Origin of the sequence: Kribbella sp. NBC_01505 (genome assembly GCF_045040285.1) — a bacterium.
Taxonomy (GTDB): domain Bacteria; phylum Actinomycetota; class Actinomycetes; order Propionibacteriales; family Kribbellaceae; genus Kribbella.
The window spans coordinates 513128-624966 of record NZ_CP109425.1 but is presented as its reverse complement, the minus strand read 5'-3'; the positions used below and the strand labels follow the sequence as shown (position 1 = coordinate 624966).

Below are 111839 nucleotides of genomic sequence, written 5' to 3'. Positions count from 1 at the left end.
GCTCGAGCGGTACGGCGACACGTTGTTCGTCGTCCTGAAGGCCGCGCGGTACCGGGACGCGACCGAGGAGGTCGAGTTCGGCGAGGTGCACGTGTTCGTGGGCCCGGACTTCGTGGTGACGGTCCGGCATGCCGAAGCGCCCAACCTGGCTGCGGTGCGGCGCCGGGTCGAGCACGATCCCGATCTGCTCAACCTCGGCACCGAGGCCGTTCTCTACGCGATCCTCGACAAGGTCGTCGACGGCTACGCACCGGTGGTGGCCGGTCTCGAGAACGACATCGACGAGATCGAGACCGAGGTGTTCCGCGGTGACCCGAAGGTGTCGCGGCGCATCTACGAGTTGTCCCGTGAGGTGATCGAGTTCCAGCGCGCGACCCGGCCGCTGGCCGGCATCCTCGAGGCGTTGCGCGGCGGCTTCGACAAGTACGGCGTCGACGAGGAACTGCAGCGTTATCTGCGCGATGTCGCCGACCACGTCACCGAGGTGGTCGAGAAGGTGGACGGATTCCGCGAACTGCTGCGCGACATCCTGACGGTGAACGCGACGCTGGTGGCCCAGCAGCAGAACGAGGAGATGAAGAGTCTCACCATCGCCAGCAGCGAGCAGAACGAAGAGGTGAAGCGGATCTCCGCATGGGCCGCGATCCTGTTCGCGCCGACCTTGATCGGCACGGTCTACGGGATGAACTTCGACAACATGCCGGAGCTGCACTGGCAGCTCGGATACCCGTTCGCGATCGGTCTGATGGCCTTGGTGTGTGTCGGTCTGCACCGGATCTTCAAGCGTCGCGGTTGGCTCTGACGGCGGCCGAAAACCCGCCAAAACCTCACAGGAACACCCGATCGGGGCTGTTTGGGCCAAGAATCGCCTAAAAACAAGCCGAATTGCCGCGTTGGTGTTTGGCAATGGCCTGTTCAGTCCATAACGTTCCTGTGAGATCGAGCGCTGTGCTCGACACCTAGTTCACGGAGGGAAGACAGTGAACAAGAGCCAGTTGGTCGAAGCGCTCGCAGTGCACTTCGACGGAAACCGCCGCCAGGCTCAGCACGCACTGGAGTCGATCATCGACACCATCCAGCGCGAGCTGACCAAAAAGGGTGGCAAGGTCGCCATCACCGGTTTCGGTGCCTTCGAAGCCATCGATCGTCCGGCCCGCCTGGTCCGCAACCCGCGGACGAACCAGGTCCTGAAGGCGAAGAAGACCGTAGTGCCGAAGTTCCGCGCGGGTGCGGAGCTCAAGGCCGTTGTCTCCGGTGCGAAGAAGCTGCCGAAGCTCGTCGCCCCGAAGGCCACCGCGACCGCCACCAAGGCGGCCGCTCCGGCCAAGAAGGCCGCGCCGGCCAAGGCCGCCGCGACCAAGACCGTAGCCAAGAAGGCCCCGGCCAAGGCCGTTGCCAAGAAGGCTGCTCCGGTCAAGGCTGCCGCCAAGAAGGCCGCTCCGGTCAAGGCCGCCGCCAAGAAGGCGCCGGCGAAGAAGGCCGCTCCGGTCAAGGCAGTAGCGAAGAAGGCGCCGGCCAAGAAGGCCCCCGCCAAGAAGGTCGCCGCGAAGAAGGCTCCGGCCAAGCGCGCAGCACGCTGAACAAGTAAGTAGCGGTACGGCTGAAGGCCGGTCACTCCCTCCAGGAGCGACCGGCCTTCGCTTGTCTACAGCAACCTTTCAGAGAACGGTCGCGAAGTCCACCTTGGTGATCGCGAGGCTCGCACCGGAGCCGGTGGTCTCGATCCGCACACGTTGGCCGATGCGCAGCAGCCGGACCGGAGTGTTCGCGATCGCATGCACGGTGAAGGGGAGCTCGATCCCGGTGTCGGTCAGAACCGTTCCGGAGAAGTTCTCGCCGTCATAGCGGCTCACGGTGGCTTGCATAGGCTCACCGTACTCCGACCGGGGCGGTGGGGTGGGGAAGGAATATGGCTAGCAGGCGATGCCTTCGGATCCTGTTGCGGCACCTAGGACGAGCGACATCACGTCGGCGGTTGCCGGACCGACACCGAGCTGTACGGCGTGCGCCAGGTCGGCCGCGGTGTCCACGTCACGCCGTACCGAGTCGATGCCGGACAGCTCGATCGGAACTGCCCCGGACGCCTGATGGGCCAGGGCGGAGCCGACACCGAAGCGCGGATCCAGCTCGATACCAGGCGCGGCCGCGAGCATCGTCGTACCGGTGCCGGGCTCGTCGATGACGAACGATCTTGCCGCCACACAGGCCGCGAGGACGGCGGTCAGCTCGGCCGGACGCAGCGCGGGCAGGTCGGCCGACAACGCGGCCACACCATGTCCTGGGAACTCCGCCGCTGCGACCGAGGCGCCGTGCCGGAGCGCGCCGTTGAGGCCATCGCCGGCGAGATCCGGTACGACGTGGGCGCCGAGCGCGGTCATGTCCGCGGCCACCACCGGGTCGTCGGTGACCACCAGAACCGCCCGCACCAGGCCCGAAGCCAGCGCTGCCGCAGTAGTGTCGACAGCGAAGGCGCGCGCGAGCTCCGGACGGTGCTGCGGGTAGGCCGCAGCCAGCCGGCTCTTCGCGATCGCCGTACGCTTCACCGGGATCGCCAGGATCCAGGGAACGACCTGTAGGTCTGCCATCAGGCAGGATTCTCCCATGGCGGAGAGCAGTGACCAGCACCAGGAGGCAGTAGTGGACGGCCGGCAGCGCGACCCCAGGCCACGCCGGGGCTTTTGGTTCGGCGTGATCGTCGTGCTCGTCAAGCCGTTCATGCTGACCTGGACCAAGCCGGTGTTCAGCGGCCGCGAGAACATGCCCCGGCACGGTGGTGTGGTGTTCGTCCCGAATCACATCTCGCATTTCGACCCGTTGGTGCTCGGCTTCTTCATCTGGGAATGCCGACGGATCCCGCGGCTGCTCGGGAAGGCGTCGTTGTTCAAACTGCCGATCCTCGGCCGGATCATCACCAGTGCCGGGCAGATTCCCGTGCACCGGGATTCCACCCAGGCCGCGGATGCGTTCCGCGACGCGGTGGCAGCGGTCGAACGCGGTGAGTGTGTCGGTGTTTATCCCGAAGGCACCATCACCCGCGATCCGGAGTTGTGGCCGATGACCGGTAAGACCGGCGCGGCGCGCATTGCGTTGATGACCGGCGCCCCGGTGATTCCGATCGCGAACTGGGGTGCGCAGGAGATTCTGCAGTCCTATACCGGGCGCATCCGGATCCGGTTGCTGCCGCGGAAGACCGTGATGGCGCGGGCGGGGAAGCCGGTCGACCTGAGCGCGTTCCAGGGCAAGCCGATCACCAACCAGCTGTTGCACGAGGCAACCGAGGTGATCATGACCGCCCTCGCGGAGACGCTGGGCGAGCTGCGCGGTGAGACCCCGCCCAAGGAGTTGTTCGATCTGCGCAAGTCCCGTGCCGCGGAGCGTGAGGAGAAGGAATGACCAAGGTTGCAGTGTTCGGTGCTGGCTCGTGGGGTACCGCGTTCGCCACGGTGCTGGCGGGGGCGGGGAACCAGGTCTCGTTGTGGGCCCGGCGGCAGTCGGTGTGCGACGTGATCAACACCCAGCACGAGAACCCGGACTACCTGCCGGGGATCCGGTTGTCCGAAGCGATCACTGCGACTCACGATCCGGCGGAGGCCGCCGAGGGCGCGGAGGCCGTCGTACTGTCGGTGCCCAGTCAGTCACTGCGGGAGAATCTGCGGGACTGGGCCGGGGTGCTGCCGGACGCCGTACCGTTGGTGAGTTTGATGAAGGGCGTCGAGGTCGGTACGACGTTGCGCATGTCCGAGGTGATCGCGGAGCTGACCGGCGCCGGGCCGGAGCGGATCGCGGTCGTGTCGGGGCCGAACCTGGCGCGCGAGATCGCCGAGGGGCAGCCTGCCGCCGCAGTGGTTGCGTGTGCGGACGAGGGTACGGCGAACCGGCTGCAGAAGCTGTGTCACTCGGGAGCGTTCCGGCCGTACACGAACACGGATGTTGTCGGGTGTGAGCTTGGTGGCGCGACGAAGAACGTGATCGCACTGGCGGTTGGGATGGCCGTCGGTTTCGGCTTCGGGGACAACGCGCGGGCGTCGGTGATTACGCGTGGTCTCGCGGAGACGGCTCGGTTGGGTGCGGCGTTGGGGGCTGACGAGCACACGTTCTCTGGTCTGGCGGGGCTTGGTGACTTGGTGGCTACGTGTTCGTCGCCGCTGTCGCGGAACCGGACGTTCGGCGAGAAGCTCGGGCAGGGGATGACAGTGGCCGAGATCGCCGGCGCGACCCGGCAGGTGGCCGAGGGCGTGAAGTCCTGCTCGTCGATCACTGAGCTTGCGCACAGGCATGATGTCGAGATGCCTATTGCTGAAGCAGTGACCAAAGTTGTTTCCGGAGAGATGACTCCGAAGGACATGCTGTTCAGTCTGGTCTCCCGCTCGGCGAAGGCGGAGCGCTGGTGATCCCCGAAGCGTTCGCAGCCGCCACTACGAACCGCGAGGGCGAGAAGGGTACGGCGTGGCTCGCGACCCTGCCCGGGATCGTCGACGAACTGGTTGACCGCTGGGACTGTAAGCCGGACGGCGACTGGATGCACGGCGAGGTCGGTGTGATCGTCCCGGTCCAGCGCGCCGGTGAACCGTTGATGCTGAAGGTGTCGTTCACGCATCCCGGCAATGTTCATGAGCCAGACGCGTACACAGCCTGGGCGGGACGCGGTGCGGTCCACCTCCACGAACGCGCCGACGAGTACTACGCCATGCTGCTGGAACGAGCCCACCCCACGACGCTGCGCGATTCAGGCGCGGACGTGGCCGCGGTCGGCGGGCAGATGAGTCGCCTCCTCACGATCCCTGCACCGGATGGACTTCCTCGCCTGCAGGATCGGGCTGACGAGTGGGCCGAGGAACTGCAGAGGGACGTCGCTGAGTTTCCGGGTGTGCTGCCTGATGCGGTGGTCGCTCGGGCGTTCGGGGTGATCGACGAGCTGGTGCGGAAGCAGCCCGACGTACTGATCCATGGCGATCTGCATCATCGGAACATCCTGAGCGCGGACCGGGAACCCTGGCTGGCGATCGATCCCAAGGGGCTGATCGGCGATCCGGCGTACGACGCGGTGACGTTCCTGAAGGCTCGGACGTTGGTCTTGATGAAGGGCGACCTGCTCGCGGGGATGGAACGGGAGCTCGCGGCCTACTGCGAAGCGGCGGAGCTCGACCTGGTGCACGTACGCCGGTGGATTCAGCTCGAGATGGTGCGAACGGCGTACTGGGTGCGGCGGTATGGCGTTGGAGCGGTCCGGCGTGGAGACATCGAGCGTGATCCGGCCGTGCAGATGATCGACGAGCTGGCGATCAACTGGGTGTGACGAGGACGTGCTGCTGGACGAGCACCGCGGCGCCGCGGAGGGCGGCGTCGTACGGGGATCTCGTCGTGGTGACGCGGAGGCCGGTCGTGGCCAAGGGCAACGACCGGGCGTAGATCGTTTCGCGGATGCCGGCCAGGAGCTGGTCGCCGGCCTGGGACAGGGAACCGCCGACCACGATCACGGACGGGTTCAGCAGGCTGACCGCGGCGGCGAGGACGGTGCCGATCTCGCGGCCGGCCTGGCGGACGGCGGTGGTGGCCGCGGTGTTGCCGGCGCGGACGAGCTCGACGATGTCGTGGCTGCCGCGGACACCGAGACGTTCGGCCAGGGCGGCAGCTGAAGCGACCGCTTCCAGGCAGCCCGTGTTCCCGCAGCGGCAGAGCTCGGTGTGACCTGGTGTCTGGACATGGCCGATGTCCCCGGCCGCGCCCTGCGCGCCGCGATGCAGGCGACCGCCGCTGATCACGCCCGCACCGATGCCGGTGGCGACCTTCACGAACAGCAGGTGCTCGACGTCGGCGTACTCGGTCGCGTGTTCGCCGAGCGCCATGATGTTCACGTCGTTGTCGACCAGCACGGGTCCGGGGAGCTCACGGCTCAGCCGGCCGGCGACGTCGTACGAGTCCCAGCCGGGCATGATCGGCGGATGGTTCGGTCGGCCGGTGGAGTGTTCGACGGGACCCGGTAGGCCGACTCCGGTGCCGACCAAGTCTCGGCGCGATCGGCCCGCGGCCTTCAACAGCGACAGGCCGGTACGGACGACCTCGGCCAGCACGACTTCCGGTCCTTCGGCGATGTCCAGCGGAACCGTCGAGCGGGAGAGGATTTCGCCGGTCAGGTCGGTCAGCGCGACCGACAAGTGGCTGGCGCCGACATCGGCCGCGAGGATCAGCCGAGCTGCTGGGTTGAGCCGGAAGCGGGCTGGTGGGCGTCCACCCGTTGAGGCGGCCTCACCGGACGGTACGACGAGGCCGGAGGCCAGCAGGGTCTCGATCCGCCCGGTCACTGTGGAGCGGGCCAGGCCGCTGGAGTCGATCAGCTCGGCCCGGGTCCGTGCGCGGCCGTCGAGCAGCAATCGCAGGACCGCGTCGGGCTCGCTCATGCCACTCCAATCGACGCAGTTGACCTCGGGGCGCTGGACTTTTGCTTGACAGGGTTCAAAAGTGTCACATAGCGTCCATCTACGTGTCCACCAAGAAGCTCAGGGTCGGAATCGTCGGCGGCGGGTTCATGGGCCGGGTGCACGGTAGATCGGCGCTGGTCTCCGGCGCACAGGTCGTCGGTGCGGTCGGATCCAGCCCAGCACGCGCTGAGGCAGCGGCTGAAGCGTCCGGCGCCGAGCGTGGGTACGAGACGCTGTCTGACCTGCTCGCGGCCGACGTCGACGTGATCCACGTCTGTACGCCGAACAACACGCACCGCGAGGTCACCCTGCAGGCGATCGCCGCGGGCAAGCACGTGATCTGTGAGAAGCCGCTGGCGACGTCTGTGGCCGATGCGACCGGGCTGGAGGCCGCAGCGCACGAGGCCGGCCTGGTTGGCGCCGTACCGTTCGTCTATCGCTACCACCCGATGGTGCGCGAGCTGCGCGCCCGGCTGGTGGCGGGGGAGGCCGGTGAGATCACCAGCCTGCACGGTTCGTACCTGCAGGACTGGCTGGCAGGGGCGGACGATCAGAACTGGCGAGTGGACGACTCCACTGGCGGACCGTCGCGCACCTTCGCTGACATCGGCTCGCACTGGTGTGACCTGACCGAGTTCGTGACCGGCGACCGGATTGCTGCCATCAGCGCACAGCTGCGGACGGTCCGGTCGCAGCGTGGTGGTGTGGAGGTGCGCACTGAGGACCTGGCCACCGCACAGTTCCGCACTGAGGCCGGAGTGGTCGGCACGATCGTCGTCAGCCAGGTCGCGGCCGGTCGCAAGAACCGCCTCTACCTGGAGGTGTCCGGGACCGAGGGGAGCTTCGGTTTCGACCAGGAGGACCCCGACCGGCTGTGGGCCGGCCGCCGGACCGCCTCCCAGATCCTGACCCGCGACCCCGAGACGCTGAGCCCCGGTGCGGCCCGGGTGAACCGGCTGCCGGCCGGCCACGCCCAGGGCTACCAGGACGCGTTCGACTCGTTCGTCGCGGACAGCTACGCCGCCGTACTGGGTGATCGCCCGGACGGTCTGCCCGATTTCGCCGCCGGTGCGCGGTCCGCTCAGCTGATCGACGCCGTACTGCGCTCAGCTGCTGCGGACAGCAGCTGGATCACCGTCTAAGGAGCCTGACAATGCCACGCCCGATCACGCTGTTCACCGGTCAGTGGGCCGACCTGCCCTTCGAGGAGGTCTGCCAGTTCGCGTCCGAGGCCGGGTACGACGGGGTGGAGATCGCCTGCTCCGGCGACCACTTCGACGTACAGCAGGCTATTGACGACGACTCGTACGTGCAGGGCCGCAAGGACATCCTGGCGAAGTACAACCTGAGCGTCTACGCGATCTCCAACCACCTGGTGGGTCAGGCGGTCTGCGACAACCCGATCGACTTCCGGCACCAGGCGATCGTGCCGTCGCGGATCTGGGGCGACGGTGACGGCGAGGGTGTCCGGCAGCGCGCGGCCGAGGACCTGAAGAACACCGCCCGGGCCGCGGCCAAGCTCGGCGTCGACACGGTGATCGGCTTCACCGGCTCCTCGATCTGGCAGTACGTCGCGATGTTCCCGCCGGTGCCGGCCGAGACGATCGACGCCGGGTACCAGGACTTCGCCGACCGGTGGAACCCGATCCTCGACGTGTTCGACACCGAAGGTGTTCGCTTCGCGCACGAGGTGCACCCGTCGGAGATCGCCTACGACTACTGGACCACGACGCTGGCACTCGAGGCGATCAACCACCGCCCGGCCTTCGGTCTGAACTGGGACCCGTCGCACATGGTGTGGCAGGACATCGACCCGGTCGCGTTCCTGTGGGACTTCAAGGACCGCATCTACCACGTGGACTGCAAGGACACCCGGATGCGCGTCGGCGGCGGCCGCAACGGCCGCCTCGGCTCCCACCTGCCCTGGGGCGACCCGCGCCGCGGCTGGGACTTCTACTCCACCGGCCACGGTGACGTGCAGTGGGAAGACTGCTTCCGCGTCCTGAACTCGATCGGCTACACCGGCCCGATCTCGGTCGAGTGGGAAGACGCCGGCATGGAGCGCAAGGTCGGCGCGGCCGAGGCCGTCAACGTCATCCGCGCCCTCGCCTTCGACAAGCCCACCGCCGCCTTCGACGCCGCCTTCGCCACCGACAAGTAGTCGCTGCGGCCTGTTTCGGTGCAGGCCCGGAGGGTCATACTCGGTCCATGACGGACTTCGAGACTCTCCGGGCGCTGGCCGACGACGGCAACGAGAAGGCAGCCGACAAACTCGCCGACCTCGCCGACGACGAGTCGGACCTGCAGACCCTCAACGACCTCCTCGACGAGGGCAACGACCGAGCCGGCGAACACCTCACCCGTCGAGCCGCCGCCGCCAAGGACCTCCGCGAACTCCAGCGCATCAGCGACGCCGGCTACTACGAAGCCACCGAAGTCCTCAACACCCTCCTCTGAACCTCCCAACTACAGGACATATACGTCCACTGCGCCCGCCCGCCCGCCGCACCTCCTGTCGTCATTACGATCCCCAAGCCGGTACGACGCCCCGCCCGGCGCGCTATCCGGTGGATTTTCGTCGCCGGGCACCCAAGATCCACCGGATAGCGCCACCCCGCGCGCCTCAGCCCGTCAGCCGTAGGCGATGGGCTCGCGGTCGCTGGGCTCGGCATCCGGCTCAGCCATGCGCTCTGCTCGCTGTGCGTTTCGGTCGGCTGGCCTCGCCAGCCCGACCGTTCCCCATTTGGTGGGTTCACCCATGAGGTGGCGGGTTCTGGACTCTCGCGGGTGCAGAACCCACAAGCTGGTGGGGGGAACCCATCTGGCTGGTTCAGGTTCCGGCCTGGCGGTGGGCGTGGGGAAGCTGTCAGGTGGGGCGGGGGCGGCCGGCGGCTGCGCCTAGGCCTAGTTGTACGGCGGACAGGCACGCGAAGACGATCAGGGCGGCGGTCCAGGTGCCGGTGTGTTCGGTGAGGGTGCCGGCTAGGACGGGGCCGGTGGCGGCTAGGAGGTAGCCGACTGATTGGGCCATGCCGGAGAGTTGGGCGGTTTCGTGGTGGGTGCGGCCGCGGAGGCTGATGAGGGTGAGGGCGGCTACCAGGGCGGCGCCTTGGCCTAGGCCGGCGATGATGGCCCAGAGGACGGCCAGGCCGGGTGCCAGGAGTAGGCCTAGGAGGGCGAGCAGGATGGGGACGCTGGCGGTGATTGCGCCGGCTCGTTGGCTGACGGGGTTCTTCATCAGGCGGGGGATGGTGAGGCCGCCGATGAGGCCGAAGCCTTGGAAGAGGAAGACGTGGACGCCGGCTGTTCGTTCCGAGATGCCGGTGGAGATCTCGATGGTGGGGAGCCAGTTCACGAGTAGGTAGAAGCTGGTCGACTGCAGGCCCATGAACCCGGTCACCAGCCAGGCCGTCGGTTGCCGCCAGACACTGACCAGCGGTACGGCGTCCGCGACGATCCGCGCGGGTGGTTCGGAGGCGATCGACCGGGGGATCCAGATCAGCGCGACCAGCATCGCCAGGCCTCCCCAGACCGCGAGGGACAGACGCCAGTCGGCGGCGTCCGCGATCGGTACGGCGACGACCGAGGCCAGGGCGGCGCCACCGGTGATGAATGCCGTGTACACGCCGGTCGCGCGGGAGACGTGCGCGGCGTAGTCCCGTTTCAGGATGACCGGGACCAGAACGTTGCCCACGGCAATCGATGCGCCGATGACGACCGTACCGATCCACAGCCCGACCGCGCCGGTGTACGACCGGGCCACGCTGCTGACCGCCAGCACCACCAGCGAGATCAGCACCGTGCGCTCCATCCCGAACCGCCGGGACGCCAGATGCACCAAAGGCGATGCACCCGCGAACGCGAGCAGCGGCAACGCGGCCAGCAACCCCTGCGCCGCCTCGCCAAGCCCTTCGTCAGCCCCGATCCGGGGCAGCACCGGGCCGACCGCGGTCAGCGCCGGACGCAGACAGAGGGCTACGAGGAAGACGGTCGCCGTGAGCAGCGCGACGCGGCGGGCAGCAGACACTGCCTAGGCCGGATCCCAGTCGGAGTCCATGTCGCCCACTCTAATGCGACTCATCCGCAGGTAGCTCAGGCGGTCGTTCGGGTGGACGGGCGGGTTCGGAGGACGGGGGCGAAGAGGGCGAGGGCGACGGTCAGGGCGGTCACGACGATGAACGAGACGGTCAGGTTGCTGGCCTGGGCGATGCCGCCGATGATCGACGGTGCGACCAGGCCGGAGGCGTAGGTGATGGTGGCGACGCCCGCGATGGCCTGGGATGCGTTCGAGCCGCTCCGGGCCGCAGCCACGAATGCCAGCGGTACGACGACCGCGACGCCGATGCCGATCAGTCCGAAGCCGATCATCGCGGCAACCGCGTTCGGTGCGAGGACCACCAGGACCCCGCCGATCACCGCGATCAGGCCGCTCAACCGAACCGTCCGTACGGCGCCGAACCGGTCCACGACCGCATCCCCGGTCAACCGGGCGACGGCCATGGTCAGCGCGAACCCGGTCGTCGCACCCGCGGCGACTCCGGCCGAGCTGCCCAGGATGTCGCGCAAGTACACGGCCGACCAGTCCAGGCTCGCACCCTCGGCGAAGACCGCGCAGAATCCGACCGCGCCGATCAGCAACGCCGACCGTGGCGGCAGCGCGAACCGCGCCGGCGGCTCGTCGTCCTCCTCGGGATGGATGTTCAGCACGAACTGGCAGACCACCAGCCCGAGCACCGTCAGCACCAGAGCCGCGATCACGTGGTGAACCTGCGCGCTCAGATTCGCATGGGCCGCGACCGTGCCGACCGCCGATCCGATCAAAGCGCCCAGACTCCACATCCCGTGCAGGCCGGACATGATCGACTTCTTCAGCCGATGCTCCACCTCGACCCCGAGCGCGTTCATCGCGACATCGGCCATCCCCGACGTACCGCCGTACACGAGTAAGGCCGCGCAGAGCGTCAGCAAGCCCGGCGCGAACGAGGGCAGGATCAGCGCGAGCGTCCAGAGCGCGAGCAGGCCGCGCAGTGCGGTCCGGGTGCCGAAGCGGTGGCTGACGCGGGCGGCCAGCGGCATCATCAGCGCGGCCCCGATCGCCGGGAACGCCAGCGCCAGGCCGAGCTGTCCGGGGGAGAGGCCGGCGTGGTCCTGGATCCACGGAACCCGGGTCGCGAACGAGCCGGTCACCGACCCGTGGACGCAGAAGACGGCGGCGATCGCATACCGCGAGCGCTTGATCAGTTGAGTGTTCTCAGCCACAAACAAACACCCTAACTGGTCGAACGATCACATGGATGGTAGATTTCTGCGCGTGAGAAGTGCAGAACGGCATCAAACGATCGTAGATCGACTGCAGGGCGGAAACCGAGTCTCCGTCCAGGACCTGGTCGAGGCGACGGCGTCGTCGGAGATGACGATCCGCCGCGATCTCGACTTCCTCGCCGCCCAGGGGGTGCTCAAGCGGGTCCACGGCGGCGCCGTACCGGCGATGCCGTCGGGTGTCGAGCCGCCGCACTCGCTGCGCGCCCAGGCCGCGGTCGCCGCCAAGCAGGCGATCGCGCGGGCCGCGGTCGCGCACATCGCCGATGGCGAGACGATCGTTCTGGACAGCGGTACGTCGGCGCTCGAGGTGGCGCGGTTGCTGCATCATCGCGCGGTCACGGTGATGCCGTTGTCGCTGCATGTCGCGCAGGAGTTGGCCGATGCGCCGCGCGTGCGGTTGCTGATGCCCGGCGGCGAGGTGCGCAAGGGGGAGCTGTCCCTGATCGGCCCGCTCGCGGTCGCCTCCCTGCGGGCGCTGCGGTTCGATGCCGCCGTACTGAGCCCATGTGCGTACAGCCTCGAGGCCGGTCTGACCGCGTTCGACCTCGGTGACGCCGAGCTGAAGCAGACGGCGCTGAGCGTCGCGGCGCGGTCGATCGTGCTCGCCGACGGCGCCAAGTGGGATCGCGCCGCCTTCGCCTATGTCTGCCCGGCCGAACGACCTGACCTGATCATCACCGACCCGTCCGCCCCTGAGGACCAGCGCACCCTGCTCACGCAGCGCGGCACGCTCGTCGAGGTGGCGGACCCGGAGGCCACCGTATGACTGCGACTATTTCCGCGACCGCCCCGCCGCGAGCCGCTCGCGTCGCCACCTGGCTGTACTTCGGCCTGAACGGCTTCGCCGTCGGGATGTGGGTCGTCCACATCCCCAGCATCGAACACGCGACCGGCATCACCCACAGCACGCTCGGCCTGCTCCTGCTGGCGCTCGGTGGCGCGGCCTTCGCGGGCATGCAGCTGGCCGGTCCGCTTGTCGACCGCCTGGGCCAGCGCAAGCTCGTCCCTGCCGCGGGTGTGCTGCTCGGGATCGCGCTGTTCGGTCCGGGGCTCGCGACCAACTGGTGGAGTCTCGGGATCGCCCTGGTCGTCCTCGGCTTCTGCAACGGCTCGATCGACGTCGGGATGAACGCGCAGGCCGTGGTGGTCGAACGCGGTTACCCGCGGCCGATCATGGCGTCGTTCCATGCCGTCTGGTCGATCGGCGGTGCGATCGCCGCGCTGATCGGCGCGGCCACGCTGCGCGCCGGCGTACCGACTCAGACCACGCTGAGCGTGGCTGGGGTCGTCTGCATCGTCGTCGCCCTCGGCGCCGGCCGATTCTTGCTGGAGGCAACTGAATCGGCCGAGGAGGAGCAGGCCGAGGACCGCGCCAAGCCGCCGGCCAAGCTGGTCTGGGCGCTCGGCGCGCTGGCCTTCGGCCTGATGCTGGCCGAGGGTGTGGCCAACGACTGGGCGGCACTGCAGTTCCGCGACGTCCTCGGCACTTCAGTCAGTACGGCGGCCTACGCGTACGGCGCGTTCGCCGTGGCGATGACCGTCGGCCGCTTCCTCACCGACCGAGTCGCGGCCAAGGTCGGCCCGGCCGCGATCGTGCGCTGGGGCGCGGCCCTCGCGGCGGTCGGGATGGCGATCGTCATCATCAGCCCATGGGTCGCGCTCGGCCTGGTCGGGTGGGCGCTGTTCGGCCTCGGCCTGGCCGGCGGCGTACCGCAGTTGTTCACCGCCGCCGGCAACCTCGACCCCCGCGCCGCCGGTGCGTTGATGGCACGTGTGGTCGGACTCGGGTACGTCGGCCTGCTCGCCGGCCCGGCGTTGATCGGCGGACTCGCGCACTTCATGCCGCTGAATCTCGCGTTCATCCTGCCGCTGGTGCTGTGCGTGCTGACGTTCTTCAGCGGGCCGGTGCTCAAACAGCGGAAGTGAACGCCTGCTCCAGATCGGCCCACAGGTCATCGGGGTGCTCGATCCCGACCGACAACCTGATCAGGTCGTCGGGGATGGTCGGCACCTCGATCGCCCAGCGGCGGCGACGTTCCAGCAGCGACTCGACGCCGCCCAGGCTGGTCGCGTGCAGCCACAGCTTGGTGCTCTCACAGATCCGCTGCGCGAACTCAGCATCGCCGCCGACCTCGAACGACAGGATCGCGCCGAACCCGGACATCTGCGCCGCCGCGCGGGCGTGACCGGCGTCATCCGGCAGACCGGGGTACCGCACCCGGCTGACGCGCGGATGCTCCAACAGTCGTTGCGCCAAGAAGGCTGCGGTGGCTTGGGATCGCTCCAGCCTCAGCGCAAGCGTGCGGAGACCGCGCAGCCCGAGCCAGGTCTCCATCGGCCCCGGGATCGCGCCCAGGCTGCGGCGGCGGAGTTCGAGGGCCGACCACAGCTCGTCGTCGGCAGTGATGACCGCGCCGAGTACGACGTCCGAGTGGCCGGCGATGAACTTGGTCGCCGAGTGCATGACGATGTCCGCGCCCATCCGCAGCGGCTGCTGCAGCAGCGGGGTCGCGAACGTGTTGTCCACCACCACGGTCGCGCCGGCCGCACGACCGGCCGCCGAGATCGCGGGTAGATCCGCGACCTCCATCGCCGGGTTGGTCGGCGACTCGACCCACAGCATGTCCGCGCCGACCACGGCTCGCGAGACCGCCTCGGTGTCCGCGACATCGACCCGGTCGACGTGCAGCCGGCCAGTTGCCGCCTGCTGGTCGAGGAGTGCGAGCACGCCGGAGTACGCGTGGATCGGCGCCACCACGCGCCCGCCGACCGGGACCAGATCGCAAACGGCCGCAGCCGCGGCCATCCCGGACGCGAAGGTCAGTCCGCGACCACCTTCGAGCGCGCCGAGCGTCTCCTCGAACGCCGTCCACGCATCGTTCCCGAACCGCCCGTACCCGCGGTCGCCGCCCGCGACGTACGTGGAACTGAACACCGGCGAATCGCCGACCGGTGCGTTGGGCACGCGTTCCGGGCGACCGGCGTGGACAACGACAGTGGACGGATCGAGATCAGGGGCCATGCACAGCATTGTCGCTGGGCGGTGCGGGCAGGGGGATGCCGCCACCGCGCAGCAGGCTCATCGCGCGCCGGGCCAGCTCCTTCACCGCCATGCCGCCGGGGTTCTCCACCCACATCCGGACCACGGTCTCGATGATGTTCATCGCACTGCCTGCCGAAAGCGCCGCGGTGAACTCGACCAACTGCGGGTCCGGGCCGGACAGGCGGCGTACCAGCTCTTCGGTCAGTTCTTCGCGGAAGCGCCAGATCAGCTCCTGCAGGTGGGCGCTCACCGAGGGCGTCTGGCCGGCCATCTCGAAGACCGCGCGGACCCGGTCCGGGTTGCGCTCGAGCTCCTCCAGCACGCGCTCGATCACCGCCTGCAGGCCGTCCGGCAGATCCACCGGGGGTTGCTCGCGGAACCAGGCGACGGCGTCCATCAGGCAGTCCTCGACGAACTCGAGGACGAGCGTCTCCTTGGTCGGGAAGTAGCGGTAGAGCGTGCTCGGACCGACCTCGGCGGCGGCCGCGATCTGCTCGACCGTGGTCCGGCCGAAGCCGTGATCGGAGAACAGCTCGAAGGCCTTGTCGGCGATCAGCCGCCGAGTTCGTTCCCGTTTGAGTTCCCGCAGTCCCATCTCAACCTCCGCGGGCAGAGTACCGGGTCGGCGACTCACCGGCAGCTGCTGCCGAACGGCAAGTACAGTCATATGGTAGTCACTGTCATAATCGACCGAAAGGGCACGCATGACCGAGAACTCCACCCGTCCGGCCTTTCCGCTCGACCGGCCGTCCGGCTGCCCGTTCGATCCGGCCAGCGGGTACGCCGCGCTCCGTGAGCGGGAGGCGCCCTCGAAGGTCTCCACACCGCTGGGCGTCGACGCCTGGGTCTTCACCCGGTACGACGAGGTCCGCACGGTGCTGCGCGATCCCCGGCTCAGCTCGCGGTACGCGCCGTCCGAGCACGTCATGGTGGGCGCCGACCTGGAGCGGGAGGTCGAGTCCGGCTCGATCCTGCAGAACGACGGCCAGGCGCACCGGCGGCTGCGGCGGTTGCTCGCGACGGAGTTCGCGGTGAAGCGGATGGAGGCGTACCGGCCGCGGGTCGCGAAGCTGATCGACGAGCACATCGACGCGATGCTCGCCGCCGGCGGCCCGCTGGATCTGGTCGAGGCGTTCGCGCTGCCGATCCCGTCCCTGGTGATCTGCGAGCTGCTCGGGGTGCCGTACGAGGACCGGGCCGAGTTCCAGCACCGCAGTTCGGTGCTGGTGGCGATCGACGCCGAGCCCGAGGAAACGATGACGGCCATGGAGGGTCTGCAGCGGTTCATGGTCGCGCTCGTGCAGGCCAAGCAGGTCAAGCGGGACGACGACCTGCTGTCGCGCGTCATCACCCGCGGCGAGGAGCTGGGCGAGGACCTCACCATCGAGGAGCTGGTGTCGATCGGCTTCACGTTGCTGATCGCCGGCCACGAGACGACCGCGAACATGATCGCGCTCAGCACTCTCGCGCTGCTTCGCGAACCCGGCCAGCTCGAGGCTCTGCGCGAGAAGCCGGAGCTCGCGGCCACCGCGGTCGAGGAGCTGCTCCGCTACCTGTCGGTCGTCCACTTCGGCGTCTTCCGGCACGTGACCGACGACATCCCGGCTGATCCCGCCACGATCGAGGCGGGCGACTTCCTGGTGGCGGCGCTGTCGGCGGCCAACCGGGACGCCTCGGTCTTCGAGAACCCGGACGAGCTGGACGTGACCCGGAGCGGTCCGGCGCACGTGGCCTTCGGCTTCGGCCCGCACCAGTGCCTCGGTCAGCAACTGGCGCGCGTCGAGCTGCAGGAGGTCTTCACCCGCCTCTACGCGCGGATCCCGACCCTGCGGCTGGCTGTCCCGTTCGAGGAGATCCAGTTCAAGAACAACACCCTGGTGTACGGCGTACAGGCGTTGCCGGTCACCTGGTAGGGACCGTTAGAGTCGATCCGGTGAGCTCAGAACCCAAAATCCGGGTCGCTGTGGTCTTCGGCGGCCGCTCGAGCGAGCATGCCATCTCGTGCGTGACGGCCGCCAACGTCCTGCAGGCGATCGACCGGGACAAGTACGAAGTGATCCCGATCGGCATCAGCACCAGTGGCCATTGGGTGCTGGAGAGCGGCGACACCGAACACCTGTCGATCAGCGACGGCAAGCTGCCGGAGGTCGACGTCACCGCGTTGCCGGTGCTGTTCGGGTCGAACCGCGAGCTCGTCGTCAACGACCCCGGCTCGGTGCCGACCACGCTCGGCGAGGTGGACGTGGTCTTCCCGCTACTGCACGGTCCCTGGGGTGAGGACGGCACCCTCCAGGGACTGCTCGAGATGACCGACATCCGGTACGTCGGCTCCGGCGTACTGGCCAGCGCGGTCGGCATGGACAAGCACTTCATGAAGATCGTCCTGCAGGCCGCCGGTCTGCAGATCACCCCGTACGTCGTCGTCCGCGGCGACCAGGTGGATCGGGCGGCGGTGGACGCGCTCGGCTACCCGGTGTTCGTGAAGCCTGCCCGTGGTGGTTCGAGCCTCGGCATCAGCAGGGTGGACGGGCCTGACGACCTCGACGACGCGATCGCCGCGGCGCGGGTGCACGATCCGAAGGTGCTGATCGAGGCCGCGGCGACGGACCCGCGCGAGATCGAGGTCGCCGTACTGCAAGGCCTGAACGGCGACCGGCCGGACGCGAGCGTCTGCGGCGAGATCACGGTCTCCGGTGGTGGGCACGAGTTCTACGACTTCGAGACGAAGTACCTGCCCGAGGGTGACGACTTCGCCGCGTTGTCGATCCCGGCGAACCTGCCGGACGAGGTCGCGGCGCGGATCCGCGCGCAGTCGGTGACCGCGTTCGAGGCGATCGAGGGGGAGGGGCTGGCCCGGGTCGACTTCTTCCTCGAGCCGGACGGGCGGATCGTGATCAACGAGATCAACACGATGCCCGGGTTCACGCCCAAGAGCATGTTCCCGCTGCTGTGGAACGCGTCCGGGCTCGACTACCCGGCGCTGGTCGACCGGCTGCTCACCCTCGCGATGACCCGGCCGACCGGGTTGCGCTGAGGCACGAGCTCCCGCTGCCTTCAGGTGCAGGGGGTGATGAGCTTGTTGTGCTGCTTGACCGCGTCGGAGACGTCGGTGAGCGCGTTCGCCTCGGGGCTGTACTTCGACGGGACGGCGATCTCCAGGTAGAGCGCGCGGCCGATCGTGGTGAAGATGAAGCCGTTGGTGACCTCTTTGGCGAACCAGCCGACGCCGTTCACCTCGAAACACTGCGACTGCGCCTCGGCCATCCCGGCCGGCGGTGCGACCCCACACGTGACCTCGATCGGCGGATCGCCGTACGCGGTGGTGAGGGGGCTGGGCGGCTCGGCCTTGCGGCGCTCGCCGTCGAGCACCTTGGCCGGCAGGGCCTTGATCAGCGGGTCACAGGCCGCCGCGACCTCCGGCGCCGGGGACGGCACGGGGACCGGCGTGGGGCCCGGGCTGCACCCGGCGAGCACGAGCAGGCCGAGTGCAGCGAGCAGGAACTTGGGCATGACGGAAGGACGTGGAGACGCTTCCGATCAGATGTGAACGACGGGGCAGGTCAGCGTGCGGGTGATCCCGGGCACGTTCTGAACGCGGGCAACCACCAGTTTGCCCAGTTCGTCGACGTTGCGGGCCTCCGCGCGGACGATCACGTCGTACGGACCGGTGACGTCCTCGGCCAGGGTGACGCCCTGGACCTCGGCGATCTGCGCTGCGACGTCGGCGGCCTTGCCGACCTCGGTCTGGATCAGGATGTAGGCCTGGACCACCACGTCGTTCTCCACTCAGTCGTCCTCAGCTGGGCTCCGGCCACGGTACTGCACTTGTGTACTGAAACAGGGCCGGGCGTACTCTTCGTTGCCCGGTCACGGTACCGCCTAGACTCCGTTCCGGTACATGGGAGGTCTGCTGACGTGACAGAGACGTTGGGGAGCACGGGTGAGTTCGGTCTCATCGAGGCCCTCACCAAGGGGCTGTCCACCACTGAGGACGTCTTGGTCGGTCCTGGGGACGACGCTGCGGTAGTCGCCGCGCCGGACGGGCGGATGGTGATCACCACCGACCTGCTGGTCGAAGGCCGGCACTTCCGCCAGGACTGGTCTTCCGCGTACGACGTGGGCCGCAAGGCCGCCGCGCAGAACCTGGCCGACGTCGTGGCGATGGGGGCCCGGCCGACGTCACTCGTGATCGGATTCGGTGGACCGACCGACCTGCCGGTCACCTGGGTCCAGGAGCTCTACCAAGGACTGGTGGACGAGTGTGAGCTCGTTTCCGCGGCCATAGTCGGTGGCGACACCGTGCAGTCCGACAAGATCGTCGTGTCGGTGACAGCCTTTGGCTCACTGGACGGACGTCCGCCGGTACTGCGCTCCGGCGCCCGGCCAGGTGATGAGGTGGCTGTCGTGGGCCGGCTGGGCTGGGCCGAGGCCGGCGTCACTGTGCTGACCAGGGGCTTCCGCTCACCGCGGACTGTTGTCGATGCGCACCGACGCCCTCAACCGCCGTACGCCGAAGGTCCGCGGGCAGCACGCGCTGGTGCGTCGTCGATGTGTGACGTGAGCGACGGACTGCTCGCCGACCTCGGTCACATCGCCGTGGCGAGTCACGTCATCATCGACGTGCGTGCGAAGGCTCTGGCTGTGCCGGAGCCGCTGCAGGCTGTGGCCGCCGCTACTGGGGTGGATGCGCTGATGTTCGTGCTGACCGGGGGCGATGACCACGCACTGGTCGGCACCTTCGAGCCGGCCGACGTGCCGGAGGGATGGACCGTCATCGGCTCGGTTGCCGAAGGCAATGAGGAGCGCCCGGCCGGCACGGTCACCGTCGACGGAGCGCCGTACGCTGCCGAGTCCGGCCACGCCCACTTCAGGAGCTGAGATGAACCGACCGCCACGGGTGCTCACGATCGCCGGCTCGGACTCGGGCGGCGGCGCCGGGATCCAGGCCGACCTGAAGACGATGCTGGCCAACGGCGTGCACGGGATGAGCGTGCTGACCGCGATCACCGCCCAGAACAGTCTGGGTGTGCAGGGAGCGTGGGAGCTGCCTGAGGAACAGGTGCGCGCGCAGTTCCACAGTGTGGTTGACGACATCGGTGTGGACGCGGTGAAGACCGGCATGCTGGCGTCTACCTCGATGGTGCGTGTGGTCGCGTCGCTGCTGCGGACACTGCCGCCGTCGGTGCCGGTGGTGGTCGATCCGGTGTCTGTGTCGAAGCACGGGGACGCCCTGCTTGCTGCGGACGCCATGGAAGCGATGCGGTCGGAGATCGTGCCACTGGCGACTGTGCTGACGCCCAACCTGACTGAGCTGGGCCCGGTCGCCGGTGTGACGCTGGAGACCGTTGAGGATCGCGATCTGGCTGCGAAGATCCTGCTGGAGGCCGGTGCGTCCTGGGTGCTCGTCAAGGGCGGGCATGATGTGGGCAACGCGTCGGTTGACGTGTTGCACGGTGCAGGGGTTCGGCGGGCTTACAGTGCGGTTCGGGCCGACAATCGGCACACCCATGGCACCGGATGTACGTTGGCCAGCGCGATCGCGTCGTACCTGGCTCGTGGGTACGACGTCGAGAGTGCGGTCGGTGCGGCGAAGGAGTACGTGACCGGTGCGATCCAGGCCGGGTTCGCACTCGGTGGTGGCATCGGACCGGTCGATCACGCGTGGAGATTTCGAGGGAGTGGCAGTTGACGAAGCAGCCCCCGGTCGACGGGTACTGCGAGCAGTGTGGCTTCAACTACGACACCGGTGACCTGCAGGGCACAGTGACCCTGCTCGTTCGCCAAGCCGCCGACTGCAGCATGGCGCTGATCAAGGCCGCCGCAGGTCCGGACAGCAACGTCGTACGGCTACGGCCGGAGCCCGAGGTGTGGTCGGCGATCGAATACGCCTGCCACGTCCGCGACGTACTGGAAGTGCAGCGCTTCCGGATTGCCCAGTGCCTGGCCGAAGACCGTCCGGTGTACGCGCCGATGGACCGCACCGGGCGCGTGAAGCAGGAGAAGTACGAGAACCAGGACCCGATGGAGGTGGCGGCCGCACTGGTGCGCTTCGCCAAGGACTTCGGCGCAGCCGCGCGCGTGCTGACACCACCGCAGCTGGGCAAGCTGGGGCTCTACAACTACCCGGTCCGGATGCCCCGCTCCCTGAGCTGGGTCATCCGGCACACAGCCCACGAGATCCAGCACCACCGCCACGACATCGTGAGCATCCTCGCCAAGCTAGAGCCCCCCATCATCCCCAAGCCCAAGCCCGTCGTGGTCGAGGAGACCGCCGAGGTCGAGGGCGAGGGGGAGACGCCGGACGGTACCGAAGAGGTCGCCGCCGAGGAGCCGGTGGCACGTACTGACTGAGGGCTGTTGCTAGTGGGTGGTGGCCCAGTTGGCGATTGTGGACTCGGCGGTCAGGTGGTCTAGGGCTAGGGCGGCGGCGCCTCGCAGGGGGCCGTCGGTTTGGTGGGCGGCGGTGAGGACCGGTGGGGGAGCGGTACGGCGGAAGCTCATCAGTCCGGCCAGGTAGGCGTCCTGGAAGGCGTCTTCGGCGGCTGCTCGGAGCGGGACTGCTAGTCCGCCCAACGTGACGACGTCCGGGTCGTGGGCGTTCACGAGCCCGGCGATGCCGGCGGCGATCGCCGTGACCACCTGCTCGACCGCGCGGACCGCCGTACCGTCAGTGCGGCGCAGGATCTCGTGGGTGTAGGCATGCGGGTCGTCGGGCTCGGGGTCCTGCAGATGACGGGCCAGGGCGCGACCATCGATCTCCAAGTTCCAGCATCCGCGCGCTCCACACGAACACACCCGACTGCGATCACCGAAGGGCGTGTGTCCGAACTCGCCACCCGCACCGGACGCGCCCTGGATAGGTACGCCGTCGATCAGCAGCGTGCCGCCGATACCCGCCTCGATGATCAGATGCAGCGCCGTACCGGCTCCGACGGCAGCTCCGCCACGTGCTTCCGCGACTCCACTGAGCGTCGCGTCGTTGCCGACCAGCAACGGCACCTCCGTACCAGCGGTGATCGACTCGAGGTCCATCTCGAACCACTCCGGCGCTGAAGCCTGCAGCATGTACTTGTCGCGCAGCGTCCCGGGCACAGCCAACCCCACAGCCTGCAGCCGGTCGCCATACAGCTCCTGTGCCTCCAGTACGGCGCCCTGCAGGTGCCCGACCACCACAGCAGCCCGACGAGTGCGGTGCCGACGGTCGTCCTGGTTCAGGAACGTTCCGTCCAGTGCGACGACCGCACTGCGCCAGTTGCTCTGCCGCAGGTCGAGTACGAGCGCCAGTGGACCAGCCGGGTGCGCCTGCAGCAGCGTGGTCGGCCGCCCACGTCCACGGCTCGGGGCGGGGATCTCGGCGAGCAACTGCAGCTCACGGAGCTTCGCGGTGACCTCAGTGGCCGAACTGCTGCTCAACCCGAGCTCATGCGCGACAGCAGCACGCGTGAGACCCGGCTCCCGGCTCACCCGGGTCAGGATCTCCGCTGCGGTTTGCCATTGTCCCCGGCGGCCACTGGTCATAACATTGTCCCATCTTATACTCGGAGTACGAGTTTAATTGGAGGGGTAGTGAACATCCAGGACATCTCGGCCGTGTTGTTCGACATGGACGGGACGCTGGTCGACTCCGACGCAGCCGTCGACCGCAGCTGGAGCGCCTGGGCGACCGAGTACGGCCTGGTCCCGGCCGAGGTGCTGGCGGTCGCCCACGGCAATCCCGGGGCGGCCACTGTCGCGCAGTTCCTGCCCGACCTCTCCGACTCCGAGCGTGCGGTGGCGGGTGCCCGCGTCCTCCAGCTTGAGCTCGAGGACGTCTCCGATGTCGTCCCGAAGCCGGGTGCGCACGAGCTGATCGCGACCCTCGATCGACTCGGCGTGCCCTGGGCGATCTACACCAGTGCACCGGGTCTGCTGGCCAAGGTCCGGCTGGAGGCGGCCGGTATCTCGCCCTCGATCCTCGTCACCATCGACGATGTCGCCCACGGCAAACCGGACCCTGAGGGCTACCTGCGCGCGGCCTCGCTGGTCGGAGTGAAGATCGAGCACTGCCTGGTCGTCGAGGACACCCCGATCGGACTGGCCGCTGGGCGTGCGTCCGGCGCGACCACCGCCGGCTTGAAGGGCATCCCGGCCGACATCCGGCTCCCTGACCTGCACCGCCTCGTTCAGCTGTTCACCGAATGACCGCCCGCTCCGACGGGGTCCAGATCGGGATCAGCCTCTCCTCGCTCGGCTACCTGCTCGCTGGACTCGGTGCGTGCATCGCCATCCTCGCCCGTGACCTCGACGAGCCGACCGGTCGCCTGGCTCTGCTCTCGTCCGCCTTCGCCGTCGGCCTGGTCATCGTCGCGGCGGTAGGCCCGCGGCTCCTGCGCGCCTGGTCGATCGGCGTCGTACTGCGCGTCGGCTCGCTCATCTGCGCCTTCGGTGGCGCATTGCTCGCACTAGCGCCTGTGTACGCCGTCGTGGTCGTCGGCGGACTGTGTGTCGGGCTGGGCGGCGCACTGCTCGTGCTGGTCGCCCCTCTGATGCTTCATGGCCCCACTGCTGCCGCACGCCTCAGTCGGGTCAACGCAGTGTCCAGTGCGGCCGGCATCCTCGCGCCACTGACCATCGGGCTGATCGACGCGCTCGGAGTCACCGGCAGAGTCGCCATGCTGGTCGCCGTACCGCCCCTGCTCATCCTGGCCTTCGTCAAAGGCCCGGATACCGTGCTGCCGGACCTGGCCGAAGCCCCCTCCGGTCATGCGGTCGGGCGGACGGTCGCGCTCGGCTGGCTCCGCGTCGTACTGGCCGTGGGTGTCGAGTTCTGCTTCGTCGTCTGGGCAGTCGCCCGCCTCGTCGACTCCGGCCTGACTCTCGCGGTAGCGGCCCTGCTCGGCAGCAGCTTCCCGATCGGTATGGCGATCGGCCGGGCCATCGGCCCAGTCCACTGGCGAAGCGTCCCGCCGGTCGTGATCGGCGGCAGCCTCGCGATCGTCGGCACCCTGCTCGTCAGCCTGCTGAACGCCCCAGTCGTGATCGCCGTCGGCTTGGTTATCGCGGGCATCGGCGTTGCCCCGCTTTACCCGGTGACGCTGGCCGCTTTGGTAGCCATGCCCGGACTCAGCCCCACCCGCCTGGCTGCCCTAGGCGCACTAGCCTCCGGCACCGCCATCCTCATCACCCCAGCAGCCCTGGCCGCCCTGGCCCGCCTGATGGACCTCCGCCTCGCCTACCTCATCACCATCCCACTCCTGCTGACCCTCTTCGCCCTCAGCCGGAGTTCCGGACCTGCGCCACTCATCAATTCGATGGCAGGCGCTCGGCCACCGCTCGATTGAGCCTGGCGGGCCATCGGATGGCGAGGTTGGTGAGTGGGGGCGGTCCGCCTCAAACCGGCAGCTGGTAACTCCGAAGCAGCTCGGTGAGCGTGTTTGTCCCGGTGGCCAGGTCGTAGACCTCGGCGTTCAGGCCGGCGGAGCGGGCGCCTTCTACGTTTGTCGCGAGGTCGTCGATGAAGAGGACCGATGATGCGGGGGCGCCGGTTGCCGCGAGGATGGCGCGGAAGTAGGCCGGGTCGGGCTTGGCCAGGCCCAGGTCGCACGAGTAGAACGAGTGGTCGAACAAGGCGGCGTACCCGCGCTCGTCGTTCATGATGGCTCGCCGGTAGGCGTGCTGGTTGGTGGCCAGGTGACACTTGATGCCGGCCTGCCGAAGGTCCTGGACGAGCTCGACCACGACCGGCTCCGCCGCGAACCAGGCCCACGGCTCGATGGCCTCCTCGAGGGTGGCCGTGACGTTCCACCGGCGCAGTACGGCGGCCAGCGCGTCCGGGAAGTCGCCCTTGCCGGCGATCGCCGGGCGCTCGGCCAGCATCAGGTCGTTGACGAACGCCTCGCCGTCACCGTCGACCATGCCGTGCAGCCGGCCGACCCAATCGTGGGTTCCACGCTGGATGACGCCATCGGCGTCGAAGAGGACAGTGGTGATCACGGGCGTCATGGACAACCATCCTCTCAGCCCGGGCTCTTGACCGGTTCAGGCGGTATGCGCTTACCTAATGGCTACGTAAACATAGTTGGACACCTTCCGGCGAAATCCAACAGAAAGCGCCAGGTGAGGCGTATGCCGCTGAGCAGAAGGACGTTCCTCGCAGGCGGGTTGGGCACTGCTGCCGCTGCCGCCGGAGTGACCGGGCTGACCGGGTGTGGTTCCCGCAGTTCGCTGGGCACCGCGAACGAGCTGAGTATGTGGACCTGGGTCGGGTCCGTGAACGACGACCTGATCGGCCAGGCCGAGAAGGCGATCCCCGGGTACGACGCGCTCAAGCTGTCGATGACCCGGATCGGCAGCAACTACAAGACCAAGGTGCTGACCGCGCTGGCCGGCAAGTCGCTCGTCCCGGACATCGTCGCGATCAACGACGACGTGGCGACGTACTTCCCGAACGCCGACCAGTTCCACGACCTGTACGAGCTCGGCGCGAAGGAACGGGAGCCCGACTTCCTGCCCTGGAAGTGGAAGCTCGGGGTCACGCCGCAGAACAAGATGATGGCCTATCCGATGGACACCGGACCGACCGCGCTGTTCTACCGCAGCGACATCCTCGAGAAGGCCGGAGTCGACGTCGATCCGGCCGCGATCGCGCAGCAGGCGCCCGACTGGGACACCTACATCGCCCTCGGCAAGAAGATCCAGCAGGCCGTCCCCGGCTCGGCGATCACCGACAACGTGAACAGCATCTTCGCGTACCGGATGGCGCAGGCGCCGAAGCGGTACATGAGCCCCGACGGTCGGTACATCGGCGACCAGGACCACGTGCGGGAGGCGTTCGATCTCGCCGTACGGGTGGTGAAGGAAGGTCTGTCGGCCAACGCTCAGGACGGGTCGACCGACGCCAAGGCCATCATCAGCAACGGCAAGCTCGTCGCGTTCAACGCTGCGGTCTGGTGGGCGCAGCTCGGACCGAAGAACGCGGCCCCGAAGACGAAGGGCCTGTGGCGGGTGACGGCGGCTCCTGGTGGACCCGGCAACCGCGGTGGCTCGTTCCTCGCGATCACGAAGTACTGCAAGAACCCGGCCGCCGCCTTCGCCCTCATCAGCTGGCTGGAGTCGGCGAAGAACCAGGCGCAGGCCTTCCTCGACCCGGTGCTGTTCCCGTCCACGCCGGCCTCCTACACCGACTCCCGGCTGAGCGCGCCGGACGAGTTCTTCGGCGGCCAGCGGATCGTGGACGTGTTCGCCGAGTCCGCGAAGAAGTACCCGGGCGCGTTCTTCTCGCCGTACGACTCGATCATCGGCTCGCCACTCAGCTCCGAGCTGGTCAACGTCGAGACCGGCGGCAAGTCACCGGATCAGGCCTGGAACGACGCGCAGCGGCAGATCGAGCGCGAGCTGACCCGGGCGGGGGCGATCTGAGATGGCTGTCAGCAAAGCGCTTCCGGTGAGTGTGCACGCGACGCAGGAGAGCGAGGAGAAGCCGCCGAGCAAGTTCCGGCAGGCGTTCCCGCAGTACGCCGCGATCTCGCCGTTCTTCATCCTGTTCGCGGTGTTCGGCGCGTTCCCGATCCTGTTCTCGATGTGGATCTCGTTCCATTCGTGGGACGGCATCGGCCAGATGAAGTGGGTCGGGCTCGAGCAGTACAGCTACCTGCTCAGCGATCCGACGTTCTGGAAAGCCATCGGCAACACGATGATCATCTGGGTGCTGTCGACGGTCCCGATGCTGCTGCTCGCGCTGGTGATCGCGAACGCGCTGCACAACGCGACCCGGTTCCGCACCTTCTACCGGATCGCTTACTTCATCCCGAACGTCACCTCGGTGGTCGCCGTCACGCTGGTCTTCGGGTCGATCTTCAGCAACAACTTCGGTCTGCTGAACGCGTTCCTGCAGTCGATCGGGCTCGGCAAGATCGACTGGCTGACCACGCCGTGGGGGATCAAGGTCGCGATCGCGACCATCGTCACCTGGCGCTGGGTCGGCTACAACGCGATCATCTACCTGGCCGGGCTGCAGGCCATCTCGGCCGACGTCTACGAGGCCGCCAAGATCGACGGCGCGAGCCCGCGGCAGACGTTCTGGCGGATCACCGTGCCGATGCTGCGGCCGGTCATCCTGTTCACCGCGGTCACCTCGACGATCGGTGGGCTGCAGATCTTCACCGAGTCCCGGGTGCTGTTCGGTGACACCAACAACATCGGCGGTCCGGGCGACGCGGGCATGACGATCGTCTCGTACCTCTACCAGAGCGCGTTCATCAAGAACCAGTTCGGGTACGGCGCCGCGATCGGCTGGGCGCTGTTCATCCTGATCGTGCTGTTCAGCGTCATCAACTGGCGGCTGATCGGCGGCAGCGACGACGAACGCGTGACGAGCCGGGCCAAACGCCGGGCGGACCGGAAGATCGCCGCCCAGAAGTCCGCCGTACAGAAGTCCGCCGTACAGAAGGAGGCCGCAGATGACGCCCGCTGAGCGCCTGCGCACCACCGTCGGGCACGTCGTGCTGATGCTCGGCGTCGCGGTCTCGCTGTTCCCGTTCTACTGGATGGTCGTGATGGCCTCCAACACCACACCCGACATCTTCGCCTACCCGCCGAAGCTGCTGATCGGTTCGCACCTGTTCGAGAACATGGGCAAGGTGCTCGACAACGTCGACTTCTTCGGGTCGATGCTGCTCACGCTGATCGCCTCGGTCTCGGTGACCGTGCTGGTGCTGTTCTTCGACTCGCTGGCGGCGTTCGCGTTCGCGAAGTACGAGTTCCCCGGCCGGAAGGTGCTGTTCGGGTTGCTGCTGGCAACGTTCATGATCCCGGCCCAGCTGTCGCTGGTGCCGCAGTTCGTGACGCTGGCGCAGTTCGGCTGGATCGGCTCGCTGAAGGCCCTCGTCATCCCCGGTGCCGCGAACGCGTTCGGCATCTTCTGGATGCGCCAGTACGCCGCCGGCGCGATCCCGGACGAACTGATCTCGGCCGCCAAGGTCGACGGCGCCGGGTTTTTCCGGCAGTACCTGAGTGTCGGCCTGCCGGTGCTGCGGCCCGGACTGGCCTTCCTCGGCATCTTCACCTTCATCAACGTCTGGAACGACTACCTGTGGCCGTTGATCGTGATGACGGACCCCAACCGGCTCACCCTGCAGGTCGCCCTCGACCAGCTGAACGGCCTGTACAACACCGACTACTCGATGGTGATGGCGGGCGCGTTGATGAGTGTGATTCCGTTGATCGGGGTGTTCCTGATCGGCGCCCGTTCGTTCATCGCCGACCTCGCCGCCGGCGCGATGAAGTCCTAATCAAGTACATGGCATAACCCCACCACTCTGACTAGGGATCTCCTTTGACTGACAGCAAACTCCGCTGGGGCATTCTCGGGACCGGCAACATCGCGTCCCGGTTCGCCGATCAGGTGCCGACCTCGCCGGCCAACTCCGTGGTCGCGGTCGGTAGCCGCTCGCAGGCCTCGGCCGACGAGTTCGGTGCCCGCTTCAACATCCCCAACCGGCACGGCTCGTACGACGCCCTGCTCGCCGACGAGACCGTGGACGCGATCTATGTCGCGACCCCGCACCCGATGCACCCCGAATGGGCGATCAAGGCCGCCGACGCCGGCAAGCACGTGCTGTGCGAGAAGCCGCTCGCGATCAACAAGGCCTGGGCCGAGGCGATCATCGAGGCCGCCGTCCGCAACGACGTCTTCCTGATGGAGGCGTACATGTACCGCTGCCTCCCGCAGACGAAGCTTGTCGCCCAGCTGGTCCGCGATGGTGAGCTCGGCAAGGTGCACCAGATCGAGGCGACGTTCGCCTTCAACGCCTCCTTCAACCCGACCAGCCGCATCTACGCCGACGAGCTCGCCGGCGGCGGCATCCTGGACGTCGGCGGCTACCCGGTCTCGTACGCCCGCCTGATCGCCGGCGCCGCCACCGGACTCCCGTACGCCGAACCTGCCGCCGTGAACGCGGTCGGGACGGTCGGGGAGACCGGCGCCGACGAATGGACGGCCGCGACGCTGTTCTTCGACGGCGGCGTCACCGCGCACGTCACCACCGGCGTCCGGCTCGGCGACCAGAACCAGGTCCGGATCGTCGGCAGCAAGGGCTATCTGATCATCGAGGACCCGTGGTTCGGGTGCGATGGCAAGCCGACCCACGTCACCCTGCACAGGGTTGGCGAGGACGCCCGCGACATCTCGGCCGAGCCTGCGCTCATCTACGCGGCCGAGGCCGAAGCGGTCGCCGCTGCCATCTCGGAGCGGCAGGCGCCGGAGATGAACTGGGCCGATACCCTCGGCAATCTGACCGTCCAGGACGCGTGGCGGGCTGCGATCGGTCAGCAGTACGCGATCGAGCGCGACGACGCCGCGATCCCGACCGCCAGTGGACGGCCGCTGACCAAGCGGGCCGATGCGCCGATGACGTACGGAACCGTGGCCGGCCTGGACAAGCAGGTGTCGCGGCTCGTCATGGGGGTCGACAACCAGCACAGCCTGACTCACGGGGCCACGGTCTTCGACGACTTCGTCGAGCGCGGCGGTACGACGTTCGACACGGCCTACATCTACAGCGGCGGGTACGGCGAGAAGCTGCTCGGCCAGTGGATGAAGACCCGCGGCAACCGCGACGAGGTGGTTGTCATCGGCAAGGGTGCGCACACGCCGCACTGTGACCCTTCGTCGATCACTCGGCAGTTGGAGGAGAGCCTCGGGCGGCTGCAGACCGACCACGTCGACCTGTACCTGATGCACCGGGACAACGAGGAGATTCCGGTCGGCGAGTTCGTCGACGTACTGGATGAGCACTTCAAGGCCGGGCGGATCAAGGCGTACGGCGGCTCCAACTGGTCGCTCGCGCGGTTCGACGAGGCGAACGCCTATGCCGAGGCTCACGGCAAGCAGCCGTTCACGCTGCTCAGCAACCACCTGAGCCTGGCGCGGGCGTACGACGTACCGTGGGCCGGCTGTCGGCACGTGTCGGACGACGAGTCACAGGCGTGGCTGCGAGACCGGCAGGTGGCGCTGTTCCCGTGGTCGAGTCAGGCGCGCGGATTCTTCACCGGACGGGCCAAGCCGGAGGACCGGTCGGACGAGGAACTGGTCCGCTGTTTCTACTCCGACGACAATTTCCGTAGACTGGACCGGGCCCGGGAGCTCGCGACCGCCAAGGGAGTCGAGCCGACCGCGATCGCACTGGCCTGGTTGCTTCACCAGCCGTACCCGGTGTTCCCGTTGATCGGGCCTCGGCACATCAGTGAGACGCGGACCTCGACACCTGGTCTGACAGTGTCGCTGAGCGACGAAGAAGTGGCGTACCTCACTGCGTGACGAGCGTAGGTTGACCGAATTGGTCGAGCCCTGACACCCATGTAACATGGTCTGTCGGTGTCAAGACCCTGAACACGGAGAATCATGTCTAAGATTTGCGATGTCTGCGGCAAGCAGCCGATGTTTGGCAAGAGCGTTGCCCGTCTGGGTAAGGGCGCGATGATCCGGCGGGTCAAGGCGCGTACGCCCCGTCGCTTCAACCCCAACATTCAGCCGGTCCGGGCGATCATCAAGGGAACCCCGACCCGCATGAAGGTCTGCACGTCCTGCATCAAGGCCGGCAAGGTCCAGCGCGTAGTCGGCTGACCGGATTCGGAGCTGGCTAGGCGTGCTCGCGCTGTAGCGCTTCGCCCTGGCTCCTCGTCGTGTTGTGCGGCTGCGCTTCGCTTGCCGCCGGCGGGGGCTTCGCCACCCGCACCCCCTTCCGTGTAGGGCTGACCTAGGCGCCTCGGGTTTCGACCCGGGGCGCTTTGTCGTGCTCAGCGTCGCTCGGCGACGACGGTGATCTCGTTGCGGTTGTGGTGGAGCTGGCGGGCGTGCAGTACGTCGTACTCCGCGCTCAGGATGTCGAGCCCGCGACGGGCGCCGTCGAGCGGGTTCTTCCCGCCGCCCTTCAGGGTGACCACGGCCAGACCGCCGCGCTTGAGGTGTTCGGCCGCGTCGAGCATCATCCGCGCGCTCATCACCTGGTCCATCCGCATGTCGTTCACCACGACGTCGAACCTGGTCCGGTTCTCCGCGAAGAACCGGCCGGCGGTCGTTGCCGCGTGATGGATCCCGCGGTCCCCGTGCAGCCGCTCGTCCAGGTAGCCGGGGTCGACCGCCCACACCTGCTGCCCGTGCAACCGCAGGATCCGCGTCCATCCACCCGGTGAGGCGCCGAGGTCGACCGCCTTCCCGCCGTTCGGCAGCTCCAGCCCGAAGGTGGCGATCGCCTCCTCCAGCTTGAACTCCGACCGCGAGACCCGCTCCTCGCCCCGGGCCAGCCGCATCCGCCCACCCGGCCAGTCCGACAAGCTGTCGGCCAGCCGATTGATCCCGAGCAGGATCGCGCGCGGACTCTCGAAACACGAGACGACCCACTTCTGCTCCGAGCGAGTGACCCCCACCCCGCGCTCGGCCAGCGCCTCCTCGATCCGGTGGTAGTACGAGCCGCCCGTCCCCGCCCGATCCGTCCACGCCTGCACCGCGAGCGCCTTCGGATACTCCGGCAGCTCGCTCAAGATCAGCTCGGCCAGCTCATAACCAGGCGGCAGCTCGTCCAGGCTGGCGATCTCCTGCGTCAGATGCCGCACGAACATGATCCGCCCCGCATCACAAGCCTCCGCCAGCTCATGCACCGCCGGCCCGGTCACCCGCCCGATATCCGCACCGACCCGCTGGAACGGCACCTTCCCGAACTCGGCACGGATCTCCCGCACAGCCCACTCGTAACTGTCACCCGCAACCGAGAACAACACATTCACCCAGCGACCGTACCGCGCCCCCACACCCAGGCGTACCGAACCTTGAACACCCCCAACCACCCCGCCCCCAAACGATCAAACCCGTGCCCAAGGCACCCCCGCCCCCCAGCCTTGAGCACGCATCAACCATCCACGGGCCTTTCGGATGGTTGATGGGGACTCAAGGCGCCCCGCTCCCAGCCTTGGGCACCGTTCGACCATTTCGGGGCCGGGGAGGTGGTTGGTGGGTGCTCAAGGCGTGCCGTGCCGGCCTTGGGCACGGGTCGACCATTTGCGGGGCGTTCGGATGGTTGGTGGGTGCTCAAGGCGCCCCGCTCCCAGCCTTGGGCACCGGTCGACCATTTCGGGGCCGGGGAAGTGGTTGGTGGGTGCTCAAGGTGTCGACGGCGCGGGGGCTTGGGCATGGGCCGGCCATTGGTGGGATGTGGAGGTGGTTGGTGGGGGCTTGAGGTGGGGGACGTGGTGATGGCGTGGGGGCGTTAATGTTCCGGGCGTGGAGGAACTGACGGTCGGGGTGCTGCGGGCTTGGGCTCGGACTGCGCTGGTGGAGCTGGGGCGGGTGCGGAGCGGGATCGACGAGCTGAACGTTTATCCGGTACCGGATGGTGACACCGGGACGAACCTCTACCTGACCTGGGAGGCCGCGTGTGAGGCGCTGCCGAAGGGGGAGCTGACGTTCGCGGAGGCGGTGCAGGCGTTCGGGCGGGGTGCGCTGTTGGGGGCGCGCGGGAACTCGGGTGTGATCACCTCGCAACTGGTGAGGGCGTGCGGGATGCGGCTGGCCGAGAACCTGCCGCGGGATCAGCAGACGGACGGCGTACTGGCGGATCCGCGGATGAGTGAGGCGGCCGCGTTCGCCGACGCGCTCACGTACGCCGCCGATGCCGCGTACGGCGCGGTCGCGGAACCGGTCGAGGGGACCATGCTCACCGTCGCCCGGCAGGCCGCCAACGGGGCGATGGCTGCGGCCAACGACGGCAAGAGCCTGGCTGACGTGTGTCTGGCTGCGGTCGCGTCCGCGCGGCAGGCGCTCACCAAGACGACCGAGCAGCTCGACGTCCTCCGGCGGGCCGGAGTGGTCGACGCCGGGGGAGCGGGCCTGGTCGTGATCCTCGGCGCGATGGAGTCTGTGCTCACCGGACGGACCGTCACGATCGACGTACCGGCGCGGGTCGAACCGCAGGAGGTTGCCGGGGGAGACCTGAGCCCCGAAGGTCCGGCGTACGAGGTGATGTACCTGCTGGACGCCGCTGACGACACCATCGCGGCCTTCCGGCGGCAGCTGGCGGACCTGGGTGACTCGGTCGTCGTGGTCGGCGGAGACGGCCTCTGGAACGTCCACGTGCATGCGGACGACGTCGGTACGGCGATTGAGCTGGGCATCGCCATCGGCCGCCCGCACCGAATCCGTGTGACCCACTTCGCGGACCAACCGCATCACGAACCACCCCCGGGTCGAGCCGTGATCGCGGTCGTGGCCGGCGAAGGGCTGGCCGGGCTGTTCACCGAGGCCGGCGCCAAGGTCGTGGTCGGCGGACCTGGCCGGCGCTGCTCGACCGGCGAGCTGTTGTCCGCGATCGAGAAGTCGCAGGCGACCGAGATCGTGCTGCTGCCGAACGACAAGGACTCCATCGCGGTCGCCGAGGCCGCGGCCACAGCGGCTCGCCAGGACGGTCTGCGGGTTGCCGTGATCCCCACCCGCGCGCAAGTCCAGGGGCTGGCCGCGATCGCCGTACATGATGCTGCGGCCAGCTTCGACGACGACGTCGTGCACCAGTCCGCCGCTGCCGGACAGACCCGGCACGGAGCTGTCACGATCGCGGTGAAGGATGCTTGGACGATGGCCGGCCGCTGTCGGGTGGGTGACGCGTTGGGCGTGATCGATGGTGATTTCGCCCTCATCACCGACGACCTGACCGAGGCCGCCATCGGTGTCGTCGATCGGCTGCTGGGCGGTGGTGGCGAGCTGCTGACGCTCGTCGCCGGCCGCGACGCGGACCCGGAACTGGCCGCCGCGATCGAGCGGCACGTGCGCAAGCAACGCAAAGATGTCGATGTCGTGGTGTACGACGGAGGGCAGGACAGGTACCCGTTGTTGATCGGGGTGGAATGACAGTGGTCAATCAAATGGCCGACATGGACCGCAAGCTCCGCGACTTCGTCGGAGCCAAGACGGCCAAGACTTTCGCGGACGTGCTCGCCATCGAGACCGTCGGCGAGCTGCTGCGCCACTACCCGCGGCGGTATCTGAAGAAGGGCGAGCTGACCCCCTTCGACGAGCTCGAGGTCGGCGACCAGGCGACGGTCAACGGCCGGGTCAAGAAGGTCACCGTCCGCTCGCTCGACACCAAGGCCGAGATCCCGCTCACCGACGTCCAGAAGTGGACCCGGCGCAAGACGCTGACCAAGGTCGTGGTCACCGACGGCCGGCACGACCTGGAGCTCGCGTTCTTCAACCAGCCCTGGCTGGCCACCAAGCTGACCCCCGGTACGGCGGCGCTGTTCTGGGGCGAGGTGACGATGTTCCGCGACATCATGCAGCTCAAGGCGCCGGGCACCGAGATCCTCGACGACGAGGACCTGACCGAGGCCGAGATCGAACGCCGGGCCCGCCCGTTCCGCCCGCTCTATCCGGCGACCGCTAAGTTGCCGACAGCAACGATCGAGCGCAGCATCAAGATCGTTCTGGACAACCTGGGCGAGGAGCTCGACGACCCGGTGCCGGAGCTGATCCGGCGCAAGGAGAAGCTGCTCGGCCTGGTCGAGGCGCTGCAGAAGGTGCATCTGCCGGACACCGAGAAGGACATCAGCGAGGCCCAGAACCGGTTCCGGTTCGAGGAGGCGCTGGTGATGCAGACGATCCTGGCGCAGCGTCGTGCGGTCACCGACGCGCTGAAGGCGGCCGCGCGGCCGCGGATGTCCGGCGGGCTGCTCGACGAGTTCGACAAGCGGCTCCCGTTCTCGCTCACCGCCGGTCAGGCCGAGGTGGGCGAGGAGATCTTCGCCGACCTCGAGCGGCCGCATCCGATGCACCGGTTGCTGCAGGGTGAGGTCGGCTCCGGCAAGACCGTGGTGGCGCTGCGGGCGATGCTGTCCGTGGTCGACAACGGCGGCCAGGCGGTCCTGCTGGCGCCGACCGAGGTGCTCGCCACTCAGCACCACAAAACGCTTATCAGGATGCTCGGTGACCTGGCCGAGCAAGGCATGCTGGGCGGCGCGGAGCACGCCACGAAGGTGGGCCTGCTGACCGGTTCGCTGAACGCGGCAGCACGCCGTACGGCGATGTTGGACGCCGCGAGTGGCGCCGCCGGGATCGTGGTCGGCACGCATGCGTTGCTCGAGGACAAGGTGCAGTTCGCCGATCTCGGTCTCGTCGTGGTCGACGAGCAGCACCGGTTCGGGGTCGAGCAGCGGGCCGCGCTGAGCGCGAAGTCGGGGGAGAACACCCCGCACGTGCTGGTGATGACGGCGACCCCGATCCCGCGGACGGTCGCGATGACCGTGTTCGGCGATCTCTCGGTGTCGACGCTGACCGAGCTGCCGGCCGGGCGCTCGCCGATCCAGTCGTCGGTGGTGCCGGCCAAGCAACGGCCCGACTGGCTGGGGCGGGCCTGGGAGCGGGTCCGCGAGGAGGTCGGCAAGGGCCACCAGGCGTACGTCGTCTGCCCGCGGATCGGCGACGACGTGAAGAACGCGGCCGACGAGGAAGGCGACCTGGCCGACGGCGACGACGCGTTGGACGAGCGCAGCGAGAAGACGCAGGCGCGGCCGCCGATCTCGGTGATGCAGGTGGCCGAGGCGCTCGGCGAGATCCTCGGAGACCTGCGGGTCGCGATCCTGCATGGCCGCTTGCCCGCCGAGGAGAAGGACGCGGTGATGACCCGGTTCGCCGCCGGGGAGATCGACGTACTGATCGCGACCACCGTGATCGAGGTCGGCGTCGACGTACCGAACGCCTCGACGATGGTGATCATGGACGCGGACCGGTTCGGGATCTCGCAGCTGCACCAGCTGCGTGGGCGGGTCGGCCGGGGCAAGGTGCCGGGGCTGTGCCTGCTGGTCACCGACCTGTGGGACGGCACGAAGTCGTACGGGCGGCTGGCCGCGGTGGCGTCGACGACGGACGGGTTCGAGCTGTCCCGGATCGACCTGGAGACCCGCCGCGAGGGTGACGTGCTGGGCGTCGCGCAGTCGGGCAAGCGGAGCAGCCTGAAGCTTTTGAGCGTGCTGCGGGACGAGGACCTGATCTTCACCGCCCGCCACGTGGCACAGTCGTTGGTCTCGATCGACGCCGAGCTGGCCGACTACCCGGCGCTGCGAGCGTTCGTGCGCAGTGCGCTGGAGACCGAATCAACCGAATACCTGGAGAAAACATGACACGGGTGATCGGAGGAGCCGCCGGCGGCAGGCGAATCGCCGTACCGCCGGGGGACGGGACGCGGCCGACGACGGACCGGACCCGGGAGGCGCTGTTCTCGTCGCTGGAGGCCGAGTTCGGCAGCTTCGACGGCGTCTCGGTCCTCGATCTGTACGCCGGTTCCGGGGCGATCGGCCTGGAGGCGCTGTCCCGGGGCGCGGCCAAGGTGGTGCTGGTCGAGTCGGACCGCAAAGCCACCGAGGTGATCGCGGCGAACATCAAGGTCGTCGGGCTGCCCGGGGTCCAGGTGCTGAACCGGCCGGTCGAGAAGCTCGCCGCGGGGGAGCCCCTGGCGGAATTCGACCTGCTGTACGCCGACCCGCCGTACAAGCTGGAGACGGCCGAGCTGCAGGACGCCCTGGTCGCCCTGGCGGCCAACGGCTGGCTGGCGGCGGACGCCTTCGTGGTCGTCGAGCGCGGGAAGCGGGAGCCGTGGGAGTGGCCGGAGGGGTTCGCCGCGGTGCGCGACCGCAAGTACGGCGAGGCCCGTCTTTGGTACGGTCACCGCCATGGCTAAGGCTGTGTTTCCAGGCTCGTTCGACCCACCCACGATCGGCCACCTGGACGTCATCGCCCGGGCGGCCGGTGCCTTCGAGGAGCTGATCGTCGCAGCCGGCGTGAACCAGTCGAAGAACCGGCTGTTCAGCGACGCGGAGCGGGTCGAGATGCTGACCGAGCTCGTCGAGCCGTTCGCGAACGTGCGGATCGCCACCTTCGACGGTCTGCTGGTCGACTTCTGCACCGAGCAGGGCGCGAGCGTGATCGTGAAGGGCCTGCGGACCGCCGCGGACTACGACTACGAGCTGCAGATGGCCCATCTGAACCGGCGGATGACCGGGGTCGACACGGTCTTCCTGCCGAGCGCGCCCGAGCACGGGTTCATCTCCTCGAGCTGGGTCAAGGAGATCGCGAAGCTCGGTGGCGAGGTGTCCTCGTTCGTGACAGCGAGTGTTCACGCACGGTTACTGGCGAAACACAGATAGCCCCCGAATTGGGTGTCGGGCCGGGTAGTTGATAATGTGGTCTACCGGTCTCGTTGAGACCGAGATTTATGCCTGCCCACGCCTGAAAGGGATGTCCTGAGCGTCTTGGATCCGCGGTCCCCACTCGTGATCGAAACCCACGAGCTGTCACGCCGCGCCGGGTCCCAGCGCGAAGTCTCCTTCACGGCCGCAGCACCGGCGGATCTCGGTATCGATGTGATCGGCGTCCCCGAGGGCGACCCGATCCAGTTCGATCTACGGCTGGAAGCGGTGGTCGAAGGGGTTCTCGTGACCGGATCGGCCAGTGGCCGGTTGGTCGGGGAGTGCGCGCGGTGCCTGGTCGATGTCGAGGACGAGTTCCTCGCCGACGTCCAGGAGCTGTACGTCTACCCGGAGAGCGAGGCCGAGCCGGACGAGGCCAGCCGGATGGAGGGCGATCTGATCGACCTCGAGCCGGCATTGCGGGATCAGGTGGTGCTCGCGCTACCGTTCCAGCCGTTGTGCACGGACGACTGTCCGGGACTGTGCCCCGAGTGCGGGGTGCGCCTGGTCGAGGAGCCCGGACACAAGCACGAGGACTCGAGTGACCCGCGGTGGGCCGCCCTGGGCGGACTGCTGCAGAACGACCAGCAAGACAACTGAACAACGAACACACGCACACCAGCCGGCCGGGTCAACCAGCCCCCGGCCGAACCGAGGAGTCATAACCGTGGCCGTTCCGAAGCGGAAGATGTCGCGCAGCAACACCCGCAACCGCCGGGCTCAGTGGAAGACCACTGCCCCGTCGCTGGTGACCTGCGTGAACCCCGCCTGCCGCGCCAAGCACCTGCAGCACACCGTTTGCCCCACCTGCGGCCAGTACGGCGCGAAGGGCGAGCGTCGCCAGGTCGTCGAGAGCTAAACGGCACCTATCAGTGAATTCATCAGTCGACGCCGGGCCTGACCCGGCGCATGGGGGGCCCTACGCCGAGCTGAACGTGCGGCTCGGCGTAGCGCTGGCTGACAATTTGCTGGAGCACGCCTTCACCCACCGCTCGTTCGCTTACGAGAACGGTGGGTTGCCGACCAACGAGCGGCTGGAGTTCCTGGGGGACTCGGTGCTCGGAGTCATCGTCACGGAGTCGCTGTTCCGCAACCATCCGGACCTCTCCGAGGGACGGCTGGCCAAGCTGCGTGCCGCCGTGGTCAACATGCGCGCCCTCGCGGGTGTCGCCCGGGAACTCAAACTGGGTAAGTACCTGCGGCTCGGCCGCGGGGAGGAAGCCACCGGCGGCCGTGACAAGTCGTCGATCCTGGCCGACTGCGTCGAGGCGCTGATCGGTGCCGTGTACCTGGACCGCGGGTTCGAGACCGCGGGCCTGGTCGTGCACCGGCTGTTCGACGACCTGATGGAGTCCTCGGCCCGGCTCGGTGCCGGCCTGGACTGGAAGACGTCGCTGCAGGAGCTGGTCGCCCAGCTCGGTGTCGGCGTCCCGGAGTATGTGATCGCCGAGTCCGGTCCCGACCACGCCAAGACGTTCGAGGCGCGGGTGCGGATCGGTGCGGACACCTACGGCCACGGCATCGGCCGCAGCAAGAAGGAAGCCGAGCAGCAGGCCGCCGAGACCGCCTGGAAGGCCCTGCGCGCCGCGCATCCCGACAGCACGGACCCTTCCCAGCAGCCTTAGTGGATTGTGCCTGAGCTCCCAGAGGTAGAGGTGGTCCGTCGCGGTCTGGCGGACTTCACCACCGGCCGGACGATCGACGCGGTCGAGGTCCTGCACCCCCGCCCGGTACGCCGGCATCTCGCGGGCCCGGACGATTTCGTGGCCAGGCTCAAGGGGCAGGTGTTCGCGGAGCCGGCCAGGCGCGGGAAATACCTCTGGCTGCCGCTCACCTCGGGTGACGCGGTTCTCACCCACCTCGGGATGAGTGGCCAGTTCCGGGTCCAGCCGGTCGGCGCGCCCGACGAGGCCCATCTGCGGGTCCGGTTCCGCTTCGCCGACGACGGCGGAGAGGTCCGGTTTGTGGACCAGCGGATGTTCGGTGGTCTGTCGTATTCCGAGGGCGGCTCGGAGCTGCCGGGCGAGATCGCTCACATCGCCCGGGACCCGTTCGATCCGCTGTTCGACGCCGAGGCCGCGGCCGCCGCGCTGCGGCGCCGCAAGACCGGTCTCAAACGGGCGTTGCTGGATCAGACCGTGGTCAGCGGGATCGGGAACATCTATGCCGACGAGGCGTTGTGGCGGGCGAAGCTGCACTACGCGCGCGCCACGGATTCGCTGAAACCCTTACAGGCAAGGGAAATTCTCCGCCATGCCCATGAGGTGATGGCCGCGGCGCTGGACGTCGGCGGCACCAGCTTCGATGCCCTGTACGTCAACGTGAACGGGGAATCCGGCTATTTCGAACGGGGTCTGAACGTCTACGGTCAGGAGGGTTCACCGTGCCCCCGCGACGGCCGTCCGATTCGCCGGGAGCCGTTCATGAACCGTTCGTCGTACCGGTGCCCTCGTTGTCAGCCGGTTCCGCGGCTGGCCCGCTGGTAGGCGAGGTATTGTTAATAAGTGTGGCCCAGGTTGACCGTCGGCCCTGCCGGTGTCACCCTGAAAGACGGTACACATTCTCGGCGCACCCTACCGTGACTCGAGTGGGCGCGCACCCGGCCAGAACCCTTCCGGAGGACAGCACAATGGCCAAGGCTCTTTTAGGGCACCTTGGAGGCACTGACCCGCGCATGCTCGAGCAGGTTCGTCTGCTCAACCGGCGTGTCGCCGATCTGGAGGCGCACGTGATGCGCTTGCAGGCAGAGAACGACCATCTCGTCGCAGCGGTCCATGAGGGCCAGCTACTCACTGTCGACGAGGCCCTGCGCACTCCCGCTTCGGTCTGACGACCCAAGCCGCGACGCCTCAGTCGCACCCACGACCGACCGCACGTTGACGGCGGTGGCCCCCGTCCGGGCCTCCGCCGGTTGTGCACGTTCCCACTGTTGAGCTCCCACTTCTCCGCCTGCCGCTCCGACCGGCAGGCCCTCCACGGTTTCGCGCGCGGCCCTTTGTAGACTGGGCGGCGGAACTACTTCCCCGGGTAGCGACAGCGTTACGAGTTGCGACGGTTCCTTCGGTATCGTCTGTCCTTTCACGGGTTGGAGAGCATCGCTTTGTATCTCAAGAGCATGACGCTCCGCGGCTTCAAGTCGTTCGCGTCGGCCACGACGATGAACTTCGAACCGGGTATCACCTGCATCGTCGGCCCCAACGGTTCCGGCAAGTCCAACGTCGTCGACGCGCTCGCCTGGGTGATGGGTGAGCAGGGCGCCAAGTCGCTGCGCGGCGGCAAGATGGAGGACGTCATCTTCGCCGGCACCTCCGGCCGTTCGCCGCTGGGCCGCGCCGAGGTGGTGCTCACCATCGACAACGCCGACGGCGCGCTCCCGATCGAGTACGCCGAGGTGACGATCAGCCGGACGATGTTCCGCAACGGCGGCTCGGACTACCAGATCAACGGCCAGAGCTGCCGCCTCCTGGATGTCCAGGAGCTGCTGAGCGACTCCGGTATCGGCCGCGAGATGCACGTCATCGTCGGCCAGGGCCAGCTCGACTCGATCCTGCGCGCGACCCCGGAGGGCCGGCGCGGCTTCGTCGAGGAGGCCGCCGGCGTTCTGAAGCACCGCAAGCGCAAGGAAAAGGCGATCCGGAAGCTGGAGGCCACCGAAGGCAACCTGCACCGGCTCGGTGACCTGATCGCCGAGATCAGCCGTCAGTTGAAGCCGCTCGGACGCCAGGCGGAGGTGGCGCGCCGGGCCGTGACGATCCAGGCCGAGGTCCGCGACGGCCGCGCCCGGCTGCTCGCCGACGACATCGTCCAGGCCCAGTCCGCGCTCGAGGCCGAGCTGGCCGACGAGGCCCGGATGACCGAGCGCCGGACCGAGATCGAGGCCAAGTTGCGCGAGGCGCGCGACCTGGAGGCCGAGCTCGAGGAGGCGTTGCGCGAGGACGCGCCCGCGCTGCAGGCCGCGCAGGACACCTGGTACCAGCTGTCCGGGTTCGGCGAGAAGATCAAGGGCACCGCCCGGATCGCCGCCGACCGGATCCGTTCGCTGAACGACGAGGCCGACGACGGCCCGCGCTCCGGGCGGGACCCCGACGAGCTCGAGCTGGAGGCCGCCCGGGTCCGCGAGACCGAGGCCCAGATCGAGGCCGAGGTCGAGGCGCACTCCGAGCTGCTCGCCGAGTCCATCGAGCGCCGCCAGGTGCTGGAGAACCAAGAGGCCGAGGAAGACCGCCGGATCTCGGCGCTGATCCGGGCCGCCTCCGACCGTCGCGAGGGCCTGGCCCGGCTGACCGGCCAGGTGAACGCGCTGAAGAGCCGCGCGGCCGCCGCCGAGTCCGAGATCGGCCGGCTCGCCACCAACATGAACGAGGCCGAGGCGCGCGCCGCCAAGGCGCAGCACGACTTCACTGCCCTGGAGACCCAGGTCGCCGGGCTGGATGCCGGTGAGCGCGGTCTCGACGATCAGTACGAGGCGGCTCAGTCGGTTCTGGACGAGCTGGACGAGCGGCTGGCCAAGCTGCGCGCCGAGGAGCGCGACGCCGAGCGGGAGCGGACCGGTCTGAGCGCCCGCAAGGAGGCGCTCGAGCTCGGCCTGAACCGTAAGGACGGCGCTGGCGCGCTGCTGGCCGCTTCTGAGCAGGTCGCCGGTCTGATGGGTTCGGTCGCGGCGCTGCTGAGCGTCCGCTCCGGGTACGAGACGGCCATCGCCGCCGCGCTCGGTGAGGCCGCCGACGCGGTCGCCGTGACGCACGCCGAGGCCGCGCTGGCCGCGGTCGGTCACCTGAAGGAGCACGACCTCGGCCGCGCCGGGATGCTGCTGGGCGACGCCCCGGCCGACGACTACGCGACCTGGCCGAGCCTTCCGTACGGCGCGACGTATGCCGTGGATGTCGTCGAGTGCCCGCAGAACCTGCGCCCCGGACTGCGCCGGCTGCTCCGCAAGGTCGCGGTCGTCGATGACGTGCCGGCGGCCCAGTCGCTGGTCCGCAGCCTCCCCGATATCACCTGCTCGACGCGAGCGGGCGACGTACTGGGGGCGCATTTCGCGTACGGCGGATCTGACGCGGCTCCGAGCCTGATCGAGGTGCAGTCGGCGGTCGATGAGGCCGCGGAGAAGCTGATCGAGGCGACGGCGCGCAGTGAGCGGCTGCGGTTCGAGCTGGCCGGCATGGAGGACGAGCGGTCCCGGCAGAAGGAGTCCGTTGAGATCACGCTGGCCCGGCTGCACGAGTCGGACGCCGCGATGGCGGCGGTGGCCGAGCAGCTCGCGCACTTCGGATCGCTGGCGAAGGCGTCCCGGGGCGAGGCGCAGCGGATGGCCGAGGCGATCGCCGCGGCCGAGGCCGAGCGCGACAAGAACCTGTCCGGTCTGGCCGAGCTCGAAGAGCGGCTGAACGATGCCGAGATGTTCGACGAGGACGGCGACGAGCCTGACACGTCGACGCGCGACCAGCTCGCCGAGGCGGCCAAGGCCGGCCGGGCGGCTGAGATGGAGGCGCGGCTCGCGCTGCGCACGACCGAGGAGCGGGCCCGGGCCCTGTCCGGTCGCGCCGACCAGCTGGAGCGTTCCGCGCGGCAGGAGCGCGAGGCGCGCGCCCGTGCGATCGCCCGTGCTGCTCGCCGGGCTCGGCAGTCCGAGGCCGCACAGGCCGTGCACCTCGCGACCGGTCACGTGCTGGCTCGCTTGGAGACCTCGCTGCAGCTGGCGGCGTCCGAGCGTTCCGCGATCCAGGCCCAGCGGGCCGACCGGGAGCAGGCGCTCTCGCAGGCGCGGTCCGCCAGCCGCAACCTGAGCTCCGAGCTGGAGCAGCTGACGAACACCGTCCACCGTGACGCGCTGGCCCGGGCCGAGCAGAAGATGCGGCTCGAGCAGCTGTACGAGAAGGCGCTCGGTGAGCTGGGCATCGCGGTCGAGACGCTCGTCAACGACTACGGCCCGGACAAGCTGGTCCCGCCGCTGCCCAAGGACGGCGACGACGGCACGCTGGAGCTCGAGGGCGAGCCGTTCGACCGCGCGAAGGTCGAGAAGCGGCTCCGCTCCGCCGAGCGCTCGCTGAACCAGCTGGGCCGGATCAACCCGCTCGCGCTCGAGGAGTTCGACGCGATGGAGGAGCGGCACCGCTTCCTCGCCGAGCAGCTCGAGGACCTGCGCAAGTCCCGCCGCGACCTGATGGACATCGTCAAGGAGGTCGACGACCGCGTCGAGCAGGTCTTCACCGAGGCCTACCGCGACGTCGAGATCGCCTTCCAGCACGTCTTCAGCCGGCTCTTCCCCGGTGGTGAAGGCCGCCTGATCCTGACCGACCCCAACGACATGCTCGCGACCGGCATCGACGTCGAGGCCCGTCCGCCCGGCAAGAAGGTCAAGCGCCTGTCGCTGCTGTCGGGCGGCGAGCGCTCCCTGATCGCGGTCGCCTTCCTGGTCGCCCTCTTCAAGGCCCGCCCCTCGCCCTTCTACATCCTCGACGAGGTCGAAGCGGCCCTCGACGACACCAACCTCGGCCGCCTCCTGGAGCTCTACGAAGAGCTCCGCGAGAACAGCCAGCTCCTGGTCATCACCCACCAGAAGCGCACCATGGAGGTAGCCGACGCCCTCTACGGCGTCACCATGCGCGGCGACGGCGTCTCCGCCGTCATCTCCCAACGCATCCGCGAACCCGAACCGGCCTAGCCGACGCCGGTCCAGGCCCGCCGTACCTCAGCCTCTCTGGCGTCGACCTACGAGAGCCGCCACTGCTGGTGGTTGTCGCCAAGGGCGCATCTGGTCAGGGTGGCGGGCGTGCGGTTGGTGTATCCAGCGAACTGGATGCAGCCGTTGATGCTGTGGACATTGCGGATCGTGCCAGTGCGCTCGATGTCCCAGATCTGGCTTTGCCGGCCGTCACAGGGGGTCACTATCGCCTTGGTGCCGTTTTCGTACGAGGCGCTTTCGAGAGACAGACAGACATTGTTGCCTCCGCCGTTGGCAATCTGCCCGATGTTCGTCAGGTACCAGTACTGGCTGCGGACATTGCCGTCGCATCGTGCGAGCACAGCTGTTCCGTAGTCGTACGAGGTCAGGTCGAGGCATCCGTTGCCGGAGCCTTGATTGACGATCAGGAAGGTCGAGCCCGCGGCGGAGGCCGGGGTGACGGCGATGACCACCGCGGCGACCGCGGCGACAGCCATCGCGAGTACCTGGCGAATTGTTCTGGGGAGGGGCACGAGGTGTCCTTTCGGTTGCGCAGCAACGATGGCCGCTCAGCGGCCGTCGACGGGCAACATTCAGGCACGCCTTCCGCCGGGCGGCAACGAATCGTTCTAGGCCATTCGACGTCGGTCGACACCCGTAGGCCCGTAGCGCGCTGTGTCTCATAGGGCTACGCTTGGGGCTATGAAGATCATCACTCAGCGCGAGTTCCGCAATCAGTCGGCGGCGGTGATGGATGCCGTCGAGGCCGGCGAGACCTATCACATCACCAGGAACGGTACGGAGGTCGCCGAGTTGCGCCCGCTCACCAAGCGGCGTCAGCCCACCACCGAGGAACTGCTGGCGAGGCATCGGCGCCTCCCTCGGGTCGACGCTGCCGCGATGCGGAAAGAGGCGGACGAGTTCTTCGGGTCCGAGGATCGCGTGGGGGATGACGATCCGTGGGAGCAGGAGTGACCGAGCGGCGGGCCGCCGGCGTACTCGACACCTGTACCTATATCGACCTCCCGGTGTTGGAGCTGAGTGATCTTCCGGAGTATCCGGAGCTGACCGCGGTCACGCTCGCCGAGCTGCATCAGGGCGTCGCGATGGCGAAGGATCCCTTCAGCAGGGCGGCTCGGACCGAGGTGCTCGGAGCGGCGGTGGCTGAGTTCGATCCGTTGCCTTTCGATGGAGACGCTGCCGCGAGGTACGGGAGTCTGGTGTCGCTCGTGATCGCCGCCGGACGGGATCCACGCCCGCGGCGGATGGATCTGATGGTCGCTGCCATCGCATCCAGTCGGGATCTCCCGCTCTACACCCGCAATCCGGCTGATTTCCGGGGGCTGGAAGGGCTGCTGGTCGTCAAGTCGGTGTGATGGGCTTGCAATTTCTGAGACGACCGGTCATATTGGGGACATGGCCAGGCGGAGTATGCGGGAAGAGATTCTGGGGGCAGGGGTTGAGCTGTTCCTGGAGCGGGGGTTCAATGCGGCGGCGGTGAAGGACATCACCGACCGGGCGGGGGTGCCGAAGGGGTCGTTCTACAACCACTTCGAGAGCAAGGAAGCGCTGGCCGAGGTGGCGTTGGAGCGGTACGGCGACACTCGGCGGATGGGGGAGCTGGGCGATCGCTCGGTGCCGCCGGTGGAGCGGATGCGCCGGCACTTCGAGTTTCTGCGGGACGAGCTGCCGGAGTTCACCAAGGGGTGCATGTTCGGGAACTTCGGGGCCGAGGTCGTCGACCACAGTGAGCCGCTGCGGAAGCGGGTCAAGGGCAACTGGGACTACTGGGCGGACGTGCTGACCGAGGCGATCGCGCAGGGCCAGGCCGAGGGCTCGATCCGTACGGCGCTCGATCCGCATCAGGCGGCGTACTACCTGACGAGCGCCTGGGAAGGCACGTTGCTGCGGGCCCGGGCGGACAAGTCGCCCGAGGCCTTCGAGGTCTTCTTCGCGGTCACGTTCGACGCGTTGCTGGCCTGATTTCAGCCGTCCTCGCACGGGGACGGTTTTGTTTTGACCATTCCAAGATGACCGACCGTCTTAGAGGAGAATCATGACTACCTATCGCGCGATCGAGGCTCTCGACGGAGCCTTCACGCAGGTAGAGCGCGAGTTGTCAGCGCCCGGCGCCGGTCAGGTCCGGATCCGGGTGGAGGCCTGCGGCGTCTGTCACAGCGACGTCCTGGGTGTGCACAACCTGAACGGCAGCCGCTCCGCCGGTACGCCGATCGTCCCGGGCCACGAGGTGGTCGGGTGGATCGACGAGGTCGGCACCGGGGTCGAGACCTGGGCCGTCGGCCAGCGGGTCGGCGTCGGCTTCCTCGCCGGGCACTGCGGTGTCTGCGAGAACTGCCGGCAGGGCGAGTTCGTCTACTGCACGAACCAGCCGGTCACCGGCGACACCATCGACGGCGGGTACGCCGAGTACCTGACCGCCCCGGCGAGCGGACTGGTCGCCGTACCGGATGAGTGGGATGCGGCCGAGGCTGCGCCGCTGCTCTGCGCCGGCATCACCGTCTTCAACGGGCTGCGCAAGGGTGCGGCTCGGCCGGGTGGCCTGGTGGCCGTCCAGGGCATCGGTGGTCTTGGCCACCTCGCTATCCAGTACGCCGCCAAGCTGGGTCTGCGCGTGGTTGCGATCGCTCGTGGCGAGGACAAGCGCGAGCTGGCACTGAAGCTGGGTGCGACCGACTACATCGACAGCTCGGTGGTGGACCCGGGCAAGGCATTGCAGGAGCTCGGCGGCGCCCAGGTGATCGTCGCGACCGCGGCCAGCGGCGCGTCGATGACACCGCTGGTCGACGGACTCGGCCTGCGCGGCAAGTTGATCGTCGTCGGTGCGGCCGCCGACCCGATCGAGGTCACCACCGGTTCGCTGATCTTCGGCGGCCGGTCGATCGAGGGGTCGCTGACCGGCACCCCGAGCGAGAACGAGGAGAACCTGGCGTTCGCCCTCGCCCACGATGTCCGGCCGATGGTCGAGCGGGTCCCGCTCGAGCAGGCCGCCGGCGCCTACGACCGGATGATGTCCGGCGCGGCCCGGTTCCGGATGGTTCTCACGACAGGAGCAGCACGATGAAGGTAGTACTGAAGGCACGGGGCGAGCTGCTCGACAACGCGGTCCTGGAGACCGGAGCCGGCACCCTCGGCCCGGACGACGTGGTGGTGGCGATCGAGGTGGCCACGATCAACCCGGTCGACTCGATGCTTGCCAGCGGCAACTATGGCTACCAGATCGAGACGCCGTTCGACCTCGGTACCGAGGGGATCGGTCGGGTGACGCAGGTGGGCAGCGCGGCCGACGCGAGTCTGCACGGACGCCGCGTGCTGATCAAGCCGAACTACGAGCAGGGCACGTGGGCCGACGAGGTCGTCGTGAAGGCGGCGAACGTCGTACCGATCACCGATGAGGGTGACCCGCTGCAGCTGGCGATGCTCGGCACGAACCCGCTGACCGCGCACCTGGCGCTGACGAAGTTCGTCGACCTGAAGCCGGGGGACTGGGTCGGGCTGAACCTCGGAAACTCCGCAGTGGGTCAGTACGTCATCGCACTGGCCAAGCACGCCGGCTACAAGACCCTGGCCGTCGTACGGCGGCCGGAGGCGGCGGAGGGACTGCAGGCCGACGTCGTACTGGTCGATGGGGATGACCTGTCGGGCCGCATCCGGTCCGCACTGGGGACGGACCGCTTCGAGCTGGTGCTCGACGGAGCAGGGGACGCAACAGTCGGCGCACTGGCCCAGTGGGCCACGTTCGGCGGCACTGTGGTCAGCTACTCGTCCGTGACCGGCCAGACGCCCGCAGTTGGCCTTGGCGACCACATCTACCGTCAGCTCCAGCTGCGCGGTCTGTGGATCCCGAACTGGCTGGAGCAGGCTCCGGTCAGCGAGATCCAGCAGACGTACGACGCTCTGGCCCAGCTGACCGTGGACCGGGTGCTGCAGCACCGAGTGGAAGCGGTCTACCCGGTGGCGGAGTACGCCAAGGCTGTGGAGCACTCCCAGCAGCCGGGGCGGAAGGGCAAGGTTCTGCTCAGGCCGTGATGGTCATCGAGGCGATCTGATCGCCCAGCACATCGAAGGTGAAGTGCGACGGGCCGTTGAACCCGTCGCCACCCACCTGGGTGACCAGGGTGATCGGATTGCCCGGTGTGGAGACCTGAGTGTCGGTGAACGTGGCCCGCTTGCCGATCAGCTCGTTGGTGCTCCAGGACCGGATCTGGTCGGGTCCACGGAACTGGCGGCCCCAGTCGTCCACGTACCCGTCGGTGGCGAAGGCTGCCACGAAAGCAGCGTTGTCCTGCTCGTCGATCGCGGTGAGCGCACGCTGGACCGCGGCCGGAATCTCTTGGCTCATGCTGCCGACGATAGCCGTTGAACCACCTGCGGCATCGGCACGTATGGCAGGTGTTCAAGGGACATGACGAGGAGGACCTGATGAGGCGTGTGGCCGGTGTAGTGGGAGCGATCGTGCTGGGGCTCGGTGCGTTGACTGCTTGTGGTGACGACAAAGGCGCGGACAGCAACGCGAGCGGCAGCACGAGCGGCAGTACCAGTGGCAGTACGACGCAGGCGGCCGGCGAGCTGAAGACCGCGGACAGCGGCCTCGGCAAGATCCTTGTCGACGGCAATGGTCGGACGGTGTACGTGTTCGACAAGGACACGACCGGCAAGTCCAACTGTGAGACGGACTGTCTGGCCAAGTGGCCGGTGGTGGCGGCCGGTGACAGCACTCCGAAGCTGGACGGGGTGGAGGTCTCCACGATCACCCGCTCCGACGGCAGCAAGCAGTTGGCGGTCGGCGGACTGCCGGTCTACCTGTTCGCCAATGACGCCAAGGCCGGAGACACCAAGGGCCAGGCAGTCGGCGGGGTCTGGTGGGTCGTCGGTCCGGACGGCAAGAAGATCACCACTCAGCCGTCGAGCGATGGCAATTCCGGCTACTGAGTATTTCCCCGGCTGGGCACCCGCTATCGTTCCGACGGTGGGTGCCTACCAGGGTCAGGATGCGGCCGAGACGTTCGTCCGTTTCCTGTACGCCGAACACGGCCGGAGCGTGCTCGCGTATGCGACCCGGTTGACGGGCGACCGGGCCGCGGCGGAGGACGTCGTACAGGAAACGCTGGTCCGGGCGTGGAAGCATGCTGATGATCTGGACCAGACCAAAGGCTCGGTGCGGGGCTGGCTGCTGACAGTGGCGCGCAACATCGTCACCGACCGGGCCAGAGCGCGAGCAGCCCGGCCTATCGAGGTTGCCGACGTGGTCGACCAGCCTCCGGTGGAGCGGGACCACTCCGACTCGGTGGTGAACACCATGGTGGTGCTGGGCGCGTTGGACCAGGTCTCGCCCGAGCATCGTGAAGTGCTGGTCGAGCTGTACTACCGGGGCCGTTCGGTAGCCGAGGCGGCCAAAGAGCTCGGCGTCCCGCCGGGTACCGTGAAATCGAGAACGTACTACGCCCTCCGAGCTCTGCGCGCGGTGATGGCCGGGAACAACGGGGAGGTGGCCCGATGAGTGAGCACGACCAGTCGCAGCTGGGTGCCTATGCCCTGGGTGCGCTGGATCCTGCCGAGAGCCAGGAGGTGGACGAGCACCTGGCCACCTGTGCCGAGTGCCGGGCGGAGCTGACAGAGCTCGAGGAGATGAAGGAGTTCCTCGGCGAGGTGCCGCCGGAGGCGTTCCTGGACGGACCGCCCGAGGACGGGGACCTGCTGCTGCAGCGCACCCTCCGTGCGGTGCGGCAACCGCAGCCCGAGGTGCAGGCGCCGAAGAAGCGGAAGACATGGTTGCTGGTGGCGGCCGCGGTCGTCGTGGTGGCCGGTGTGCTGGGTGGCGGCGTACTGATCGGTCGGCAGACTGTTGACCAGGCCGATGCGCCTGTTCCGGGCTCCAAGCAGGTCACGGCGGCAGATGCGGCGACCGGTACGACGATGACGACCACTGTTGAGCCTCGCGAGGGCTGGACGTGGGTGCGGGTGCAGATCGCGGGTCTGAAGCCTGGTGCGGAGTGCGTGATGATCGTGACCGACAAGGCCGGTAAGGCGTGGACCGCGGGAAGCTGGCTGGTCTCGGACAAGGCTGCGCAGGACGGAAGCCGCTTCGGCGGTGGCGTGCTGGTGCGACCGGACCAGGTGCAGTCGGTGGAGATCAAGACCGTGCAGGGCGACCATGTCGTGACCACCACGATCTGAAATCTGCTTGCGGCGTCACGAGAGGATGGAGCAGTGACTACCTCCGCAGACGACCTCCAAGACCGTCGCAAGTCCGCCGGCGCGAACTGTGATCGCTGGCTCTCCCAGGCCTGGGTTCCGGCGCCGGAGCGACTGCGGCGATTGGCGGAGGCGGCCACTGAGGAGCAGTACGACAGCTACGGTCACGGTGGCGACATCGAGGCCGTGGAGCAGGAGGTCGCCGAGCTGCTGGGCAAGCCGGCCGCGGTGTTCATGCCGACCGGCATCATGGCGCAGCAGAGCGTCCTCCGCGTGTACGCCGATCGCTCCGGCAGTAAGCGGGTCGCAGTCCATGGCCAGTCCCACCTCCTGGTGCACGAGCTGAACGCTCTGGAGGAGGTGCACCAGCTCCGGATCGAGCGGCTGACCTCTGACCCACGGCAGCCCCGGCCGGACGAGCTGGCCGCGATCCCGGGCAAACTCGCCGCAGTGACGCTGGAACTGCCGCTGCGCGAGCCCGGCTACCTGCTTCCGACCTGGGACGAGCTGGTGGTGTTCGCGGCGGCTTGCGCCGAGCGCGGCGTACCGCTGCATCTGGACGGCGCGCGGCTGTGGGAGAGCACGCCGTACCTGGGACACAGTCTGGCGGAGATCTCCGCGCTGGCCACTTCGGTGTACGTGTCGTTCTACAAGGTGCTCGGTGGATTGGCCGGTGCGGTCCTGGCCGGGCCGGAGGACGTGATCGCCGAGACCCGGCGCTGGCAGCGACGCCTCGGCGGCAACCTCTACACGATGCTCCCGTACGCCGTTGCCGCGCGCGAGGGGCTGCGGACAGTCCTGCCGCTGATGGACGACCTGTACGAGCGAGCGGGAGAAATCGCGAAGGGGCTGCAGGGCGAGGGCTACCGGATCGTGCCGGAGACTCCGCACACCAACTCGTTCCAGCTCTACGCACCGCGCGATACCGAGGCCATCGAGGTCGCCTCGGTCGATCGGATGGAGCGGACCCGCGAGTCGATCTGCTGGGGCTGGCAGCCGGCCGACGTCCCCGGTTGGTCGTGGACCGAACTGGTCGTCACCCCGCACACCCTGCAGTGGTCAGTGGCCGAGATCACCAAGGCCTTCGGGGAACTTTTGCGCGGCTGAGATCGTCCACTCGGTAGATGCTGGGGATCTTGTGGGGAAGTCGGGGAGAGAAGTGCTGACGTTCGTTGTAACCATGGTTGTTCTGCTGGTGCTGGCCGGTCTGGTCCTGCTCGCGGTCGCGCGAGGTGAGGGCAAACACTTCGGGTAGCGCTAGCCTGCCTGAGATGAGACAACTCATCTTTCAGGAGTACGTCACACTCGACGGGTACGCCGCCGACGCGGCCGGCGAGACGCCGTTCTTCACGACAGTCGGTGAGCACGAGGCCGACGACCGGGCGACGTTCGAGCGGGTCGACACGATGGTGCTCGGAGCCGCGACGTACAAGCTGTTCATCGGCTTCTGGCCGACGGCGTCCGCGGCCGAGGAGCCGATCGCGCCTTTGCTGAACGCGCTCCGCAAGGTGGTCGTTTCGACGACCCTTGCGGAGGCCCCGTGGGGACCGCACGAGCCAGCGACCGTGGTGCGTGACCTCGATGCCATCCGCGCGCTGAAGGCGGAGGACGGCAAGGACATCGTGCTGTGGGGGAGCATCTCGCTCTTCCACTCGCTCCTCGCTGCCGGACTGGTCGACGAGATCCAGCTGCGCGTCTGCCCGGTCCTGATCGGTGCGGGCCGGCCTGTCTTTCCCGATCAGCAGCTGGCACTCGAGCTGATCGAGGCACGCCCCTGGGCGGGCAACGGCGTACTGATGCGCTACCGGCCGGCTATCTGATCGTCACGGTCGCTTGCACCGGGAAGTGGTCGGATGCGTCGCGGGCCTTCTCGTCGGTGCGGGTTCGCGTGGCGATCTGCAGGCTCGGACCGATGCTGCCGATGTAGTCCAGGACGTTGCGATAGGAGCGGTAGCGGTTGGGGAGCACCCGGTTGAGGCTTCCGTCGAAGGTGGGCTCGTGGATGGGGCCGGCGATGATCGTGCCGCCGAGGGTGCGTTCGGCTTCGGCGAGTTCCGGGCTGGGACGGCCGTCCGCGTAGTACTCGACATTGAGGTCGCCGACGACGAGCACCGGTTCACCGGCTCCCGCCGTACTGGCGACGAAGTGGCGTAGCTCGTCCAGCTGCTGCATTCGTACGGCGTGGTGGGAGCCACGTTCATCAGCCTGCAGATGGGTCGCAGCAACCCAGAGCCGGCCCACCGGCGTCTGCAGGGCGACCAGAGCGGCGCCTTTCTTCGACAGGGCGTCCGAGGTCAGTGGCTTGCGGGCGCGGTAGCGGTGCTGGTGTTGCTCGAGGACGGGGAACCGACTGGCGACATAGATGCCGCCGCCGGTCAGCGTGTCCCAACGCCGGTCCCGGCCGGAGGAACTCGTCCAGTCCCGATGAGTGCGCCCGACCTCCGGCGTGACGGCGTACCCACGACTGCTGAGCCCCTGGACCAGCTGCCTGGCCGGCCGGTTGAAGGCTTCGTTGAGTACGACGACATCGGCGTCGGCGTCGTCGAGGACCTGCGCGGCCAACGTCGCTCGGCGCGGGGAGCCGAACAGCGGGAGTTGCAGGATGTTGTATGTGATCAGTGTCAGGCCCTCGGTCATGCCGCCAGACTCGCAGACCGGAGCGCTGGACGCTCACAACAAATGTGTTGTGGGTCAGGGCGAAGACAGGTGTTTATTCCGGACCGGAGCTTGGGCTTAGCGTCGAAAGAACGCCGACGAGAGGCCACCTTGATGCCCAGTCCGAAATCGCGCCGCCTGCCCGCGCTCGCTGCGACTGTCCTGACCCTGCTGGCTTTCACGACGGTGCCGGCCGAGGCGGCACCCCCAGCGAAGGTCCCCGTCGTCAACCACTATGTGGCGTTGGGTGATTCCTTCACGGCCGGTCCGCTGATCCCGTGGCAGTCGGCCAGTTGGTGCTTCCGCTCGAACAACAACTACCCGTCGTGGCTCGCGACCAAGCTGGGGATCTACTACACCTCGGGTGCCTTCGAGGACGTCAGCTGCTCATCGGCCACCACGGCCCACATGACTCAGCCGCAGACCGTGCCGGACGCCTCGATCCCGCTCACCACCGAGCCACCGCAGTTCGATGCGCTGACCCTGGACACCGACCTCGTCACGATCGGCATCGGCGGCAACGACGCCGGCGTCTTCGGCCATCTCGTGTACGACTGCCCGACGTACCGGAGCTCGGACCCGACCGGGGCGCCGTGCAAGAAGCACTACACCGTGAACGGCGTCGACACCCTGCTGGCCGCGGTCGCCCAGACGGAGAAGAACGTCGAGCGCGTGGTCGCGGGCGCGCGCAAGCGTTCCCCGGGGGCCAAGATCCTGGTGATCGGCTACCCGCGCCTGCTGCCGCCGACCGGCTACTGTCCGAGCGTGATGCCGTTCGCCGACGGCGACTATCGCTACCTCGATCAGGTCGAGCGGGCCCTGAACGCCGCGCTGTCCAAGGCTGCGAAGGCGAAGGGCGCGACGTACGTCGACACCTACGCACCGTCGCTCGGTCACGATGCCTGCGCCGGTGATGCGGCCTGGGTCAACGGCCAGTACACCAATCTTCTGCAGGCGGTCTCGTACCACCCGTTCGAGGAAGGCATGGAGGGCATCGCGAGCATCATCTACAACGTGCTCTCCGGGGCCCCGGCCGGTGCGGCCGACACGCGGCCGGTGGCGCCGCGGACCAGCCACGGTACGGCGCTGACCCCGCAGCAGCTCGCGCACCGGATGGAGCTCGCACCGATCGGGCGGTGACCGCCCGCCCGGTCGGATCTACACTGACCGGGTTGTGGATGTCCAGACGCGGAAACTCCGCTACTTCGTCGTACTCGCCGAGGAACTGCACTTCAGCCGTGCGGCCGCCCGGCTCTTCATCGCGCAACAGGCGCTGTCCAAACAGCTCCAGGAGCTCGAGCGGGAGGTCGGCGCGCCGCTGCTGACGCGGAGCACCCGGCGGGTCGCGCTGACGGCCGCGGGCGAGGAGTTCCTGGTGGCGGCCCGCAAGATCCTGGCGATCTTCGACGGTGTCGTCGAGGACGTGCGCCGGGCGACGCGGATCGAGACCGGTACGTTGCGGGTCGGCTTCGGAGTGGGCGCCGCGCTGGAGCTGACGGCGCCGATCGTCGAGGAGTTCGGCCGGCGCTACCCGGGCATCGAGCTCGACCTGCGCGAGTACCCGCTCTCCGATCCGTCCGCGGGGCTCGTCGACGGCTGGGCGGATGTCGCGATCGTGCGGCCGCCGATGGTCGACGACGGGCTCGAGTTCAGCGAGCTGTTCGTGGAGCCGCGATGCATCGGGGTCTCGGCGAACCACCGGCTGGCGCAGCGATCGGTGGTGTCGGTCGGCGAGGTGCTCGACGAGCCGATCGCGATGGGCCGCTCGACCGACGGCGTGTACCGCCGGTTCTGGTCGCTCGAGGACTACCGGGCCGGAAAGCCCGTGACCCGGGTCCGCAGCACCAACACCCACACCGAGGAGCTGGAGATCGTCGCGGCCGGTCTGGCGGTGACCGTGACCGCCGCGGCGGCGGCGCGCTACACCCCGCACAGCGGCGTCCGCGTCATCCCGATCGACGACATCACCGGTACGGCGGTCGCGCTGGGCTGGCGGGTCGCGGAGCGCGGCGTACTGGTCGATCACTTTCTGCAGGTCGCCGCCGAGGTGCGGGACCGCGAGACCGAACTGGTTGCCCGGATCGAGCAACCGTTCGTGTAGACCTCAGCCGCGCATCGCCGACGCCAGGATGCCGGGGAGCCTGCCCAGCTTGCCGTCCGCGGCGAAGCGAGTGAGCCGCTCGGCCGTGGTCAGCGCGGTCTTGTTGCTGACGAACCACGGCGGCCGCGGTGACATCGCCAGCTCGCCTGCGGTGATCGAGCGGGGGAAGGGCGTGAACGGCGCGCGGACGACGGTCTTCTGCGGCCGGTCGAAGAGCAGTGCGTTGTGTACGACGCCGATCCCGCTCTGCACGTCGTCCGGCGTGTGACCGGGGAACGCGCCCCAGGTCGCGCGTGGGCTGAGGTACCCGACACCGGTCCAGGCGTTGATCGCGATCGTGCCGTACCGCAGCGCGGCGACCGCGTCGTCGAGCTTCGGACCGAGCTCGCGGATGGTCCGCGGGTGGATGAGGATGTTGGCCCCGAGCGTGCCGTGCAGCTGCTCGTTCGCGAACGTCACCGCCAGCTCCAGGAACGCAGCAGCCGACTCGGCGGGCAGTGTTGTGGTCGCGAGCACCGGCGCGAAGAACTCGTTCGTGAACGCATAGGCCTTCGGATCCGTGGCGTCGACACCGGTCACCAGCGTGCGGTTGCCGGCGAGTGCTTCCGCCTGCGGGTAGGCGTCGGTGGCACCCTGCCTGCGGTCGTCGGCACCGGGGTAGTAGGCCGGTCGCTCCTCGGCGCGCTCGAGTGCACTCCGGACAGCCGCGATCAGGGCCTCGGTGTGCTCCCAGCCCTCAGGGAGCACCAGGACCTGAGCGGCGATGCAGTTGAAGCCGCTGTTCTGCAGCTTCTGCGTCGCGATGTGCTCGGCCTGGAAGGCGATGTCGGCGGGCGACCACGGACCCGGTACGACGATCGTCGGCCCGACACCGCCGAGCTCCGCGGAGACAGGCTTCGGGTTGACGCGTTCGTCCCGTTCGCGACGGGCCGCGGCCTCCGGACCGACGCCGTACACGATCGCGTCGTGGGTGCGCTCGCTGCCGGTCACGTGGATCGTGTCGACGCCCGCGTGCGTGCAGAGGTACTCGCCGACGTCGGCGCCGCCGTTCACGAACCGGACGTACCCGTCCTCGATCAGCGGCGCGAAGATCTCCTCGAACGTCGGTCCGAGGTAGTCGTTGACCGGGTTCAGCTTGCAGACGACGACCTCGTTGTCGGCGTACAGCTTGTACAGCAGGTCGAGCGGCGCGATCGAGGAGACGTTCCCGGCGCCGAGCACCAGCGCGACCTGGCCGGCTGACCGCGGTCCGCGGTACGTGCTTCCGAGGCTGTCGCGGACGTTGGCGGGCGTGACGCCTGGCTGCATCCACACCTCGGTGCTGAAGCCGTTCAGCAGCAGCCACTCGTTGAAGTCGTGCGGTGCGACCCGGACCACGGTCTGTCCGTCAGCGCGCTCGCTCACCTTGGATCCACGCAGCGGGTCGGTGCCGGCGTCGAGGGCCTGCAGCGTCTCGGTGACCGCGTTGATCCAGGTCAGTACGGCGTACGGGCCACCCAGCCACTCCTCGTTGAGCAGTGGAGAGTCCTGGCGCAGCCCCTTGGCCTGCGCTGCCAGCGCGATCCAGGCGTCCGCCCGTCCGGCCACGAGGGTCCGGATCCGGTTCAGGTAGTCGAGCCGGCCGGCGATCGGCAGCGTGGCCCACCGGTCCTTGGCCTCGGTCACGTCGCCGATCGCTTGGTCGAGTGCCACGGTGTCCATGCCACATCGTAGGCAGCTCATCACCGGGAGAGAAACAGTCAGTGGCGGTGCCACTGACAACGTATTGGTTGTAGGCAATACCGGATTGGGTGTTTCCCTTGTGGGGTTGGTTGCCGCACCCTCATGGGATGGCGGACACCGACATCGGGCCGAACCAGCCCCGGACCTCGGCGCTGGCTGAACCGGTTGCCCGGGTGCCGGCGTACTGGGCTCGGTACTGGACGCTGGCGAACTTCGGCATCTTCATGGCGTACTTCGCCACTCAGCAGGTGCTGCTGCCGCGCCATACCAACGAGGTCACCGACAATGTCAGCTCGGCCGCGGTCTCCGCGCAGAGCCTGGCCAACCTCGTGGCGGCGCTGGTCACGGTCGTCGTCTCGATCCTGGCCGGTGCCTTCTCGGACCGGACGCTCAATCGCCGCGGACGGCGTCAGCCGTGGGTGCTCTACGGTACGGCGCTGGCCGCGGTCGCGTTCGTCTTCCAGGGGCTGCAGCACGGCGTACTGGGCATCGTCCTCGGCTGGGCTGTGTTCCAGGTCGGGTACGCCGCGGTCAGCGTCGCGCTGCAGACCGCCGTACCGGATGAGGTGCCGGTGAATCAGCGGGCGACCATCTCCGGCTACCAAGGGGTCGCGCAATCGGTCGGACCGGTCGCGGGCGTTGTAGTGCTGACGTTGCTGCTGACCGGGATCCTCGACGCGTACGTCGGTCTCGCGGTGCTGATGTTTGTGCTGGTGCTTCCGTTCGCCTTGTACACGCGGGGGATTCCGCTCGAGCGCCGCGAGCGGCCGCCGTTCGATCTCAAGGCGATCGTGGTCGGTGTCGTCGCGCCGCTCAAGCACGCGGACTTCGCCTGGGCCTTCGGGCAACGGTTCATGATCCAGCTGTCGAATGCGCTGGCGCAGATCTTCCTGTACCAGTACCTCAAGGATGAGGTACACACCGATCCCGACAACGGCACGTTGATCCTGATCTTGATCTACACGGTTGCCGTGGTCGTCATCGCAGTGCCGTCGGGTCGTCGCTCCGACCGGTCGGGCAAGCGCAAGCGGATGGTGGTTGTCGCCTCGGTCCTTCAGGGTTCTGCGGCGTTGCTGTTCGCTTTCGTGCCGCAGATGCCGGCGGCGATTGTCGGCGCTGCGATCCTGGGGCTCGGCTACGGCGCTTATCTGTCGGTCGACCAGGCCCTGGTCACCCAGGTGCTGCCGCACGCTGAGGACCGCGGCAAGGATCTTGGCGTCATCCAGATCGCGAACTCGCTGCCTTACGTCTTCGCGGCCGGGGCCGGTGGGTGGCTGATCAACTCGTTCGGCTTCCCGACCCTGTTCCTGGCGTCGTTCTTCGCCGGGCTGGCGGCCGCCTTCCTGGTGATGCCGATCAAGAGCGTCGCCTAGTGGCGACGACCTGCGCCGTGCCGTGCGGTTAGCTGACGGCGTTGACGATGGCCTTCACGATCGGGGCGGCGACGGTGATGGTGGGGACGACCAGGAGTAGCGCGGCGACGGTGTAGGTGCCGACGGCGAGAGCTGTGCTGCCGGGCTCCGGGTCGGCGAGGCGTTGCACGCGCAGCACGGTGGACGATTTGGCCGCAGCCAGAGCGGCTTCGGGTGCCGGGGAGCCGGCCAGTGCGACCAGGGCTCTGGCCAGTGGACGTGGACCGTTGCGGCGGCGGGCGTCGTCGTCGGCCAGGAGCTCGACGAGGGTCCGGGCCTGGTCGAGCGCTACCTCGCTGCGAACCCAGCGCGGGAAGGCAGCGTGCAGTGCGGTGAAGGCTTCCAGGACCAGATCGTGCCGTGCGCGCAGATGTGCTTGCTCATGAGCGAGGACTGCCTTGAGCTCGGTGTCGTCGAGTCGGTCGAGTGCACCGACCGAGACGACCACGCGGTGCCCGCTGATGGCAGGTAGGCAGTAGGCGAGCGGCGTTTCTTCAGCCAGGACACGCAGTCCGGGGATCAGGCCGTCCGGTGTGGCCAGCACATCGACCAGGTCGCGGTGCCGTTTTCGTCGGGTCCGGGTGCCGACCGCGACCTTCCCGGTCGCCCACAGCAGCCGCAGCACAACCAGTGCGGTCATGGCGAGGATCGCTGCGGCCAGGAGGTCGCGTGGCGACGACGGGTCGAAGCGTGGCTTCCCCGGCTGACCCGCTGTGGAGTAGGACAGCGCAATGCCCGCGCCAATGGCAGCCAGTACGGCGGCCAGCGCGATCGCCTGCCAGAGCGCGACCGCGGCGCGGGGGATGCGGTAGGGCCAGGAGGAACGTGCCAGCAGGGCCGGCGCCGGTCCGGTGAGCACCAGGGCCAGTGCGGCGAGCAGAACCGGGGTGATCACCCCTCCCTCTCCTCCAACTTGGCCAGCGCCTCTCGCAGCAGCGCGGCTTCCTCGTCACTGACCTGGTCGACGAACCGGACCAGAGCCTCGCGGCGGTCGCCGGCGCGATCCAATGCGTCCCGCATCAGGTCGGCGGCCATCTCCTCGCGAGGCGCCGCGGCCTTGTAGCGCCAGGCTTTTCCGTCGCGCTCGCGCTCGGTCAGATTCTTCTTCTGCAACCGGTCGAGCACCGTCATCACGGTCGTGTAGGCCAGATCGCGAGTGGTGGAGACCTGCTCGTACACCTTGCGGACGGTGAGCGCATCCGGCGCCGCCCAGAGCTGCTCCATGACGATCCGCTCGAGGTCGCCGAGCGGTCGCGGGGCCTTCTCCTCACTGGTCACGTGACCAGTATAACTACGCGTTGTAGTAGATCCGCGCTACGATCTACTACGTAACGTCGTAGATGTGTTCTGGAGGGTCTCGTGGACACCCTGGATCTGGCCCGGTGGCAGTTCGCCGTCACCACCGTGTACCACTTCTTCTTCGTGCCGGTGACGATCTCGCTGGTCGCGATCACCGCCGGCCTGCAGACCGCGTGGTATCGGACCGGCAAGGAGAAGTACCTGCGGCTGACCAAGTTCTACGGGAAGCTGTTCCTGATCAACATCGCGATGGGCGTCGTCACCGGCCTCGTCCAGGAGTTCCAGTTCGGGATGAACTGGAGCGACTACTCGCGCTTCGTCGGCGACGTGTTCGGCGCGCCGCTGGCGCTGGAGGGGCTGCTCGCGTTCTTCCTCGAGTCGACCTTCATCGGGTTGTGGATGTTCGGCTGGGAGCGGCTGCCGAAGCTGGTGCACCTCGGCTGCATCTGGATGGTCGTGCTCGGCACCCAGCTCTCGGCGTACTTCATCCTCGCCGCCAACTCCTGGATGCAGAACCCGGTCGGTTTCCGCTACAACGCCGAGCGCGGCCGGGCCGAGCTGACCGACCTGTGGGCGGTGCTCACCAACAAGGTCGTGCTCGTCACCTATCCACACACGATCTTCGCCGCGTTCATGGTCGGCGGGGCGTTCGTCGCCGCGGTCGCGCTGTGGCACCTGCTGCGGCGGCCGTCGGTCGACCGCGAGGTGTTCCGGACGGCGCTGAAGATCGGCGCGGTGATCGTGCTCGCGGCCAGTGCCGGTGTCGCGATCAGCGGCGACCAGCAGGGCAAGGTGATGACCGAGGTGCAGCCGATGAAGATGGCGGCCGCGGAGGCGCTGTACGAGACCGAGAAGCCGGCCTCGTTCTCGGTCTTCACGATCGGCACGCTGGACGGCTCGAAGGAGATCTTCTCGATCAAGGTGCCGTATCTGCTCTCGTTCCTCGGCACCGGTCATCTCGACGGCGAGGTGAAGGGGATCAACTCGTTGCAGCAGGCGTACGAGACGCTCTACGGACCGGGCTCCTACAGCCCGAACGTGCCGCTCGCCTACTGGACCTTCCGGCTGATGATCGGGGTCGGGATGGCCGCCGGGGCGATCGCGTTGTGGTTGCTCTGGGCAACTAGGAAGGGCCGGGCTCCGGCGAAGTGGCTGATCTGGGTGGTCGCCCCGCTGCCCCTGCTGCCACTCGTGGCGAACTGCTTCGGCTGGATCTTCACCGAGACAGGCCGGCAACCGTGGCTGGTTTTCGGGCTGCTGCCGACGGCCTCGGGAGTCTCACCAGGCACTACCGCGGCTGAGGTGATCACCTCGCTGGTCGGCTTCACCGTCCTGTACGGCGTGCTCGCGGTGGTCGAGGTGAAGTTGATGCTGCGCACCATCCGGGGTGGCCTGGCCGGGACCGACAGCCCGACGCCAGGCGCGGCGCCGGACGACTCCGAACCGGCCGCCGAACCGCTCTCGTTCGCGTACTGAAGGGCTGACTGATGGAGCTCACGACTGTCTGGTTCCTCGTGATCGCGGGGCTGTGGACGGGCTACTTCGTGCTGGAGGGTTTCGACTTCGGGGTCGGCGCGCTGCTGCGGGTGATCGGCCGGGACGAGCCCGAGCGCCGGGCCGCGATCACCACGATCGGTCCGGTCTGGGACGGCAACGAGGTCTGGCTGGTGATGGCCGGTGCGGCCACCTTCGCTGCGTTCCCGGAGTGGTACGCGACGCTGTTCAGCGGGTTCTACCTGCCACTGTTCGCGATCCTGGTCGCGCTGATCCTGCGCGGGGTCGCCCTGGAGTACCGCGGGAAGCGTGCGGATCTGGAGTGGCGCGGGCGGATGGACACGCTGATCACCGTCGGCTCGGTGGTGCCGGCGTTCCTTTGGGGGATCACCTTCGCCAACCTGGTCCGCGGCGTACCGCTGGATAGCTCGCATGAGTTCGTGGGGAGTCTGGGGGATCTGTTCGGGCCGTTCGCGTTGTTGGGCGGGGTGACCTTCGTGGCGGTGTTCGTCACCCATGGCGCGATCTTCCTCGCGCTGCGGACCGACGGCGTGCTGCGAGAGCGGGCGAACCGGTTGGCCGCGCGGCTCGGGATTGTGACGGCAGCGCTCGCCATCGCCTTCCTCTGGTGGGCGCAGGCGCTGCGTGGAGACACCGGCTCGGCGATCGTGGCCGCTGCCGCGGCGCTGGCCTTCGTCAGCGGTCTGGTGGCCAACCGCTTCGGCCGGGAGGGCTGGGCCTTCACCGGGACGGCAGTTGCTACCGGGCTGGCCGTGGTGTCGTTGTTCGCCGCGCTCTTCCCGGTGGTGATCCCGTCCACGCTGGATCCTCAGTCGACACTGACCGCGGTCGAGGCGGCGTCGACGGCGTACACGTTGAAGATCCTGACGATCATCGCGGCCATCTTCACGCCGCTGGTGCTGCTCTACCAAGGGTGGACGTACTGGGTCTTCCGCAAGCGGGTCGTGGTGGCATGAAGCCCCTCGATCCACGGTTGCTGCGCCGGGCCAAGGCGGCCCGGGCCTTCCTGGTGGCGTCGGTGCTGATCGGCATCGCCAGTGGGGTGCTGATCGTCGTCCAAGCAGTCCTGCTCGCCCGCGGTATCGCTGGCGTGGTGCTGCGCGGTGAGGACGTCACTGGGGTTGCCTGGGCGTTGGCTGCGGTTGTTGCGGGGCGGGCCGGGCTGCTGTGGCTGCAGGAGGTGGTCGCACAGCGGGCTGCGGCTGCTGTGAAGTCCACTCTGCGGCGGCAGGTGCTCGAGCACTCGCTGAAGCTCGGACCGGTCTGGCTGAGCGGTGAGCGCAGCAGTGCGCTGACCACGCTGCTGACCAAGGGGCTCGACGACCTCGACCCGTACTTCGCGCGGTACCTGCCGCAATTGGTGCTCGCGGCAACAGTCCCGGCCGGTGTGATCGGTTGGATGGCGACAGGTGACCTGATCGCTGCCGGGACCGTGGTGGTCACGCTGCCGCTGATCCCGATCTTCATGGCGCTGATCGGCTGGGCGACTCAGGCGCACAGCAAGCGGCGCCAGCGGGCGTTGGGGGTGCTCGCGCATCACTTCACGGATGTGGTGACCGGTCTGCCGACACTCAAGCTGTTCGGCCGCGCGAAGGCCCAGCAGGACGCCGTACGGCGAGTCACCGATCGGCACCGGGTCGCGTCGATGAGCAGCCTGCGGGTCGCGTTCCTGTCGTCGTTCGCGCTGGAGTTGCTGGCCAGCATCTCGGTCGCGCTGGTGGCGGTCGGGGTTGGGCTCCGGCTGATCGAGGGGCACCTCGGGCTGGAGACCGCGTTGATGGTGTTGATCCTCGCGCCCGAGGCGTACTTGCCGCTGCGGCAGGTCGGCATGCAGTTCCACGCGAGTGCGGATGGCGTTGCTGCCAGCGAGGAGGTGTTCCGGGTGCTCGAGACGCCGCTGCCGGGGCGGGGCGAGCGGACCGACGTACCGGATCTGCGGACGACGACACTCCAGCTGTATGACGTGACCGTGCGGTATGCGGGACGTCCGGAGCCGGTGCTCGACGGATTCGATCTGGAGGTCCGGCCGGGCGAGGTGGTCGCGCTTACCGGAGCCAGCGGTGCTGGGAAGTCGACAGTGCTTGCGGTGTTGCTCGGGTTCGTCGTGCCGGAGCGGGGTGTGGTGGTGGTCGGTGGGAGTGCGGCCGACGAGTTCGAGCCGAGCGAATGGCGGCGGCAGTTCGCCTGGGTGCCACAGCGGCCGGGGCTGCGGATGGGGACTATCGCGGACAACGTCCGGCTCGGGCGGCCGGCGGCCTCCGACGACGACGTGCGGCTGGCGCTGCTGTCTGCGGGTGCCAGTGAGTTGGAGCTGGACAAGGCAGTGGGCGAGCGTGGCCAACTGCTGTCAGGCGGCCAGCAGCGGCGGGTCGCCCTGGCGCGCGCACTACTGACAGACGCGCCGGTGCTGCTACTCGACGAGCCGACCGCCGGCCTAGACGCCGAGGCCGAGGCAGCGATTGTCGCCGGCCTACGGGCAACGGGCCGGACCGTCCTGATGGTCGCGCACCGCCCCGCCCTGATCGCGGCCGCCGACCGAACCGTCGTAGTCGCAGACCGAGAGCTGGTGCCCGCATGAGCGCCATAGCCGTGCGGTCTGATCGCCTGCCTGGTGGGGGCCGAGGGTTGGTGTGGGGGATGAGCGTGACTGCGGTGGGTCTGGTCGCTTGTGTGGTGGGAGCCGAGAGGTGGGGTTGGGATGAGTAGCTGGGGGTTGGTGCGGCCGGAGCGGCGGGTGTGGTGGCGGTTGGTGCTTGCGCTGGTCGCGGGGGTGGCGGCGTCGGGGTCTGCGGTGGCGTTGCTGGCGACCTCGGCTTGGCTGATCACCACGGCCGCGGCTCAGCCGCCGGTGCTGATCCTGTTGGTGCCGATCGTGGCGGTGCGCGCATTCGGTGTTGGTCGTGGCGTTTTCCGGTACGTCGAGCGGCTCGCTGGCCACGACGCGGCGTACCGGGTGTTGGGGGAGACCCGGGCTCGGATCACCGGTCGGCTGGAGCGGATCGCGCCAGGTGGATTGAGCGGCCGTCGGCAGGGTGACCTGCTGGCCCGGCTGGTGCTGGACGTGGATGCGGTGCTCGACCTGTGGTTGCGCGTGCTGCTGCCAGCGGCGGTCGCCATGGTGACCGCCACTGCGACTGTTGCTTTGTTGGTGCTGCTGCTCCCGGTAGCCGGTGCAGCCGTCGCAGCTGCGGTGTTGATCGCCTGCACTCTCGTTCCCTGGCTGACGGCGAAGACGGCCGCGCGGGCGGAGCGCAGGTTGACCGGAGAGCGTGGTGACGTGGCTGCTGCAGCCACTGAGACTCTGTTGACTGCAGGCGACATCGTCGCGTTCAACGCGGTCGACGAGGTGATGGCTGCGTTCAGTGCGAGCGATGACCGGCTGGCGGCGGCGGAGCGCCGTTCGGCCTGGAGTGCTGGGCTCGGCGGTGCGCTCCTGGTGCTGTGCGTGGGTGGCGCGAGTGTTGCGGGGCTGGTGCTGGGCAGTACGGCGAATATCACCGGCGCGGTGTTCGCCGTACTCGTCCTTACTCCGCTCGCCCTGGCCGACGTCCTCGGCGGAATCCCGGCCGCCGCGCAGCTCGCGATCCGGGTCCGGGCAGCGCTGGGTCGAGTCCAGGAGTTGGTTGATGCGCCAGAGCCGGTGCGCGAACCCTCGGTCGCGCTGCCGTTCCCGCGGGGGCGTGATTTGGAGGTGAAGCACTTGCGCGTCGGGTACGACGGCGACGACGTACTGGATGGGCTCAGTCTGGAGCTGCCGGCCGGGAGCCGGGTGGTGATCACCGGGCCGAGTGGATCGGGGAAGAGCACGCTGGCGGCGGTGCTGCTTCGCTTCCTGGAGCCTCGCGGTGGTGAGGTCCTGATGGACGGTGTGGATCTGGCGAGCATCGAGGGTGATCAGGTGCGGTCGGTCGTCGGGCTGCTGACGCAGGAGAGCCACGTGTTCGACACGACCATCCGGGAGAACCTGCTGCTCGCTCAGCCTGGTGCGAGCGACCTGCGGCTGTGGCGCGCGCTGTACCTCGCTCGCCTCGGGGTGTTCGTCGAGGGCCTACCGGACGGGCTGGACACGATGGTCGGCGAGCACGGGGCTCGACTGTCCGGGGGTGAGCGGCAGCGGCTCGCGTTCGCGCGTCTGCTGCTCGCGGACCGCGACGTACTCGTGCTGGACGAGCCCACTGAGCACCTCGACGAGGAGACCGGCCGGGCCCTGCTGACCGACCTCTTCGAAGCCGCAGGCAAGCGGACAGTCGTCCTACTGACGCACCGGCCCGACCTAGCCCCCGCCCACGCCCGCCGCCAAGCCGTCCACCTCCCCTAAGCGCCGCCCCGCTGGCCGCCCGCACTAACGTCCGAAGGATCCGAGGACGTGGTCGAGTGCGTGGTCGGCGTGTTTTCGGACGCTAACCGCCACGGGCTAGTGGTGGGGTCTGGTGGGTGATCCGTCGCGGGGTGGCTGAGCGCTTCGCCTAGCCAGGAACCCCGCCTCCCCGAATGCGCTCGTCCCATCCGACCGCTCGGATTCGGCCGGCGGCGTACGCGGTGGTTGCTCGCCGCTGCGGCCGGTTTTACAGAGACGGGTGGCTGGGGCAGTCTCTGGCTGGGCCGGATGGTGCGGCCGGTGATCGAGCTTCCCGTTGCCTGAGCTTCTGAGCTTCGGTTGCCGTCGGCGATCAGGAGGCCTGTTGAGTGGCTCGTTTGCGGTGGTTTTCGCGGTTTGCGGGGATCTGCTGCCTCTGAGCGGCAGTAGATCCCCGCAGAGGCGCGATTCGCGGGTCCATCAGCAGGTTCACGGAGTTTCTACTGTCACGGAGCGGCAGTAGGACTCCGTGAATCTCGCAACCGGCACCTTCAGACGACCTCAACTCGTTGGCCGCAACCGGAGCCCGGAAGCTCAGGCGGCGGGCACGCGATCGCCGGCCTCGCCATCCCCCCTCAGCCACAGGCGACGCCCACCTAGTACTTCAGTAAATCGGCCGCTGCGGCGACCAGCCACCGCGTTCGTGTCCGGCCTGTCCGGTGCGGCGCGAATCGGGGGCACACCGGCCGCCTTTGCGGGGATCTGCTGTCACCCAGTGGCAGCGGATCGCCGCAAAGACGCATTAGCCGCGGCTGGGCGGGGTGGTTCGGTCGGTGACCGCGGGTCCCCTCGCCTGTGGCTGACGAGGGTGGTTGCTCCCGACGACGAGGTGGCCTGATGGCTGACCCGTCGCGACTGCTTGGCGACGAGCCCGAGTGCTTCGCTCACGGCTTTGGCTCCATCTGCTGTGCTCCAGGCGGGCGGCCGCTGCATCAGCCAACGCGAGCTACGGCGTCCGCTCACGGAACGCGACGGGAGATGCGCTCTCTGTGGCGAGCAATGCGCGGGGAGTGTCGTGCGTGTGGCGTGATGGATGGCGCATCGGGCGGGTGTTGGCGTGATTGATGCGGGGGGCGGGCCGGGTGTCTGCCAAGATGAGTAACCGTGTTGACCCCAGAGCTTGTCACCTTGCTGACTGACCAGGTCTTGATCGCGATCATCGTTGTCGCGGTGGTGGTGCTGGGCGGCGCGGCCGGACTCGTCGTGACCCGGCGTCGTCGCTCCGCGTTGCCCCAGGCGGATCGCCCGGCGCCGCTGGAGACGGCGGAGCCGAAGGTTGGTGAGGACGCCGAGACGCCGCGGGATACGCCGACGCGCACGCTCGAGGACACTGAGCTGCCGGCCGAGGCCCCGGCTCAGGAGTTGGAGAAGCCCGAGTCGGCGCAGGGGCGGTTGGTTCGGCTGCGGGCCCGGTTGGCTCGCTCGCAGGGTTCCCTCGGTAAGGGGCTGCTTGCGCTGCTGTCGCGCGACAAGCTCGACGAGGAGGCGTGGGAGGACATCGAGACCACCCTCATCACCGCTGACGTCGGCGTGACGCCCACCCAGGAGTTGGTGGAGAAGCTGCGGACGCGGATGCGGGTCGAGGGCGTCGGTCCGGCGCAGGCGCGCGAGATCCTCCGCGAGGAGCTGATCGCGCTGGTGAACCCGGCGATGGACCGTTCGCTCGCGGTGACGCGCAAGGAGACCCAGCCGGCCGTCGTCCTGGTTGTCGGCGTCAACGGCACTGGCAAGACCACGACTGTCGGTCGGCTCGCCCGGGTGTTGGTCGCTGAGGACAAGCACGTCGTACTGGGTGCTGCGGACACGTTCCGCGCCGCGGCTGCGGACCAGCTGCAGACCTGGGGTGAGCGGGTCGGCGCGCGGACCGTGCGCGGGCCGGAGGGAGGCGACCCGGCCAGCATCGCGTTCGACGCGGTCAAGCAAGGCATCGCTGAGGAAGCGGACGTCGTCCTGATCGACACGGCCGGGCGGCTGCACACCAAGACCGGCTTGATGGACGAGCTCGGCAAGGTGAAGCGCGTGATCGAGAAGTCGGCCGAGGTCGACGAGGTCCTGCTCGTCATCGACGCCACCACCGGCCAGAACGGCCTCACCCAGGCCCGCGTCTTCGCCGACGTCATCAATGTGACCGGGCTCGTGCTGACCAAACTGGACGGTACGGCGAAGGGCGGCATCGTGATCGCGGTCCAGCGCGAACTCGGCGTACCGGTCAAGCTCGTCGGCCTCGGCGAAGGTGCCGACGACCTGGCCCCCTTCGACCCGGAACAGTTCGTAGACGCCCTCCTCGACTGACCCGAGCCGCCCCCCAAACAATCGCGCGCCCCCAACACCGCCCGCCTCCCCCCTCCCTCCCTCCCCCAAAGGTAGGTCGCCTTCTCTTTGGGCGCGAGTTCCATCTTTGTGAACCCACCAACCACTTCCGCGCCCCAAATCCGGTTGGTGGATACCCAAAGATGCCCCCGCGCCCAAGGATGCGCTCGGTGCTCAAAGGTGGGTGGGCTTCTCTTTGGGCGCGAGGTCGATCTTTGTGTATCCACCGATCATTTCTGTGGTCCGGATTTGGTTGGTGGGTGCACAAAGATGGGCTCTGTGCCCAAGGATGCGCTTTGCGCCCAAGGATGCGCTCGGCGCTCAAAGGTGGGTGGGCTGCTCTTTGGGTGCGAGGTCGGGCTTTGGGTACCCACCGACCACTTCTGCGGGCCGGATCTGGGTGGTGGGGGCCCACGGATGAGGGGGTGTGCAAACGGCGGCGGGGGTGGTGAGGAACGGGGGGCTGGTCTTTGGGGGTGGGGGGTGGGGGAGGGTTGGGGTGCGTAGCATGTCGAGGGTCGGGGTTTGGCTTCGTCTTCCGGGAAAGAAGCGAAACTAGGAGGACTTGAGATGACGAAGTTTTTGTTGCTGATGAACCATGACGGCGGCACGGCTGAGACAACGATGCACGAGTGGGACGAGGCGGACCGGCAGGCTCACCTGGATCACCTGAACGCGACTCTGGATCGGCTCCGGGAGCGTGGTGAGCTGGTGGAGGTGCAGGGGCTGACGTGGCCGAAGCACGCCAAGGTGGTGCGGGCCGCGAGTGTCAGTGCGCCGGTGATCACGGATGGGCCGTATGCCGAGGCCAAGGAGATCCTGGCCGGGTACACGTTGATCGACGTCGAGTCGGAGGAGCGGGCGCTCGAGATTGCCGCTGAGCAGTCCAGTGCGCCTGGGCCTGGCGGTGTGCCGATCGAGCAGCCGATCGAGGTTCGCCGACTGATGGGTTCGGATGCAGACTTCTGGGACATCTGACCACCACCTCGAGGACCTGCTGCGTGAGCTGACGCCGCAGGTCCTCGGGGCGGTCGTTCGGCGGTCGGGCGACTTCGCGGCGGCTGAGGACGCCGTACAGGAGGCTTTGCTTGCGGCCGCGACCACGTGGCCGCGGGACGGGCAGCCGGACAATCCGAAGGCCTGGCTGATCCAGACGGCGTCGAGACGGTTTATCGACGAGATCCGGCAGGCTCAGGCTCGGCGGCGCCGGGAAGAGCACGCGGCGCTGCGGGAGCTTCCGCCGGAGGAGGTCGAGGAGTACGACGACACGCTCCGGCTGCTGTTTCTGTGCTGCCACCCGGGGCTGACGCCGGCCTCGGCCATCGCGCTCACGCTGCGGGCGGTCGGTGGGCTCACCACGGCCGAGATCGCCACGGCGTACTTGGTGCCTGAGGCAACGATGGCGCAGCGGATCAGCCGGGCGAAGAGCAAGCTCAAGGGTGCGACCTTCGAGCTGACCGCCGATGCGGATCGGCTGCGCAACGTGCTGCATGTGCTCTATCTGATGTTCAACGAGGGCTATGCGAGCAGTAGCGGTGCAGAGCTGCAGCGGAGCGACCTGGCCAGCGAGGCGATCCGGTTGACTCGTGCAGTGCACGCACAGCTGGAGGACGGTCAGGTCACCGGTCTGCTGGCACTGATGCTGTTGACCGACGCCCGGCGAGCAGCACGGACCGGTAGCGGCGGAGAGCTCATTCCACTCGCCGACCAGGACCGGATGCTCTGGAACGCCGACTACATCACCGAAGGCGTCGAGCTGGCGGTCAAGGCGTTCCACACTCCACCACTGGGTGAGTACCAGCTGCAGGCCGCGATCGCTGCGCTCCATGACGAGGTTGCGCACGCTGACGACACCGACTGGCCGCAGATCTTCGCCCTCTACGGACTACTCGAGGACCTGTCCGGCAACCCGATGGTGAAGCTCAACCGTGCCATCGCGGTCGCCATGGTCAGCGGCCCCGATGAAGGGCTCAAGCTGTTGGAGCCGCTGGACGACGAGCTGAGCGGCAACCACCGGCTGGACGCGACGCGCGGGCATCTCCACGAGATGCGCGGCGACCACGACACTGCGGCGGAGTACTTCCGGGAAGCAGCCCGCGGTACGACGAGCCTGCCTGAGCGCGACTATCTGCTGAAGAAGGCCGCTGCGCTCACTGGTACTGGGCAAACGCCGCACTGATGTCCTCATCGGTTGCCAGCAGCAACCGTAGGAGCACCCGCGCCTTGTAGGGGTCGAGGAAGCCACCGTCGATCAGACCGCGCTGCAGCAGGTCGATCTCCGAGCCCGCGGCGTTGTAGGTGTTCCGCACGATCGACCCACCACCAGTGCGCGATGTCAGTACGACGGGCATCGCCGCAGCGAGCTCACCGAGCACCGGAGCGAGTACGGCGGGGACATGTCCCGCGCCGAACCCAGCCACCACCAGACCCTGGTGAGTGTCGGCCAGTCCCTTCAGCAGCAGGCCGTCGTCGTCCATGGTCAGCGTGTAGAGCGCTACCTGGTTGGCGTCCAAGCCGGCGGGCTCGGCGCTGCCCTGGACACCGTCGAGTCGAGCGGGGCGGGCGAGGATGCGGACCTGGTCCTCGACCACGTGGCCGATCGGACCGACGTTGGGCGACACGAAGGTCGCCGTACTGGTGCTGTGGGTCTTGCGCACCCACCGTGCCGCGTGGATCTCTTCCTTGAACACCACGAGTGCGCCGAGGTCACGGGCTGCGGGGGAGCAGGCAACTCGGCATGCGGCCAGTATGTTGGCTGGTCCGTCCGGTCCGGCGAGGGTTGGGTTGCGCATGGCTCCGGTCAGTACGAACGGCTGCGAGTGCGGCCACACCTGGTCCACCAGGAAGGATGTCTCCTCGAGCGTGTCCGTGCCTTGAGTGACGACCACACCGGTCGCACCGGCGGCGACTGCCTTCGATGCGGCGTCCACAACCTCAAGCATCTTCGCTGCGGTCAGGTTGGCGCTGGGGACCTTCTCGATGTCCTGGATCTCTACTGGCTGCCCCAGCTCGGACAGCCCGGGCACAGCCGCCGTCAGATCCGCTCCGGTCAGGCGGTGGCTACCGGCCATCGCGATGGTGCCGCCCAAGGTGAACAACGCGACGCTCACTACCAGCTCCTCAACAGTCCGGACCGACCGCCGAAGATTAGCGGGTGCGTGCCCTCACGTGCATCCGTTCCCCCTGCGGGCCGTAGAGACACAGCAGCTCGGTCGGTCCGGATGCGGCGTTGCCGAACCAGTGCGGCACTCGGGTGTCGAACTCGGCGACCTCTCCGGCGGCCAGGATGAAGTCGTTGTCGCCGAGCACGATCCGGAGCTTCCCGGACAGCACATAGACCCAGTCGTAGCCCTCATGCGTCTTCTGTGCGACCTCTCCGCCCGGCCAGCCTTCCGGCACGATCTGCTTGTACGCCTGGAGGCCGCCGGGCCGCTTGCTGAGCGGAATGATGGTCGCGCCGCCATGGTGCTTGACCGGCTTGAAGTGGACGCGTGGGTCGCCGGTGGTGGGTGCGTCCACCAGCTCGTCCAGCTGCACCTGGTGAGCCCGTGCCAACGGCAACAACAACTCCAGCGTCGGCTTGCGCTGCCCGGACTCCAGCCGCGACAGCGTGCTGATCGAGATCCCGGTCGACTCCGACAACTGCGCCAGCGTCGTACCGCGCTCGACCCGCAGCGTCTTCAACCGTGGGCCCACTGCTTCCAGGACATCCTCGAAGGCTTCCATCTTGCCATTCTGGCAAAGATTGTTGTCGAAAACGAGAAGGCTGCGGATGCTTTGGGTAACGAGAGGAGCTTTGACTATGTATGACGTGATCGTGATCGGTGGCGGCGCGGCCGGGCTGAGTGGGGCGCTCGCGCTGGTGCGGTCGCGCCGGTCGGTGCTGGTGATCGACGACGGCCGGCCGCGGAACGCCCCGGCGGGACATGTGCAGAACTTCCTGACCCGCGACGGCACACCGCCGAGCGAGATCTACGCGATCGGCCGGGAAGAGGTCGCCGGGTACGGCGGTCAGTTCGCCGATGGCACGGTGACTGCGGTCCGCCCGGGTGACGTGTTCACAGTCGAGCTGGCGGACGGTACGACGTACCAGGGGCGACGGATCCTCGTCACGAGCGGTCTGACCGACGTACTGCCTGAGGTGGCCGGTCTGGCTGAGCACTGGGGCAAGGACGTGCTGCACTGCCCGTACTGCCACGGCTGGGAGGTACGGGACCAGGCGATCGGTGTGCTGGCTACCAGCCCGATGGCTGTCCACCAGGCGCAGATGTTCCGGCAGCTGAGTGACGACGTCACGCTGTTCCTGCACACCGGACCCGAGCTGACCGACCAGCAGTGGGAAGAGCTCGCGGCCCGCCAGATCGCCGTCGTACAAGGGAAAGTCGAGGCTGTGGAGGCGGTGGCCGGCAAACTCACCGGTGTGCGGCTTGAGAGCGGCAAGGTCATCCCGCGCGAGGCTCTCACGGTTCAGACCACTCTCCGGGCGAAGGCTGACTTCCTGGTCGACCTGGGTCTCAAGACGACTGTGCAGGAGGCGTTCGGCGCAGTGTTCGGCGATGCGATTGAGGTGGACGCCAAGGGCGAGACGGTGGTCCCGGGAGTCTTTGCGGCGGGCAATGTGACCGACCCGATGGCACAGGTGCTGCACGCGGCTGGTGCGGGGTTGCGGGCCGGTGCTGCGATCAACGGGGATCTGATTGCAGAAGAGACGCGTTTGGCTCTCGCCGTGCGAGGTAGTTGAGAGGTTGAATGACCGGGGTGGTGGGGTGGGGAAGGTATTAGAAGAGCCTCGGGAGGGTGGATGCTGGACACGGTCGACCCCGAGTTCGCCTCGTACGTTGACGCGCGACAGGGGAGATGGCTTCGTACTGCGTACCTTGTGTACGGAGAGCTGGAACGGGCCGAGCACGCTCTGTTGCGCGCCTTCACCCAGCTGTCACTGCACTGGCCCAAGGTGGACGATCCGGACGTCTTCGTCCAGCGTTTGCTTTACCAGCCCGCGCTGACTCGCTGGAGCCGGCTGCGGCCGTTCCCGGACAGCGAAAACCCGGTCGAACAGGCTCTGGCCGACCTCACACCGACCCAGCGAGCCATTCTGGTGCTACTGCACCTGGAAGAGCTCACCGAGTTCGAGGTGGCCGACGTACTGGCCATGTCGCACACTGCTGTGCACGCCCAGGGACTGTCCGCGTTCGAGCGCCTGCGGAGGGCGCTCACAGCAGGGGAGAGCAGATGAGGCGCGAGGACGTCGGACCGCTGCTCGGCCAGGTTGCTGAGCAGCTGCCGGATGTGAACCTGGCAGACAAGGCCTGGACGACCGGCGTGATCCTCAAACGCCGCCGACGCCGTACGGCGCTTGTCGGAATGGTGCTGGCGGTCGGGATCGCGCTGGTCGTCGCAGTGGCCTTCGCCTACGGCTGGTTCTGAGCCGATGGTTGTCTGATCACTCGCAAGGTGATCTCGACCAGGTGGTCGGCGTCCTCGACCTTCGGCATCTGCTCGTTCAGCAGGATCCGGAGCACGAACACCCCGGACAGCCACTGCACCATCATGACCGGATCGGCCGAGCGTCTGATCGGCTCACCGCGGGCCCAGGCGCGTTCCAGGGCAGCCTTTGTGAGCGCGATCCGGCGATCGATCAACTGCCGGTAGATCTTCGCGGACCGCTCGTCGCGGTTCGCCTCACTGATCCCGAGCCGCATCAGAGCGACCCCGGCCGGGTTGTTCACGAAGGCCAGTGCGTTGCCGTAGACCTCTCGCAGGTCTCCGGCCAGTGAGCCCGTGTCGGCATCGGGAATCTCGATGTCGAACAGGCCGGCCATCGCGTCGTTGGCGAGCTCCTCTTTGCTCGCCCACCGCCGGTAGATCGTCGCTTTGCCGACTCCCGCGGCCTCCGCGACGTCGTCCACCGTCATTCCGTCGAACCCACGTTCCAGCAGCAGCTGCACGGCGTACTGGCGGATCCTCGGCTCCGCGTCCGGGTCCCGTGGTCTGCCGCGGCGCGGCGTCACCCCGTGATCGATCTCCATTTCGTTCCCTACTTCGGACGGGAGCAGTGGCGCGGCTGCGGCCCCGTGTGGTCCAGGCCAGAGTGCCATACCGAGGGCCTCAGGCCCCTATGTCACGCCGATGTCACCTGGGCGGCCGCTTTGTCACATGCCGGAAACAAACGGACCGATCGGCTGAAACCGCGTGTCGGCACCGTGTGCGATGTGGCTGGGCGCGGGCTCCCCGGAGTTGTGGAGTTCTCCCGATCGAGGACGCCGGCCACCCCCTGATGACATGGAAGGGATGACGTTGATGGAGATCAACGCCGGCGATACCGCCTGGGTCTTGGCAAGTGCCGCCCTGGTGATGCTGATGACACCGGGCCTGGCTTTCTTCTACGGCGGCATGGTGCGCGTGAAGAGCGTGCTGAACATGATGATGATGAGCTTCATCACCATCGCGGTCGTCACCGTTTTGTGGGTGGTGGTCGGTTACTCGCTGACGTTCGGCGGTGACAACGGGCACGTGATCGGGAACTTCTCCGAGGTGGGGCTGAAGGGCCTGATGGCGCCCGAGGCGATCAGCGGTACCACCCCCGAGCTCGCCTTCGTCGCCTTCCAGCTGATGTTCGCGATCATCACCCCGGCGCTGATCTCAGGTGCCATCGCCGACCGGGTGACGTTCCGCGGCTGGATCGCGTTCGTGGTCGGCTGGACCTGCCTGGTCTACTTCCCGGTCGCGCACTCGGTCTGGTTCCTGGACGACGGCGCCGGCGGCTGGATCGGCGACAAGCTGAAGGCGATCGACTTCGCCGGTGGTACGGCGGTGCACGTGAACGCCGGTGCGGCCGCGCTGGCCCTTGCGATCGTGCTGGGCAAGCGGATCGGCTGGAAGAAGGACCCGATGCGGCCGCACAGCCTGCCGCTGGTCCTGCTCGGCGCCGGTCTGCTGTGGTTCGGCTGGTTCGGGTTCAACGCCGGTTCGGCGCTGAGCGCGGGCACCACCGCCGCAGTCACCTTCGTGAACACGCAGGTCGCCACCGCTGCCGCGGTGATCGGCTGGCTGATCGTGGAGCGGATCGTGCACGGCAAGGCGACCACGCTGGGTCTGGCGTCGGGTGCGGTGGCCGGTCTGGTCGCGATCACCCCGTCCTGTGGCGCGGTCAGCCCGATCGGCGCGCTCATCCTCGGTGTGTTCGCCGGTGCGATCTGCGCCTTCGCGGTCTCGCTGAAGTACAAGCTCGGCTTCGACGACTCGCTCGACGTGGTCGGTGTGCACCTGGTCGGCGGTCTGTTCGGTTCGCTGGCGATCGGCCTGCTCGGCACCGCGGCGGCGCCGTCGGCGGTCGACGGTCTGTTCTACGGTGGCGGTGCGAGTCAGCTCGGCCGGCAGGCACTGGCGAACGTGGTGGTCGGCGTCTACTCCTTCGTGGTCGCGTTCCTCCTGGCCAAGATCATCGACAAGACGATCGGGTTCCGGCTCACCGAGGACGACGAGGTCACCGGTGTCGACCAGGTCGAGCACGCGGAGACGGCGTACGACTTCCTCAGTGCGACCGGTCTGCGGGGCGCGCTGTCGGCCCGCCCGGCGCCGGTGGCGGCGAGCACGGACAATGGGTCCACCGAGACTTCGGAGAAGGAAGGTGCGAACGCATGAAGCTGATCACCGCGGTGATCAAGCCGCACAAGCTGGACGACGTCCGGAACGCGCTGGAGACGTTCGGCGTCACCGGTATGACGGTCTCCGAGGCCAGCGGCTACGGCCGGCAGAAGGGTCACACCGAGGTCTACCGGGGTGCCGAGTACGAGGTGGACCTGGTCCCGAAGGTGCGGCTCGAGGTGGTCGTCGAGGACGGTGACGGCGCCGACGTGGTCGACGTGATCGTGAAGGCCGCGCAGACCGGCAAGATCGGCGACGGCAAGGTCTGGGTGACCTCGGTCGAGACGATCGTGCGCGTCCGCACAGGTGAGCTGGACGGAGACGCCCTCTAGATGGTTGACAGGGCAGAACAGCGGCGCGCCCGGGCCGAGGAGGCCGACGCGCTGCTGTACCTGCTCCTCTCCAAGGCTTGTGACGCCCTCGGTGTGCCCACCGAGGGCGTTGCCCTGGTCGCTGTCGGCGGCTACGGCCGGGAGGAGCTCTCGCCGTACAGCGATCTCGACGTGATGCTCCTGCATGTCGATGGATACCCGCGGCTGGACGAGTTGGCGGCCCAGATCTGGTATCCGTTGTGGGACTCGCGGACCAAGCTGGACCACAGCGTGCGGACTGTCGCACAGGCGAGGACGTCGGCGGCCGACGACGTGCGGGTCGCGCTGGGGCTGCTGGACGCGCGGCACGTCGCGGGGGACTCGCATCTGACGCTGGAGCTGCGGTCCGTGCTGATGGCGGACTGGCGTCGTACGGCGAAGACCAGACTGCCCGAGTTGGCGCAGGCGTGCCGTGACCGGGCCTCGTCGGTCGGCGAGCTGGCGCATCTGGCCGAGCCGGACTTGAAGGAAGCGTACGGCGGTCTGCGGGATGCCGTCGTACTGCGTGCGTTGGTGGCGTCGTGGTTGATCGACGTACCGCATCCCGTGGTGGAGCGGGTGCGGCGCGACCTGCTGGATGTGCGCGACGAGTTGCATGCGGTCGCCGGCCGGGCAACCGACCGGTTGGTTGCCGATGTCGCCGGTGAGGTCGCGGCGGGGCTTGGTCTGGACGGTCGGGACGAGCTGCTGCGACACGTGTACGCGACTGGCCGGACGCTCGCCTATGTGTGCGACATGTCGTGGCGGCGGGTGGAGAGTCTGTTGACTCGGCCACCGCGGTCCCGGCGGTTCCAACGGACTGGTGGGCCGTTGCTGCTGGCACTTGATGAGGGTGTCGGCCAGCACGAAGGTGAAGTCGTGCTGATGCCGGATGCGCGGCCGGAGCGGGACGCCGTACTGGGTCTGCGGGCTGCGGCGGTTGCTGCGGATCGTGAGCTCGGGCTGTCTCCTGCTGTGTGCACGCGGCTGGCTGCGAAGGCGCTGGCGTTGCCGGAGCCGTGGCCTGGTGAGGCACGGCGGTTGCTGTGTGCATTGCTGGGCGCGGGCGAGGGACTGCTGGAGGTGTGGGAGGCGCTCGACCAGGCCGGCTACATCACGCGGATCCTGCCGGAGTGGGACACCGTGCGCTTCCGGCCACCGCAGTCGGCGATCCACCGCTTCACTGTCGACCGGCACCTGCTGGAGACGTGTGTCGAGGCGTCCAAGATGGTGCGGGACGTACGGCGACCTGACCTGCTCCTGATCGCCGCACTGCTGCACGACCTCGGTAAGGCGGTCGACGGCGACCACAGTGTCACCGGTGCGGTGATTGCTGCGCGGATCGCACGTCGGATCGGCTTCAACGAGACGGACTCCGACACGATCACCCTGTTGGTCCGGCAGCACCTGATGCTGGCGCAGGTCGCCACTCGGCGCGATCTGGACGACCCGATGACGGTCGAGCTGGTGTCGGGGATCGTCCGGGACACCGAGACGCTGGACCTGCTGGAGGCTCTCACCTACGCCGATGCTCGTGCGGCCGGTCCTGCGGCGTCGTCGCCGTGGCGGATGCGGCTGGTGGGCGAGCTGTGTCGTCGGGTTCGCGGTGAGCTGTCGGGCGGTGGTGAAGGGATGTGGACGGACACTCCGCCGATTCCGATCCCCGAACTGCAGCAGATCGTCGGTATCGGCCAGCTCGGGGTGGCCGTGACCGAACATCATGGTGACTTGCGCGTCAGCGTCGCCGTACCGGACCAGGTGGGCACGCTGGCGACAGTGGCCGCCGTACTGGCTGTTGAGCGGTTGTCTGTGCGTGCTGCGGTCGTGAGCTCGGTTGATGGGCTTGGCATCTCGCAGTGGACGGTGGCTGGCTCCGCACCGGACCCAGTGCGGTTGCGGGACCGGCTTGCGGTCGCACTGCGCGACAACACTGACCTGGTACGGCGCTTGGCCGCGCGCGACTCGTCCGCTCCCCGGGTGGCGAGTCGGGTCGATCTGTTGCCAGGGGCATCGGAGACCGCGACTGTGCTGCAGGTACGTGCTCACGACCGGCCAGGACTCATGTACGACGTCGCCGCGGCCATAGCGGCGACTGGTGCTGACATCCGCTCTGCACACGTCAGCACGCTCGGAGCCGAGTGTGTGGACGTTTTCTACCTCACTGATCGCCATGGCTCGCCGCTGGAAGAGGAGGACGCGCGGACCACCGCCAAGACCGTGCTGGATCGCCTGACCTTCTAATCTCGTCGCTATGGGCGTCGTAGCGGGTCTGCAGCAGCAAGCGATCGAGTGCGAGGCACTCGGGTCCACGATGTACGCCGAACTGATTCGGCGGATGGTGGACGACTACGAACTCGGTGGCGCGTCCACCGGCGTACTCGCAAGCTACGAGGGTCATCCCCACGACGAGGACATCGTCCTGCCGTTGCTGGGCGCAGTGCACCGGCTGGTGCTAGCCGGGGAGGCGCCGGAGCTTGCGGGCTTCTATCCGAGCGTTGGTGGCGAGTGGGACCCGGTCCTCGGCTGGGAGGCGTTCGAGCAGGTGCTGCAGTCACGTGCTGCTGAGCTGCGCGCCGTACTGCTGCAGCCGCCGCAGACCAACGAGGTCCGCCGCTCGGTCGCCCTGTACGGCGGTCTGCTGCAGCTAGTGGACGAGATCCCGCTGCCGGTGCGACTGTGCGAGATCGGTTCGAGTGCCGGGCTGAACCTGCGTGCTGACCACTTCCGCTTCAACCTGGCGGACGGAACGTCGTACGGGGCAGTGGACAGCCCGGTGGTCATCGAGGCGGCGTGGTCGGGCCGGGAGGTGCCGCGGCCGGCGCTGCGGATCGCAGAGCGCGTGGGTAGTGATGTGGCACCGGTGAACCCGCTGACCGCGGAGGGTGCGCGCACGCTGACCTCGTACGTGTGGGCGGACCAGGTGGAGCGGCTGGCGCGGTTGCGGGGCGCACTGGCGATCGCGCAGGAGGTGCCGGTCGACCTGCGGCGTGAGGACGCGGTGTCGTTCGTCCGCGGGCTGGAGCTGTCCGAGGGGCACGTGACTGTGCTGTGGCACTCGATCATGTGGGGCTATCTGCCGCCGGAGGACCAGGCGGCGGTGGACGCGGCGCTGGCTGAGCTCGGGGCGCGGGCGGGGGAGTCGACGCCGTTGGCCCGGCTGCGGCTCGAGCCGCCGGGTGAGTGGGGAGACGAGTTCCTGGTCGAGCTGCAGACCTGGCCGGGTGGCGTCCGCCGGGTGCTCGGACGTGCCGATCCTCACGGCCAGGGGATGGTCTGGGAGCTTCCCTTCGAGGTCGAGGAACGACTAGCCTAAGTTAGGTAAGGCTTACCTATCTCAAGGGAGTTCCCGCTCAGATGATGCGTCGTATCGTTCTGACTCTCACCGCTGCCGTCGCCCTGACCGTCGGCGTCGTCGCCCCGGCTTCCGCTGCGCCTGGCAGCGCCTCGAATCTCGGCAAGACCCTGAACGCCTCGAACGCCACCGGCCTGGCCAAGGCTGGTGAGACCATCACCGTCACCGGTAGCGGCTACAACCCGGCGCAGGGCTACTACGTCGCGCTGTGCGCGGTCCCGTCGGACTACAGCTACGGCACCAAGCCCAGCCCGTGCGCAGGCGGCGACGGTCAGGGCGGTACGACGGTCGGCCCGTCCGCATGGGTGACCAACAACCCCCTCGGCGGCAGCGCGTCGTACCCGATCGCCTCCAACGGGACCTTCACCGCCCAGATCCGGATCGCCGAGGTCAACCCGGGCCTCGACTGCAGCGACCCCGACATCACCTGCGCGATCGTCTCCCGCCGCGACCACTTCGCGGCGAGCGACCGCACCGGTGATGTCTACATCCCGGTGTCGTTCAGCTGAGTGCTGCGACCAGGGTGTCGGTAAGTTCTGCTGCGTAAACCTGCTCGGGATCGAGGTCGGGGTCGTAGATGCCGATATCGATCCCGATGCATTTCTCCGCCGTGAGCAGTGGGTGCAGTAGCTGTCGCAGTTGGTCGTGGTCGATGCCGCCCGGGTCGGGGCTGTCCACGGCCGGCATGATCGCGGCGTCCAGGATGTCGACGTCGAGGTGCACCCAGAAGCCGTCCAGCTCGGCCAGGTGGTCGAGCACTCCGGTCGCGGCGCCGGATGGGTCCGCGATGACGTCCAGGGCTGACCAGTGCGGGATCCCTGCTTCGTTGAGCGTCTCCAGGTAGGACTCGTCTTCGCGGTATCCGAGCATGACGGCGTCGGTGTCGCGCACGTACGGCTTCAGGCCTTCCAGATCGGTCAGGTCGTCCTGCCCGCGCCCGGTCACCAGCGCCAATGCTTCCCCGCCCGCAGCGCCGACGTACTCATCGTTGTCGACGGTCCGCATGTCCGAATGCCCGTCGAGGTACACCACGCCGTACCGGCCGCGCCGCTTCAGAGCCAAGGTCGGCCCGAGCAGGTTGCTGCACTCACCACCCAGCAGTACGACGAACTTGCCGTCGTCGACGAGCGTGCCGATTCGATCCGCCAGCCGCACGCTGTACGACGCCATCGGGCCCGCGTTGAACACGCCGTCCCCGGGCTTCCAGTCCCCACGGTCATACCGAGGCGGCACCACGCATCCCGCATCGGCGGCCCCGATGCGCTCGATGATGCCCTGATCCCGCAGCGCCCCCGCGAGCTTGTAGCACCCCGGCACCGTCCCCTCCATCGGTGGCCGCAACCCCAAGTTGGATGGCCCGTCCAGCACGACCCGACTACGCCCCACTCGCATGCCCCTAACCGCTAATCAACGCAAGAGTGGTTAATCCTCCAATCCCCGTCCACCCCTGTCAACCAACGACGTCAATCGCCTTGAGCACGCATCAACCACGCATCTGCCCTGCGGATGGTCGAACCGTGCTCAAGGGGCCGCTGGTGGCGTGCTTTGAGCTCCCATCGACCATCTGGGGGGCGGTCTGGATGACTGAACCGTGCTCAAGGCGGGGCGGGGCGTGGGTGGCCGGTAGACTCGTGGAGTTGTTCGGTGCTCGCTAGAGGATGGACTTTCCCGTGTTCGACACGCTTTCCGATCGGTTGTCCGCTGCGTTCAAGAATCTGCGCGGCAAGGGCAAGCTGACCGACGCCGATATCGAGGCGACGACGCGGGAGATCCGGATCGCGCTGCTGGAGGCGGACGTCGCGCTGCCGGTGGTCCGCGAGTTCATCGCGAAGATCCGGGAGCGGGCCAGCGGGGCCGAGGTGCGCGGGGGGCTGAACCCGGCGCAGCAGGTGATCAAGATCGTGAACGAGGAGCTGGTCGGCATCCTCGGCGGGGAGACCCGTGAGCTGCGGATGGCGAAGCGGCCGCCGACGGTCATCATGCTGGCGGGTCTGCAGGGTGCCGGTAAGACGACCCTCGCGGGCAAGCTGGCCAAGTGGCTGAAGGAGACCAAGCACCAGACGCCGATCCTGGTCGCGGCCGACCTGCAGCGTCCGAACGCGGTCACCCAGCTCCAGGTGGTCGGTGAGCGGGCCGGGGTGCCGGTGTTCGCGCCCGAGCCGGGCAACGGTGTCGGCGATCCGGTGGACGTGGCCCGGAAGGCGATGGACGAGGCGCGGGCCAAGCAGCACAGCGTGGTGATCGTCGACACGGCCGGCCGGCTGGGTGTCGACGAGGAGCTGATGAAGCAGGCCGCCGACATCCGCGACGCGGTGAACCCGGACGAGATCCTGTTCGTCGTCGACGCGATGATCGGTCAGGACGCGGTGGTCACCGCGCAGGCCTTCCTCGACGGGGTCGGCTTCGACGGCGTGGTGCTGTCCAAGCTGGACGGTGACGCCCGCGGTGGTGCGGCGCTCTCGATCGCGCAGGTGACCGGCCGCCAGGTGATGTTCGCCAGCAACGGCGAGAAGCTCGAGGACTTCGACGTCTTCCACCCCGACCGGATGGCGTCGCGCATCCTCGGCATGGGTGACGTGATGAGCCTGATCGAGCAGGCCGAGCGCACCTTCGACGCGGACGCGGCGGCCAAGACCGCCGCCAAGCTGCAGAAGAAGGGCGGCAAGGACTTCACCCTGGACGACTTCCTCGCCCAGATGCAGTCGGTGCGCAAGATGGGCCCGCTGACCAAGATCTTCGGCATGCTGCCCGGCGCCAGCCAGTTCAAGGACCAGCTGGAGAACTTCGACGAGCGCGAGATCGACCGCATCGAGGCGGTCATCCACTCGATGACCCCGGCCGAGCGCACCGACCCGAACATCATCAACGGCTCCCGCCGGGCCCGGATCGCGAAGGGTTCGGGGACCGAGGTCGCCACCGTCAGCGGCCTGGTCGAGCGGTTCTTCGAGGCTCGCAAGATGATGTCCGCGATGGCCTCCGGCAAGGGCATCCCGGGGATGCCCGGAATGCCGGGGATGCCCGGCGCCGGCGCCGCGGGCGGCCGCAAGGCGAAGCAGCAGAAGCTGGCCAAGGGGAAGAAGCGCGGTTCGGGCAACCCGGCCAAGCGGGCCGGTGGCGCGCCCCAGCCGCAGGAGCCGCAGCCGGGCCAGCTGCCGGCCGCGTTCGGCGGTGGCGGCCAGAACGGCGGCGATTTCGAGCTGCCGGACGACCTCAAGAAGATGCTCGGCGGTCAGTAGCGGGCAGTGATCGGGCACCGCACCTGCCCGATCGGACAACCGGTCACTGCACGAAGTGACACCCCGTTACCGGTTGTCCATGAACCTGGGGCCGCTAAGATCGTCCCTACGCCCGGAGAAAGCCAGTACTGCGGAAACGTCGAAGGACGGATCGGATGAGGCAGCAGTTCAAGAACCTGGACACGTGGCGGGGGAAGCTCACCGCTACCTGGGTGTGCTTGGCTCCGCCGACCGCGATGGTCGCGGTGTTCGTCGTCGGCGGTGTCACGTCGAACACGTTCATCGTCGACGCGCACGCCCTGGCCACCCAGCGCCCGGACGCGGTCTTCGACGACCTGGTCAACAACGTCCCGAGCCAGCCCGGCGTGGACGGCAGTCTGCCGACCCAGGAGAAGTCGACGGTCACCGTCCCGGTCACGGGCAGCACCGACGGCACCCCCCAGCCGATCCCCGGTATCACCGGCGACACCTCCGGCATCCCCAGCACCGTGCTGGCGGCGTACCAGAAGGTCGCGAGTGACCTCGCCCTCGCGAAGCCGAACTGTCACATCACCTGGCCGCTGCTGGCCGGTATCGGCAAGGTCGAGTCCGACCACGCCAACGGCGGCAAGGTCGAGGCGAACGGCGACACCCGCGGCAAGATCCTCGGCCCGGTGCTGAACGGCGGCCCGGGCATGGCGGCGATCTCCGACACCGACCAGGGCCAGTTCGACGACGACAAGCAGTGGGACCGCGCGGTCGGCCCGATGCAGTTCATCCCGGGCACCTGGAAGTCCTTCGGCGCGGACGGCAACGGCGACGGCGTCAAGAACCCGCACAACGTGTACGACGCGGCGCGGGCGGCCGGTGACTACCTCTGCTCCGGTGGGTCCAACCTGGCCGACGCCCAGGGGCTGGTCCAGTCGGTCCTGCGCTACAACCACTCGATGGACTACGTCTCCACCGTGCTGCGCTGGATGCAGTCCTACTCCAAGCAGACCGTGACGGTTCCGAACACGGACGGCGTGATCACCCCGCCGGACACCAACGGCAACGTGGACAACCCGACGCGGAACGACACCACCGGCCCGACGCCGACCCCGACTCCGACGGTCACGCCGACACCGACCCCGAAGCCGACCACGCCGAAGCCGACCCCGAGGCCGACCTGGCCGACGAAGCCGAGCACGCCGCCGACGTCCACCAAGTCGCCGAAGCCGCCGTACACGCCGCCGCCGTCGACCCCCAAGCCGCCGACCACCCCGACGCCGACGCCGCCGGTCTGCACGCCGACGCCGCCCACGACGCCGCCCACCACCCCGCCGACATCCCCGACTCCGACCCCGTCGGACCCGGACACCCCGGCAGGTACGCCGAGCGGTGGCGACGCGACAGGTCAGCAGGCGAAGGCACAGGCCGACGACCCGACGACCACCCCGTCGCCGTGTACGACGCCGAACCCGACCCCGGCCGGATCGACGCAGCAGGTGGCACCCCAGCCGGGTAACTGACCGCGCCGAAAACCCCTTGTTCTGCACGATTTCGTGCCGTTGCACTGCCCGTTCGCGCGGGTCAAGGGTGGGCCGGGTAACTTTGCATCGACTTGATGTAACTTTTTGGCGCATCGGTCGTTGAGCCGACTATGCGCCTAACCCGTAGTGGAAACCGTCGGGTCAAAATAATCATCGCGTCACTGTGTACGGTCCCGCTCCTGGTCGGGGCAATCGTGACAGTGGCTTCGGGTGGGGCCGGTGCCTCCGGCCAGCTCGCGACGGACAGTCCGGTTGCTCCACAGCCTGGAGCCGGACTGAACAGCGGTGAGTTCGACGAACTGACGATGATCGTGCCGCAGCGTCCCGGAGTGGACGGCCGGCTCGGATCCGACAAGCCTGCCCGTGCCGACGTGCCCGTCCAGGGGGCCACCGACGGCCGCTCGGTGGTCCGTCCCGGGCGTCCGGGGGCCGTCAACGGCATCCCGCGCGGGGTCTTCCCCGCCTACCGCCGCGCCACCGCGAATCTCGCCGTGGTCCGGCCGAACTGTGGTCTCACCTGGCCGTTGCTGGCCGGGATCGGCAAGGTCGAGTCCGACCACGCCAGCGGGGGCCGGGTCGACGTGGCCGGCACCACCCGCGGCAAGATCTTCGGCCCGATGCTGAACGGCAAGGGCGGCAACGGCAAGATCCCGGACAGCGACAAGGGCAAGTTCGACAGCGACCTGACCTGGGACCGGGCCGTCGGCCCGATGCAGATCATCCCGCAGGTGTGGGCCGACTTCGGCGCCGACGGCAACGGAGACGGTTTCCGCAACCCCAACAACGTGTACGACGCGGTCACCACGGTGGCCGTCTACCTGTGCGCCGAGGGTGATGACCTGAAGCGCCCGCGCGACCTGGTGGAGTCACTGCTGCGGTACCAGCACTCCAAGGACTTCGTCGCCACGGTGCTGAAGTGGATGCGCGTCTACAGCAAGAACGCGGTCCTGATCCCGAACGAGAAGGGTCAGCTGTCGGTCCCGAAGCCGGCCGGTAACGCCGAGCGCAAGACCGACCCGCGCGAGGTCCCGGACGTGCCGGACGACACCAAGACGCCGACGCCGACCCCGACGGCCAAGCCGCCGACAACGGTGCCGACGACGACGCCGGACCCGGTGGAGCAGCCGACGAAGCCGCCGACGCACAAGCCGACCAAGCCGCCGACCCAGAAGCCGACGCCGACCCCGACGCCGACTCCCACGCCGACGCCGACCCCCACTCCGACCCCGACGCCGACTCCCACGCCGACGCCGTCGGAGACCCCGAGCGGCACGCCGTGTACGGCGGACCCGACCACCCCGACGTGTACGCCGGGCGGCGGCTCGCACGGGTGATCCCACGCCGGATACGGTCAGTCCATGACTGTGCCGGATTCCTTCCCCACCCCACCGCCCCGGTCGTCCGGCGTACTCAAGCTCGTCGGCACGGTGCTGCCGTCCGGTGAGCGACAGGAGCTGTATCTGAGTGGCGGGCTGGTCGTCGACCGGCCCGCCACTGCTGATGTCACCACCGTGCACACCGGTGGCTGGATCATCCCCGGCCTCGTCGACGCGCACTGTCACATCGGCCTCGACACCCATGGTGGTGTCGACGAGGCGACCGCGGAGCTGCAGGCGATCGCCGACCGGGACGCGGGTGCGTTGCTGGTCCGCGATGCCGGTTCGCCGACCGACACCCGCTGGATCGACGACCGGCCGGATCTGCCGAAGATCATCCGGGCGGGCCGGCACATCGCCCGCTCGAAGCGCTACATCCGCAACTACGGCTGGGAGATCGAGCCCGACGAGCTGGTCGCGTACGTCGAGCAGGAGGCCCTCCGCAGCGACGGCTGGGTGAAGCTGGTCGGCGACTGGATCGATCGCGGGGCCGGCGACCTGACCCCCTGCTGGCCGGCCGAGGCGCTGAACGCGGCCATCGCCCGCGCGCACGAGCTCGGAGCCCGGGTCACCGCGCACGTCTTCGGTGAGCACGCCCTGCCCGATCTGCTCGCTGCCGGGATCGACTGCATCGAGCACGGCACCGGTGTCGAGCCGGACATGCTGGCGCTGATGGCCGAGCGCCAGGTGGCCGTCGTACCGACTCTGATCCAGCTGGAGAACTTCCCGGAGTATGCCGAGCAGGCAGCGGCCAAGTTTCCGGTCTATTCGGCGCACATGACCGACCTGTACGAGCGTCGGCTGCATCGGCTCCGGGATGCGTTCGAGGCCGGGGTGCCGGTGTATGCCGGGACCGATGCGGGCGGTGTACTCGGGCACGGCCTGATCGCGAGCGAGATCCAGGCGCTGACCGGGATCGGTATGTCGGGGGAGCAGGCGCTGGCGGCCGGCTCCTGGGCGGCGCGCGAGTGGCTCGGGGTGCCGAGCACGCTGCAGCCGGGCGATCCGGCCGATCTGGTCGTCTACGAGGAGGATCCGCGGCTGAACTCGGCCGTCCTGTCGTCCCCGAAGGTGATCGTCCTGCGTGGCAGAATCGCGTGACGAGGCGAATTCACGCCGTGACGGGAAAAAGTTCACTCAACTACTGGTCATGACGGAAGGTTTTCGCCTAGCGTGACGGCTAGCTTGCATTCGGGACCACCGACCGCCCCTCGGTGGACCGACCAAGGGAAGGAACCGCCCATGGGGAAAATCGCCCGAGTACCCGTGCCCAGACTCTCCGCCCTGCTGGCCGCGGCGGCCGCCGGCGCGCTCGCGCTGAGCGCACTGCCGAGCAACGCCGCGCAGCCGTCCGAGCCCGCCGGCCCGGTCGACATCTCGACCGCGTTCACCAACGCGTCCGCGAAGTACGACGTACCGCGTGAGGTGCTCGTCGCCGTCGGGTACGCGGAGTCGCACCTGGACGGCCATGACGGCAAGCCGAGCCAGGCCAACGGCTACGGCGTCATGCACCTGGTCAGCAACAACAAGAACCCGACCATGTCCGAGGCCGCCAAGCTGACCGGTCTGCCGGTCGAGCAGTTGGCCAAGGACACGCCCTCGAACATCGACGGCGCCGCCGCGGTCCTCGACTCGTACGCCGATGCCGCCGGACTGGCCGGCGACGCCCGCAAGGACTCGGGTCGCTGGTACGAGGTCGTCGCGAAGTACTCGCACTCCGCCGACGGACCGACCGCCCGCCTGTACACCGACGAGGTCTACCGGATCATCGGATCCGGTGTGCAGGCCGAAGGTGTCACGGTCGCGCCGAAGAAGGTCACCCCGCAGCTCGGCGCGTACACGAAGGTGGCCCCGCTGGGCACCAGGAGTGCGTCGTCGGTCCAGGCGGTCGACTACCCGGGCGCGATCTGGAACGCGGCCAGCACCAGCAACTACACCGTCGGCCGGACCAAGGCGATCACCGCGATCACCATCCACGTGACCCAGGGCTCGTATGCCGGCACCATCAGCTGGTTCAAGAACCCGTCGGCCCAGGTCAGCGCGCACTACGTGATCCGGTCGAGCGACGGCCAGGTCACCCAGATGGTGGCCGAGAAGGACAAGGCCTGGCACGTCGGCACCGAGAACGGCTACACGGTCGGCATCGAGCACGAAGGCTTCGTCGACCAGCCGTCCTGGTTCACCGATGCGATGTACAAGGCGTCCGCGGCACTGGTCCGCAACATCGCCGACCGGCGGGGTATCCCGAAGGACCGGGCCCACATCAAGGGTCACAGCGAGTTCCCGAACCAGACGCACACCGACCCGGGTCCGAACTGGAACTGGACCTACTACATGCAGCTGGTGAACGGCGGCAACCCGAACCCGCCGACGTACAACTTCACCACCTACGGCAGCGGTGTCCGCGTCCGCGCGACGCCCCGCCTGAACGGCACCATCGTCACCGAGCTCCCCGGCCCGACGCAGGTCTTCGTCACCTGCCAGGTCCAGGGCGACTCCGTCACGGCGGAGGGCACCACCAACAACTGGTGGGCCAAGCTCCGCGACCAGGGCGGCTACATGACCAACATCTACATCTCCGACCCGAACCCGAAGCTCCCTGGGGTCCCGGTGTGCTAGCAGTCACAGCCGTTTCGTCCACGCCAGCCAGCTGACGAGGACTCCCATCACCAGCCAGCCCGGCCAGCCCTGCAGACCCACAGTCATCGGGTCCAGGTCCTGGCCGGGCGCGCTGAGTTGCCACACCAGGCGAGTGCTCACGTTGCTGACCACCGCATGCGCCAGTACGGCGGGCAGCACGGAACCCGAGCGGAGCCGCAGCCAGCTGAAGATCGGCAGCACCAGCAGGCAGGCGACCACGAAGCTCCCCACCGAGGCGAGCATGGAGTGTCCCGGGTACTGCCCACCCATCAGCAGCGTCGGCAGGTGCCACAGCGCCATGATGACCCCGGTCCGCACGTACGCCGGTAGTAGCCCGTACCGCCGCATCCGCGGCAGCAGGTACCCCTGCCAGCCCAGCTCCTCGCCGTAGAAGAACGGCAAGCCGATCACTACCTGGAACGCAGCAGCGCCGACCCAGCCGAGCATCTGAAGCTCGAACAGCCTGCTGAGGTCGAACTCGTACCCACCCGCCAGCCAGGCGACCACCAGTGACGCCACGGTGAGTCCCAGCGGCACGGCGATCGCTAGCGCGCAGTCCGCGAGGCCCTTGCGCCACGGCCTGGGCAAGACGAGGCCCAGTGCGGCCCGGAGGTCGGGCACCTTCACGACATAGCGCAGTACGAACACCGCAGCCAGGGCCGGGGTCAGCATGGCGGCGAAGATGCAGACCGTCTCGAACGTGCCCATGGCAGGTCTGTTGCCTGTGCGCTGGAAGCCGCTGAGCAGCAGCGGCGACATGGCCAGCCAGATCCCGCCGAAGGCGAGTGCGAGGTAGATGGGCAGGTCGGCTCGGGGTGGGCGGTGCAGGCGGGGTTGAGCTGTCGTCGTCATCCAAGTGACGCTACGAGCGCTGGCGCGTGGTTACGATCCAGTGTGGGGGTGGGTGAAGAGTAGAGCCTGCTGTACCGACTGGGACGCCTGTGGTGGAGGAGGCTTGAGCCATGTTGACGAAGAGGCTGTCCCGCGGGGTATCGGCGTGTGGGTACCTGACGATCCGGTACCTGAAGGCTGTCGTGCTCATGGCGGCGACGCCGATCAGTGTCCTGTTCGGCTGGCTGCTTCCCGGTGTGACGGCCGGTCTGGTGCGGCTGGCGAACAGTGAGCTGGACCGGGCCGGCAAGTTCTTGGGCCAGTCTGAGGCGCCCCAGCTTCCGGCGGCCGCAGAGCGGGCTTCCGGCGATCTGGTGACGCTGTTCCGGGACAAGTCGTTCAAGCGGAGCCTCAGGCTCTACCTGGGCGTGCTCGCGATGGTGCCGGAGCTGTTCATCGCGGTGTTCGCCATCTTCGCCGCACCGAGTGCGGTGCTGTCCGGAGTCCTGTGGCCGATCGACCCTGGCAATTTCAGCATCATGGGCCTCGGCATCGACAGCTGGTGGGACGTCGCGTGGCTGGTGCCGTTGCAGGCCGCGCTGGGGCTGGGGACGCTGGCCTGGGTCGCGCCGGCGGTGGCACGTGGGCATGCCAACGCGGTCAACAACCTCCTTGCGCCTAGTGCAGAGCAACTGGAGACCGTGCGGCTCAATCAGCGGGTAGACGAGCTCACTCGGACCCGGGCGGGTGCAGTGGACTCCCACGGCGCTGAGCTCCGCAGGATCGAGCGGGACCTGCACGACGGTACTCAGGCCCAGTTGGTGTCACTCGCGGTGCGCATCGGGATCGCCAAGCAGGTCATGGCGGATGACCCGGAGAAGGCCGCCAAATTGCTTGACGATGCTCGGGACGGCGCCGAACAAGCCATGCACGAGCTCCGCGGCGTACTGCGCACCATGTACCCGCCGATCCTTCAGGACCGTGGTCTGGCCGGTGCGGTCGCCGCACTGTGCGCTCGGTGTCCACTACCGGTCGAACTGCGCATGGGTGAGCTCGGGCAGGTCCCGGCCCCGGTCGAGGCCGCTGCGTACTTCGTCGTCGCTGAGTCGCTCACGAACATCACGAAGCACTCTGCGGCCGGACGGGTCGACGTGGTGCTGGAACGGCGCGGTCCGGAGCTCTACCTGGAGATCACCGACGACGGGATCGGTGGCGCGCGCATCAACGAGCAGTCCGACCTGCTGGGACGGGGGAGTGGCCTGCATGGCATGCTCCATCGTGTGCAAGCGATCGACGGTCACCTGGAGCTGACCAGCCCGATCGGCGGACCCACTATGATCGAGGTCATCCTTCCGTGCGAGTGATCATCCTCGAGGACAATCCGATCCTGGCCGAGGGGCTCGGTCTGCTGCTGAGCAATTCGGGGTTCGAGGTGGCGGCGGTCGCCGCCGATGCCGACGCCTTCGCGCAGAAGCTGGCCGCGCACGAGGTGGACATCGCGATCGTCGACGTACGCCTCCCGCCCACCTTCACCGACGAGGGCCTGCGCGCCGCGATCGAGGCGCGCAGGGTCCGCCCCGGCCTTCCGGTGCTGGTTTTTTCGCAGTACGTCGAGGAAATCTACGCGGCTGAACTGCTCGCGGCCGGCAGTGAGGGCGTCGGCTATCTCCTGAAGGACCGCGTCTCCCGCGTCGACGAGTTCCTCGAGGCGGTACGCCGGGTCGCGGCCGGCGGCACGGTGCTCGACCCCGAAGTGGTCAGCCAGCTGATGGTGAAGAAGAGCAATCCGCTCGATCGCCTCACCCCGCGCGAGCGTGAAGTCCTCGCGCTGATGGCCGGAGGTCTCGGCAACACCGCGATCGCGGAGAAGCTCATCGTCTCCGAAGGTGCCGTGCACAAACACGTTGGAAACGTTTTCCTCAAACTGGACCTGCCGCCGTCCGATTCCGGACATCGCCGTGTGCTGGCGGTTCTGGCCTACTTGGGACTCTGACGCATGCGGTCTTGACGATCCGTGCGACGTACGCCACTCTCAGTCCAGAGAGCGCTCTCACACCCACCGAAACCGCCCCTAGGTGAGGGAGAGATCCATGAAGATTTTCGTTGCCGCCGTACTGGCCGTGAGCGCGATCGGCGTTCCCGGACAGTTCGCCGGCCAAGCTGTTGCCTCCGGCATCGACAAGCCGTTGACCGTTTCCGGTCAGGCCGCCGCGATGCAGCGGGACTTCGGACTGACCGAGCAGCAGATGAACGAGCGGCTCAAGTCCGAGACCGATGCCGCCAAACTGTTGCCGGCCGCCCAGAAGGCTGCCGGTGCGGAGTTCGGCGGTGCCTGGTACGACGCCGCCCAGCAGAAGCTGGTCGTCGGGCTTGCCGGTTCGACCCGGACCGCCGCCGTACAGGCGACCGGTGTCGGGACGGTCGCCGTACCGAAGACCGCCGCTGTGCTGGACAAGCAGAAGAGTGCCGTCGACAAGCTGGCCGGCAAAGCTGTGCCTGCTGAGGTCAGCGGCTGGTCGGCCGACCCCAAGACCGGCAGTGTGGCGATCAATGTCCAAGCAGGTAAGCGATCCCAGGCCGTCGACGCGTTCGTGGCCAACGTCGCCAAGTCCGGCACCGTGACGGTCCGGGAGGTCGCGGCCCAGGCGCCGCGGACGTTCGCGGCCGGCACGGTCGGCGGCGACCCGTACTACGTCAGCAACATCCGCTGCTCGATCGGCTTCTCCGTGTACGGCGGTTATGTCACCGCCGGCCACTGTGGCCGGAGCGGAAGGGTTCGCGGCTGGGACAACTCGGACCAGGGTGACTTCCGGGCCTGGTCGTTCCCCGGCAACGACTATGCCTGGGTCGCAACCGGCTACGGCTGGTGGACCGTCCCCGTCGTCATCGGCTGGGGCCAGACAAGTGACTCGCTCGTCCGCGGATCGTGGGAAGCGCCGATCGGATCGTCAGTCTGTCGCAGCGGTTCGACCTCACACTGGCATTGCGGCAATGTGACGGGCAAGAACGAGACAGTGAACTACGGCAACGGTCAACTGTTCTACGGAGCAACCAAGACCAGTGTCTGCGCCGAGGGCGGCGACTCGGGCGGGTCGTTCATCACCGGTGACCAGGCGCAGGGCGTCACGTCCGGCGGCTGGGGAGACTGCAGCGGTGGCGGTGAGACCTGGTTCCAGCCGGTCAACGAGATCCTTCAGGCCTACGGTCTGACGCTGCACACGGCCTAACGAGACAGGTGGCCCGGATTCCCCGCGCAAGAGGGGATCCGGGCCACCTGTGCTCAGCAATCCGGTACGCCGGGGAGCTTCGCGTTCGGATCGTCGATGTAGATGTTGGTCATGAAGCCGGCTGGTGAGGCCAGCTTGGCCCACCAGTTGTTCGTGTAGCCCTCGGCGGTCACGGTGTCGCCCTGCTTCTGGCAGAGCACCCGCACCGAGGTCGGACCGGCCAGTCGTGTGACCAGGCCGGCGCTCAGTTTGGCGTCGGTGCGGACGGCGACGTCGGAACCCCAGGTCATGAAGGGCTTTCCGGGCCCACCGCAACCGTTGTCACTGGTCAGGTGGTAGCTGCCGTAGGAGCCCGGGTAGGCGAGCCCGCTGCCGTTGATGACGATGTTCTGGCCGACACCGTTGAGCAGTTGCTCGTAGTGGATGTGCGGTCCGGTCGAAGCGCCGGTCGTACCGGTCACTCCGATCTGCTGGCCTTGGGAAACGACTTGCCCGTTGGCCACCGAGTACGCGGACAGGTGGAAGTAGTACGTCTTCCAGCCACCGCCGTGCTCGATGGCGATGTAGTTACCGGCGCCACTGGGCTGGGAGAACCGGTACGCCGTACCGCCCGCGGAAGCGAGCACCGGCGTACCGCCAGTGGTGCCTCCGTCGGAGCGGATGAAGTCGAGTGCGCGGCGGACCTCACCGGAGTGGTGGCTGTAGGTCCAGCGTTGGCCACAGGGGAACGGGGCCTTGAAGTTCGGCGCGGCCTGCGCCTGCAGCGGTGCGGCCACCAGGGTGGCGGCACCGAGCAGGAGCGCGGCGAGAACTGCTAAGAATTTTCTGGGCGGCATTTTTGCAGTGTCGTGGTGAACAACAAACCACGCAAGACCCAGAGTAGTTACTAAATGTCAGAGCGCTTCTGTCGTGCTCTGCGGTAAGGGCTTGGCGTCTTCGCTCTTGGTGCTCAGCGACTCGATCAGCTGCTTGGCCAGCGCGAATCCCGAACCACCCATGGTGATCGTCCTGACCAGGGTGTCCTCGATGCCCTGGGCACCGTTCAGGACGACCATGTTGCCGACCTTCTCGAACGAGCTTGCCGCGGCGCGGACGATCTCCGGGTAGGCCTCGGCCAGCTGCTGGGCGACGACCGCGTCAGTGTTGGTGGCGAGCGCCTCGGCGCGGGCCTTGATACCGGCCGCCTCAGCCATCGCCTTCGCCTGTACAGCGGCCGCCTCGGCCTTACCGTTCAGCTCGGTCGCCTTCGCCTGGGCCTCACCGCGCAGCGTCACCTCGCGGGCGTTCGCCTCGGCGGAGGCGATCTGCGCGTCGCGGGACGCGTTGGCCAGCGTGCGCTGCTTGTACGCCTCGGCGTCGGCCGGCTTCAGCACCGACGACTCCAGCTGCTTCTCGGCCAGCGACGCGTTCAGCTTGGCGGTCTCGGTCTCGGCGACCACAACCTGCTGGCGGGCCAGCGCCTCGGCCAGCGGGCCGGACTGCTGCGCCTTCGACCGCGCCTGGTCGACCTCGGCCTGGTAGCCGGCCTGGGCGATCGAGCTCTGCCGGACGGCGGCCGCCTTGGCCGCCGCGGCGACCTGCTCGCGCTCGGTGGCTTCCTTGTCCCGCTCGGCCTGCGCGATCCGGGCCGCGGCCTCGACGGCGGCGGCCTGCGGACGGCCGAGGTTGCGGATGTAGCCGGACTCGTCGTCGATCTCCTGGATCTGCAGCGAGTCGACCACCAGGCCGAGCTTCTCCATGTCACCGGCCAGCGAGCCACGGATGTTCGTGGTCAGGGTCTCCCGGTCGTGCAGCATCTCCTCGACCGTGGTCGAGCCGACGATCGCACGCAGGTGACCGGCGAACAGCTCGTGGATCGTGCTCATCACCTGCTCGTCGCTCTGCTCCAGGAAGCGCCGCGCCGCGTTCGCGATCGAGCCGTAGTCGTCACCGACCTTGTACGCCGTGACGCCCTTGATGTGCAGCGGAATCCCCTGGCTGGAAACACAGGTCACGGTCAGCGGAGTGGCCCGGATGTCCAGCGGCAACCGCCGTACCGTCTGGAAACCGGGGAGAACCGCGGTGCCACGACCGACCACGATCTTGAAGCCGAGGGTCTCGTTGACCTGCTCCGAGCTCGAGTGTGCGCCGAGGCCGGAGATGATGAGTGCCTCGTTGGGCTCGGCGACCCGCCAAACCATCCGGAACAAGAGCAGTAGTACGACCAGGGCGATGGCGCCACCGATCACGTACGTCCAGAGCATTTCCCCTCCAGGGAACCAGAAGCTACAGCGTGAGCTACAAGGCGCGGGCGACGTAGACGGTCCGCGGCGGGTCGTAGTCCACGACCACGATCTGCGCGCCGACCTCGATCTCTTCGTCGACCGCGGGGTAAGCGTAGAAGGCTTCGGTGGCACCACGGACCGGCAGCATCACTTCGCCGACGATTCCTGGTGCGATCCGCCCGATCACGCGTCCCCGCTTGCCAACCATGACGCCCCTCCGACGTACCGCTGCTGCTTCCGGTTCCGGAGTTTAGCCTCTGACCGCCCCCTCGGTGGCGCCCTTGATGAACTGGCGCGCGAAGACCAGGAAGATCACGATCAGCGGGATCATCGCCATCAATGCCCCGGTCATCAGCATGCTGTAGTCCACGCCGTGCGACCGGTTGAGGCTCGAGAGCGCTACCTGCAAGGTCAGGTGGTCGGGGTTGGTCAGCACGATCAGCGGCCAGAAGTAGTCGTTCCAGGAGCCGACGAAGGTGAAGATGCCGAGGAAGGCGAGCGCCGGCCGGGCCGATGGCAGCGCCACGTGCCGGTAGACACCGAGGAAGCCGCAGCCGTCCAGCGTGGCCGCCTCGACCAGCTCGTCATGGATCGAGCTCTGGAAGTACTGCCGGAGCCAGAAGATTCCGAAGGCGTTCGCCGCGGCCGGAATGATCAGTGCCTTCAAGGACCCGACCCAGCCGAACGCCGCCATGGTCTGGAACTGCGGGATCGCGCCCAGCTGTGCGGGCAGCAGCATCGTCGCCAGCAGGATCACGAACAACGCGTTCCGCCCGGGGAAGCGCATCTTCGCGAAGGTGAACGCGGCCAGCGAGTCGAAGAACAGCACCAGCACCGTGGTCGAGACCGCGACCACCAGGGTGTTGCCCATCGACTGGAAGAACGCGACGTTGTGCAGCACCTCGCGGACGTTGTCGTCGAACTGCGACCCGAACGTGAACTTCGGTGGGAACCGGTAGATGTCGGCGGTGGTGTTGGTCGCCATCACCAGCGTCCAGTAGAACGGGAACAGGCTGGCGATCCCGGCGATCGCGAGGACGACGTGCAGGGCGACGCCCCGGGGGTGCCACTTCACTGTTTGCCCCTTCCGCCGACGAGCTTCCAGTTGATCGCGGTGAACAGCAGCACGAGGAAGAAGATGCTCATGGCAATGGCCGCGGCGTACCCGTAGTCGTTGTTCAGGAACGCCTGGCTGTAGAAGTACATGACGATGGTCAGACCGCTCTGCCCGACACCGCCGCTGTTACCGGCGATCACCTGCGGTTCGGTGAAGGTCTGCAAACCGCCGATCGTCGAGGTGACGACGGTGAACAGGATCACCGGCCGCAGCTGCGGCAGCGTGATCGAGAACAGCGTCCGGACCGGGCCGGCGCCGTCCACCTTCGCGGCCTCGTACTGCTCGCGCGGAATGGCCTGCAGACCGGCCAGATAGATGATCGTGTTGTACCCGGCCCATTGCCACACGATCATCGTGGAGACCGCGATCTTGATCCCCCACGGCTGCCCGAGCCAGTCCTGCGTCTCGATGCCGAGGGCCCGCAGACCGGAGTTGATCAGCCCGAAGTTCGTGCTGAAGACGGCCGCGAAGAAGATCGCGGCCGCGACCAGCGAGGTGATGTTCGGGATGAAGTACGCGATCCGGTAGAAGCTCGAGAAGCGGACGGCCGAGTTCAGCATCACCGCCAGCACGAGCGCGATCGCCAGCGTCGGCACGGTGGACAGGAAGAACAGCTCGATCGTGTTCTTCAGCGCCAGCCAGAACGTGCTGTCCTGGAGCAGGAACGAGAAGTTCTGCAGGCCGACGTTCTCCCGGGGACTGAAGCCGTCCCACTTCTGGAACGCGAGCAGGATCGTGGACGCCATCGGATACAGCCCGAAGACCAGGAACAGCACGTAGAACGGCGACAGCGCCAGGTAGTAGCGCCAGTACGACGCGATGCCGCGCCGGCGTCTCGTCGTACGAGGCGCCTTCGCGTGAGTTGTCGCGGTCAGTGTCACTGAACGCCCTGACGTTTGCCGATCTGCTTGGCCTTCTCGACGGCCTCGGCCCAGCCGGCGTCGGAGGTCTTCTTGCCGGCCTGCACCAGCTTGAGCGCGTCGGTGAACGGTACGGCGATCGCCGCGTCCAGCGGGGCCTCGTACGCGATCGGGATGTCCTTGGCGGCCGGCCCGAACACCTCGATCGGCACCTGCCCACCGAAGAACGGGTCCGCCGCCTTCAACTGCGGCTTGTCGTACGCCGCCGGCGTCGCCGGGAAGATCTGCGCGTCCGCGAACGCCTTCGCCTCGTTGTCCGGGCTGAGCATGTACTTGATCACCTCGAACGCGGCCTTCGGGTCCGCGGCGTTCTTGGTGATCGCCAGGAACGAGCCGCCGAAGTTCGCCGGGCCACCCGGGGTCGGCGCGACCCGCCACTTGCCGACGCTCGTCTTCGCGGCCGCCTTGATGTCCAGCGCGACCCAGGCCGCGCCGACGACGGTCGGCACCGTGCCCTGGTCGAGGCCGGCGTTCCAGTCCGTCGATCCGCCGAGGGTCTTGCCGTCGACCTTGAGCGTGATCGCCTTGACCGCGGTGTCCCACGCCTTGCGGATGTGGTCCTGGTCGCCGATGAACTTGTTGTCCTTGTCGATATAGCGCGATGTGCCCTGGTTGACGATCGTGCCGTACATGTCGACCGCATCCGCGACGATGAACGCCTTCGGGTTCTTCGCCTTCAGCTCGACACCGGCCTGCAGGAAGTCGTCCCAGCTCTTCATCTGCTCACCGACCTTCGCCGGATCGCCCGGCAGCCCGCCGGCGGTGAAGATGTCCTCGCGGTAGAACAGCGCGGTCGGGCCGATGTCGATCGGGATGCCGAGCACCTTGCCGTCCAGTGTCGTGGCCTGCTTGACCTTCCACTCCAGGTACTGGCCGAGGAAGGCGTCGTCGGCGCCGATCGTCTTCAGGTCCACGAACCGGCTGGCCTGCGGCAGCAGCGACGCGATGTCCTCGCCCTTGATCCCGGTGATGTCGGGGATCGACGTACCGCCGCTGAACGTGGTCAGCAGCTTCTGCTTGAAGTCGCCGCCGACCTCGGAGTACTTGATGTGCTGGTCGGGAAAGTGCGCGATGGTGTCGTCCAGCACCGACTTGCCCAGACCGCCCGGCCAGCACCACAGTGCGAGGTTGCCTCCTGCGTTCTTCTTGGTCGAGCCGGTGTCCATTCCGGACGAACAGGCGACGACTGTGCCGCCGAGCACGGCTGCGAGGCCCCCAGCAAGCAGCGTCCGACGTGACAGGTCCATGGTCTTACCTTCCTGAGTGTGCGCTGATCAGCGCGTGGAGGTGCCGGTCTTCGGGGTGTTCCTGCTGCCACCTGGCCAGGTCCGCCCAGCGGGGCGCCGCGTCGGCGCCGCCGAGTTTGGTGACGGACAGAGCCGCGGTGAGGGCGGCGAAACGGACCCGCTGCGCGAGCGGCAGGTCCCACAACGTGGCAGCGATGAAGCCGGCGGCGAACACATCACCCGCCCCGGTGGTGTCCGCCGCCGGGACAGGGAAGGCCGGTACGGCGATGCGCTCGCCGGTGCGGCCGTCGATCGCCTCGGCCCCGTGCGTGCCGTTCGACACCACGACCACCGGGACCAACGCGCCGAGTGACTCGAGCGCGGCCGCGGGCGACGTCGTACGGGTGTAGGCCATTGCTTCGCCGGCGTTCGGCAGGAAGACGTCGCAGTGCTCCAGTTGGTCGAGGACTGTTGGGTCCCACTGCTCGGTCGGGTCCCAGCCGACGTCGGCGAAGACCAGGCTGCCGGCGGACTTCGCCTTGGCGAGCCATTCGTTCGGCCAGGGGCCGAGGTGGGCGGCGACGGCTTTGGCCTTGGGGGGAGTGGTGATCAGGTCGTCGGCCGACAACGGGGGAGTGGTGCCGCGGGTGACCAGGGCACGATCGTTGTCATAGGCAAGGGCTACGGTGAGCGGGGTCGGCCAGCCTGCGAGCTTGCAGGAGAGCTCCAGGTCGATGCCCTCGTCGGTCGTGAGGTGATCCCAGAGCCGGTCGCCGAGGTCGTCGGCGCCGAAGGCCGCGGCCATGCCGGTGCGGAGTCCGAGCCTCGCCAGCGCGACGGCGAAGTTGGCGATGCCGCCGGGGCTCTCGTGCGAGTCAGTCGCCCAGACCTCGGTGCCGGGGCGCGGGGGCGTGGGCAGGCCGAGCACCAGGTCCTGGAACACCAGGCCGGACACCACCACGTCAAGCTCTTCCATGAGCTGCCCACACTCCTGCAGGTTTGATCAAACTCTTGCGTGAATCTTGAGACTATTCGCCAGATTCCGCAATACCCCATCATCGAACCGACCAAAACAGCATAGCTCTGACTGAAAATGACAGAGTTTGCGTGATACGGTCGTGATGTGTTGCCGAAGCAGCGTCAGGACGAGATCGTGCGCGCACTCCGGGTCGACGGGGCCGGGGGCGTGAAGATGCTGGCTGCCCGCCTGAGGGTCAGCGAGGCGACGATCCGCCGCGACCTCGAGCAGCTGCACGACGAAGGCCGGCTGACCCGGGTGTACGGCGGCGCGCTGGCCGTGGATGGCGGCGACGAGCCGTTCGCCGATGTGAACGCCGTACATGCGGCGGAGAAGGATCGGATCGCGCGGCGGGCCGCTGAGCTGGTTCAGGACGGCGAGTCGGTCCTGCTCGACATCGGGACCACCGCGCTGCGGGTCGCCCAGCACCTGCACGGGCGGTCGCTGACCGTTGTCACCAGCAACCTTGCTGTCCTCGAGGAGCTGCAGAACGACGAGTCGATCGAGCTGATCATCCTCGGCGGTTTCGTACGGCGCAGCTACCGCTCCCTGGTGGGGTATCTGACCGAGGAGAGTCTGCGGCAGATCCACGTCGACTGGCTGTTCCTGGGGACGAGCGGGGTCCGGCCCGACGGGCGCGTGATGGACAGCACGATGATCGAGGTCCCGGTCAAACGCGCGATGATCCAGGCCGCCGACCGCGTCGTCCTGCTCGCCGACGCGACCAAGTTCCCCGGCCACGGCGTCGCCCGCGTCTGCGAGCCGAGCGAGCTTCACATGCTGGTGACCGAGCCCGCCGCCGACCCCGGGACCCGGGCCCAGCTGACCGAAGCCGGCGTCCAGGTAGTGCTCACATGACCCCGTGCGTCCTCGGCGGCGCAGTGCGTGGTCCGCGTGTTGACAGGGAGATTGGACAGGTGGGTTTCGAGTGAGACTGACGATTCTCGGCGGCGGCGGATTCCGGGTGCCGCTCGTCTACCACGCCCTCCTGGGCGACCGCGGCCCAGGCCGCATCACCGAAGTAACCCTCTACGACACCGACCGAACCCGCCTCTCCTCCATAGCCGCCGTCCTCCGCCAACAAGCCCATTCGCTAACGTCCGAAGACACGCCGGCGCCCGTCTCCGGATCTTCGGACGTTGTGAGAGAAGCGCCGGTGGTGACGGAGACGACTGACCTGGATGAGGCGATTCGGGGAGCGGACTTCATCTTCTCGGCGATCCGGGTGGGTGGGCTCGAGGGGCGGACTGTCGACGAGCGGGTGGCGCTCGATCTCGGGGTGCTGGGGCAGGAGACGGTCGGCGCCGGTGGGATCGCTTATGGGCTGCGGACGATTCCTGTCGCGACTGCGATTGCTCAGCGGATCGCTGCGTTGGCGCCTGAGGCCTGGACGATCAACTTCACCAACCCGGCGGGGATGGTCACCGAGGCGATGATTCCGTACCTGGGCGACCGGGTGATCGGGATCTGCGACTCACCCTCGGGCCTCGGTCGACGGGCTGCGTTGGCGCTCGGGGTGGATCCGGCGACCGCGTTCTACGACTACGCCGGGCTGAACCACCTCGGCTGGCTGCGTGGGCTGCGGTCGGGTGGAGTCGACCGACTGCCTGAGCTGCTGACGTCCACCGAGGAGCTCACCTCGTTCGAGGAGGGGCGGCTGTTCGGGGTGGACTGGTTGCGCTCACTCGGCTCGATTCCGAACGAGTACCTGCACTACTACTACTTCGCGCGCGAGACGCTGGCCGCCGTACAGGCTGTGGAGCAGACCCGCGGGACGTTCCTCCTGGAGCAGCAGTCCGCGTTCTACGCCGAGACGGCGCAGCACCCCGACCAGGCGCTGGAGCTCTGGCAGAAGACCCGCGCCGAGCGGGAATCGACGTACATGGTCGAAAGCCGTGAGATCGCCGACGCCGGTGAGCGCGACGCACGCGACATGGCGGCCGGCGGGTACGAGCAGGTCGCGCTGTCCCTGATGCGCGCGATCGCCCACAACGAGCGTGCCTCGCTGATCCTCAACGTCCGCAACCGCGGCATCCTGCACCACCTGGACGACGACGCGGTGGTCGAGATCCCGTGCACCGTCGACGCCAACGGCGCCCGCCCGATCGCCGTCTCCCAGCTCACCGACCACCAGGCCGGCCTGGTCACCGCGGTCAAGGCCGTCGAGCGCTCCACCATCGAAGCCGCCACCGCTGGTTCCCGCTCCGCCGCCCTGCGGGCCTTCGCCTGGCACCCCCTGATCGACTCCGTCACCGCCGCCGGCCACCTCCTCGACGCCTACACCACCCACCTCCCCGACCTCACCTACCTCCGCCGCTAGCCCCCGCCCCCGCCGAAATCCGCCCCGCCGAAATCCACCCCCGCCGAAATCCACCCAAAGGTGGGTCGGCTGCTCTTTGTGCACGATGCGCGTCTTTGGGTAGCCACCAACCGTTTTCGGGACCCGGAAGTGGTTGGTGGAGTCCCAAAGATGGGGTCTGGGCACGAAGAGAAGCGGACCCACCTTTGGGCGCGAGGTGGGGAGGGGTCGGTACGGCGGGGTGCGGGGTGGGGTGGGAGGGGCTGGTACGGCGGGGTGGGGTGGGGGTGGATTGGGCTTCCGGGGGTTGGATCTGGCAGAATGGATGGCTGAGTCCGTCCAGGTCTGTGCAGCCCTCTAACTCCACTGCCTGGGTCCGGCCCATTCGAGCTGTCACTCGTTGTCCCCACGACGGCGTGCTGCTCACCCAGACATGTAATCCCAAGGGAGTTCCCGCAAACGTGGCAGTCAAGATCCGTTTGAAGCGCATCGGCAAGAAGCGTGCGCCGCACTACCGCATCGTCGTGATGGACGCCCGCAACAAGCGTGACGGCCGCGCCATCGAGGAGATCGGTAAGTACAACCCGAAGGCCGAGCCGTCGTTCATCCACGTCGAGTCGGACCGGGCGCAGTACTGGCTGAGCGTCGGCGCGCAGCCGACCGAGGCCGTCGAGGCCATCTTCAAGGCCTCCGGTGACTGGCAGCAGTTCAAGGGCCTGGACGCGCCGCCGCCGCTGCGGGTCAAGGAGCCGAAGCGTGACAAGCAGGAGATCTTCAACGAGGCGCTGGCCGAGGCCCACGGCACGCTGAAGACCGAGGCCGTCACCGCCAAGAAGACGGCGAAGAAGGCCACTGCCAAGGACGAGACCCCGAAGGCGGAGGCCGTCGAGGCCAAGGCTGACGAGGCTCCCAAGGCCGACGAGGCCCCGAAGGCTGACGAGGCTGCTGTCGAGGCCCCGGCCGCCGACGACGCCAAGGCCTGACGGTGATGGAGACCGAGGCGCTGGAGCACCTGGTCCGAGGCATCGTGGACAACCCGGACGACGTGAGTGTCCGGGCCCGCAACCTGCGACGCGGCCGGACGCTCGAGGTGCACGTGCACCAGGACGACATCGGCAAGGTGATCGGCCGTAACGGCCGGACCGCCACCGCGATCCGCACGGTCGTCGGAGCGCTCAGCGCCGAGCAGTCGCTGCGCATCGACTTCGTCGACGAGTTCAACAAGCGGCCCCGCCGCTAAACGAGCTCCGCTGAAGGCCGCGTCCCCACTGGGGGCGCGGCCTTCACGCATCCCTAGGACCAGGCGCTCATCACGTGCTTGAGGCGGGTGTAGTCCTCGACGCCGAAGACGGAGAGGTCCTTGCCGGTGCCGGACTGCTTGAAGCCGCCGTGCGGTAGTTCGGCCGGCAGGAGCTGGTGGCAGTTGATCCAGACGGTGCCGAAGTCGAGTTCGGCGGCCAGTCGGGTGGCGCGGCCGTGGTCGGTCGTCCAGACGCTGGAGGCCAGCGCGAGGTCGACGCCGTTCGCCAGCCGGATCGCCTCGGCCTCGTCCGCGAACGGCTGCACGGTGAGCACCGGCCCGAAGATCTCCCGCTGGACCACGTCGTCGTCCTGCCGCGCTCCCGCGATCACGGTCGCGTCCAGGAAGTACCCCGGCCCCCGGCCCGAGCCACCAGCCACGATCTCGGCATGATCCGGCAGCCCGGTCAGGAACTCCTCCACCCGGCCCTTCTGATCCGCGCTGTTCAGCGGCCCGAACGCGACGTCCGCCTCGTCCGGTGCGCCCGCCCGGCTGGCCCGCGCCGCGGCACCCAGTTCGCTGACGAACTCGTCGTACGCCGATTGCTCGACCAGCACCCTTGTCGCGGCAGTGCAGTCCTGGCCGGCGTTGAAGAAGCCGGTGAACGCGATCTGCTCCGCCGTACGCCGCAGATCGGTGTCGGCGAACACGACCGCCGGCGCCTTCCCGCCAAGCTCGAGATGGACGTTCTTGAGCGTCGGCGCCGCCGCGGCCATCACCTCGGCCCCGGCTCGCGTGCTGCCGGTGATCGCGACCATGTCCGGCCGCCGGTGCGTGACCAGCAGCCGTCCGGTGTCCCGATCCCCGCAGACCACGTTGAGTACGCCGGGCGGCAGCACCTCCTGCGCCAGCTCGGCCAGTCGGACCGTGCTCCACGGCGTGGTGTCGGCCGGCTTCAGTACGACGGTGTTCCCGGCCGCGAGTGCGGGCGCGATCTTCCAGATCGCCATCATCAATGGGTAGTTCCACGGCGTGATCTGCGCGATCACGCCGACCGGCTCCCGTCGTACCGAGGAGGTGAAGCCGGCCTCGTACTCAGCCTGCGCGATCCCGGTGAGCACCCGGGCCGCACCGGCGAAGAAGCGCAGCTGATCGACGCAGGGGAGTAGCTCGAGCTCCCGCGTCGCCGCCCGCGGTTTGCCGGTGTTGCGGACCTCGCACTCGATCAGCTCGTCCGCATGCTCGGCGACCAGGTCGGCCAGCGCGAGGATCGCCTGCTGTCGCTGGGCAGGCGTCGTACGTCGCCAACCGGTGAAGGCCTCGGCCGCTGCACCGACAGCTGCGTCCACCTCGGCCTCCCGCGAGCGAGGCGCCGTACCGAGGGCCTGTGCGGTGGCGGGATCGACGAACTCCATCGACTCCGCGGCCGCACTGGCCTTGCCGCCGATCACGTTGGTCAGCGTGGTCACGCGCTACTCCCGTCGATGGTGAGCTGAATCAGGGTCGGCCGGTCCGCGGTGAGTGCCTCGGCGGCGAGCTCACCCAGTACGGCGATCGACTCGGCCTGCACGCCGTAGGCGCCGATTGCGCGCGCCATGGCCGGCAGATCGGGCTGGTAGAGGTCGACCGCTTGCGGGGTGATGCCGCGATCGACCATCTGCTCGCGGATCTCGGCGTACCCGCCGTTGTTGATCACGACGATCGGCAGCGGCAGCCGGAGCTCGGTCGCGGTGACCAGCTCCTGAATCGTGAACATGGCCGCGCCATCACCGAACAATCCGATCACCGGTCGGTCCGGCTGCGCGATCTTCGCCCCGATCGCGGCGGGCAGGCCGTAGCCGAGCGTCGCGTAGCCGGTCGGGTAGAGCAGCCGGTTGATGGTCGTGAACGGCCAGTGGTGGACGGTGCCGTAGTAAGTGACCTGCGAGCTGTCGCCTGCGACCACCGTGTCGGCCGGTAGTGCCGTGGCCAGCGACTCCTGGATCGCTGCCCACGGCCCGGCGTCCGCAGCGGCATCGGTGCGGATCGCCTGCTGCCACTCGGTCACGTGTGCGGTATCGAAGCTCTTGGTGGTGAGCTGGAGTGCCTGCCGAGCGTCGGCGACGATGCCGAGGTCGGCGTGCAGGTTCTTGTCCAGCTGATCCGGGTCGACGTCGATGCGGATCACCTTGGCGGCCTGCGCGACCCCACCCCACAGATCCGAGTCGCCGAGTTCGGTGCCGACGGCAACCACCAGGTCGGCCGCCGCGATCACCCGATGCGCGGCCGGGAGCCGGATCGAGGCGCCGAGCGCGACCGGATCGTGCTCGTCGACGATCCCCTTGCCGTTCACCGTCGTCAGCACTGGTACGCCGTTCGCCGCCAGCGCACGGATCTCCGCTGCCGCGCCGCGGGCGCCGCCGCCCGCGACAATTAGCGGCCGCTCGGCCTGCTCGAATGCCTCGGCGATCGCCGACGAGTCGACGCTGGCCGGCTCGTAGCGCCGGGCGGCGACCACGGAACGCCGTACCCACTCGCCTTCGAGCACATCGACCGGCACCTCCAGATGGACCGGCCGCGGACGCCTGGTGGTGAACCCGAGGAAGATGTCCGCGATCACCTCGGGCAGCTCGTCGGCGCTCTCCACCCGGATGCTCCGGTCGCAGACCGCATCCAAGGCACCCTGCTGATTCTTGAGCTCGTGCAGCCAGCCGAGGTCCTTGCCGACCGTGCCACGCGGTGGGCCGGGCGAGATCGCGAGCGTCGGCACCGAGTCGGCGTACGAGGTTGCGAGAGCAGTGATCGCGTTTGTGATCCCTGGTCCCGAAGTAGTGATCAGCACGCCCGGGCCACCCGTCACCCGCGCGTACCCGTCGGCGGCGTACCCGGCGCCTTGCTCGTGCCGTGTGACAATGTGCCGGATCCCCGAGGCAGGCAGATACCGGTAGAGCTCCAGGTTGTGCGTTCCCGGAATGCCGAAGACATGCCGTACGCCGTTGGCCGCCAAGCTGTCCACGACGGCCGCGCCGCCCGTGACCGCGTCAGCCATTGGAGTCTCGGGGCGCCATCGCACTGATCAGCTCGTACGCCGCATGCGCGGCCGCGATCCCAGTCACCTCGGCGTGGTCGTACGCCGGTGCCACCTCGACAATGTCCGCACCGACCAGATTCAGCTCGGCGAACGCCCGCAGCATCTGCAGCAACTCCCTACTCGTCAGCCCACCGGCCTCTGGTGTCCCGGTCCCCGGTGCGAAGGCCGGGTCCAGTACGTCGATGTCCAGCGACACGTACGTCGGCCGGTCGCCGACCCGTGCTTTGATCCGGTCTACCGCCCCACGCCACCCGTGGTCGTCGAACTGGTGTGCACCGATCACCTGGAAGCCGAGCACCTGGTCATCGGTCAGGTCCTCCCGCGAGTACAGCGAGCCGCGGATCCCCACATGCAGCGAACCGGTCTGGTCGATCAGCCCCTCCTCGGAGGCGCGGCGGAACGGCGTCCCATGCGTGATCGGTGCACCGAAGTACGTGTCCCATGTGTCCAGATGCGCGTCGAAATGCACCACTGCGATCGGTCCGTGCGCCTCATGCATCACCCGCAGCAGTGGCAGCGCAATGGTGTGGTCACCGCCGATAGTCAGCGGCTTGGCGCCAAAGCCGACCACCTCGCGCACACCAGCGTCGATCTGCTGGACCGCCTCGAGAATGTCGAACGGGTTGCAGGCGATGTCACCAGCATCAGCTACCTGCTGCAGCGCGAACGGCTCCACGTCCTGCACCGGGTTGTACGGCCGCAGCAGCTTGGACGACGCCCTGACGTGTCCGGGTCCGAAGCGCGCGCCAGGCCGGTAGCTGACGCCGGAATCGAACGGTACGCCGATCACTGCGACATCTGCCCGAGTCACCTCGTCGATCCGCGGCAACCGCGCGAAGGTGGGCGGACCGCCGTACCGGGGGATCTTGGTCGCGTCGACAGGGCCCCTGGGCGAGTTGGTCATCTCAGAGCACTTTCTGCAGGAAGGCCCGGGTCCGGGCGTGACTGGGGTTGGTGAGCACCTGCTGCGGCGGGCCGGCCTCGACGACGACCCCGCCGTCCATGAAGGCCACCCGATGGCAGACCTCGCGGGCGAAGCCGATCTCGTGCGTGACCACGATCATCGTCATCCCCTCGGCGGCCAGGCCCTTCATCACCTCGAGCACCTCGCCCACCAGCTCAGGGTCGAGGGCGGAGGTCGGTTCGTCGAACAGCATCAGCGTCGGGCGCATGGCCAGTGCCCGGGCGATCGCCACCCGCTGCTGCTGGCCGCCGGACAGCTGGGCCGGGTACGCCGCTGCCTTGTCCGCAAGGCCGACCCGGTCGAGCAGTGCGAGTGCCTGACTACGAGCTGCGGCACGTGTCTCGCGTTTGACGAAGAGCGGTGCCTCCATGACGTTCTCGACGGCAGTGCGGTGCGGGAACAGGTTGAAGCGCTGGAACACCATTCCGACATGCCGTCTGGCCGCAGCGGTCTCCCGCGGGCGCAGCTCGTACTTACGGCCGCCATGGCGTCGGTATCCGACCAGTTCGCCGTTCACACTGATCTCTCCGCCGTCGATCCGCTCGAGGTGGTTGATGCAGCGCAGGAACGTGCTCTTGCCCGAACCGGACGGCCCCAGCAGCGAGACGACCTCGCCGGCCTGGACAGTGAGGTCGATGCCCTTCAGTACCTCGACATCGCCGAACGACTTCCGCACGTTGATCGCTTCGACCATCATCGGCGTACTCCCCGGCTCATGCGGTTCTCCAACCGGTTCTGGATGATGGTCAGGATCGTGGTCAGCACGAGGTACCAGAGGCTGGCCACGATCAGCAGCGGGATCTGCTGGAAGTTGCGGCCGTAGATCAGCTGGGCGGTCGTGGTGAGCTCGGGCAGGCCGATCACCAGCACGAGCGAGGTCAGCTTGAGCATCGAGATCGTCTGGTTCGCCGTCGGCGGCACGATCAGCCGGGCCGCCTGCGGCAGGATCACGCGCCGGTAGGTGATCCACGGGCTCATGCTCAACGCCTCCGCCGCCTCGCGCTGGCCGGAGTCGACCGAGCCGATCCCGGCCCGGACGATCTCGGCCATGTACGCCGCCTCGTTCAGTCCGAGCCCGAGGATCGCGGCCGTGAACTGGGTGATCACGGTGTTCGTCGGCCAGCTGACGAGGTCGGGTCCGCCGAACGGCAGTCCGATGCTGATCTGCGGCAGGACGGTGCCGAGGAAGAACCAGAACAGCAGTTGCACGAGGATCGGCGTACCGCGGAACAGCCAGACGTAGCCGCCGGCGACGGCTCGCAGGACCGGGTTCTCGGACAGCCGCATCACCGCGAGGATCGTGCCGAGCACGGCACCGACCAGCATCGCGATCACGGTCAGCTGCAGGGTCTTGACCAGGCCGAGCATGATCGACTTCTCGAACAGGTAGCCGATCACCAGGTCGAGCCGCAGCTTCGGCGCGGTGGCGACGAAGTGCACGAACACGACCAGCAGGAAGACGATCACGGCGGCCGCGACCCAGCGGCCAGGATGCCGGAGCCGGACGATCGGCTCGTCTGCGGTGCTCATAACTACTTGCCCTGGTTGATCGGCGCGTCTTTCAGCGCCTGATCGGTGAGGTTCCACTTCGCCAGCAGAGCGTCGTACGTGCCGCTCTCGATGACCTTCTTCAACGCGGCCTGTACGGCGTCGCGCAGCTTCGGATTGCTCTTCGGCACCGGGATGCCGACGGGCAGCGTGCCGAACGGCTTGCTCGCGATCTCGAAGGCGTCCGGCGACTGCTTGACGTTGTAGGCCAGCGTGAGGTCGAGCGCCAGTACGGCGTCCGCGCGGCCGGACTGCAGGGCCTGGACGGCGCTCGCCTGGTCGGGGAACGGCAGCTTGGTCAGCGGAGTCTTGCACTCCTTGTTGATCTCCTCGGCGGTCAGATCGCCGGTCGCGCTCTTCTCGACCGCGACCTTGCGACCGCAGAGATCCAGCTTCTCCTTCAGCCCGTTCTTGTTGCCCTTGACAACCAAGAAGCTGACACCGGAGCTCAGGTAGTCGACGAAGTCCACCGTCTCCTGGCGGGACTTCTTGTCGATCATGCTGGTCAGGGCCAGGTCGTACCGGCCGGCGTTCAGGCCGCCGATGATGCCGTCGAAGTTGGTGTTCTCGAACTCGAACGGGACACCGAGCACCTGACCGAGCGCGGCGCCCAGGTCGGCGTCGAAGCCGAGCACCGTTTTGTTGTCAGCGGCAAAGAACTCCATCGGCGGGAAGCTCACCCCGGAGGCGACCCGGACCTTGCCGGCCGACTTGATCGCGTCGGGCAGCAGGGCGGCCGCGGCGTCGTCCTTGGCCAGTGCCGGAGTCGTGCTTCCCCCGGTCGGGGATTCGACCGCGTCGGGCGCCGCACACGACGTTGCGAGCAGGGCCGCGGCGGCTGCGGCGACAAGGGCGAAGCGTGGAATCCGCATGGTGGGTTCTCCCGGACGGTCGGGCCGATGTTTCGAGAATGTTTCATGACAGGCAACAAAGGTTGTCGTATGAGCATCGGGGGCGGCATGATGGGGTGTCAAGGAGTCGCCGCGGTTGTTTTGGTGATCCGCCCTGGTTTTGATCTGTCTGGTTTGATCCGCCTGCTGGAAGGAACGTCGATGCGTCCGTTGCCGGTGTCGCCCTCGAACAACGAGATCCGGATCGGCTCCCGGCTACGGGCTGCCCGGCAGGCGCACGGGTACACCCTCGACCAGCTCGCTTCGGCCGCCGGGCTGACCAAGGGCTTCCTCAGCCGGGTGGAGCGCGACGAGACCTCGCTGAGCGTCGCGTCGCTGATCACCCTGTGCGAGGTGATGAGCCTGGATGTCGGCTCGCTGTTCACGGTGCCGGATGTCGCGCTGGTACGGCGGGATGGGGCGCCGGCGATCAACCTGGGTGGAGCTGGTGTCGACGAGCGGCTGATGACCCCGCGCGGGCAGTCCAGGGTCCAGGTGGTGCACACGGATGCGGAGCCGGGCGGCACCGGCGGTTCGGACTTCTACACGATCAACTGCGAGTACGAAGTGGTGTACGTGATCGCCGGGAGCATCGAGATGCTGTTCACCGATCGCAGGGTCCAGCTGGCGGCCGGTGACGCGCTGACGTTCCCCGGTGGGGAGCCGCACACCTGGGTCAACTCCAGCCCGACCGAGTCGGCCGAGCTGGTCTGGGTGCTTACCCCTGCGCCTTGGAGCGGCAGCGCCTGAGACACTGTGGCGTTGGTGTCATGGCGTTGAGAGGAACTGCGGTGCTGGTGATTGTCGGCCGAATCGGCCGGGCGCACGGGATCAAGGGCGATATCGGGATGATCGTCCGCACGGACGACCCCGACCTGCGCTTCGCTGACGGCGCGAAGCTCGTCACGACCTCCAACCCGCCCCGGACCCTCACCGTGGAATCCAGCCGCTGGCACAGCGGACGGCTGCTGGTGAAGTTCGTCGAGTCCCCGGACCGGACCGCCGCGGAGGGCCTGCGCAACCTGGAGGTCCAGGCCGAGATCGGCGAGGACGAGCGGCCCGAGGACCCCGAGGAGTACTACGACCGCGAGCTGATCGGTCTGAAGGTCCGCACCACCACTGGCGAAGAGGCCGGTGAGGTGATCGACGTGATCCACCTCCCCTCGCAGGATCTGCTGGAAATCCGGCGGCCGGCGGGCAACGCCGTACTGGTGCCGTTGGTGGAGGAGCTGGTCCCTGAGATCGACCTGGCCGCGGAGTACGTGACTGTGGCGGACCGGCCTGGTCTGCTCGACCCTGAGGGCGCCGAGGTGGTTCCGTCGGAGCCGGGGGACGCGGCCCGATGAGGCTGGACGTCCTCACGATCTTCCCGGAGTACCTGGCCGCGCTGGACGTCTCGCTGGTCGGCAAGGCGGCCCAGAGCGGTCTGCTGGACGTCCATCTGCACGACCTGCGGCAGTGGACCTACGACCGGCACCGCACCGTCGACGACACCCCGTACGGCGGTGGCGCGGGCATGGTGATGAAGCCGGAGCCCTGGGGTGAGGCGCTGGACGGGGTCGCGCCTCCTGGTGCTGCGGAGCAGCCACGGCTGATCGTGCCGACGCCCGCCGGGCGGCCGTTCACCCAGGCACTCGCCTACGAGCTGGCCGAGGAGCCCTGGCTGGCGTTCGCGTGCGGGCGGTACGAGGGCATCGACGCGCGGGTCGCGGCGTACGCGGGCGAGCGGATGCGCGTCGACGAGGTGTCGATCGGCGACTACGTGCTGAACGGCGGGGAGGTCGCCGTACTGGTCATGGTCGAGGCGGTGGCCCGGCTGCTGCCTGGTGTGATCGGCAACCCGGAGTCGCTGGCCGAGGAGTCGCACTCGGGTGACGGGCTGCTCGAGTACCCGGTCTACACGAAGCCCGTGAGCTGGCGAGGGCACGACGTACCGGAGATCCTGCTGTCGGGGAACCACGGCAAGATCGCCGAGTGGCGACACGAACAGTCCATCAGCCGCACCGCGGAGCGCCGCCCGGACCTGCTGGCCGCGTGGGGCGCCGTACTGGCAGGCAAGGACGAGGCTGACGCCGTCCGCATCCTCCCGGCCGCCGCTGGTGACGCCGGAGAGATCCACACGCTCCAGCTGGCAGCCTTTCTCTCCGAGGGACAGCTGTACGACGAGTACGCCATCCCGCCGCTGCTGGAGACCGCCGAAGCCGCCATCGAGCGGCTGCAGGAGGGGATCGTGCTCAAGGCGGTCGCGGGCACCCGGATCGTCGGATCGGTCCAGCTGACCGTCGACGGGTCGGTCGGCTACATCGGGCGGATCATCGTCGCTCCGGACTGGCAGGGCCGCGGTCTCGGCACCCGGCTGCTGCGGACCGTCGAGAAGCTCGCGCCGACCGAGGTCACCACCTACGAACTGAACACCGGCGGTCGCAGCGAGCGGAATCTGGCCATGTACCGGAAGGCCGGCTACCGCGAGGTACGGCGGGAGGCGCAGACCCCGAAGGTCGACCTGGTCCACCTCGCCAAGCGCCGCCGCAAGAAGTAGTGACTGTCACTCTGTGCTGCGGCGATAGGCTGATTTCGTTACGGTGCGGGGCGTGTGGCAAGATTGTCTGCTGCTGCTCTTTCGGTGCTCCTGCCACAGGGGGTGACCACCGATCGGCAGCTTTTCGATGAAACTTCACCAACCACCTTCGTGGGTGACCTGTGGCACGCGCGAGAGAAGAGACACCTGATGAGCAAGATCCTGAACGAGCTCGACAACGCGAGCAAGCGCGACGACATCCCGGCCTTCCGCGCCGGTGACACCGTGAACGTGCACGTGAAGGTCGTCGAAGGCAACCGGTCCCGCGTCCAGGTGTTCAAGGGTGTCGTGATCCGCCGCCACGGTGGTGGCCTGCAGGAGACCTTCACGGTCCGCAAGGTCAGCTTCGGCGTCGGCGTCGAGCGCACCTTCCCGATGCACACCCCGATCGTCGAGAAGGTCGAGGTCGTCACCCGTGGCGACGTCCGCCGCGCGAAGCTGTACTACCTGCGCGAGCTGCGCGGCAAGGCAGCCAAGATCAAGGAGAAGCGGGACAACATCCCGGCCTCCTGAGCAACCTGTAACGACGACGGTCTCCGATGGCGCCGAGCACTGCGACTCGCGCTCGCCCTCGCTCGGTACCGCGAGGGGCACGGCGCAGCAAGGGGCGCCATCGCAGGCTGAAGCAGCGGAACCCGCTGCTCAGCCTGCTGACCGAGATGACCACCGTGACGGTGCTCGCACTCGTCATCACGGTGGTCCTCCGGCTGTTCGTCGCCGAGGCCTTCTACGTGCCGTCGGAGTCGATGTACGACACGCTCACCAAGGACGACCGGATCCTCGCGGAGAAGGTCAGCTATCTGCATCGTGACGTCGAGCGTGGCGACATCATCGTCTTCAAGGACCCGGCCAACTGGCTGAACGAGGCGCCGAAGACCCCTGGCCCGTTCCGGCGGGTCGGTGAGTTCGTCGGCATCCTGCCGCGCAGCGGTGAGGGTCACCTGGTGAAACGGGTGATCGGGCTGCCCGGCGACAAGGTGATCTGCTGTGACCGCAACGGCCTCGTCACGGTGAACGGGATCGCGCTGGACGAGCGGGAGTACCTGCTCAAGGACGCCCACCCCTCCGACATGCCGTTCAGTGTCGTCGTGCCCGCCGGACATCTGTGGGTGATGGGCGACAATCGGGCCCAATCGGCGGACTCGCGTGCCCATATGGGCGGCCCCGGTGGCGGGTTCGTCCCGATCGAGAACGTGGTTGGCCGGGCCTGTTGCGTAATCTGGCCGTCTGACCGGATGACGATGCTGCGTCCTCCGGAAACCTTCAAGAAGCCGGGGCTGAAGAAGTGACCGATACACCG

114 protein-coding genes (2 of these 114 running past the window's edge) are annotated in these 111839 nt (G+C 68.1%); 78 read left to right on the top strand and 36 right to left on the bottom strand.

Annotated features, from left to right (window positions below; all coding sequences use genetic code 11):
• On the top strand, window positions 1-802 hold the 3' portion of the coding sequence (corA, locus tag OG474_RS02720) for a magnesium/cobalt transporter CorA (protein WP_405060566.1). 359 nt of this gene lie to the left of the window's left edge; 802 of the gene's 1161 nt are visible here — the last part of the coding sequence; its start codon lies beyond the left edge, outside the window; the stop codon is at window positions 800-802.
• Window positions 803-980: 178 nt separating this feature from the next.
• Window positions 981-1580, top strand: a complete 600-nt coding sequence (locus OG474_RS02715; protein ID WP_391546527.1) for an HU family DNA-binding protein — start codon at window positions 981-983, stop codon at window positions 1578-1580.
• 78 nt (window positions 1581-1658) lie between these two features.
• Here the strand turns inward: OG474_RS02715 and OG474_RS02710 are convergent, their stop codons facing one another.
• Both OG474_RS02710 and cofC read right to left on the bottom strand, forming a co-directional pair.
• On the bottom strand, window positions 1659-1865 hold the full coding sequence (locus tag OG474_RS02710) for a hypothetical protein (RefSeq protein WP_405060565.1): 207 nt from the start codon (window positions 1863-1865) through the stop codon (window positions 1659-1661).
• Window positions 1866-1913: 48 nt separating this feature from the next.
• On the bottom strand, window positions 1914-2585 hold the full coding sequence (gene cofC / locus OG474_RS02705) for a 2-phospho-L-lactate guanylyltransferase (RefSeq protein ID WP_405060564.1): 672 nt from the start codon (window positions 2583-2585) through the stop codon (window positions 1914-1916).
• A gap of 16 nt (window positions 2586-2601) precedes the next feature.
• Here cofC and OG474_RS02700 point away from each other — a divergent pair, with 16 nt between their 5' ends.
• From OG474_RS02700 to OG474_RS02690, 3 genes are read left to right on the top strand one after another with little or no spacing between them, the layout of a single operon-like run.
• On the top strand, window positions 2602-3393 hold the full coding sequence (locus tag OG474_RS02700) for a lysophospholipid acyltransferase family protein (RefSeq protein ID WP_405060563.1): 792 nt from the start codon (window positions 2602-2604) through the stop codon (window positions 3391-3393).
• Window positions 3390-4391 (top strand): NAD(P)H-dependent glycerol-3-phosphate dehydrogenase, encoded by a 1002-nt coding sequence (locus tag OG474_RS02695; protein ID WP_405060562.1) that lies wholly within the window; start codon window positions 3390-3392, stop codon window positions 4389-4391. Before OG474_RS02700 ends, OG474_RS02695 begins: the two co-directional genes overlap by 4 nt.
• Window positions 4388-5296 carry an aminoglycoside phosphotransferase family protein gene (locus OG474_RS02690; RefSeq protein ID WP_405060561.1) on the top strand — a complete coding sequence of 303 codons (909 nt, stop codon included), beginning with the start codon at window positions 4388-4390 and terminating at the stop codon, window positions 5294-5296. Before OG474_RS02695 ends, OG474_RS02690 begins: the two co-directional genes overlap by 4 nt.
• Here the strand turns inward: OG474_RS02690 and OG474_RS02685 are convergent.
• On the bottom strand, window positions 5283-6398 hold the full coding sequence (locus tag OG474_RS02685; protein WP_405060560.1) for an ROK family protein: 1116 nt from the start codon (window positions 6396-6398) through the stop codon (window positions 5283-5285). The two genes, OG474_RS02690 and OG474_RS02685, sit on opposite strands and share 14 nt — an antisense overlap.
• 83 nt (window positions 6399-6481) lie before the next feature.
• Here OG474_RS02685 and OG474_RS02680 point away from each other — a divergent pair, with 83 nt between their 5' ends.
• Genes OG474_RS02680 through OG474_RS02670 form a run of 3 tightly spaced genes read left to right on the top strand, consistent with a single transcriptional unit; the run spans window position 6482 to window position 8876 of the window.
• Window positions 6482-7561, top strand: coding sequence for a Gfo/Idh/MocA family protein (locus OG474_RS02680; protein ID WP_405060559.1), 1080 nt, complete (start codon window positions 6482-6484; stop codon window positions 7559-7561).
• Between the two features lie 11 nt (window positions 7562-7572).
• Window positions 7573-8580 carry a sugar phosphate isomerase/epimerase family protein gene (locus OG474_RS02675; protein WP_405060558.1) on the top strand — a complete coding sequence of 336 codons (1008 nt, stop codon included), beginning with the start codon at window positions 7573-7575 and terminating at the stop codon, window positions 8578-8580.
• A 47-nt stretch (window positions 8581-8627) separates the two neighbouring features.
• Window positions 8628-8876, top strand: coding sequence for a hypothetical protein (locus OG474_RS02670; protein WP_405060557.1), 249 nt, complete (start codon window positions 8628-8630; stop codon window positions 8874-8876).
• Window positions 8877-9285: 409 nt separating this feature from the next.
• On the opposite strand, the gene OG474_RS02665 is transcribed toward OG474_RS02670, so the two are convergent.
• On the bottom strand, window positions 9286-10446 hold the full coding sequence (locus OG474_RS02665; protein WP_405060556.1) for an MFS transporter: 1161 nt from the start codon (window positions 10444-10446) through the stop codon (window positions 9286-9288).
• 65 nt (window positions 10447-10511) lie between these two features.
• Window positions 10512-11678 (bottom strand): MFS transporter, encoded by a 1167-nt coding sequence (locus OG474_RS02660; RefSeq protein WP_405060555.1) that lies wholly within the window; start codon window positions 11676-11678, stop codon window positions 10512-10514.
• A gap of 52 nt (window positions 11679-11730) precedes the next feature.
• On the opposite strand from OG474_RS02660, the gene OG474_RS02655 reads away from it, so the two are divergent.
• Window positions 11731-12507, top strand: coding sequence for a DeoR/GlpR family DNA-binding transcription regulator (locus OG474_RS02655; protein ID WP_405060554.1), 777 nt, complete (start codon window positions 11731-11733; stop codon window positions 12505-12507).
• On the top strand, window positions 12504-13667 hold the full coding sequence (locus OG474_RS02650) for an MFS transporter (protein ID WP_405060553.1): 1164 nt from the start codon (window positions 12504-12506) through the stop codon (window positions 13665-13667). The genes OG474_RS02655 and OG474_RS02650 overlap by 4 nt, the downstream gene beginning before the upstream one ends.
• Here the strand turns inward: OG474_RS02650 and OG474_RS02645 are convergent.
• Window positions 13651-14763, bottom strand: a complete 1113-nt coding sequence (locus OG474_RS02645; protein WP_405060552.1) for a trans-sulfuration enzyme family protein — start codon at window positions 14761-14763, stop codon at window positions 13651-13653. The genes OG474_RS02650 and OG474_RS02645 overlap by 17 nt on opposite strands.
• Window positions 14753-15379 (bottom strand): TetR/AcrR family transcriptional regulator, encoded by a 627-nt coding sequence (locus tag OG474_RS02640; protein ID WP_405060551.1) that lies wholly within the window; start codon window positions 15377-15379, stop codon window positions 14753-14755. The genes OG474_RS02645 and OG474_RS02640 overlap by 11 nt, the downstream gene beginning before the upstream one ends.
• A 109-nt stretch (window positions 15380-15488) precedes the next feature.
• On the opposite strand from OG474_RS02640, the gene OG474_RS02635 reads away from it, so the two are divergent.
• Complete coding sequence (locus tag OG474_RS02635) at window positions 15489-16697, top strand: cytochrome P450 (RefSeq protein ID WP_405060550.1); 1209 nt, start codon at window positions 15489-15491, stop codon at window positions 16695-16697.
• 20 nt (window positions 16698-16717) lie between these two features.
• Window positions 16718-17818 (top strand): D-alanine--D-alanine ligase family protein, encoded by a 1101-nt coding sequence (locus OG474_RS02630; RefSeq protein ID WP_405060549.1) that lies wholly within the window; start codon window positions 16718-16720, stop codon window positions 17816-17818.
• A gap of 20 nt (window positions 17819-17838) precedes the next feature.
• Here OG474_RS02630 and OG474_RS02625 read toward each other — a convergent pair whose 3' ends face one another.
• Both OG474_RS02625 and OG474_RS02620 read right to left on the bottom strand, forming a co-directional pair.
• A complete protein-coding gene (locus OG474_RS02625; RefSeq protein ID WP_405060548.1) occupies window positions 17839-18294 on the bottom strand; it encodes a DUF3515 domain-containing protein in 456 nt (151 codons plus the stop codon).
• A gap of 27 nt (window positions 18295-18321) precedes the next feature.
• Complete coding sequence (locus tag OG474_RS02620; protein WP_041290445.1) at window positions 18322-18555, bottom strand: Lrp/AsnC family transcriptional regulator; 234 nt, start codon at window positions 18553-18555, stop codon at window positions 18322-18324.
• Between the two features lie 144 nt (window positions 18556-18699).
• Here OG474_RS02620 and OG474_RS02615 point away from each other — a divergent pair, with 144 nt between their 5' ends.
• From OG474_RS02615 to OG474_RS02605, 3 genes are read left to right on the top strand one after another with little or no spacing between them, the layout of a single operon-like run.
• Entirely contained in the window at window positions 18700-19662 is a 963-nt protein-coding gene (locus OG474_RS02615; RefSeq protein WP_405060547.1) for a thiamine-phosphate kinase, read from the top strand.
• Between the two features lies 1 nt (window position 19663).
• Window positions 19664-20473, top strand: a complete 810-nt coding sequence (gene thiD / locus OG474_RS02610; RefSeq protein WP_405060546.1) for a bifunctional hydroxymethylpyrimidine kinase/phosphomethylpyrimidine kinase — start codon at window positions 19664-19666, stop codon at window positions 20471-20473.
• Entirely contained in the window at window positions 20470-21135 is a 666-nt protein-coding gene (locus OG474_RS02605) for a DinB family protein (protein WP_405060545.1), read from the top strand. Before thiD ends, OG474_RS02605 begins: the two co-directional genes overlap by 4 nt.
• A gap of 9 nt (window positions 21136-21144) precedes the next feature.
• Here the strand turns inward: OG474_RS02605 and OG474_RS02600 are convergent, their stop codons facing one another.
• The gene (locus tag OG474_RS02600; RefSeq protein WP_405060544.1) at window positions 21145-22248 is read right to left on the bottom strand and encodes an ROK family protein; all 1104 of its coding nucleotides are present in this window, start codon (window positions 22246-22248) and stop codon (window positions 21145-21147) included.
• A 102-nt stretch (window positions 22249-22350) separates the two neighbouring features.
• Here OG474_RS02600 and OG474_RS02595 point away from each other — a divergent pair, with 102 nt between their 5' ends.
• A complete protein-coding gene (locus OG474_RS02595; protein ID WP_405060543.1) occupies window positions 22351-22965 on the top strand; it encodes an HAD-IA family hydrolase in 615 nt (204 codons plus the stop codon).
• The gene (locus tag OG474_RS02590) at window positions 22962-24104 is read left to right on the top strand and encodes an MFS transporter (RefSeq protein WP_405060542.1); all 1143 of its coding nucleotides are present in this window, start codon (window positions 22962-22964) and stop codon (window positions 24102-24104) included. Before OG474_RS02595 ends, OG474_RS02590 begins: the two co-directional genes overlap by 4 nt.
• Window positions 24105-24153: 49 nt before the next feature.
• Here the strand turns inward: OG474_RS02590 and OG474_RS02585 are convergent, their stop codons facing one another.
• Window positions 24154-24765 (bottom strand): HAD family hydrolase, encoded by a 612-nt coding sequence (locus OG474_RS02585; protein WP_405060541.1) that lies wholly within the window; start codon window positions 24763-24765, stop codon window positions 24154-24156.
• Between the two features lie 123 nt (window positions 24766-24888).
• Here OG474_RS02585 and OG474_RS02580 point away from each other — a divergent pair, with 123 nt between their 5' ends.
• The 5 genes from OG474_RS02580 (at window position 24889) to rpmB (ending at window position 30385) form a co-directional block, all read left to right on the top strand.
• Window positions 24889-26181 (top strand): ABC transporter substrate-binding protein, encoded by a 1293-nt coding sequence (locus tag OG474_RS02580; protein WP_405060540.1) that lies wholly within the window; start codon window positions 24889-24891, stop codon window positions 26179-26181.
• Window position 26182: 1 nt separating this feature from the next.
• On the top strand, window positions 26183-27235 hold the full coding sequence (locus OG474_RS02575; protein ID WP_405060539.1) for a carbohydrate ABC transporter permease: 1053 nt from the start codon (window positions 26183-26185) through the stop codon (window positions 27233-27235).
• On the top strand, window positions 27222-28052 hold the full coding sequence (locus tag OG474_RS02570; protein WP_405060538.1) for a carbohydrate ABC transporter permease: 831 nt from the start codon (window positions 27222-27224) through the stop codon (window positions 28050-28052). The genes OG474_RS02575 and OG474_RS02570 overlap by 14 nt, the downstream gene beginning before the upstream one ends.
• Window positions 28053-28096: 44 nt before the next feature.
• Window positions 28097-30079 (top strand): aldo/keto reductase, encoded by a 1983-nt coding sequence (locus OG474_RS02565; RefSeq protein ID WP_405060537.1) that lies wholly within the window; start codon window positions 28097-28099, stop codon window positions 30077-30079.
• Window positions 30080-30163: 84 nt separating this feature from the next.
• The gene (gene rpmB / locus OG474_RS02560) at window positions 30164-30385 is read left to right on the top strand and encodes a 50S ribosomal protein L28 (protein WP_132410996.1); all 222 of its coding nucleotides are present in this window, start codon (window positions 30164-30166) and stop codon (window positions 30383-30385) included.
• Window positions 30386-30558: 173 nt separating this feature from the next.
• Here the strand turns inward: rpmB and OG474_RS02555 are convergent, their stop codons facing one another.
• Window positions 30559-31545 (bottom strand): SAM-dependent methyltransferase, encoded by a 987-nt coding sequence (locus OG474_RS02555; protein WP_405060536.1) that lies wholly within the window; start codon window positions 31543-31545, stop codon window positions 30559-30561.
• A 493-nt stretch (window positions 31546-32038) separates the two neighbouring features.
• On the opposite strand from OG474_RS02555, the gene OG474_RS02550 reads away from it, so the two are divergent.
• The 10 genes from OG474_RS02550 to smc all read left to right on the top strand — a co-directional run bounded on the left by OG474_RS02550 (window position 32039) and on the right by smc (window position 43651).
• Window positions 32039-33658, top strand: a complete 1620-nt coding sequence (locus tag OG474_RS02550) for a DAK2 domain-containing protein (protein WP_405060535.1) — start codon at window positions 32039-32041, stop codon at window positions 33656-33658.
• A gap of 14 nt (window positions 33659-33672) precedes the next feature.
• Window positions 33673-35922: an ATP-dependent DNA helicase RecG gene (recG, locus tag OG474_RS02545; RefSeq protein ID WP_405060534.1), complete on the top strand. Its 2250-nt coding sequence runs from the start codon at window positions 33673-33675 to the stop codon at window positions 35920-35922.
• On the top strand, window positions 35919-36479 hold the full coding sequence (rsmD, locus tag OG474_RS02540) for a 16S rRNA (guanine(966)-N(2))-methyltransferase RsmD (protein ID WP_405060533.1): 561 nt from the start codon (window positions 35919-35921) through the stop codon (window positions 36477-36479). The genes recG and rsmD overlap by 4 nt, the downstream gene beginning before the upstream one ends.
• Window positions 36472-36945 carry a pantetheine-phosphate adenylyltransferase gene (gene coaD, locus OG474_RS02535; protein ID WP_405060532.1) on the top strand — a complete coding sequence of 158 codons (474 nt, stop codon included), beginning with the start codon at window positions 36472-36474 and terminating at the stop codon, window positions 36943-36945. The genes rsmD and coaD overlap by 8 nt, the downstream gene beginning before the upstream one ends.
• A gap of 126 nt (window positions 36946-37071) precedes the next feature.
• Window positions 37072-37587, top strand: a complete 516-nt coding sequence (locus tag OG474_RS02530) for a YceD family protein (protein WP_405060531.1) — start codon at window positions 37072-37074, stop codon at window positions 37585-37587.
• 67 nt (window positions 37588-37654) lie between these two features.
• A complete protein-coding gene (rpmF, locus tag OG474_RS02525) occupies window positions 37655-37846 on the top strand; it encodes a 50S ribosomal protein L32 (protein ID WP_131355175.1) in 192 nt (63 codons plus the stop codon).
• 13 nt (window positions 37847-37859) lie between these two features.
• A complete protein-coding gene (gene rnc / locus OG474_RS02520) occupies window positions 37860-38612 on the top strand; it encodes a ribonuclease III (protein ID WP_405060530.1) in 753 nt (250 codons plus the stop codon).
• Between the two features lie 6 nt (window positions 38613-38618).
• Window positions 38619-39473: a bifunctional DNA-formamidopyrimidine glycosylase/DNA-(apurinic or apyrimidinic site) lyase gene (gene mutM, locus OG474_RS02515; protein ID WP_405060529.1), complete on the top strand. Its 855-nt coding sequence runs from the start codon at window positions 38619-38621 to the stop codon at window positions 39471-39473.
• Between the two features lie 188 nt (window positions 39474-39661).
• The gene (locus OG474_RS02510) at window positions 39662-39817 is read left to right on the top strand and encodes a hypothetical protein (RefSeq protein ID WP_405060528.1); all 156 of its coding nucleotides are present in this window, start codon (window positions 39662-39664) and stop codon (window positions 39815-39817) included.
• 285 nt (window positions 39818-40102) lie between these two features.
• The gene (smc, locus tag OG474_RS02505) at window positions 40103-43651 is read left to right on the top strand and encodes a chromosome segregation protein SMC (protein WP_405060527.1); all 3549 of its coding nucleotides are present in this window, start codon (window positions 40103-40105) and stop codon (window positions 43649-43651) included.
• 47 nt (window positions 43652-43698) lie between these two features.
• On the opposite strand, the gene OG474_RS02500 is transcribed toward smc, so the two are convergent.
• Window positions 43699-44148, bottom strand: coding sequence for a ricin-type beta-trefoil lectin domain protein (locus OG474_RS02500; RefSeq protein WP_405060526.1), 450 nt, complete (start codon window positions 44146-44148; stop codon window positions 43699-43701).
• Between the two features lie 205 nt (window positions 44149-44353).
• Between OG474_RS02500 and OG474_RS02495 the strand changes: the two genes are divergently transcribed.
• From OG474_RS02495 to OG474_RS02475, 5 genes are all read left to right on the top strand, one after another.
• The gene (locus OG474_RS02495; protein ID WP_405060525.1) at window positions 44354-44626 is read left to right on the top strand and encodes a type II toxin-antitoxin system Phd/YefM family antitoxin; all 273 of its coding nucleotides are present in this window, start codon (window positions 44354-44356) and stop codon (window positions 44624-44626) included.
• Window positions 44623-45027, top strand: a complete 405-nt coding sequence (locus OG474_RS02490) for a type II toxin-antitoxin system VapC family toxin (RefSeq protein ID WP_405060524.1) — start codon at window positions 44623-44625, stop codon at window positions 45025-45027. The genes OG474_RS02495 and OG474_RS02490 overlap by 4 nt, the downstream gene beginning before the upstream one ends.
• 40 nt (window positions 45028-45067) lie before the next feature.
• Window positions 45068-45634 carry a TetR/AcrR family transcriptional regulator gene (locus tag OG474_RS02485; protein WP_405060523.1) on the top strand — a complete coding sequence of 189 codons (567 nt, stop codon included), beginning with the start codon at window positions 45068-45070 and terminating at the stop codon, window positions 45632-45634.
• A 73-nt stretch (window positions 45635-45707) separates the two neighbouring features.
• Window positions 45708-46733 (top strand): alcohol dehydrogenase, encoded by a 1026-nt coding sequence (locus OG474_RS02480; RefSeq protein WP_405060522.1) that lies wholly within the window; start codon window positions 45708-45710, stop codon window positions 46731-46733.
• Complete coding sequence (locus tag OG474_RS02475; protein ID WP_405060521.1) at window positions 46730-47698, top strand: zinc-dependent alcohol dehydrogenase family protein; 969 nt, start codon at window positions 46730-46732, stop codon at window positions 47696-47698. Before OG474_RS02480 ends, OG474_RS02475 begins: the two co-directional genes overlap by 4 nt.
• Here the strand turns inward: OG474_RS02475 and OG474_RS02470 are convergent.
• Window positions 47688-48011, bottom strand: coding sequence for a nuclear transport factor 2 family protein (locus OG474_RS02470; protein WP_405060520.1), 324 nt, complete (start codon window positions 48009-48011; stop codon window positions 47688-47690). The genes OG474_RS02475 and OG474_RS02470 overlap by 11 nt on opposite strands.
• A gap of 80 nt (window positions 48012-48091) precedes the next feature.
• On the opposite strand from OG474_RS02470, the gene OG474_RS02465 reads away from it, so the two are divergent.
• The 5 genes from OG474_RS02465 (at window position 48092) to OG474_RS02445 (ending at window position 51684) form a co-directional block, all read left to right on the top strand.
• Window positions 48092-48601, top strand: coding sequence for a hypothetical protein (locus tag OG474_RS02465; RefSeq protein ID WP_405060519.1), 510 nt, complete (start codon window positions 48092-48094; stop codon window positions 48599-48601).
• 37 nt (window positions 48602-48638) lie between these two features.
• Window positions 48639-49169 (top strand): sigma-70 family RNA polymerase sigma factor, encoded by a 531-nt coding sequence (locus OG474_RS02460; RefSeq protein ID WP_405060518.1) that lies wholly within the window; start codon window positions 48639-48641, stop codon window positions 49167-49169.
• Entirely contained in the window at window positions 49166-49846 is a 681-nt protein-coding gene (locus OG474_RS02455; protein WP_405060517.1) for an anti-sigma factor family protein, read from the top strand. The genes OG474_RS02460 and OG474_RS02455 overlap by 4 nt, the downstream gene beginning before the upstream one ends.
• Before the next feature lie 33 nt (window positions 49847-49879).
• Window positions 49880-50971 (top strand): threonine aldolase family protein, encoded by a 1092-nt coding sequence (locus tag OG474_RS02450; RefSeq protein ID WP_405060516.1) that lies wholly within the window; start codon window positions 49880-49882, stop codon window positions 50969-50971.
• Window positions 50972-51135: 164 nt separating this feature from the next.
• Entirely contained in the window at window positions 51136-51684 is a 549-nt protein-coding gene (locus tag OG474_RS02445; protein ID WP_405060515.1) for a dihydrofolate reductase family protein, read from the top strand.
• Here OG474_RS02445 and OG474_RS02440 read toward each other — a convergent pair.
• Complete coding sequence (locus OG474_RS02440) at window positions 51677-52501, bottom strand: sphingomyelin phosphodiesterase (protein WP_405060514.1); 825 nt, start codon at window positions 52499-52501, stop codon at window positions 51677-51679. The two genes, OG474_RS02445 and OG474_RS02440, sit on opposite strands and share 8 nt — an antisense overlap.
• Before the next feature lie 132 nt (window positions 52502-52633).
• Here OG474_RS02440 and OG474_RS02435 point away from each other — a divergent pair, with 132 nt between their 5' ends.
• Both OG474_RS02435 and OG474_RS02430 read left to right on the top strand, forming a co-directional pair.
• Window positions 52634-53659, top strand: coding sequence for an SGNH/GDSL hydrolase family protein (locus tag OG474_RS02435; RefSeq protein ID WP_405060513.1), 1026 nt, complete (start codon window positions 52634-52636; stop codon window positions 53657-53659).
• Between the two features lie 34 nt (window positions 53660-53693).
• Entirely contained in the window at window positions 53694-54620 is a 927-nt protein-coding gene (locus OG474_RS02430) for a LysR substrate-binding domain-containing protein (protein ID WP_405060512.1), read from the top strand.
• 3 nt (window positions 54621-54623) lie between these two features.
• Here OG474_RS02430 and OG474_RS02425 read toward each other — a convergent pair whose 3' ends face one another.
• Window positions 54624-56321, bottom strand: coding sequence for an aldehyde dehydrogenase family protein (locus tag OG474_RS02425; protein WP_405060511.1), 1698 nt, complete (start codon window positions 56319-56321; stop codon window positions 54624-54626).
• Window positions 56322-56449: 128 nt separating this feature from the next.
• Here OG474_RS02425 and OG474_RS02420 point away from each other — a divergent pair, with 128 nt between their 5' ends.
• Complete coding sequence (locus tag OG474_RS02420; RefSeq protein WP_405060510.1) at window positions 56450-57715, top strand: MFS transporter; 1266 nt, start codon at window positions 56450-56452, stop codon at window positions 57713-57715.
• Between the two features lie 28 nt (window positions 57716-57743).
• On the opposite strand, the gene OG474_RS02415 is transcribed toward OG474_RS02420, so the two are convergent.
• The gene (locus OG474_RS02415; RefSeq protein ID WP_405060509.1) at window positions 57744-58649 is read right to left on the bottom strand and encodes a M56 family metallopeptidase; all 906 of its coding nucleotides are present in this window, start codon (window positions 58647-58649) and stop codon (window positions 57744-57746) included.
• The gene (locus tag OG474_RS02410; RefSeq protein WP_405060508.1) at window positions 58646-59032 is read right to left on the bottom strand and encodes a BlaI/MecI/CopY family transcriptional regulator; all 387 of its coding nucleotides are present in this window, start codon (window positions 59030-59032) and stop codon (window positions 58646-58648) included. Before OG474_RS02410 ends, OG474_RS02415 begins: the two co-directional genes overlap by 4 nt.
• 81 nt (window positions 59033-59113) lie before the next feature.
• Here OG474_RS02410 and OG474_RS02405 point away from each other — a divergent pair, with 81 nt between their 5' ends.
• The 7 genes from OG474_RS02405 to OG474_RS02375 all read left to right on the top strand — a co-directional run bounded on the left by OG474_RS02405 (window position 59114) and on the right by OG474_RS02375 (window position 69414).
• Window positions 59114-60529, top strand: a complete 1416-nt coding sequence (locus OG474_RS02405; RefSeq protein WP_405060507.1) for a cytochrome ubiquinol oxidase subunit I — start codon at window positions 59114-59116, stop codon at window positions 60527-60529.
• A gap of 11 nt (window positions 60530-60540) precedes the next feature.
• Window positions 60541-61524 (top strand): cytochrome d ubiquinol oxidase subunit II, encoded by a 984-nt coding sequence (cydB, locus tag OG474_RS02400; protein WP_405060506.1) that lies wholly within the window; start codon window positions 60541-60543, stop codon window positions 61522-61524.
• On the top strand, window positions 61521-63146 hold the full coding sequence (gene cydD / locus OG474_RS02395) for a thiol reductant ABC exporter subunit CydD (protein WP_405060505.1): 1626 nt from the start codon (window positions 61521-61523) through the stop codon (window positions 63144-63146). Before cydB ends, cydD begins: the two co-directional genes overlap by 4 nt.
• Window positions 63147-63266: 120 nt before the next feature.
• Complete coding sequence (gene cydC, locus OG474_RS02390; RefSeq protein ID WP_405060504.1) at window positions 63267-64886, top strand: thiol reductant ABC exporter subunit CydC; 1620 nt, start codon at window positions 63267-63269, stop codon at window positions 64884-64886.
• Window positions 64887-66029: 1143 nt separating this feature from the next.
• Window positions 66030-67217: a signal recognition particle-docking protein FtsY gene (gene ftsY / locus OG474_RS02385; RefSeq protein ID WP_405060503.1), complete on the top strand. Its 1188-nt coding sequence runs from the start codon at window positions 66030-66032 to the stop codon at window positions 67215-67217.
• A gap of 588 nt (window positions 67218-67805) precedes the next feature.
• A complete protein-coding gene (locus tag OG474_RS02380; RefSeq protein WP_405060502.1) occupies window positions 67806-68213 on the top strand; it encodes a YciI family protein in 408 nt (135 codons plus the stop codon).
• On the top strand, window positions 68191-69414 hold the full coding sequence (locus OG474_RS02375) for an RNA polymerase sigma factor (RefSeq protein WP_405060501.1): 1224 nt from the start codon (window positions 68191-68193) through the stop codon (window positions 69412-69414). The genes OG474_RS02380 and OG474_RS02375 overlap by 23 nt, the downstream gene beginning before the upstream one ends.
• On the opposite strand, the gene OG474_RS02370 is transcribed toward OG474_RS02375, so the two are convergent.
• Together OG474_RS02370 and OG474_RS02365 are read right to left on the bottom strand one after the other, a co-directional pair.
• Window positions 69386-70345 (bottom strand): asparaginase, encoded by a 960-nt coding sequence (locus OG474_RS02370; RefSeq protein WP_405060500.1) that lies wholly within the window; start codon window positions 70343-70345, stop codon window positions 69386-69388. The genes OG474_RS02375 and OG474_RS02370 overlap by 29 nt on opposite strands.
• A 37-nt stretch (window positions 70346-70382) precedes the next feature.
• Window positions 70383-70961 (bottom strand): helix-turn-helix domain-containing protein, encoded by a 579-nt coding sequence (locus OG474_RS02365; RefSeq protein WP_405060499.1) that lies wholly within the window; start codon window positions 70959-70961, stop codon window positions 70383-70385.
• A 76-nt stretch (window positions 70962-71037) separates the two neighbouring features.
• Here OG474_RS02365 and OG474_RS02360 point away from each other — a divergent pair, with 76 nt between their 5' ends.
• The 3 genes from OG474_RS02360 to OG474_RS02350 are packed head-to-tail and all read left to right on the top strand — an operon-like array spanning window position 71038 to window position 72662.
• Window positions 71038-71976, top strand: a complete 939-nt coding sequence (locus OG474_RS02360; protein ID WP_405060498.1) for an NAD(P)/FAD-dependent oxidoreductase — start codon at window positions 71038-71040, stop codon at window positions 71974-71976.
• A 60-nt stretch (window positions 71977-72036) separates the two neighbouring features.
• Window positions 72037-72471, top strand: coding sequence for a sigma factor-like helix-turn-helix DNA-binding protein (locus OG474_RS02355; protein ID WP_405060497.1), 435 nt, complete (start codon window positions 72037-72039; stop codon window positions 72469-72471).
• Window positions 72468-72662, top strand: a complete 195-nt coding sequence (locus tag OG474_RS02350; RefSeq protein ID WP_405060496.1) for a hypothetical protein — start codon at window positions 72468-72470, stop codon at window positions 72660-72662. The genes OG474_RS02355 and OG474_RS02350 overlap by 4 nt, the downstream gene beginning before the upstream one ends.
• On the opposite strand, the gene OG474_RS02345 is transcribed toward OG474_RS02350, so the two are convergent.
• Complete coding sequence (locus OG474_RS02345; protein ID WP_405060495.1) at window positions 72647-73264, bottom strand: TetR/AcrR family transcriptional regulator; 618 nt, start codon at window positions 73262-73264, stop codon at window positions 72647-72649. The genes OG474_RS02350 and OG474_RS02345 overlap by 16 nt on opposite strands.
• 262 nt (window positions 73265-73526) lie before the next feature.
• Between OG474_RS02345 and OG474_RS02340 the strand changes: the two genes are divergently transcribed.
• From OG474_RS02340 to OG474_RS02320, 5 genes are read left to right on the top strand one after another with little or no spacing between them, the layout of a single operon-like run.
• Window positions 73527-74879, top strand: coding sequence for an ammonium transporter (locus OG474_RS02340; protein WP_405060494.1), 1353 nt, complete (start codon window positions 73527-73529; stop codon window positions 74877-74879).
• Window positions 74876-75214, top strand: a complete 339-nt coding sequence (locus OG474_RS02335; RefSeq protein WP_405060493.1) for a P-II family nitrogen regulator — start codon at window positions 74876-74878, stop codon at window positions 75212-75214. Before OG474_RS02340 ends, OG474_RS02335 begins: the two co-directional genes overlap by 4 nt.
• Entirely contained in the window at window positions 75215-77473 is a 2259-nt protein-coding gene (locus OG474_RS02330) for a [protein-PII] uridylyltransferase (RefSeq protein ID WP_405060492.1), read from the top strand. It begins immediately after the preceding gene.
• A 10-nt stretch (window positions 77474-77483) separates the two neighbouring features.
• Window positions 77484-78545, top strand: coding sequence for a DUF2332 domain-containing protein (locus OG474_RS02325; protein ID WP_405060491.1), 1062 nt, complete (start codon window positions 77484-77486; stop codon window positions 78543-78545).
• Between the two features lie 41 nt (window positions 78546-78586).
• A complete protein-coding gene (locus OG474_RS02320; RefSeq protein ID WP_405060490.1) occupies window positions 78587-79093 on the top strand; it encodes a hypothetical protein in 507 nt (168 codons plus the stop codon).
• Here the strand turns inward: OG474_RS02320 and OG474_RS02315 are convergent.
• Complete coding sequence (locus OG474_RS02315; protein ID WP_405060489.1) at window positions 79086-79913, bottom strand: arginase family protein; 828 nt, start codon at window positions 79911-79913, stop codon at window positions 79086-79088. The genes OG474_RS02320 and OG474_RS02315 overlap by 8 nt on opposite strands.
• Before the next feature lie 341 nt (window positions 79914-80254).
• Here OG474_RS02315 and ffh point away from each other — a divergent pair, with 341 nt between their 5' ends.
• The 5 genes from ffh (at window position 80255) to OG474_RS02290 (ending at window position 87326) form a co-directional block, all read left to right on the top strand.
• A complete protein-coding gene (gene ffh / locus OG474_RS02310) occupies window positions 80255-81820 on the top strand; it encodes a signal recognition particle protein (RefSeq protein WP_405060488.1) in 1566 nt (521 codons plus the stop codon).
• Between the two features lie 155 nt (window positions 81821-81975).
• Complete coding sequence (locus tag OG474_RS02305; protein WP_405060487.1) at window positions 81976-83310, top strand: lytic transglycosylase domain-containing protein; 1335 nt, start codon at window positions 81976-81978, stop codon at window positions 83308-83310.
• Window positions 83311-83525: 215 nt separating this feature from the next.
• A complete protein-coding gene (locus OG474_RS02300; protein WP_405060486.1) occupies window positions 83526-84665 on the top strand; it encodes a lytic transglycosylase domain-containing protein in 1140 nt (379 codons plus the stop codon).
• Window positions 84666-84689: 24 nt separating this feature from the next.
• On the top strand, window positions 84690-85808 hold the full coding sequence (locus OG474_RS02295) for an amidohydrolase family protein (protein WP_405060485.1): 1119 nt from the start codon (window positions 84690-84692) through the stop codon (window positions 85806-85808).
• 141 nt (window positions 85809-85949) lie between these two features.
• On the top strand, window positions 85950-87326 hold the full coding sequence (locus OG474_RS02290; RefSeq protein ID WP_405060484.1) for an N-acetylmuramoyl-L-alanine amidase: 1377 nt from the start codon (window positions 85950-85952) through the stop codon (window positions 87324-87326).
• A 3-nt stretch (window positions 87327-87329) separates the two neighbouring features.
• On the opposite strand, the gene OG474_RS02285 is transcribed toward OG474_RS02290, so the two are convergent.
• Window positions 87330-88199, bottom strand: coding sequence for a type II CAAX prenyl endopeptidase Rce1 family protein (locus OG474_RS02285; protein WP_405060483.1), 870 nt, complete (start codon window positions 88197-88199; stop codon window positions 87330-87332).
• Between the two features lie 110 nt (window positions 88200-88309).
• Between OG474_RS02285 and OG474_RS02280 the strand changes: the two genes are divergently transcribed.
• From OG474_RS02280 to OG474_RS02270, 3 genes are all read left to right on the top strand, one after another.
• Window positions 88310-89542, top strand: a complete 1233-nt coding sequence (locus OG474_RS02280; RefSeq protein WP_405060482.1) for a histidine kinase — start codon at window positions 88310-88312, stop codon at window positions 89540-89542.
• On the top strand, window positions 89533-90171 hold the full coding sequence (locus OG474_RS02275) for a response regulator (protein ID WP_405060481.1): 639 nt from the start codon (window positions 89533-89535) through the stop codon (window positions 90169-90171). Before OG474_RS02280 ends, OG474_RS02275 begins: the two co-directional genes overlap by 10 nt.
• A gap of 97 nt (window positions 90172-90268) precedes the next feature.
• On the top strand, window positions 90269-91405 hold the full coding sequence (locus OG474_RS02270; RefSeq protein WP_405060480.1) for a S1 family peptidase: 1137 nt from the start codon (window positions 90269-90271) through the stop codon (window positions 91403-91405).
• 53 nt (window positions 91406-91458) lie between these two features.
• Here OG474_RS02270 and OG474_RS02265 read toward each other — a convergent pair whose 3' ends face one another.
• The 7 genes from OG474_RS02265 to OG474_RS02235 are packed head-to-tail and all read right to left on the bottom strand — an operon-like array spanning window position 91459 to window position 97908.
• Entirely contained in the window at window positions 91459-92241 is a 783-nt protein-coding gene (locus OG474_RS02265; RefSeq protein WP_405060479.1) for a M23 family metallopeptidase, read from the bottom strand.
• A 57-nt stretch (window positions 92242-92298) separates the two neighbouring features.
• Window positions 92299-93648, bottom strand: a complete 1350-nt coding sequence (locus OG474_RS02260; protein ID WP_405060478.1) for an SPFH domain-containing protein — start codon at window positions 93646-93648, stop codon at window positions 92299-92301.
• A gap of 34 nt (window positions 93649-93682) precedes the next feature.
• The gene (locus OG474_RS02255; protein ID WP_405060477.1) at window positions 93683-93877 is read right to left on the bottom strand and encodes a hypothetical protein; all 195 of its coding nucleotides are present in this window, start codon (window positions 93875-93877) and stop codon (window positions 93683-93685) included.
• 42 nt (window positions 93878-93919) lie between these two features.
• The gene (locus OG474_RS02250) at window positions 93920-94744 is read right to left on the bottom strand and encodes a carbohydrate ABC transporter permease (RefSeq protein ID WP_405060476.1); all 825 of its coding nucleotides are present in this window, start codon (window positions 94742-94744) and stop codon (window positions 93920-93922) included.
• Window positions 94741-95667, bottom strand: a complete 927-nt coding sequence (locus tag OG474_RS02245) for a carbohydrate ABC transporter permease (RefSeq protein ID WP_405060475.1) — start codon at window positions 95665-95667, stop codon at window positions 94741-94743. Before OG474_RS02245 ends, OG474_RS02250 begins: the two co-directional genes overlap by 4 nt.
• On the bottom strand, window positions 95664-96953 hold the full coding sequence (locus tag OG474_RS02240) for an ABC transporter substrate-binding protein (RefSeq protein WP_405060474.1): 1290 nt from the start codon (window positions 96951-96953) through the stop codon (window positions 95664-95666). The genes OG474_RS02245 and OG474_RS02240 overlap by 4 nt, the downstream gene beginning before the upstream one ends.
• 4 nt (window positions 96954-96957) lie before the next feature.
• Window positions 96958-97908 carry a carbohydrate kinase family protein gene (locus OG474_RS02235; RefSeq protein ID WP_405060473.1) on the bottom strand — a complete coding sequence of 317 codons (951 nt, stop codon included), beginning with the start codon at window positions 97906-97908 and terminating at the stop codon, window positions 96958-96960.
• A 147-nt stretch (window positions 97909-98055) separates the two neighbouring features.
• Between OG474_RS02235 and OG474_RS02230 the strand changes: the two genes are divergently transcribed.
• The 4 genes from OG474_RS02230 to OG474_RS02215 all read left to right on the top strand — a co-directional run bounded on the left by OG474_RS02230 (window position 98056) and on the right by OG474_RS02215 (window position 101489).
• On the top strand, window positions 98056-98808 hold the full coding sequence (locus tag OG474_RS02230) for a DeoR/GlpR family DNA-binding transcription regulator (RefSeq protein ID WP_405060472.1): 753 nt from the start codon (window positions 98056-98058) through the stop codon (window positions 98806-98808).
• Window positions 98809-98878: 70 nt separating this feature from the next.
• The gene (locus OG474_RS02225) at window positions 98879-100270 is read left to right on the top strand and encodes a 6-phospho-beta-glucosidase (protein WP_405060471.1); all 1392 of its coding nucleotides are present in this window, start codon (window positions 98879-98881) and stop codon (window positions 100268-100270) included.
• Between the two features lie 440 nt (window positions 100271-100710).
• Window positions 100711-101232, top strand: a complete 522-nt coding sequence (gene rpsP / locus OG474_RS02220) for a 30S ribosomal protein S16 (protein ID WP_405060470.1) — start codon at window positions 100711-100713, stop codon at window positions 101230-101232.
• Between the two features lie 5 nt (window positions 101233-101237).
• Window positions 101238-101489: an RNA-binding protein gene (locus OG474_RS02215; protein WP_405060469.1), complete on the top strand. Its 252-nt coding sequence runs from the start codon at window positions 101238-101240 to the stop codon at window positions 101487-101489.
• A gap of 53 nt (window positions 101490-101542) precedes the next feature.
• Here OG474_RS02215 and OG474_RS02210 read toward each other — a convergent pair whose 3' ends face one another.
• Genes OG474_RS02210 through OG474_RS02185 form a run of 6 tightly spaced genes read right to left on the bottom strand, consistent with a single transcriptional unit; the run spans window position 101543 to window position 107943 of the window.
• A complete protein-coding gene (locus OG474_RS02210) occupies window positions 101543-102958 on the bottom strand; it encodes an aminobutyraldehyde dehydrogenase (RefSeq protein WP_405060468.1) in 1416 nt (471 codons plus the stop codon).
• Window positions 102955-104517 carry a thiamine pyrophosphate-binding protein gene (locus OG474_RS02205; protein ID WP_405060467.1) on the bottom strand — a complete coding sequence of 521 codons (1563 nt, stop codon included), beginning with the start codon at window positions 104515-104517 and terminating at the stop codon, window positions 102955-102957. The genes OG474_RS02210 and OG474_RS02205 overlap by 4 nt, the downstream gene beginning before the upstream one ends.
• A complete protein-coding gene (speB, locus tag OG474_RS02200) occupies window positions 104510-105463 on the bottom strand; it encodes an agmatinase (protein WP_405060466.1) in 954 nt (317 codons plus the stop codon). Before speB ends, OG474_RS02205 begins: the two co-directional genes overlap by 8 nt.
• A gap of 1 nt (window position 105464) precedes the next feature.
• Window positions 105465-106217: an amino acid ABC transporter ATP-binding protein gene (locus OG474_RS02195; protein ID WP_405064534.1), complete on the bottom strand. Its 753-nt coding sequence runs from the start codon at window positions 106215-106217 to the stop codon at window positions 105465-105467.
• On the bottom strand, window positions 106217-107053 hold the full coding sequence (locus OG474_RS02190) for an amino acid ABC transporter permease (protein ID WP_405060465.1): 837 nt from the start codon (window positions 107051-107053) through the stop codon (window positions 106217-106219). Before OG474_RS02190 ends, OG474_RS02195 begins: the two co-directional genes overlap by 1 nt.
• Window positions 107054-107055: 2 nt before the next feature.
• On the bottom strand, window positions 107056-107943 hold the full coding sequence (locus tag OG474_RS02185; RefSeq protein ID WP_405060464.1) for an ABC transporter substrate-binding protein: 888 nt from the start codon (window positions 107941-107943) through the stop codon (window positions 107056-107058).
• 180 nt (window positions 107944-108123) lie between these two features.
• On the opposite strand from OG474_RS02185, the gene OG474_RS02180 reads away from it, so the two are divergent.
• The 6 genes from OG474_RS02180 to lepB (OG474_RS02155) form a co-directional block, all read left to right on the top strand.
• Window positions 108124-108711 carry a helix-turn-helix domain-containing protein gene (locus OG474_RS02180; protein ID WP_405060463.1) on the top strand — a complete coding sequence of 196 codons (588 nt, stop codon included), beginning with the start codon at window positions 108124-108126 and terminating at the stop codon, window positions 108709-108711.
• A gap of 20 nt (window positions 108712-108731) precedes the next feature.
• Window positions 108732-109307: a ribosome maturation factor RimM gene (gene rimM, locus OG474_RS02175; protein WP_405060462.1), complete on the top strand. Its 576-nt coding sequence runs from the start codon at window positions 108732-108734 to the stop codon at window positions 109305-109307.
• Complete coding sequence (trmD, locus tag OG474_RS02170) at window positions 109304-110500, top strand: tRNA (guanosine(37)-N1)-methyltransferase TrmD (RefSeq protein WP_405060461.1); 1197 nt, start codon at window positions 109304-109306, stop codon at window positions 110498-110500. The genes rimM and trmD overlap by 4 nt, the downstream gene beginning before the upstream one ends.
• A 189-nt stretch (window positions 110501-110689) precedes the next feature.
• Window positions 110690-111052 carry a 50S ribosomal protein L19 gene (gene rplS, locus OG474_RS02165; protein WP_405060460.1) on the top strand — a complete coding sequence of 121 codons (363 nt, stop codon included), beginning with the start codon at window positions 110690-110692 and terminating at the stop codon, window positions 111050-111052.
• A gap of 146 nt (window positions 111053-111198) precedes the next feature.
• Complete coding sequence (gene lepB, locus OG474_RS02160; RefSeq protein ID WP_405060459.1) at window positions 111199-111828, top strand: signal peptidase I; 630 nt, start codon at window positions 111199-111201, stop codon at window positions 111826-111828.
• On the top strand, window positions 111825-111839 hold the 5' end (the start) of the coding sequence (lepB, locus tag OG474_RS02155; RefSeq protein WP_405060458.1) for a signal peptidase I. It continues 765 nt past the right edge of the window; only the first 15 of its 780 coding nucleotides appear in the window; the start codon lies at window positions 111825-111827; its stop codon lies beyond the right edge, outside the window. Before lepB (OG474_RS02160) ends, lepB (OG474_RS02155) begins: the two co-directional genes overlap by 4 nt.

Coding starts and splice junctions, on each gene's coding strand:
- OG474_RS02420 (WP_405060510.1), top strand. CDS start 56,450: ATGGCGGACACCGACATCGGGCCGAACCAGCCCCGGACCTCGGCGCTG.
- OG474_RS02350 (WP_405060496.1), top strand. CDS start 72,468: ATGAGGCGCGAGGACGTCGGACCGCTGCTCGGCCAGGTTGCTGAGCAG.
- OG474_RS02255 (WP_405060477.1), bottom strand. CDS start 93,877: ATGGTTGGCAAGCGGGGACGCGTGATCGGGCGGATCGCACCAGGAATC.
- OG474_RS02330 (WP_405060492.1), top strand. CDS start 75,215: ATGGTTGACAGGGCAGAACAGCGGCGCGCCCGGGCCGAGGAGGCCGAC.
- OG474_RS02340 (WP_405060494.1), top strand. CDS start 73,527: ATGACGTTGATGGAGATCAACGCCGGCGATACCGCCTGGGTCTTGGCA.
- OG474_RS02455 (WP_405060517.1), top strand. CDS start 49,166: ATGAGTGAGCACGACCAGTCGCAGCTGGGTGCCTATGCCCTGGGTGCG.
- OG474_RS02475 (WP_405060521.1), top strand. CDS start 46,730: ATGAAGGTAGTACTGAAGGCACGGGGCGAGCTGCTCGACAACGCGGTC.
- OG474_RS02320 (WP_405060490.1), top strand. CDS start 78,587: ATGATGCGTCGTATCGTTCTGACTCTCACCGCTGCCGTCGCCCTGACC.
- OG474_RS02365 (WP_405060499.1), bottom strand. CDS start 70,961: ATGGAAGCCTTCGAGGATGTCCTGGAAGCAGTGGGCCCACGGTTGAAG.
- rimM (WP_405060462.1), top strand. CDS start 108,732: ATGGCGTTGAGAGGAACTGCGGTGCTGGTGATTGTCGGCCGAATCGGC.
- OG474_RS02510 (WP_405060528.1), top strand. CDS start 39,662: ATGCTCGAGCAGGTTCGTCTGCTCAACCGGCGTGTCGCCGATCTGGAG.
- thiD (WP_405060546.1), top strand. CDS start 19,664: ATGAACCGACCGCCACGGGTGCTCACGATCGCCGGCTCGGACTCGGGC.
- OG474_RS02480 (WP_405060522.1), top strand. CDS start 45,708: ATGACTACCTATCGCGCGATCGAGGCTCTCGACGGAGCCTTCACGCAG.
- OG474_RS02270 (WP_405060480.1), top strand. CDS start 90,269: ATGAAGATTTTCGTTGCCGCCGTACTGGCCGTGAGCGCGATCGGCGTT.
- OG474_RS02215 (WP_405060469.1), top strand. CDS start 101,238: ATGGAGACCGAGGCGCTGGAGCACCTGGTCCGAGGCATCGTGGACAAC.
- OG474_RS02495 (WP_405060525.1), top strand. CDS start 44,354: ATGAAGATCATCACTCAGCGCGAGTTCCGCAATCAGTCGGCGGCGGTG.
- OG474_RS02355 (WP_405060497.1), top strand. CDS start 72,037: ATGCTGGACACGGTCGACCCCGAGTTCGCCTCGTACGTTGACGCGCGA.
- OG474_RS02500 (WP_405060526.1), bottom strand. CDS start 44,148: ATGGCTGTCGCCGCGGTCGCCGCGGTGGTCATCGCCGTCACCCCGGCC.
- rpmB (WP_132410996.1), top strand. CDS start 30,164: ATGTCTAAGATTTGCGATGTCTGCGGCAAGCAGCCGATGTTTGGCAAG.
- OG474_RS02700 (WP_405060563.1), top strand. CDS start 2,602: ATGGCGGAGAGCAGTGACCAGCACCAGGAGGCAGTAGTGGACGGCCGG.
- OG474_RS02585 (WP_405060541.1), bottom strand. CDS start 24,765: ATGACGCCCGTGATCACCACTGTCCTCTTCGACGCCGATGGCGTCATC.
- OG474_RS02265 (WP_405060479.1), bottom strand. CDS start 92,241: ATGCCGCCCAGAAAATTCTTAGCAGTTCTCGCCGCGCTCCTGCTCGGT.
- OG474_RS02315 (WP_405060489.1), bottom strand. CDS start 79,913: ATGGAGGGGACGGTGCCGGGGTGCTACAAGCTCGCGGGGGCGCTGCGG.
- OG474_RS02185 (WP_405060464.1), bottom strand. CDS start 107,943: ATGCGGATTCCACGCTTCGCCCTTGTCGCCGCAGCCGCCGCGGCCCTG.
- cydB (WP_405060506.1), top strand. CDS start 60,541: ATGGAGCTCACGACTGTCTGGTTCCTCGTGATCGCGGGGCTGTGGACG.
- OG474_RS02325 (WP_405060491.1), top strand. CDS start 77,484: ATGGGCGTCGTAGCGGGTCTGCAGCAGCAAGCGATCGAGTGCGAGGCA.
- OG474_RS02580 (WP_405060540.1), top strand. CDS start 24,889: ATGCCGCTGAGCAGAAGGACGTTCCTCGCAGGCGGGTTGGGCACTGCT.
- OG474_RS02260 (WP_405060478.1), bottom strand. CDS start 93,648: ATGCTCTGGACGTACGTGATCGGTGGCGCCATCGCCCTGGTCGTACTA.
- OG474_RS02180 (WP_405060463.1), top strand. CDS start 108,124: ATGCGTCCGTTGCCGGTGTCGCCCTCGAACAACGAGATCCGGATCGGC.
- OG474_RS02625 (WP_405060548.1), bottom strand. CDS start 18,294: ATGCCCAAGTTCCTGCTCGCTGCACTCGGCCTGCTCGTGCTCGCCGGG.
- OG474_RS02485 (WP_405060523.1), top strand. CDS start 45,068: ATGGCCAGGCGGAGTATGCGGGAAGAGATTCTGGGGGCAGGGGTTGAG.
- trmD (WP_405060461.1), top strand. CDS start 109,304: ATGAGGCTGGACGTCCTCACGATCTTCCCGGAGTACCTGGCCGCGCTG.
- OG474_RS02295 (WP_405060485.1), top strand. CDS start 84,690: ATGACTGTGCCGGATTCCTTCCCCACCCCACCGCCCCGGTCGTCCGGC.
- OG474_RS02195 (WP_405064534.1), bottom strand. CDS start 106,217: ATGGTCGAAGCGATCAACGTGCGGAAGTCGTTCGGCGATGTCGAGGTA.
- OG474_RS02670 (WP_405060557.1), top strand. CDS start 8,628: ATGACGGACTTCGAGACTCTCCGGGCGCTGGCCGACGACGGCAACGAG.
- smc (WP_405060527.1), top strand. CDS start 40,103: ATGACGCTCCGCGGCTTCAAGTCGTTCGCGTCGGCCACGACGATGAAC.
- cofC (WP_405060564.1), bottom strand. CDS start 2,585: ATGGCAGACCTACAGGTCGTTCCCTGGATCCTGGCGATCCCGGTGAAG.
- OG474_RS02575 (WP_405060539.1), top strand. CDS start 26,183: ATGGCTGTCAGCAAAGCGCTTCCGGTGAGTGTGCACGCGACGCAGGAG.
- OG474_RS02685 (WP_405060560.1), bottom strand. CDS start 6,398: ATGAGCGAGCCCGACGCGGTCCTGCGATTGCTGCTCGACGGCCGCGCA.
- OG474_RS02440 (WP_405060514.1), bottom strand. CDS start 52,501: ATGACCGAGGGCCTGACACTGATCACATACAACATCCTGCAACTCCCG.
- cydC (WP_405060504.1), top strand. CDS start 63,267: ATGAGTAGCTGGGGGTTGGTGCGGCCGGAGCGGCGGGTGTGGTGGCGG.
- speB (WP_405060466.1), bottom strand. CDS start 105,463: ATGACCAACTCGCCCAGGGGCCCTGTCGACGCGACCAAGATCCCCCGG.
- OG474_RS02360 (WP_405060498.1), top strand. CDS start 71,038: ATGTATGACGTGATCGTGATCGGTGGCGGCGCGGCCGGGCTGAGTGGG.
- OG474_RS02205 (WP_405060467.1), bottom strand. CDS start 104,517: ATGGCTGACGCGGTCACGGGCGGCGCGGCCGTCGTGGACAGCTTGGCG.
- cydD (WP_405060505.1), top strand. CDS start 61,521: ATGAAGCCCCTCGATCCACGGTTGCTGCGCCGGGCCAAGGCGGCCCGG.
- lepB (WP_405060459.1), top strand. CDS start 111,199: ATGACCACCGTGACGGTGCTCGCACTCGTCATCACGGTGGTCCTCCGG.
- OG474_RS02710 (WP_405060565.1), bottom strand. CDS start 1,865: ATGCAAGCCACCGTGAGCCGCTATGACGGCGAGAACTTCTCCGGAACG.
- OG474_RS02570 (WP_405060538.1), top strand. CDS start 27,222: ATGACGCCCGCTGAGCGCCTGCGCACCACCGTCGGGCACGTCGTGCTG.
- OG474_RS02305 (WP_405060487.1), top strand. CDS start 81,976: ATGAGGCAGCAGTTCAAGAACCTGGACACGTGGCGGGGGAAGCTCACC.
- OG474_RS02380 (WP_405060502.1), top strand. CDS start 67,806: ATGACGAAGTTTTTGTTGCTGATGAACCATGACGGCGGCACGGCTGAG.
- OG474_RS02635 (WP_405060550.1), top strand. CDS start 15,489: ATGACCGAGAACTCCACCCGTCCGGCCTTTCCGCTCGACCGGCCGTCC.
- OG474_RS02470 (WP_405060520.1), bottom strand. CDS start 48,011: ATGAGCCAAGAGATTCCGGCCGCGGTCCAGCGTGCGCTCACCGCGATC.
- recG (WP_405060534.1), top strand. CDS start 33,673: ATGGCCGACATGGACCGCAAGCTCCGCGACTTCGTCGGAGCCAAGACG.
- OG474_RS02290 (WP_405060484.1), top strand. CDS start 85,950: ATGGGGAAAATCGCCCGAGTACCCGTGCCCAGACTCTCCGCCCTGCTG.
- OG474_RS02645 (WP_405060552.1), bottom strand. CDS start 14,763: ATGGCCCCTGATCTCGATCCGTCCACTGTCGTTGTCCACGCCGGTCGC.
- OG474_RS02235 (WP_405060473.1), bottom strand. CDS start 97,908: ATGGAAGAGCTTGACGTGGTGGTGTCCGGCCTGGTGTTCCAGGACCTG.
- OG474_RS02650 (WP_405060553.1), top strand. CDS start 12,504: ATGACTGCGACTATTTCCGCGACCGCCCCGCCGCGAGCCGCTCGCGTC.
- OG474_RS02280 (WP_405060482.1), top strand. CDS start 88,310: ATGTTGACGAAGAGGCTGTCCCGCGGGGTATCGGCGTGTGGGTACCTG.
- rplS (WP_405060460.1), top strand. CDS start 110,690: ATGAGCAAGATCCTGAACGAGCTCGACAACGCGAGCAAGCGCGACGAC.
- rsmD (WP_405060533.1), top strand. CDS start 35,919: ATGACACGGGTGATCGGAGGAGCCGCCGGCGGCAGGCGAATCGCCGTA.
- OG474_RS02240 (WP_405060474.1), bottom strand. CDS start 96,953: ATGGACCTGTCACGTCGGACGCTGCTTGCTGGGGGCCTCGCAGCCGTG.
- OG474_RS02465 (WP_405060519.1), top strand. CDS start 48,092: ATGAGGCGTGTGGCCGGTGTAGTGGGAGCGATCGTGCTGGGGCTCGGT.
- OG474_RS02375 (WP_405060501.1), top strand. CDS start 68,191: ATGCAGACTTCTGGGACATCTGACCACCACCTCGAGGACCTGCTGCGT.
- OG474_RS02695 (WP_405060562.1), top strand. CDS start 3,390: ATGACCAAGGTTGCAGTGTTCGGTGCTGGCTCGTGGGGTACCGCGTTC.
- coaD (WP_405060532.1), top strand. CDS start 36,472: ATGGCTAAGGCTGTGTTTCCAGGCTCGTTCGACCCACCCACGATCGGC.
- OG474_RS02335 (WP_405060493.1), top strand. CDS start 74,876: ATGAAGCTGATCACCGCGGTGATCAAGCCGCACAAGCTGGACGACGTC.
- OG474_RS02640 (WP_405060551.1), bottom strand. CDS start 15,379: ATGGGACTGCGGGAACTCAAACGGGAACGAACTCGGCGGCTGATCGCC.
- OG474_RS02590 (WP_405060542.1), top strand. CDS start 22,962: ATGACCGCCCGCTCCGACGGGGTCCAGATCGGGATCAGCCTCTCCTCG.
- OG474_RS02425 (WP_405060511.1), bottom strand. CDS start 56,321: ATGGACACCGTGGCACTCGACCAAGCGATCGGCGACGTGACCGAGGCC.
- OG474_RS02345 (WP_405060495.1), bottom strand. CDS start 73,264: ATGGAGATCGATCACGGGGTGACGCCGCGCCGCGGCAGACCACGGGAC.
- OG474_RS02190 (WP_405060465.1), bottom strand. CDS start 107,053: ATGAGCACCGCAGACGAGCCGATCGTCCGGCTCCGGCATCCTGGCCGC.
- OG474_RS02435 (WP_405060513.1), top strand. CDS start 52,634: ATGCCCAGTCCGAAATCGCGCCGCCTGCCCGCGCTCGCTGCGACTGTC.
- OG474_RS02445 (WP_405060515.1), top strand. CDS start 51,136: ATGAGACAACTCATCTTTCAGGAGTACGTCACACTCGACGGGTACGCC.
- OG474_RS02285 (WP_405060483.1), bottom strand. CDS start 88,199: ATGACGACGACAGCTCAACCCCGCCTGCACCGCCCACCCCGAGCCGAC.
- OG474_RS02675 (WP_405060558.1), top strand. CDS start 7,573: ATGCCACGCCCGATCACGCTGTTCACCGGTCAGTGGGCCGACCTGCCC.